This window comes from Exiguobacterium artemiae 255-15, from assembly GCF_000019905.1.
Lineage (GTDB): Bacteria > Bacillota > Bacilli > Exiguobacteriales > Exiguobacteriaceae > Exiguobacterium_A > Exiguobacterium_A artemiae.
In genome coordinates this window covers 37,501-147,500 of sequence record NC_010556.1, presented here as the reverse complement: position 1 = coordinate 147,500, position 110,000 = coordinate 37,501, and the positions used below count along the sequence as shown (strand labels likewise).

Here is a 110,000-nt window from a genome sequence, read left to right as displayed (position 1 = left end):
GTGGGCCATTACCCCACCAACTAGCTAATGCACCGCAAGGCCATCCCAAGGTGACGCCGGAGCGCCTTTCATCATCAGACCATGCGGTCTGAAGAACTATTCGGTATTAGCTCCGATTTCTCGGAGTTATCCCAATCCTTGGGGCAGGTTCCTTACGTGTTACTCACCCGTCCGCCGCTCATTCCCTTCACTTCCCTCCGAAGAGTTCCGTGAGCTTCCTGCGCTCGACTTGCATGTATTAGGCACGCCGCCAGCGTTCGTCCTGAGCCAGGATCAAACTCTCCATAAAGTGTTTGACTTGCTCGTTGTTGTGACCGAAGTCACGTTGACGAAGCTTGCGCTTCATTCATTGTTTGTATCCGAAGATACGTTTTTTGCCTCATCGTTCAGTTTTCAAAGTCCGATATGTCGTTTGACGACTTTTAAATCTTACAGTAAACTATTAACTGGTGTCAATAACTTTTTTCGTAAGTTTTTTTCGTTTTCGACGTGCCTGTGTGGCGTGTGCCTCAGCGACATGTATTAATATATCAACTCTTGTTTTTTACGTCAACTGTTTTTCTAAAAAAACATTAAAAAAGATGGACGCCGCTCTGACCGGATAAAACGGTAGCGCGGCGCCCTTTTCTTTTATGCTCTTTTCCCCGACGCAGCATTCGCTGAATTCGGTTTTTCCTGCAACCGGTGCAACATCAGAATCTGATACGCATTACAAACGAGTAATGTGGCAAGTGCCGCCCATAACATCCGTTTGTCTTGTGTCGCCTGAAGAGCCGGAACCCATTCAATCAATGTGATGACTGTCATCAAAAAGAGTGTCGGCACGAACGCCGTGAAGTTTGTCTCGCGGGCTTTCGTCCGAGCGACAAAAAACGCAATGATCAATAAGACAACCATCTCTCCGATATACAGGTTTGTTTTTTCAAATCCGAAAGCAAGACCGCGAAGGTAGATTCCGTCGAATAACGCAAATGCGATTAAGACGATTTGAACCCGGTCCCACAGCTTAGCTCCCCGAAAAATATCGAGTCCGACCCGGTGAAGGATCAGATACGAAAAGAATCCCATCAAACTGATGGCTGTCCATGTACTGCTGTAAGCCAGGGCTGTAACATATCCGCTGATCGATTGATTGCGGACATAACCCGGTTCAGCGACAAGGTTAAACACGAAGCCGGCGAGCGTCCCGATCAGGAGCGTCATCCAAAACAGCTTCAAAAATCCTCTAGTCTTCATTCATTATCCCTCTACTTTTTCGATGACACGCGCTGCGAGTTCATTATAGTGTGTTTCAAATGGATGGTCGTCACGGTAAATCGACGGTGCAAAGTCCGTGTCATTTGCATACGGCTGTCCAAGTGGAATCTTAGCTAGAATATCTGTTTTTAACGCTTCTGACAACTTCTCTCCGCCGCCTGAACCAAACACATACTCTTTTTCGCCCGTTACCTTGCTTTCGAAATACGCCATATTCTCGATGATTCCGAGTAAACGGTGGTTAGTTTTGATCGCCATCGCTCCTGCGCGTGCTGCGACGAATGCCGCAGTTGCGTGTGGTGTCGTGACAATCAGTTCCTGACAGCTTGGCAACATTGAATGAATATCGAGTGCCACGTCGCCTGTACCCGGTGGTAAATCAAGAAGTAAGTAATCGAGGTCGCCCCATTCGACGTCAGAGAAGAAGTTGTTTAACATCTTTCCGAGCATCGGACCACGCCAGATGACAGGTGCATTGTCTTCGACGAAGAAGCCCATCGAGATGACTTTTACGCCAAAACGTTCAGGTGGAACAATCCGGTCGTTGACGACCGTCGGACGGGTTTCGATGCCCATCATGTCCGGTACACTGAATCCGTAAATATCTGCATCAATCAATCCGACTTTTTTGCCCGCCCGTGCGAGGGCAACTGCCAAGTTGACAGAAACCGTTGATTTTCCGACGCCACCTTTACCGGAAGCAATCGCAATGAACGTCGTGCCCGACTCTGGTTTAAGAATCGACGGTGTCGTTGCTGCTTGAATACCGTGATCGCCGAGTGCCTCAAAACGTAACCCGACCGTCTTGAATCCTTTTTCTTTCAACTCTTTGACGATCTGTTGTTGTAACGCAAGCTGTTCGCCGGATCCTGCTTGCGCAAGTGCGATTTTAAGACTGACATAGTCTCCTTTGATGCGGACATCCCGAATCCCATTCGTATCTGTAAGCGAGCGTTCAATCGTCGGATCGATCATTTGCCCGACTACCTCGCGAATTTCTTGTTCATTCAACATAATGCCTTCCCCCTGAGAACGTTCGATTTAATCCATTTCAGTATAACAAAAATAAGATAGCGCTTGCACATTTCGACTCGGAAAGCATGACATTTCCTTGACGACACCAAGGAAACGGACGAAAAGGAGATTAAAAAAAGAGACCTCCCTCTTCGCAACTGCAAAAAGGGGGTCCCGGCGTGTTTAAAACATCCGATTCCACGTTGCGGGTCCGACGACACCATCGACCGTAAGTCCTTGCCGTTTTTGGTAAGCACGTACTTTCTCCGCTGTTTCCGCATCAAAGCGTTTCGTGACCGTCGCCTTGACTGCCCGCTGGATCCGCTCGATGTCCCGGCTGTTCATGTTGACGGCTCCTTTATAAAGGGGATTCCCCAGATAAGGCACCAAGACGTCTGTCGTCGTTTTGTTTAATTCAAAGTGAGGGTAGTCTTTAAAGCCGCTCCAATCCCCGCCCCAGGAAAAACCCTGCCGCTTCATGGCGTGAACGATTTGCTGAAAGTTTTCATCCGTATTAAAGATCGCTTCCGTGCCGTCCATGGAATATTGAAACAGATCAACGGCAATGCCCCGGTTATGATTCGATTGTCCCCCCCGGGCGTTCGTGACGATTGCCCCCGGAGTCGTCCGTCCTTGTGCATACAACTTCTCCTGCTCGGCATAGGAGCGGAATCCTTGAGCCACACCGACGTAAATCCCTCTGACATGGAGTTCACGGATGACCTGGCGTGTTTTCCGGGCAACTTCCGGCGACAGTCCCGGAACATTTAATTTCCGGTTGGCTCGTTCGAGTAACCAACTGACTGATACTGTCATCTTTCATCACACTCCTTTGTAACCTGTTCCCAAAAACCGAATCCGGTATACTTGACGATGGACGTGTTCTTATCCAATCATTCGGAAAAAGGAGTTTTTTGATGAAAAAACTGTTAGTCTTCGCAAGCGTCATCGCAGTCCTCTTACATATCGGCTATGCAATTTACTTTTATGCAGGGCATGAAGCAAATATAGCTTATCAACCCGCTCTCCCTGAAAACAGCACGGTGTTAAGTCAGGAGACGTCTTTTACCGGTGCAGTCGGTTCACAGACGGCGAATGATCCTCTTGCATTTTTACAGCATCTTTTCCTCCGGAGTATCCCGCTGACGTTTATTGCTCTCACAGCACTCTTATTCCTCATCCGAACAATACGACGACGTACGTTTTGAACGACAGACCATTGCTTGACCGCTTTTTTTAATTAAAGAGCGGTCTTTTGACATAAAAAAATCTCCCACCCGTAAGGATGAGAGATAAAACGATTAACGTTTTGAGAACTGAGGTGCACGACGTGCTGCTTTAAGACCGTATTTTTTACGTTCTTTCATACGAGCATCGCGTGTGAGGAAACCTTTAGCTTTAAGTGTTCCACGGAAGTCTGGATCCGCTTGAAGAAGAGCACGTGAGATACCGTGACGGATTGCGCCTGCTTGACCAGTGAAGCCGCCGCCTTTGACCGTTACCATGATATCGTATTTGCCTTCTGTTTCTGTGAGTACAAGTGGTTCTTTTGCAGTCATGATTAATGTTTCATAACCGAAGTATTCGCTGATATCGCGCCCGTTAACTGTGACTTTACCGTCTCCAGCAACGAGGAAAACGCGAGCTGCCGCGTGTTTACGGCGACCAGTGCCGTAGTAACGTACATCTGCCATCGTGTAGTTCCTCCTAAATTCGTATTAATTAACCGCGAAGTTCGTAAACTTCTGGTTGTTGTGCTTCTTGCTTATGAGTATCTCCAGCGTAAACGTGGAGTTTGTTGAACATTTGACGACCGAGGCTACCTTTTGGAAGCATCCCTTTGATCGCGAGTTCAAGCATACGCTCAGGTTTGTTAGCGAGTAAGTCGCGTGCGACAGTCTGCTTCAAGCCGCCTGGATGACCAGAGTGACGGTAGTAGACCTTTTTGTCGAGTTTGTTACCAGTTAAAACGATTTTCTCAACGTTGATGAGGATAACGTGATCCCCACAGTCAACGTGTGGTGTGAACGTAGGTTTGTGCTTACCGCGGAGAAGTGAAGCAACTTCGCTCGAAAGACGACCGAGTGTTTTGCCTTCTGCGTCGATAAGGAGCCATTTGCGTTCTACATCAGTAGCTTTCGCCATGAAAGTTGTGCGCATGTAAAATACCTCCTAAGGAATTTAAAAATTTCTTTTTTGATTTTTCATTTATTCACTGTTTGAATCTATCAGAATCTTAGGTGTACGGGGCTAAGATTGTGGTTTCATAATAAATGAAATGCCAATAAACATTGTATGTTTTTTAGCGGCTAATGTCAAATGCCTTTTTTAGACTCTGGGTAGAAAACTTCCCAAAGGTATAACCCGTGCGGTGGTGCCGTCACACCAGCGACGTTTCGATCCTTCGCTTCGAGCATCCGTTTGATGTCATCCGGGGCAAATCGACCGCGTCCGACATCAAGCAACGTGCCGACCATGATCCGGATCTGATTGTAGAGAAAACCGCTTCCTTGAAAACGAAAAATCAGTTCTTCCCCTTGTTCGATCAGTTCCGCTTCATAAATCGTCCGAACACGATTGTCCGTCTCTGTCTTCGCGACACAGAACGAACTGAAGTCATGAGTCCCGACTAAATGCGCTAATCCCAGACGAATTTGCGCAACATCGAGCGAATACGGAATCAGGACGGATTGATGACGCCGAAACGCATTTTCCGTCCGGCGCACGAAGTACCGGTACTCTTTCCCTACTACATCATACCTTGCTTCGAAGTCAGAAGCGACCTCTTTACAGTCCCGAACGCGAATATCGTCCGGTAATAACGTATTTAAAGCCTTCACCATGCTTGCCGGTGCAATCGAAAGCTCCGTATCAAAATGAATGACTTGTCCCTGTGCGTGCACACGGGCATCCGTACGTCCGGAACCGATGACCTTGACCGGATGCTTGTGCATCCGTCCAAGCGTCTTCTCGAGGACTTCCTGAATCGTCAGACCGTTTGGTTGCACCTGATACCCGGAATAGTCCGTTCCGTCATACTGAATCGTACATTTAAAGCGTCGCATCAAAATCCTCCCCGTAAATACACCAGCAACAGTCCGAGGGCGACCAGAAGCAGGATCAATCCCGTATCGCGTGTTGTCCACTTGGACTCACGGAGCCGGGTCCGTCCTTCACCGCCGCGGTATCCGCGGGCTTCCATCGCCGTTGCCAGATCTTCCGCCCGCTTAAATGCCGAGATGAACAGTGGAATCAACAAAGGAATGATCGCCCGCAGACGTTCCTTGATCGGTCCCGCCGATAAATCGACCCCGCGTGCCTGCTGCGCCTTCATGATTTTTTCCGTCTCTTCCGCCAGGGTCGGGAGGAAACGGAGTGAAATCGACAACATCAAGGCAATTTCATGGGTCGGGACACGGACGACCTTAAACGGTTTCAGGAGCAACTCAATCGCATCCGTCAGTTCGATCGGTGACGTCGTCAACGTGACGAGTGTCGTGATCGAGACCAGATAAAAGAAGCGGAGCGAAACGATGATCGCGAGACGTAATCCTTCTTCATAAATCTTGAACCAGCCGAATTCAAACAGAACGGCCCCTTCACGCGTAAACAACAGTTGAATGATGAACGTAAAGATAATTAAGAATAAGATCGGCCGGAGCCCCTTTAAGACGTAACGAATCGGTAATTTACTGCTGGCTAACGCAAAAAACGTAAACAGCAATAAAAAAATATTCGTTGCCGCATTATTGGCCAAAAAGACAAGCGGAATAAAACAGAAAGCAAAAATGATTTTCGCAACGGCAGACGAACGATGTAAATACGACGTTCCCGGTATATGTTGTCCTACAATCATCGTTTATCCTCCCGTACATGCAAAATCCAGTCAATCAATTCCGCTTCCGTCTGAAGCGATGGACGCGGTTGGTTCAATTGATCGGCCATCTGCCAGGCAAAGGCCAGAACGTGGGGTAAATCGAGATGGAATTGACGCAGTAACGTTTCTTGACGGAATAGACCCATTGGTTCTCCGTCATACGCAACCTGGCCCTCTTCCATGACGACGACGCGGTTCGTATATTCCAGCACCTGGTCCATGTCATGCGTAATCAACAGCAATGTCATTCCTGACTGTGCATGCAACTCGGCAAAGAGAGAAAGCATCTGCTTCCGTCCTTGCGGATCGAGTCCTGCTGTCGGTTCATCGACGATCAACACGTCTGGTTGACTAGCGAGTACGCCCGCAATCGCAACACGCCTCATTTGCCCACCAGACAGGTCAAACGGAGAACGTGACCAAAAGACTTCATCGAGTCCAACGGTACGTAAGGCATCTTTCGCTAACCGTTCTGCCTCTGCCGGTGCGTGACCGAAGTTCATCGGACCAAACATGACATCTTTCAAGACGGTTTCTTCGAACAATTGATATTCCGGATACTGAAAGACAAGACCCACCCGTTTCCGGAGTGCTTTTAAATCTTGTTTTCGTTTCGGTTCGATGATGATGTCATCGACCTGTACCTTCCCAGCTGTTGGTTTCAACAAGCCGTTGATGTGTTGGACGAGTGTCGACTTCCCGGAACCGGTATGCCCTACAAACGCAACAAGCGCCCCTGACGGAATCTCAAGATTCACATCACGCAGCGCGACTCGTTCAAACGGACTATTGAGTTGGTACGTATAGTTTAATTCCTGGATTAAGATTGGCATAAGCGGTTCACCAAGTCTCTTTCATCTAGTATCGTGTCCTCATAAGTAAGACCACGTACTGAAAGTTGCTCCTGCACCCGGACGACAAATGGAACATCTAGTCCAATCTGCTCAAGAAACGCGGATTGTGCAAACACCTCTTGCGGTGTCCCTTCTAAAACGATTTGCCCCGCATCCATGACAATGACACGACTGGCCCGTAAGACCTCATCGAGTTCATGTGTAATGGCAACGACGGCCATCGGGTGTTGCTCATATAATTCCTGAACGGTCGACATAACCTCAGTTCGTGCAATCGGATCAAGCATCGATGTCGCTTCATCGAGCACGAGAACATCAGGGCGCATCGCAAGCGCCGAGGCGATTGCGACACGCTGCTTCTGTCCGCCGGATAGTTGATGGGGTTCCCGATCAACAAAATCCGTAAGGCCAACGCGCGCTAGACTGTCGTCGATACGACGAACCATTTCCTCGCGTGGCACACCCCAGTTTTCCAGGGCAAATGCCACGTCGTCGCGCACGGTCGTGCCAACGAATTGATTATCCGGATTTTGAAAGACGATACCGATTGCGCGGCGCATCTCCCACAGTTGCTCCGGTACTGCACTTGAGAATGTCTCATTGACAGTAACCGTTCCTTCTTCAGGAAGCAACAATCCGTTAAACAGCTTCGTCAGCGTTGATTTTCCAGAGCCGTTGTGTCCAACGATCGCGACCCATTCCTGCGAATGAATCGAAAGAGAGACATTCCGTAAGGCTGGTTGTTCTTGTTCCGGGTAACGATATGTCACCTGTTCCAACTCAATCAGCTTTGTCATGTCTGCTCCTCCTTCATCAAATCAAAAATAATTTCATTTGTAACAAAAGGGCAGAAGCGAGTTACGCACTGCCCTTTTATTCGAATCATTTAAAAATTAAACGAGTTCGATGATGACCATTTCTGCGCCGTCACCACGACGTGGTCCCATTTTCATGATACGTGTGTAACCACCTTGACGCTCAGCAAAACGTGGTGCCACATCTGCAAACAACTTTTGGATTGCATCTTGTGTTTTACCAGCTTCGTTTTGACCAGCAGCTTCGCGACGAACGAACGATGCAACTTGACGACGAGCGTGGAGATCACCGCGTTTACCTAAAGTGATGAGTTTCTCAACGACTGGACGAAGTTCCTTCGCTTTTTGTTCTGTAGTTTGGATACGCTCATTGATGATGAGATCAGTCGCAAGGTCACGCAAAAGTGCCTTACGTTGTGAGCTTGTACGGCCTAATTTCGAGTATGCCATGGATGGATTCCCTCCTTCGTGCAATTAATAGTTTTAGTCTTCTTTACGTAGGCCCAGTCCGAGTTCATCGAGCTTCGCTTGAACTTCTTCGAGTGATTTACGTCCGAGGTTACGAACTTTCATCATCTCGTCTTCGCTCTTGTTCGCGAGTTCTTGAACCGTATTGATGCCGGCACGTTTCAAACAGTTGTACGAACGAACTGAAAGATCGAGTTCTTCGATCGTCATTTCAAGTACTTTTTCTTTTTGATCTTCTTCCTTTTCGACCATGATTTCGGCATGGAGCGCTTCGTCCGTAAGACCAACAAAGATGTTTAAGTGTTCTGTCATGATTTTTGCGCCGAGTGACACTGCTTCTTCAGGGCGGATTGAACCGTCCGTCCAAACATCAAGCGTCAACTTATCGAAGCTCGCATCTTGACCAACACGTGTTTTTTCAACTTGATAGTTTACACGTTGAATTGGCGTGTAAATCGAATCAATTGGAATGACGCCGATTGGCATATCGTCCCGTTTGTTATCTTCAGCCTGAACGTAACCACGGCCGCGACGAGCTGTCAGACGCATATGAAGTGATGCACCTTCTGCAAGTGTTGCAATGTGGAGTTCTGGGTTGAGGATTTCGACGTCGCTGTCATGCGTAATGTTCGCTGCAGTAACAACGCCGGCGCCTTGAATATCGATCTCAAGTGTTTTCTCTTCTTCCGAGTAAACTTTGAGGGCGAGTTTCTTGAGGTTCAAGATGATTTGGGTAACGTCTTCTACAACGCCATCAATCGTCGAGAACTCATGAAGAACGCCATCGATTTGGACTGCAGTGACTGCAGCACCCGGAAGTGAAGATAATAGGATACGACGCAATGAGTTACCAAGCGTTGTACCGAATCCACGCTCAAGCGGTTCTACCACGAATTTACCAAACGTAGCGTTGTCGCTTAATTCGACCGTTTCAATCTTCGGCTTTTCGATTTCGATCATCTGAACCCCTCCTTGAATATCGTCATGTTGGCCATCGCGTTCAATCGCCAACCGTCTTGTGCACGTTTCTACTGCCTTGCTTGGTCAAACGATCAACAAAAGTCTACTCGAATTCCCGCTTTGCAGTACAAGACGGGTTACACGCGACGACGTTTTGGAGGGCGGCAACCGTTGTGTGGAACTGGAGTTACGTCACGGATCGCTGTTACTTCAAGACCGATTGCTTGAAGCGCACGGATTGCAGCTTCACGACCTGCACCAGGACCTTTAACGTTAACTTCTACAGTACGCATACCGTTGTCCATTGCTGTTTTCGCAGCAGTTTCTGAAGCGAGTTGCGCAGCAAATGGAGTAGATTTACGTGAGCCTTTGAAGCCCATGTTACCTGCAGTTGCCCAAGAGATTGCATTCCCTTGCATGTCAGTGATCGTAACGATTGTGTTGTTGAATGTTGAACGGATATGCACGATACCAGATTCAATATTCTTTTTGACTTTACGTTTACTACGAACATTCTGTTTACGTTTTGCCATCTTAGTTTACCCTCCCTTACTTCTTCTTGTTCGCTACTGTACGGCGTGGGCCTTTACGAGTACGCGAGTTGTTTTTAGTGTTTTGACCACGAACTGGAAGACCACGACGGTGACGAACACCACGGTAGCAACCGATTTCGATCAAACGTTTGATGTTGAGTGAGATTTCACGACGAAGGTCACCCTCAACTTTTACTTTATCTAATCCATCACGGAGTTGGTTGAGTTGTTCTTCAGTCAATTCACGAGTACGAGTATCTTCAGAGATACCAGCTTCTTTCAAGACTTTCTGAGCAGTTGTTTTACCAACACCATAGATGTAAGTGAGTGAGATAACGATGCGTTTCTCACGTGGAATATCTACACCAGCAATACGTGCCATGTGTGCACCTCCTTGTTTAATTACCCTTGTTTTTGTTTATGCTTAGGGTTTTCGCAAATAACCATTACTTTGCCTTTACGGCGGATAACTTTACATTTTTCACAGATCGGTTTAACCGAAGGTCTTACTTTCATTGTGAATACCTCCTCCTGAAAAAATCGGAGTTTTTATTTGAAACGGTATGTGATCCGTCCGCGAGTCAAGTCGTATGGTGACAACTCAACCGTTACTTTATCTCCTGGTAGGATCCGAATGAAGTGCATCCGAATTTTTCCTGAGACGTGCGCGAGGACCGTGTGGCCGTTTTCTAACTCCACCTTAAACATCGCGTTTGGAAGCGGTTCGATAACCGTACCTTCCACTTCGATTACATCTTGTTTCGCCATCAATTATACCCCTTTCTCTATAAAGTTGATTGGGAGCCCAGACGATTTGTAGCGCTTAGGGGCTTTCTACAGTAGCCGTGAGAGAATCATCGGTCACAAACACGAGTGGATAGCGGCTTATAGAAAGGTGACACCAATAACGCGCACAGCTCACTCTGCATCGACCGTTAAGATCTCGTAGCCTTCGTCTGTGATGGCGATGGTGTGCTCAAAGTGGGCGCACATGCTACCGTCCACTGTCACTACCGTCCAATTGTCGGATAGCGTGCGAACATAGCGTTTTCCGACATTAACCATTGGCTCAATCGCCAAGGTCATGCCAGTTTTCAGGCGCGGCCCTTTCCCCGGTGGTCCATAATGTGGAATTTGCGGATCTTCATGCAAATTTTGTCCCACGCCGTGGCCCACATATTCGCGGACTACAGAAAAATTCGCTGCTTCAACATGTGACTGAATCGCATGCGAAATATCTGTCAGGTGCACGCCGGCTTTGGCGCGCTCCAATCCTTTATACAGAGATTCTTCAGTTACGTCAAGTAACCGCTTCGTCTCTTCAGAGATTGTACCTACCGGATATGTCCAGGCTGAATCTCCGTGATATCCGTTATACTCCGCCCCGATATCAATCGAGATGATGTCTCCATCGTGGAGTACGCGGTCACCCGGAATACCATGGACAAGTTCTTCATTTACTGAAGCACAAATGCTGCCAGTAAACCCATTATAACCTTTAAACGATGGTGTTGCCCCTTGACTTCGAATATAGCGTTCAGCAATCGCATCGAGTTGCCCCGTTGTGATCCCTGGACGAATATGAGCTTTGAGCTCCTTATGCGTCCGGGCGACGATTTGTCCTGCCTGACGCATGATGTCGATTTCACGCGGCGCTTTCGTGATGATCATTACTGACCACCAAGAAGTGCTTGAACATCGGAATAAACTTCATTAATCGGACGATCACCGTCCAAATTACGAAGATACCCTTTTTCAGCGTAAAAGTCAATCAAAGGTTGCGCTTGAGCGACGTTGACTTCAAGACGACGGCGAACCGTTTCTTCTTGATCATCTTCACGTTGAACAAGTGCTGATCCGTCGATATCACAGACACCCTCCACTTTTGGTGGGTTATAGATGACATGATACGTTGCTCCACATGTCGGGCAAATCCGGCGGCCTGTCAAACGAGGGACAAGTTTCTCCGGGTTCACACCGATGTGAACGACGTGATCGATTTGTTTATTTAGATCCGCAAGCAATACTTCAAGAGCATCCGCTTGTTTCACTGTGCGTGGGAAACCGTCAAGAAGAAAACCATTGGCACAGTCTTCTTTGGCGAGACGCTCACGTACGATGCCGATTGTGACCTCGTCCGGAACGAGTTCCCCTTTATCCATGTACGATTTCGCTTCCTGCCCGAGCGGTGTTTGATCTTTGATCGCCGCACGGAACATGTCGCCTGTCGAGATGTGTGGAATGGCGTAGTCTTCGATAATTTTCGCAGCCTGCGTTCCTTTTCCAGCACCCGGCAAGCCCATCAATACAAGATTCATGTCGGTAGCCTCCACTTCTATAGACTCTATAGACACAACAGAAAGGAAAGGGATGGTCCCCTTCCTCCCGCCTTATCGGATAAAGCCTTTGTAGTGTCGTTTAACCAGTTGACTTTCAATCTGTTTCATCGTCTCAAGACCTACACCGATGACGATCAACAGGCTTGTTCCACCAATCTGCACCGAGTTCGGTAAACCAGCGAACTTAATAAAGAACGTTGGCGTCACCGCGATGACAGCGAGGAAGAGTGAGCCGAAGAATGTCAGACGATACAGGATCTTCGTGATGTACTGTTCCGTTTGCTTACCAGGACGAATACCAGGAATGTATCCGCCTTGCTTTTGAAGGTTCTCTGCCATTTGTTCCGGGTTAACCTGAACAAATGTATAGAAGTAAGAAAATGCAATGATCAGTGCCACATAGATCGACATACCGATTGGACTCGTATAGTCGAAAATGTCACGGATCTTCGTCGCATTTTCCGGACTTGCAAAGAAACTTGCAACCGTTGGTGGCGTCACCATGAACGATACAGCGAAGATAACTGGGATAACACCAGCAGCATTCAGTTTAATCGGCAAGTGTGTCGATTGACCGCCTACTGGTGCACGGTTCACCGTACGCTTAGCGTACTGAATCGGAATCTTACGGGCAGCTTGCTGCACATAGATGACTCCGACGATGACCGCAATGATGATTAAAAGCAACAGTACGATATAAAGCACATTGACAAACAAAGCATCCCCTGCATTTTGGAGCTTTGTTTCGTAGATCTGACGGAACGCGTTCGGGAAGCCTGCGACAATCCCAGCGAAGATGATCATTGATATCCCGTTACCAATGCCCTTCTCCGTGATGAGTTCACCGAGGAACATCAAGAATGCGGTACCCGCCGTCAAAACAAGTGCAATCATAACGTACGTCCAGGTGCCGTATTGCTCATCGACAAGACCTGGGTAGATACGGTTAAATCCAAGCGCGATTCCAAACGCTTGGACTAAGCCGAGTACGATCGTTCCATAGCGCGTTACCGTTGCTAACTTCTTACGGCCCGCCTCTCCTTGTTTTGCCCATTCGGCAAACTTTGGAACAACGTCCATCTGTAAGAGTTGGACAACGATCGAGGCCGTGATATACGGCATGATTCCCATCGCAAAGAGTGAGAAATTCTGCAAAGCATTCCCGCCGAAGGAATTCAAGAAACCAAGAATACCATTCTGGTCGATCTTGAATACTTCAGTGTTTACCATCGGCACCGGGATATGTGCTCCGATACGGAACACGATAATCAGAGCCAAGGTAAAGAGAATGCGCCGACGAATGTCGGCTACGCGCCACATATTGGAGATCGCTTGAAACATTAGATCACCTCAACCGTACCGCCGGCAGCTTCGATCGCTTGCTTCGCAGCTTCGGAGAACTTGTGAGCTTTTACTGTCAGTTTCTTTTCAATCTTACCGTTAGAAAGGATCTTCACGCCATCCTTCATACCTTTGACTGCGCGAGTCTCGATAAGAAGTTCTGGTGTTACTTCCGTTCCATCTTCAAAACGGTTAAGTGTGTCAAGGTTGATAACCGCGAACTCTTTACGAGTCGGGTTGTTGAAGCCGCGTTTTGGTAAACGACGGAAAAGTGGGTTTTGTCCACCTTCGAAACCTGGACGAACACCACCGCCTGAACGAGCTTTTTGACCTTTGTGACCACGGCCAGAAGTCTTACCGTTACCAGAAGACATACCGCGACCTACACGGTTGCGTTCTGAACGTGAACCAGCAGCTGGTTTCAATTCATGGAGTTTCATAGTGGGGCACCTCCTCATAAAATTATATCAAACGTATTACTCTTGAATTTCTTTAACTGTCAATAAGTGTGACACGTGGTTAATCATCCCACGCATAGCAGCGTTGTCAGGTACGACAACAGTTTGGTGCATCTTACGGAGACCAAGCGTACGAGTAGTAACGCGTTGGTTCTCCGGACGACCGATCATGCTGCGTGTGAGGGTAACTGCGAGTTTCGCCATCTGTATTCCCTCCCTTTCTTAACCGCGAAGTTCTTCGACGGTTTTACCGCGGAGTTTCGCAACGTCTTCAGCACGTTTAAGTGAAGTGAGACCTTTAACAGTCGCACGAACCATGTTGATTGGAGTGCTTGATCCAAGTGATTTCGAAAGAATGTCGTTGATTCCCGCTAATTCGAGAACCGCACGAACTGGGCCACCAGCGATGACTCCAGTACCTTCAGAAGCAGGTTTCAAGAAGACGTGACCTGCACCGAAAATTCCGTTGATTTCGTGTGGAATTGTAGTGTTAACGATTGGAACGTTAACCATGTTTTTCTTTGCATCTTCGATTGCTTTACGGATCGCTTCAGGCACTTCCTGAGCTTTACCCGTACCGAAACCTACGTGACCATTTTTGTCACCTACGACGACGAGTGCAGCAAAACGGAAGCGACGGCCACCTTTTACTACTTTCGCGACGCGGTTTACAGTAACAACGCGTTCTTCGAGTTGATCCATGTTAATTTCTAACTGGCGCATGTAGAGGTTCCCTCCTTTTCTATTAGAATTTGAGACCAGCTTCACGAGCTGCTTCAGCTACTGCTTTAATACGTCCATGATAGAGGTATCCTCCACGGTCGAAAACGACTGTTTCAATACCTTTTTCAAGAGCGCGTTCAGCTGCAAGCTTACCAACTGCTGATGCAGCGTCAGTCGTGTTGCCTTTTTCAAGGTCGAGTGATGATGCAGATGCGAGTGTTGCATGTGTTGCATCGTCAATGACTTGTACGTAAATGTTCTTGTTCGAACGGAATACATTCAAACGTGGACGAGCTGCAGTCCCGATGATTGTACGACGTACACGACCATGACGCTTTTTACGCGTAGCATTTTTGTTTGCCTTTGAGATCATTTATGCCACTCCTTTCCGGTCAATTCGTCTTAACGAATTACTTACCTGTTTTACCTTCTTTACGACGGACGACTTCATCACTGTAACGAATTCCTTTACCTTTGTACGGCTCAGGCTGACGGTACGAACGGATCAATGCAGCAACGTGTCCAACACGCTCTTTGCTGATTCCGCGGACGATGATTTGCGTATTCGTAGGAACTTCGACTTCAATGCCTTGTTCCGGAGTGTACTCGATTGGGTGTGAATAACCGAGGTTGAGTACGATTTTGTTACCTTGCTTTTGAGCACGGTAACCAACACCTTGGATATCGAGTGTCTTAGCGAAACCGTTGTTTACACCTTCGACCATGTTCGCGATAAGCGCACGAGTCGTTCCGTGGATTGTACGGTTAGCTTTCTCGTCGTTTGGACGAGTGACAGTCAATTCATTACCTTCTACGTTGATAGCCATAGTCGGGTTGAACTCACGAGTGAGTTCACCTTTAGGACCTTTTACCGTAACTGTGCTGTTTTCAACTGTTACTGTAACGCCTGCTGGGATAACGACTGGCTTTTTACCAATACGTGACATTTAAGACACCTCCGTTCTTTTTATGCGTGAATTACCAGATGTATGCGATCACTTCGCCGCCGACTTTTTGTTGGCGAGCTTCTTTGTCTGTCATAACACCTTTAGATGTTGAAACGATAGCGATTCCGAGACCACCGAGTACTTTCGGGATTTCATCAGCTTTCGCGTAAACGCGAAGACCTGGTTTCGAGATACGTTTGAGTCCAGTGATGACGCGTTCGTTGCTTGCGCCGTACTTAAGGAATACGCGGAGCGTACCTTGTTTGCTGTCCTCGAGATATTCAACATCGCGGATGAAACCTTCACGTTTGAGGATTTCAGCGACTTCACGTTTGATTGTAGAAGCTGGCATTTCCAACTTCTCATGGCGAACCATGTTTGCATTACGAATGCGTGTAAGCATATCTGCAATCGGATCTGTCATAACCATGCGATGTACCTCCTTTCACAACTTTAATGAATTACCAGCTTGCTTTTTTAACACCAGGGATTTGACCTTTATGAGCAAGATCACGGAACTTAATACGGCTGATACCGAATTTACCAATGTAACCGTGTGGACGGCCAGTGATACTGCAACGGTTGTGTAAACGAACCGCTGAAGAGTTACGTGGGAGTTTGCTCAAGCCGATGTAGTCGCCTTGTGCTTTCAATTCTGCGCGTTGTTCAGCGTAGCGCTCGACGAGTGCTTGGCGTTTTACTTCACGTGCGATCATTGATTTCTTAGCCATGTGTGCGGCCTCCCTTATTTTTGGAATGGCATGCCGAGTGCTGTGAGAAGCTCACGTGACTCTTCATCCGTATTAGCAGTTGTAACGATAACGATGTCCATACCACGGACTTTAGATACGCGATCGTAGTCGATCTCTGGGAAGATCAATTGTTCCTTCACGCCTAGCGTGTAGTTACCACGGCCATCGAATGATTTCTTCGATACACCACGGAAGTCACGTACACGTGGAAGTGACACGTTGATCAACTTGTCGAGGAACTCATACATGCGCTCTCCACGAAGTGTTACCTTCGCGCCGATTGGCATACCTTCACGAAGTTTGAAACCAGCGATTGATTTCTTAGCTTTCGTGATGAGTGGCTTCTGACCAGTGAGGAGCTGAAGCTCTTCGACTGCCATGTCAAGTGCTTTCGTGTTCGTAACAGCGTCACCAACACCCATGTTGATTACGATTTTATCGACTTTCGGCGCTTGCATTACAGAAGTATAGTTGAATTTCTCCATCATTACTTTGACGATTTCGTCTTGGTATTTAGCTTTTAAACGGTTCATCAGAAAGTGGACCTCCTTTCTTTAAATCTTCTTATTTATCTAAAGCTTCGCCCGATTTTTTAGCGATACGTACTTTCTTGCCGTCAACCACAGTGAAACCAACGCGTGTTGGGTTTCCTGTCTTAGGGTCGATGAGCATAACGTTCGATACGTGAATCGGTGCTTCTTTCTCGACAATTCCGCCTTGCGGGTTGAGTTGAGAAGGTTTTGAGTGTTTTTTGATCATGTTAACGCCTTCGACGATAACGCGATCTTTTTTAGGCATAGCAGTAAGGACAACACCTTGTTTGCCTTTATCTTTACCAGTCATAACCTGAACTTTATCACCTTTTTTGACATGCATCGTTAGAGCACCTCCTTGTAGGAATTCTTTGGAATTAAAGTACTTCCGGTGCCAACGAGACGATCTTCATGAAGTCTTTTTCACGAAGTTCGCGTGCGACTGGTCCGAAGATACGTGTGCCACGTGGGCTTTTATCATCTTTGATGATGACTGCTGCATTTTCGTCAAAACGGATGTACGAACCGTCTTTACGACGAACGCCACGTTTAGTACGAACGACTACTGCGCGTACAACTTCACCTTTTTTGACAACGCCACCTGGTGTTGCTTGTTTAACTGTGCAAACAATTACGTCACCGATGTTAGCAGTTTTGCGACCAGATCCACCGAGGACTTTGATCGTCAAGACTTCACGAGCTCCTGAGTTGTCTGCTACTTTCAAGCGAGATTCTTGTTGAATCATACGATTGTACCTCCCTCCGGATGTTTATTCATCCGAACTAATTAGAGTTTAGATGATTACTGCTTTTTCGACGACTTCTACGAGACGGAAACGTTTGTCTTTAGAAAGTGGACGTGTTTCTTGAATGCGTACAACGTCACCGATTTTAGCTGTGTTGTTTTCATCATGCGTTTTGTACTTCTTAGAGTAGTTTACGCGTTTGCCGTAGAGCTTGTGCTTTACTTTAGTCTCAACTGTAACTACGATCGTTTTATCCATTTTGTCAGATACGACGCGTCCAGTTAACACTTTGCGGTTGTTAGTGCGTTCCATTGAGTGTTCCTCCTCTCAGAATCCGAGTGAATTATGCGTTGTTGATGCCGAGTTCGCGTTCACGAAGAACGGTTTTCGCGCGTGCAATCGACTTGCGCACTTCACGGATACGAGCAGGGTTCTCAAGCTGACCAGTCGCAAGTTGGAAACGAAGGTTGAACAACTCTTCTTTCCACGAACCGACTTTACCGTTGAGCTCTTCTGTAGTTTGCTGACGGAGATCAGTTGCTTTCATTCGTATCACCACCATTTTCTTCACGTTTTACGAACTTACATTTTACTGGAAGTTTGTGTGATGCAAGACGGAGAGCTTCGCGTGCGATCTCTTCCGATACTCCTGCGATTTCAAACATTACTTTCCCCGGTTTGACGACTGCAACCCAGCCCTCCGGAGCACCTTTACCTGAACCCATTCGGACTTCAAGAGGTTTTTTAGTGTATGGTTTATGTGGGAAAATCTTGATCCACACTTTACCACCACGTTTCATATAACGAGTCATCGCGATACGCGCTGATTCGATTTGACGGCTAGTGATCCAGCTAGCTTCTTGAGCTTGGATACCGAACTCGCCGAAGTGTACTGTAGTACCACGTTTCGCTTTACCACGCATGTTGCCGCGGTGAACACGACGATATTTTACACGTTTTGGTAACAACATGTTGTGTTGCCTCCTTCCCTAGACGGATGTGGATTATTGTTCGTTAGATGCTGCTTTTTTCGTAGGAAGCACTTCACCGTGGTGGAGCCATACTTTTACGCCAATTTTGCCGTAAGTTGTATCAGCTTCAGCAGTACCGTAATCGATGTCTGCACGGAGTGTATGAAGTGGAACTGTTCCTTCTGAATACTTCTCTGAACGAGCGATATCAGCGCCGCCAAGACGACCAGAAACTTCAGTCTTGATTCCTTTGATACCTGAACGCATAGAGCGTTGGATTGATTGCTTCATTGCACGACGGAACGATACACGGCCTTCAAGTTGGCGTGCGATGTTCTCAGCGACAAGTTTAGCAACTGCATCCGGGTTTTTCACTTCAACGACGTTAACGTGAACGCGTTTGCCTTTTGCAAGGTTAGTGATGTCTGTACGAAGCGTTTCGATTTCAGAACCGCCTTTACCGATAACCATACCAGGTTTAGCAGTGTGAAGTGAAATGTTCAAGCGGTTTGCTGCGCGCTCGATTTCAACTTTAGAGACACTAGCGTCTTTAAGACGTTTTTCGATATATTCACGAACTACGTAGTCTTCATGAAGGAGATCAGCATAGTCTTTATCTGCGAACCAACGTGATTCCCAGTCTTTGATGATACCTACGCGAAGACCAGTTGGGTTAATCTTCTGACCCACGGTAATCCCTCCTTATTTTTCAGATACCACGATGTGAACGTGGCTCGTACGTTTGTTGATGCGGCTTGCGCGACCCATTGCACGTGGGCGGAAACGTTTGAGCGTTGGACCTTCGTTGACGTAAGCCTCTGTTACTACGAGGTTTTCGATGTTCATGTCGAAGTTGTGCTCAGCGTTCGCGATTGCCGATTTCAATACTTTCTCAACGATTGGCGTTGCTGCCTTGTTCGTGTAAGCAAGAATCGAAAGTGCTTCACCGATTTGCTTCCCGCGGATTAAGTCTACTACTAGACGTGCCTTACGAGGAGCAATGCGAACCATATTAGCCGATGCTTTTGATTGCATAATGAGTACCTCCCCTCAGATTAACGTTTAGTCTTCTTATCGTTTCCAGCATGTCCTTTGTAAGAACGTGTTGGCGCGAATTCACCAAGTTTGTGACCGACCATATCTTCTGTCACGTAAACCGGTACGTGTTTACGACCATCGTAGACAGCGATCGTGTGACCGATGAACTCTGGGAAGATTGTAGAACGGCGTGACCAAGTTTTGATAACATGCTTGTCACCAGCTTCGTTGGCTTTGTCAACCTTAGCGAGCAAATGGTGATCTGCAAATGGACCTTTTTTCAAGCTGCGACCCATAGTTGTACCTCCCTTTGGCATGATTCAGGAACGGTTCCTGCGAACCGTTCAGAAATCACGTAATTATTTTTTAGAACGACGGACGATATATTTATCGCTCGCTTTGTTTTTCTTACGAGTTTTGTATCCGAGTGCCGGTTTACCCCAAGGAGTAAGTGGGCCCGAACGACCGATTGGAGCACGTCCTTCACCACCACCGTGTGGGTGATCAACTGGGTTCATTACAGAACCACGAACTGTAGGACGTTTTCCGAGCCAGCGTGAACGACCAGCTTTACCGATATTGACGAGCTCGTGCTCTTCATTACCGACAGCGCCGACTGTTGCACGGCAAGTAGCAAGGATCATACGTGTTTCGCCTGATTGGAGACGAACGATCGCGTATTTACCATCTTTACCGAGAAGCTGAGCAGAAGTACCAGCTGAACGAACGAGCTGACCACCTTTACCTGGCTTAAGTTCGATGTTGTGGATCAATGTACCAACTGGGATGTTTGAAAGTGGAAGAGCGTTACCGACTTTAATGTCAGCCTCAACTCCTGACATGACTTGCATGTCAACTTTCAATCCTTTAGGTGCGAGGATGTAGCGTTTTTCACCATCGATGTAGTGGACAAGAGCGATGTTTGCAGAGCGGTTCGGATCGTACTCAATTGTAGCGATACGGCCAGCGATGCCATCCTTGTTCCGTTTGAAGTCGATGATACGGTATTTACGTTTGTGTCCGCCACCTTGGTGACGTACTGTCAAGCGACCTTGGTTGTTACGTCCGCCCTTTTTCGAAAGCTTTTCAGTTAACGATTTTTCAGGACGTGAAGCCGTAATCTCAGCAAAGTCAAGCGCAGTCATATTACGACGACCGTTAGTGGTCGGTTTAAACTTTTTAATTCCCATCGAGAGTTCCCTCCTTTTCTACAGAGTACCGATTAACCGAGGTAATCGAGTTCTTTGCTATCTGCAGTAAGCGTGACGACCGCTTTTTTGCGGCGTGCTGTGTAACCAGCGTGACGACCTACGCGTTTTGCTTTTGGTTTTGAGATAAGTGTGTTGATTTTTTCAACTTTAACGCCGAAGATCGCTTCAACTGCATCTTTGATTTGCGTCTTAGATGCCTTTACGTCTACTTCGAACGTGTACTTTTTCTCAGCCATTTGGTTCACTGAGCGTTCAGTAATTACAGGACGTTTGATAATGTCGTGTGCGTTTGCCATTATGCAAGCACCTCCTCTACTCTCGCAACAGCATCCTTCGTGAAGATGACTTTGTCGTGTGCGACAAGATCAAGGACGTTTACTCCAGCAGCGTCAACGACTGTGACACCAGGAATGTTGCGTGTTGAAAGAACGACTGTCTCGTTGTAATCAGCAGTAACGACGAGGACTTTACGTTCGATTGAAAGAGCAGCGAAGACCGAAATCATGTCTTTTGTTTTCGGAGCATCGATTGTCAATCCTTCAAGAACGATGAACTCGTTGTTAGCGACTTTCGAAGAAAGTGCTGAACGTAATGCGAGACGACGAACCTTTTTAGGAAGTTTATAAGCGTACGAACGTGGTGTTGGACCGAAGACTGTTCCACCGCCAACCCATTGTGGCGAACGGATCGAACCTTGGCGTGCACGACCAGTACCTTTTTGTTTCCATGGTTTACGGCCGCCACCGCGAACTTCCGAGCGACCTTTTGTATCATGTGTACCTTGGCGACGTGAAGCTTGTTGCATGACGATTGCATCGTATACGACTGCTTCGTTTGGCTCGATTCCGAAAACGGCATCTGCCAACTCGATGTCTCCAACTTGTGTACCTGTTTGGTTAAGCAAAGCTACTTTAGGCATTCGTTATTCCTCCTTTCCTTGCAAACAAATTAGTTGCCTTTTACCGCAGTTTTGACGACAACTTGGCTCTTACGTGCGCCTGGGATAGCACCCTTGACGAGGAGTAAGCCGCGTTCTACATCAACTTTTACGATTTCAAGGTTTTGAACAGTGACTTGCTCTCCACCCATGCGTCCTGGGAGCAATTTCCCTTTGAATACACGGTTTGGAGCGACAGGACCCATTGAACCTGGGCGACGGTGGTAACGCGAACCGTGAGCCATTGGACCACGTGATTGGTTGTGACGCTTGATTGCTCCAGCGAAACCTTTACCTTTCGACGTACCTGTTACATCAACCATTTCGCCTGCAGCGAAAGTATCTGCTTTAATCTCTTGACCGATTTCGAAATCTGTTACAGATGTACGGATTTCTTTAATGAAGCGCTTAGGTGTCGCACTAGCTTTCGCTGCGTGACCTTTTTGCGGTTTGTTTTGACGACCTTCTTTGATATCACCAAAGCCGAGTTGGACTGCTTCGTAACCGTCCACTTCCATTGTCTTCAATTGAAGAACAACGTTACCTTCTACTGAAACGACAGTAACTGGTACTACTTCGCCTGACTCGTTGAAGATTTGTGTCATACCGAGTTTAGTTCCTAAGATTCCTTTAGCCATGAGATACACCTCCTAATATTGAATGATTTTGATCTTCTGGCTAGTATCAACTATTTATAGAAGAAAAATTAAAGTTTGATTTCGATGTCAACGCCCGATGGAAGTTCAAGACGCATAAGCGCATCAACTGTTTTCGGTGTTGGGTTAACGATGTCGATCAAACGTTTGTGTGTACGCATTTCGAACTGCTCACGAGCATCTTTGTACTTGTGAACGGCACGAAGTACTGTGTAGATCGCTTTCTCCGTTGGGAGTGGGATCGGACCAGATACAGTAGCACCAGAACGTTTTGCTGTTTCGACAATTTTCTCAGCCGATTGATCAAGCACGCGGTGATCGTATGCTTTCAAACGGATCCGAATTTTTTCATTTGCCATGTTGTTTCCCTCCTTTTCGCCTATTTTGTAAATAGACATTCTCCGCGGAAATTTCCACACTAGCCATGGCAATGCCGCCTGGTGTGTCATAACCTCCCGCTTCATCGCGTTGTGTTTGTGACCAACATATCCTAGTTTACTGAATTCCAAGCCGGAATGCAAGTAAAATAAAAATAGAATTTGTTTTCAAGTCTCTCACCACTCGCACAAACACTTTCCTCAGTATATAAGATGTCTGACCATGTTGCAAGACTGTTTTCAAAGAAATGAAAAAAGGCCTTCCGTCACGGGAGACGGAAGACCTTTATATCTTAAAAATTACTCAACGATTTCTGTAACTGATCCAGCGCCTACTGTACGGCCACCTTCACGGATTGAGAAACGAGTTTCTTTTTCAAGAGCGATTGGCGCGATGAGTTCAACAGTCAATTCGATGTTGTCCCCAGGCATTACCATTTCAGTTCCTTCAGGAAGTTGGCACATACCAGTTACGTCAGTTGTACGGAAGTAGAACTGTGGACGGTAGTTACCGAAGAATGGCGTGTGACGGCCACCCTCTTCTTTTGAAAGGATGTAAACTTGCGCTTTGAAAGTTTTGTGCGGTGTGATTGTGTTTGGTTTCGCGAGAACTTGTCCACGCTCGATGTCGTCACGTGATACACCACGGAGAAGTGCTCCGATGTTGTCGCCAGCTTCAGCATAGTCAAGAAGCTTACGGAACATCTCTACACCAGTACATACTGATTTTTTAGTTTCTTCGTGAAGACCAACGATTTCAACTTCGTCGTTGACTTTAAGAACTCCACGCTCAACGCGGCCAGTAGCTACTGTACCACGACCAGTGATTGAGAAAACATCCTCAACTGGCATCATGAAGTCTTTTTCAGTGTCACGAGTTGGCTCAGGGATGTACTCATCAACAGCGTTCATGAGTTCCATGATTTTTTCTTCCCATTTAGCTTCGCCGTTAAGCGCGCCGAGAGCAGATCCTTGGATAACCGGGAGGTCATCGCCTGGGAAGTCGTACTCAGAAAGAAGTTCGCGGATTTCCATTTCAACGAGTTCAAGAAGCTCTTCGTCGTCAACCATGTCGACTTTGTTCATGAATACTACGATGAAAGGAACACCTACTTGACGTGAAAGCAAGATGTGCTCACGTGTTTGTGGCATTGGACCATCAGTTGCAGAAACAACGAGGATCGCGCCGTCCATTTGTGCAGCACCAGTGATCATGTTTTTAACATAGTCAGCGTGACCTGGGCAGTCAACGTGTGCATAGTGGCGTTTGTCTGTTTCGTACTCGATGTGAGCTGTTGCGATAGTGATACCGCGCTCGCGCTCTTCTGGAGCACCATCGATTTGGTCAAACTTAGTTGCAGCTTTACCTTGTGATTTTGCAAGTACAGCTGAGATAGCTGCTGTCAAAGTTGTTTTACCGTGGTCGACGTGGCCAATTGTACCAACGTTAACGTGCGGTTTAGAACGGTCGAATTTTTCTTTACCCATTCTGAATTCCTCCTCTATGTGTCTAATAATATTTTATAACTAGGAAGGTGAATCGTCGAATAACGTACACCTTCCTTAGCTTACACTAATCATAAAAGCGTGACAACCTGTGAAGGATTAGCCGTTTGCTTTTTTGATAATTTCTTCAGCAACTGATTTCGGTACTTCTTCGTAGTGATCGAAGTGCATCGAGTACGTTCCGCGACCTTGTGTGCGTGAACGAAGACCAGTAGCGTAACCGAACATCTCTGAAAGTGGAATCATCGAACGAACGACTTGAGCGTTCCCGCGAGCTTCCATACCTTCGACGCGTCCACGGCGTGATGTAACATCACCCATGATGTCTCCCATGTATTCATCTGGGATAACGATTTCAACTTTCATCATTGGCTCAAGGATAACAGCGCCGCTCTTATCTTTAAGTTGTTTGACGGCCATTGAAGCCGCGATTTTAAATGCCATCTCGTTCGAGTCGACATCGTGGTACGATCCGAAAACGAGTGCCGCTTTAACGTCAACTACTGGATAACCAGCAAGGATACCGTTTTGAAGCGCTTCTTCGATTCCGTGTTCAACCGCTGGGATGTATTCACGTGGAACAACACCACCGACGATTTTGTTGTTGAACTCAAAGCCAGCACCTTCTTCGTTTGGCTCGAATTCTACGACGACGTGACCATACTGACCACGACCACCTGATTGACGAGCAAACTTAGAATCGATTTTCGCCGATTGGCGGATCGTTTCACGGTAAGCTACTTGTGGAGCACCAACGTTTGCTTCGACTTTGAACTCGCGACGCATACGGTCAACGATAATGTCGAGGTGAAGCTCACCCATACCTGAGATGATCGTTTGACCAGTCTCTGGGTTAGTTTCAGTGCGGAAAGTTGGATCCTCTTCAGCAAGCTTAGCGAGTGCTTGACCCATTTTATCTTGGTCAGCTTTCGTTTTTGGTTCGATCGCGACCGAGATAACTGGTTCTGGGAATGTCATTGATTCGAGAACGACGTTGTCTTTCTCTGCACAAAGCGTATCTCCAGTAGTAGTATCTTTAAGACCTACAGCTGCTGCGATGTCACCAGCGAAGACCATTGGGATCTCCTCACGGCTGTTCGCGTGCATTTGAAGGATACGTCCGAGACGCTCACGTTTCCCTTTTGTTGAGTTCTTGACATAAGATCCTGCCGAAGCTGTACCAGAGTACACACGGAAGAACGTCAATTTACCAACATATGGGTCAGTCATAACTTTGAATGCAAGTGCAGAGAATGGCGCTTCGTCAGTTGACTCACGAACGATCTCTTCATCTGTATCCATGTTAATCCCTGTGATTGCTTTTACGTCGACTGGTGATGGGAGGTAGTCAAGGACTGCGTCAAGCATAAGCTGAACACCTTTGTTCTTGAATGCCGAACCAACGAGAACTGGGTAGAAATCAACTGTAAGAGTCGCTTTACGGATACCCGCTTTAAGCTCTTCAATTGTGATTTCCTCGCCCTCGAGGTATTTCATCATCATTTCTTCTTCGTAATCTGCAACTGCTTCGATTAATGATGCACGAAGTTCTTCAGCTTCTTCTGCGAATTCTGCAGGGAAACCTTCAGTTTCTTCGATATCAGTACCGAGGTCGTTACCGTACATGTATGTTTTCTTTTCAACGAGATCGATGATTCCTTTGAATTCATCTTCTGCGCCGATTGGGATTTGGATTGCGTGTGCGTTAGCTTGAAGGCGGTCGCGAAGCGTTCCAACCGAGTACAGGAAGTCTGCACCGATTTTATCCATTTTGTTAACGAAAACGATACGTGGTACGCCGTAAGTTGTAGCTTGGCGCCATACTGTCTCAGTTTGTGGCTCAACACCAGACTGAGCATCAAGTACTGCTACCGCACCATCAAGTACACGGAGTGAACGTTCAACTTCAACAGTGAAGTCTACGTGTCCAGGTGTATCGATGATGTTTACGCGGTTACCTTTCCATTGTGCAGTTGTTGCTGCAGATGTAATCGTGATTCCACGCTCTTGCTCTTGCTCCATCCAGTCCATTTGTGAAGCACCTTCGTGCGTTTCACCAATCTTGTGGATACGACCCGTGTAATAGAGGATACGCTCAGTCGTTGTTGTTTTACCAGCATCGATGTGGGCCATGATCCCGATATTACGGGTGTTCTTAAGGGAGAATTCTCTTGCCATCTTTAAACATTCTCCTTTCGCATTTTAGTTTAGTGTCCGTGCGTTGCCACACGTCATGACTATACCCGAAAGCCACCTCATATTTCCATACAAAATGGCATAGATGAGGTGGTTAATTCCGGTTTTACCAGCGGTAGTGAGCAAACGCTTTGTTCGCTTCCGCCATTTTGTGCATATCTTCGCGCTTCTTAACTGAAGCACCAGTGTTGTTTGCAGCGTCCATGATTTCGTTAGCAAGACGAGCATCCATTGTTTTTTCGTTACGGAGACGTGAGTAGTTCACGAGGTAACGAAGTGCAAGTGTCGTACGGCGCTCAGGGCGGACTTCGACAGGAACTTGATAGTTAGCTCCACCTACGCGGCGTGCTTTAACTTCAAGAACTGGCATGATGTTGTTCATCGCCTCTTCAAAAACTTCCATTGCATCGCGACCTGAACGTTCAGCGATAGCTTCAAAAGCTTTGTATAAGATTTGTTGAGCAGTACCTTTTTTACCATCTAACATAAGACGGTTGATAAGGCGGGTAACGAGTTTAGAGTTGTAGATCGGATCAGCCATTACATCACGGCGTTCTACTTGACCTTTACGTGGCATTCCGAGTCCCTCCTTTCATATAGTGAGGTGATATCTTCTGATATCTAGATTATTTTTTTGCTGCTTTTGGACGTTTAGTACCATATTTCGAACGACCTTGCATACGGCCGTCAACTCCAGCTGTATCGAGTGCACCACGAACGATGTGGTAACGTACCCCTGGTAAGTCTTTTACGCGACCGCCGCGAATAAGAACAACACTGTGTTCTTGCAAGTTGTGGCCGATACCTGGGATGTAAGCTGTTACTTCCATTGTGTTCGTTAAACGCACACGTGCGTACTTACGAAGAGCCGAGTTCGGTTTCTTCGGAGTCATTGTACCTACACGAGTACAAACACCACGTTTTTGTGGTGAGCTGATGTCAGTACGAGCTTTGATAAAGCTGTTGTACCCTTTGTTCAGCGCTGGCGAATCTGATTTCACAACTTTTGATTGACGTCCTTTACGGACTAATTGGTTGATAGTAGGCATCTTTGAGATCCTCCCTTCCTGAATTCATGACAAGTTTCAAAACCACCGAGCCGGGTGGTTCATCGAAAGTCATAATGAAACGTTTTGCGTGGCTCAGGCATTCCATCGCCACACAAAACGTATTATCAAACTTTCTTAATAGCAACAGCAGTTGCTGCAACGTCGATTCCACAAGCCTTACCAAGCTCAAGCTTAGAAGGAACGTTCACGACTGGAACGTTTGCTTGTTTCGCCGCATCGAGCAATGCTTGCTTTACGTGTTCATCTGCGTCATCTGCGATGATCACTTCCGACGCCTTGCCAGATCGCAATGCTTTGAGCGTTTGCTTTTGACCGACAAACTTCAAATCTGCGCCGACTACTTTTTTGTAAGACATGAAGATATCCTCCAAAATAACACAGCCGGTTGGCAACACTATATCATAGTAGCACCGCCATACCGGCGTGTCAAGGCGTTTTATTCTACAGGAGAATCTGCTTCTACAGGTGCTTCGCCTGCGATCTCGAGACCGATTTGACGGTAACGTGTCATTCCTGTACCAGCTGGAACAAGTTTACCGATAATAACGTTCTCTTTCAAGCCGCGAAGGTAGTCGCTCTTCCCTTTAATCGCCGCATCCGTAAGGACACGAGTAGTTTCCTGGAACGAAGCAGCTGATAGGAACGAATCCGTCTCAAGCGACGCTTTTGTAATACCGAGGAGAACTGGTTTAGCCGAAGCGAGTGCTTTACCGGCACGGAGCGCTTCTTTACATGCTTCTTTGAATGTGCTGATATCGACTAGCGAACCTGGTAAGAGTGATGTCTCACCAGACTCGATGACGCGGACGCGACGGATCATCTGACGTACCATGACCTCGACGTGCTTGTCACCGATCTCAACCCCTTGCATCCGGTATACTTTTTGAACTTCTTGAAGAAGATAGTTCTGTACGCCTGATACACCTTTGACGTTCAAGAGTTCTTTCGGGTCGATTGAACCTTCCGTGAACACTTGTCCGGCTTTGACTTCTTCACCGAGTTGAACACGAAGACGTGATCCGAAAGGAATCGTGTATGTCCGTGTTTCGCTCAGACCTTGAATCGTCAACTCACGCTTATCACGCGACTCTGTAAAGTCGATGACTTGTCCATCGATTTCCGAGATGACCGCTTGACCTTTCGGGTTACGGGCCTCGAACAACTCCTGGATACGCGGGAGACCTTGTGTGATATCGTCTCCGGCAACCCCACCTGTGTGGAAGGTACGCATTGTAAGCTGCGTTCCTGGCTCACCGATTGATTGTGCCGCGATGATTCCGACTGCTTCGCCGACTTCGACGTCGTTACCAGTCGCAAGGTTACGTCCGTAACATTTCTTACAGACGCCGTGACTTGTATTACAAGTGAAGGCTGTACGAATCTCAACGTTGTCGATGCCTGCGTCGGTAATCGCACGCGCGATATCTTCGTCGATGAGTTCGTTTGTTGAAACGAGGACTGCTCCTGTTTCCGGGTGAACGACTTTTTCGAACGCCGTACGGCCGACAAGGCGGTCGTAGAGGTTTTCGATTTCTTCCGTTCCTTCGCGGAGTGCTGTGACGCGGATACCACGATCCGTACCACAATCATCTTCACGAATGATAACATCTTGCGCGACGTCAACGAGACGACGAGTCAGGTAACCTGAATCGGCAGTCTTCAAGGCTGTATCGGCAAGACCTTTACGGGCACCGTGCGTCGAGATGAAGTATTCCTGAACCGTCAGACCCTCACGGAACGATGATTTGATCGGGAGCTCGATGATCCGTCCACTTGGAGCGGCCATGAGTCCACGCATCCCTGCAAGCTGCGTAAAGTTTGACGCGTTACCACGGGCACCGGAGTCACTCATCATGAAGATCGGGTTCAAACGGTTGAGGGATTTCATCAGACGAGACTGAATTTCATCCTTCGCGTCATTCCACGATTTAACGACACGCTCATAGCGCTCTTCTTCCGTGATGAGACCACGACGGTACGATTTCATAACGCGGTCAACATTATCTTGTGCCTCGACCAGGATTTCCTGTTTATCCGGAAGTACGATGATATCAGCGATACCAACCGTAATACCCGCACGTGTCGAGTGTTTGAAACCAAGGTTTTTCATTCGGTCAAGCATGCGGCTTGTTTCAGTCGTTTCAAAACGCTTGAAGACTTCCGCGATGACATTTCCGAGGAATCCTTTTTTGAATGGCTCGATGATCGGACGGCTCTTGATTTCAGCCGCGATGTCCGTTCCTTTTTCAAGGAAGTACTGATCAGGCGTTGCTTCCTGCAGATTGTTCATCGATGGTTCATTCAAGTATGGGAACGTCGTTGGGAGGATCTCGTTGAAAATCAACTTACCGACCGTCGTAACCAATAATTTCTCGTTTTGTGCTTCCGTGAATGTCGGGTTCTTCAGAACGCCGGCTGGAATCGCAACACGTGTGTGGAAGTGGACATACCCATTTTGGTAGGCAATCAACGCTTCGTTCACCGTCGAGAAGATTTTCCCTTCGCCGATTGCGTTTTCACGTTCAAGCGTCAGGTAGTAATTACCGAGGACCATATCCTGCGATGGTGTAACAACAGGCTTACCGTCTTTCGGGTTCAAGATGTTTTGTGCAGCGAGCATGAGAAGACGTGCTTCTGCTTGTGCTTCTGCTGAAAGTGGTACGTGAACCGCCATTTGGTCACCATCGAAATCGGCGTTGTAAGCCGTACATACGAGCGGGTGAAGGCGAATCGCGCGACCTTCGACGAGTGTCGGTTCGAACGCCTGGATACCGAGACGGTGAAGCGTCGGGGCACGGTTCAAGAGAACCGGGTGCTCACGGATGACTTCTTCTAATACGTCCCAAATTTCAGGTTGAACACGTTCGATTTTCCGTTTTGCACTCTTGATGTTCGGTGCGATGCCACGTGAGACAAGCTCTTTCATGACAAACGGTTTGAAGAGTTCAAGGGCCATTTCTTTCGGAAGACCACATTGATACATCTTCAGGTTTGGACCAACGACGATAACCGAACGACCAGAATAGTCGACTCGTTTACCGAGTAAGTTTTGACGGAAACGTCCTTGTTTCCCTTTCAGCATGTGCGAAAGAGATTTCAATGGACGGTTACCCGGTCCAGTAACCGGACGACCGCGACGACCGTTATCGATCAAGGCATCGACCGCTTCTTGCAACATCCGTTTTTCGTTCTGAACGATGATGTTCGGAGCGCCAAGGTCAAGAAGACGCTTGAGACGGTTGTTACGGTTGATGACACGACGGTATAAGTCGTTTAAGTCAGATGTCGCGAAACGTCCACCATCAAGCTGGACCATCGGACGGAGTTCCGGCGGGATGACAGGAAGTACTTCCAGAACCATCCACTCCGGGTTGTTGCCTGAGTTACGGAAAGCATCGAGGACTTCAAGACGTTTGATCGCACGTGTACGACGTTGTCCTTGAATCATTCGAAGATCTTCACGTAAACCGGCTACTTCTTTTTCGAGTTCAACGTCACGGAGCAATTTACGAACAGCTTCCGCACCCATTTCAGCGGTAAACGAACTACCGAATTTCTCGCGGTAAGCGCGGTACTCTTTTTCTGAAAGAAGTTGTTTTTTCTCGAGTGTCGATTCGCCCGGATCTGTCACGACGTACGACGCGAAGTAGATGATCTCTTCGAGTGCGCGCGGTGACATATCAAGGACGAGACCCATACGACTTGGGATTCCTTTAAAGTACCAGATGTGCGAAACCGGTGCTGCAAGTTCAATGTGACCCATGCGCTCACGACGGACTTTCGACTTCGTTACTTCAACGCCACAACGGTCACAAATGATTCCTTTATAACGGATCCGTTTGTATTTTCCGCAGTAACATTCCCAGTCTTTGGTCGGACCAAAAATCCGTTCACAGAACAAGCCGTCTTTCTCTGGCTTGAGCGTACGATAGTTGATCGTTTCCGGCTTCTTCACTTCCCCGAAAGACCACGAACGGATCTTTTCAGGGGAAGCGAGGCCGATTTTCATATATTCAAATCTATTAACATCTACCAAGGGGTGGACCTCCCTTTCGCTTATTCCTCTTCAGTAACAACTGGTGCGACAGGCGCTTGAACTTCTTCGAGTGCTGGAGTCGCGTTCGGGATGTTGTCCTCGTCGTCGTCTTTCATTTCGATCTCTTCATCTTCGGCAGACATCATCTTAACATCCATACCAAGGGATTGAAGCTCTTTAATGAGGACTCGGAACGATTCCGGCACGCCCGGTTGTGGTACATTTTCGCCTTTAACGATCGCTTCATATGCTTTAACACGACCGATTGTATCATCGGATTTAATTGTCAGGATCTCTTGGAGCGTATAAGCGGCACCGTATGCTTCAAGTGCCCATACTTCCATCTCACCGAAACGCTGTCCACCGAACTGGGCTTTACCACCTAGCGGCTGCTGCGTAACGAGCGAGTAAGGACCCGTCGAACGTGCGTGAAGTTTATCATCGACCATGTGGGCGAGTTTGATCATATACATGACACCAACCGAGATGCGGTTATCGAAGGCTTCACCAGAACGTCCATCATACAGGATCGTTTTAGCGTCGCGGTCCATACCGGCTTCTTCAATCGTTGCCCAAACATCTTCCTCACGTGCACCATCGAATACCGGTGATGCGACTTTGATTCCGAGTTGGCGTGCAGCCATACCAAGGTGAAGCTCGAGCAACTGCCCGATGTTCATCCGCGATGGTACACCAAGTGGGTTCAACATGATGTCGATTGGTGTGCCGTCTGGCATGTACGGCATGTCTTCTTCTGGCAGGATACGTGAGATAACACCTTTGTTACCGTGACGTCCAGCCATTTTATCTCCTTCGTGAATCTTACGCTTCTGAACGATGTACGCACGGATCAACTGGTTGACACCAGGTGACAGCTCGTCGCCGTTATCACGATCGAAGATTTTCACGTCAAGGATGATGCCGTCGCCGCCGTGTGGAACACGAAGTGACGTATCACGGACTTCACGTGCTTTTTCACCGAAGATTGCATGAAGCAGGCGTTCTTCAGCCGTCAATTCCGTTACGCCCTTAGGTGTAACTTTACCGACTAGGATATCCCCGTCTTTTACTTCAGCACCGACACGGATGATTCCGCGGTCGTCGAGGTTTTTCAGGGCGTCGTCGCCGACGTTCGGAATGTCACGCGTGATCTCTTCCGGTCCGAGTTTTGTATCACGTGATTCACACTCATACTCTTCAATGTGGATCGACGTGTAGACGTCGTCTTTCACGAGACGTTCGCTCATGATGACAGCATCCTCGTAGTTGTAACCATCCCATGTCATGAAACCGACGAGTACGTTACGACCAAGCGCAAGTTCCCCACCGTCCATCGATGGACCATCTGCAAGGATCTCGCCTTTATCGACAGGATCTCCTACTTTGATGATTGGTTTTTGGTTATAGCACGTTCCTTGGTTAGAACGGATGAATTTTTGGATCTTGTAGCGGTCAAGCTCACCTTGAACGATGTTGCCATCGACTTCCGTCGTACGACGGACAAGGATTTCACGTGCCGTTACACGCTCAGCGATACCTGAATGTTTTGCAACAACGGCAGCCCCTGAGTCTTTTGCAGACACGTACTCCATACCGGTACCAACGATTGGTGATTCCGGATCAAGAAGAGGTACGGCCTGACGTTGCATGTTCGCTCCCATGAGGGCACGGTTCGAGTCATCGTTCTCTAAGAACGGGATACATGCCGTCGCTGCCGAAACAACCTGTTTCGGTGAAACGTCCATGTAATCGACACGAGCTGGTTCGACAGACAAGTTTTGTCCGCGGAAACGTGACAAGACGTGTGTATCTTGGAACGTCTTCTCTTCCGTCAACAACATGTTTGCCTGTGCGACGACGTAGAGATCCTCTTCGTCGGCCGTCATGTAGTGAATTTCATTCGTGACGACACCCGTTTCCGGATCGACACGACGGTATGGCGCTTCGATGAAACCATACTCATTGACTTTCGCGAACGAAGACAGTGAGTTGATCAGCCCGATGTTCGGACCCTCCGGCGTTTCGATTGGACACATACGGGAATAGTGCGAGTAGTGAACATCTCGAACTTCAAAGCCAGCGCGCTCACGTGTAAGACCACCGGGTCCGAGTGCAGATAGACGACGTTTGTGCGTCAACTCAGCAAGCGGGTTCGTTTGGTCCATGAACTGTGATAATTGCGAGCTACCGAAGAACTCTTTAATCGATGCGATAACAGGACGAATGTTGATCAATGCCTGCGGCGTGATCGCATTCTGGTCTTGAATCGACATTCGCTCCTTAACGACACGCTCCATACGGGAAAGCCCGATCCGGAACTGGTTTTGGAGCAATTCACCGACTGAACGGAGACGACGGTTACCGAGGTGGTCGATATCGTCTGTCGTTCCTACTTCATGCAACAAGTTGAAGAAATAGTTGATCGCAGCAATCATGTCAGCAGGCGTGATGTGCTTGATGTCACGATCGATGTTACCGTTACCGATGATATTGATGATGCGTTCACCTTCAGCATCGTCCGGTGCGAACACCTTGATCGATTGTAAGTTGAAGGCTTCGCCTTGCGTTACTCCGCCAGTTGGCGTCGCTTCGATGTAACCGACAGATCCTTCAAGGAATGGCAAGACTTTGTCGAGCATACGACGGTCAAGAACTGTTCCTTCTTCTGCGATTACTTCGCCTGTTTCCGGATCGACAAGCGTTTCCGCCAGTTTTTGCCCGAACAGACGATTCTTCAGATGAAGCTTCTTATTGATTTTACAACGACCAACGTTTGCCAAATCATAACGTTTCGGGTCAAAGAACCGTGACACGAGAAGTGCTTTCGCATTTTCGACAGTCGGTGGCTCTCCCGGACGCAGACGCTCATAAATCTCGATGAGGGCTTTTTCCGTTGTTTCTGTATTATCTTTTTCAAGGGAGTTACGGAGGTACTCATCATCTCCAAGGAGATCGATGATTTCCTGATCCGTACCGAAACCAAGAGCACGTAAAAGAACCGTTACTGGAATCTTACGCGTGCGGTCGATTCGGACGTATACGATATCTTTCGCATCTGTCTCAAGTTCGAGCCATGCTCCACGGTTCGGGATGACCGTTGCCGAAAATCCACGTTTACCGTTTTTATCTAACTTATTGTTGTAATACACACTTGGCGAACGAACAAGCTGGGAAACGATAACTCGTTCCGCACCATTAATAATGAATGTTCCCGACTCCGTCATAAGCGGGAAGTCACCCATAAATACTTCTTGTTCCTTCAATTCACCCGTCTCTTTGTTTTGAAGACGGACTTTTACGCGTAGTGGTGCCGAATAGGTCACATCGCGCTCTTTTGATTCATCAATCGAATACTTCGGCTCTCCGAGCGAGTAGTCGATGAATTCTAATACGAGATTTCCCGTAAAGTCAGAAATCGGCGAGATATCATGAAACATCTCACGAAGACCTTCCCGCAAGAACCATTCGTATGAATTCGTTTGAATCTCAATAAGGTTTGGAAGTTCTAGAACTTCGCTGATACGTGCATAGCTTCTTCTCTGACGGTGACGACCGTACTGAACAAGTTGACCAGTCAACTGATTCACCTCTCAGACCCAGTTCTTCTTCTTGAGAAGGACGGGTGTAATATCGAACATTGAAGCCATTTTTTGACCGATAAGCGCAAAAAAGCGACGTCTTGTCTACTCAATCATCTGTAGTCGAGAACGCCAGCTGCTTCAAACTGCTTATCCAAAAATCACTCCAATGGCATTTTATAATACTATCATAGACATTAGACAAGGTCAACGACAAATCACTCGATTTGTCAAGACCGAATTGATTTAAATATTGAATACCCTTTATCGCGGGTAACCGTCTCACATGAACCGAATACTTCTTCCATCAACTTCTTCGCGGATGGTCCGCCTTGTTTCTTTTGAATGACGACCCATAAAGCGCCGCCGACATCCAGATGGTCATACGCTTCCCGTAAAATCCGGTGAACAACCGTCTTCCCCGCCCGAATCGGTGGATTCGTCACGATCGCTGCAAACGTCTGTCCAACCACGCCAGCATATCCGTCACTTACACCGGTCGTCACGGAAACACCATTCGCACGTGCATTGTCAGCCGCAAGCTCAAGGGCCCGCTCATTTACATCTACTAAAACAGCTTCCCGTCCGGTCGTTTTCGCAAGCGAAATCCCCATCGGACCGTATCCGCATCCGACATCCAGGATAGCACCCGATACATCCGGCTCTGTGAAGGCTTCAATCAGTAGACGTGAACCGAAATCAACGCCGCCTTTTGAAAACACTCCATGATCCGAAGTGAAGCGGAACGTTTCACCACGTAAAACGAATTCCCACGACTTTGGATCCCGTTTCGAGGAGGGATCATTTGTGTAATAATGATCTGCCATGTTTCCTTCCCCTCTCTATATTAAAGTTGAAAACAAAAGAAGCCCGCAAAGCGAGCTTCTTTTGTTTTACGTGAAGAAGAAAATTACTTAACTTCTACGCTTGCGCCAGCTTCTTCAAGCTTAGCTTTGATTGCGTCAGCGTCTTCTTTCGAAACGCCTTCTTTAACTGGAGCTGGAGTTCCGTCAACGAGTGCTTTCGCTTCTTTAAGACCGAGGCCTGTCAATTCGCGAACTGCTTTGATGACGTTGATTTTACCAGAACCTGCGCTAGTAAGGATTACGTCGAATTCAGTTTGCTCTTCAGCTGCTGCTGCGCCTGCACCTGCTGCTGCTACTGGAGCTGCTGCTGATACGCCGAATTCTTCTTCGATTGTTTTTACGAGTTCGTTAAGTTCAAGAACAGTCATGCCCTTGAGGTCTTCGATAAATTGCTCTTTGTTGAAAGCCATTATGGTTTTCCTCCTTTGTTTTAACCCACGTTGGGGTGTGAAAAATTGTGTGTTTGCCTATCCCGCTAAGCGGACATTAAGCAGATTGTTCTTCTTTTTGCTCTGCAATTGCGTTCGTTGCCACCGCAAGACCACGGATTGGCGCTTGAAGCACGCTGAGAAGCATCGAAAGGAGACCTTCGCGTGATGGAAGTTCCGCAAGGGCTTTGACATCTTCTACTGAAGTGACTTTGCCTTCGATGATACCACCTTTAAGCTCAAGAGCTTTGTGGTCTTTCGAGAAGTTGTTTAAGATCTTAGCTGGAGCGATAACGTCTTCATTGCTGAAGGCGATCGCAGTAGGACCTGTAAATACTTCGTCAAGACCTTCAAGATTGCTTTGAACTGCAGCACGGCGGAGGAGACCGTTTTTGTAAACTTTGAATTCAACACCCGCTTCGCGGAGTTGTTTACGAAGTTCTGTTACTTCGTCTACTGTGAGACCACGGTAGTCGACGACGATTGTTCCAGCGCTCGCTTGCATTTTCTCAGCGATCTCAGATACGAGATCCGCTTTGACAGCGATAACTTTTTCGTTTGCCATTTCTGTTGCACCTCCTGGTAAATGGAATGTACCGGCGCGAGGGGCTGCTCGATTTCAAATAAAAAGCCTCCGTCTGCCAGGCAGAGGAGGCGTAATCGTCAAAAAGGATACCTGAACAAACAGGCTCTCTGAGCAAGAACACCTCGGAAGGGTTTATGCTCAATCGATGAGCACCTTCTGTCTACGGTATGTCGAATATATCAACGTTTTATACTGTAACAGCGTTCTTAGAACGTTGTCAAGTTCGTTTTAGACGAAATTATTTCGCGAAGTCAACTGCAGATACTTTTACACCAGGACCCATTGTAGAAGCGATCGCGATGTTCTTAAGGTAAACACCTTTAGCAGTAGCTGGTTTAACTTTAACGAGAGTTTCGATGACTGTGTTGATGTTCTCAACCAATTTAGCGTCATCAAATGATTTTTTACCGACTGGAACGTGGATGTTACCAGATTTGTCGACACGGTACTCAACTTTACCAGCTTTGATATCGTTGATTGCTTTAGTGACGTCAAATGTAACTGTTCCTGTTTTCGGGTTAGGCATGAGGCCTTTAGGTCCGAGAACACGGCCGAGTTTACCAACTTCACCCATCATGTCAGGTGTCGCAACGATAACATCGAAGTCGAACCATCCTTGTTGGATTTTAGTGATGTACTCAGAATCACCAGCGAAATCTGCTCCAGCAGCTTCCGCTTCTTTTAATTTCTCACCTTTAGCAAAGACGAGAACTTTTTGTGTTTTACCAGTACCGTGTGGCAATACAACTGCTCCACGGATTTGTTGATCTGCTTTCTTCGGATCGACTCCGAGACGAACAGCAAGTTCGATTGTTTCATCGAATTTCGCAGTTGCAGACTTTTTAGTCAAATCTACAGCTTCAGCGAGTTCGTATGAAACCGTACGATCGATAAGTTTAGCAGCTTCTTTATACTTCTTACCCATTTTAGGTTCCTCCTTTGTGGTTGTGCGGAAAATCCTCCCACATAATGAAAGGGTAGCAAGGCTTCAAGTAACTATCCGCCTGCGACCCTCATCGTTGTTCATTGCAATCAAAAGACTCAGTCTTCGATTACGATACCCATAGAACGTGCAGTACCTTCAACCATCAACATCGCTGTTTCAACAGATGCTGCGTTGAGGTCTGGCATTTTCGTTTCAGCGATTTCGCGAACTTTGTCACGTTTGACAGTCGCTACTTTCTTACGGTTAGGCTCGCCTGAACCGCTCTCGATTCCAGCTGCTTTCTTCAAGAGAACTGCTGCTGGTGGAGTTTTAGTAATAAACGTAAATGAACGATCTTCAAAAACCGTGATGACTACAGGAATAATCAAGCCGGCTTGGTCTTGTGTACGAGCGTTGAACTCTTTACAGAAGCCCATGATGTTCACACCTGCTTGACCGAGTGCCGGTCCAACTGGTGGAGCTGGGTTTGCTTTGCCCGCAGGAATTTGAAGTTTAACTAGTTTCATAACCTTCTTCGCCACGAGACACACCTCCTTAATTCTTTAATGTGGTTTAATTGGACGTTGCGCGTCCTCCCACTCATTCTATTCGACGAGTAATTTACCGAAATAAGCACAACATCAAACAGGAAAAATTGTACCATTAAAATAAAAGTTTCGCAATAGGAAACTTAGTCAATCTTCTCAACTTGTGAGAAATCGAGCTCTACTTTCGTTTCACGACCGAACATATCGACAGAAACTTTCATTTTTTCAGCTTCTGTTTCAAGCTCTTCGATCGTACCTTCCAGGTTTGCAAAGACGCCTTCTTTGATCCGTACGATTTGTCCCATTGTAAAGTCATAACGACTCTTCATGTCGACAAGTCCCATTGATCCGAGAATGTTTTCTGCTTCTTCAGGAAGAAGTGGTGTCGGTTTCGAACCGCCGCCGACCGAACCGAGGAATCCCGTGACGTTCGGTGTGTTACGGACGACATACCAAGAATCATCCGTCATGACCATCTCGACGAGGACATACCCCGGGAAGATCTTGATTTCACGTTCCTTGATTTTCGTTTCACCTTTTTTGTTTGTTACTTCTTCCTGTACCGTTTCGATTGGAACGAGTACACGGAAGATTTTCTCGTCCATGTTCATAGATTCAATCCGACGTTCAAGATTTGCCTTGACGTTATTTTCGAATCCAGAGTACGTCTGGACAACAAACCATTGCTTATCCATGGTACGTCACCTCTTCTTTTTACTTAATCAACCAACTCATGAATGCGCTGAGCCCTGAATCGACACCGAAGATGAAGACACCCATAAAAATGACCATACCGATTACGGTCAGTGTATACTTCGTCAGTTCTTTTCGTTTTGGCCAGCTCGTCTTTTTCAGTTCATTCCATACGTCACGCAAAAATTTCATCGTACTTTCCCTCCAGGATGTATTAAATGGGGACAGATGAAGCCTTATTTCGCTTCTTTATGAATCGTATGCGCGTTACAGCGGCGACAGAACTTCTTCAGTTCCAAGCGGATGCTGACATCCTCTTTTTTCATCGTCGTGTAGTCGCGGGCACCGCAAATATCACAAGCAAGGCCTACTTTCTTCGCCATCTCAAACGACCTCCTTCTTTGCCACTCCTTCTCTTCAAGAAGAGAACCCTCTCTCCAAAAAAGAGCGTAAAAAAAAACGCCTATGAGCGGCGTCTCGCTAGTAAGGCGCTATTTATACAGTAGCACACCCGGATAACGGGGTCAATCCACCTCTCGATCAGACCGTCAGTTTTCGCGCTTCGAGATACCGTTCCAGCTTTTTCTTTACGCGTTGAAGGGCATTATCGATGGACTTGACATGACGATCGAGATCGTCGGAAATTTCTTGATAGGTTCTTCCGTCGAGATAAAGCGCAAGCACCTTGCGTTCCAGATCACTGAGAATCTCATCCATCTTGCTTTCGATATCCGCATACTCTTCCCGGTTGACGATCAACACTTGCGGATCCGACGGGGCGGTCGATGTAATGATATCGAGCAACGTCCGTTCCGACTCATCATCGTAAATCGGTTTATCAAGCGAAATGTATGAATTAAGCGGGATATGTTTTTGACGTGTTGCGGTTTTAATCGCCGTAATCATCTGCCGGGTAATACACAGTTCAGCAAACCCTTTAAAGGAAGCCAGCTTATCCGTCCGATAATCCCGGACTGCCTTATACAGACCAATCATGCCTTCTTGGATGATATCTTCGCGGTCCGCTCCGATCAAAAAGTAAGACCGTGCTTTTGCACGCACAAAGTTCCGATACCGCTCGATCAGAAATTCGAGCGCATCACTGTTGTCAAATACCTTCGCCTGTTCCACAAGCGCCTCATCGGTCATGCACTCAAACTGGTCGAACGAAACCAAACTCATCCGTCATCCCTCCAAGCTTCTCTAACAAACTAATCGATTGTTTCTAATTATACAATAATTTCCTGCCCTGCGACAATGAAAATTGGCATGACCTCTTTTTTGTTCCCGGAATGACCGGAACACCTCACGCACCCGGATCAAAAAAAGCGGATTCCACGACTGCATCGTGAATCCGCTTTTCCGTTTTCATCATGAATCTGAATTTTTGCGCCGCCGGATTTCTTCGAGCCGTTCAATGACATCAGCCGGCATATCGATTGTCGAACGTGGTTTTTGACTCGTTTTTGACGTAATGGTCTGTCCGCGGATCACGGCGACCGCCGCCTTCCAGTCCCGGCGCAGTTCCTGTGCTGAAACCCGTAAGGCACCGAGTGTGAAGATGACCCATTGTTCGGTGAAATCGTTTGTTGCGACCGTCAGTTTAACCCGGATATCCTGTAACCATTCCGCTGCTGTTTTTTCAATCCATTCATCCGCCGTTTCGTTTTCCCGTGTGTAAATGACTTCGATACCGCTTTTCTTAATTCGGGATTCCCGTCCCGGTTGCAGATAGGCATCAAAGACGATCGTCACACTGATTCCCGTCACGGCTTGGTACTCGGCCATCGCATCGACCAATCGTTCCCGTGCTAATTCAAAATCCTGCTCCCGCAATGTCCGGAACTCCGGCCATGCGCCAATGATATTGTAGCCATCAACGATCAGACGGTCGTATTTCATCGCGAATACGGCTTTCTTGTCCGGTAGACCTCATATAACAACAATGAGGCGGCAACGGATGCGTTGAGTGACGTGACGTGTCCTGCCATCGGGAGATGGACGAGGAAATCGCATTTTTCGCGGACAAGCCGACTCATGCCTTTTCCTTCGCTACCGATGACGATTCCAAGCGGCATCGTTCCGTCGAGCGTCCGGTAGTCATCACTCTCGCGGGCATCCGTTCCGACGAACCAGATTCCTTTTTTCTTTAAATCTTCCATCGTCCGTGTCAGGTTCGTGACACGCACGACCGGGATGTGCTCGATGGCCCCTGTCGAAGCTTTCGCGACGACTTGCGTCAATCCGACAGACCGGCGTTTCGGAATGATGATTCCGTGGGCCCCGACAGCATCTGCCGTCCGGAGAATCGATCCGAGATTATGCGGGTCTTCGAGTTCATCGAGTAAAATCATCAATGGCGTCTCGTCTTTCTTTTCTGCAAGAGCAAAAATATCATCGAGTTCTGCATACTCGTAAGCCGCGACGGCCGCGACGACACCCTGGTGGTTGTCACTTCCCGTCAGACCATGTAATTTGGAACGTGGAACGATCTGTGTCTGGACTCCTGCCTCTTTCGCCATCGCATGGATGACGGCAAGTGGTCCTTTCTGCTGTCCTTCCTGAATGAAGAGCTTGTTCATCTCCCGACCTGACCGCAATGCTTCGAGAACAGGGTTCCGTCCGTACAGGAAGTCTTGTCCTTCCGCGAGCGGTTCAATCACGACCTCTTCCTGTTTGGTTTCAACCTTCTTCTGTTTCGGCTTTTCGCTATGCGGCTTATCTTTTTGTTTTCGTGCCGGCTGGAACGATTTATTTTCCGTCCGTTGCTTCGGCTTCGAGTAATTCGAACGCTTGTCCGATGAGTTCTTCAAGACGATCCCCTCCTTCTGCAAGATAGATATATCCAAGCAATGCCTCAAACGCCGTAGCATAACGGTACGTATGAACGTCCGTACTTTTCGGGACAGAACCGGATTTGGCGTTCTTCCCGCGCCGGACGACGGCTTGCTCTTCTTCTGTTAACGTATTTTCATTTAACCAGTGGGTCACGACGAACGCTTGGGCCTGGGCACGGACATACCGGATGGCTGCCTGATGCAGCTCACCCGGTTTGACGAACCCCTTTTCAAGCAACCGTTCCCGGACATGCATTTCGTAGACGACATCGCCCATGTAAGCGAGTGCCAGTGCATTTAATTGTTTGTAGTTCTTCATCCGCGCTTCCACCGCATCCCTTGTGCTGTATCCTCAAGCAAGATGCCTTGGTCGCGCAATTGATCACGGATTGCATCCGCCCGGGCGAAGTCGCGTTCTTTTCGTGCTGTGTCACGATCACGGATCAGCTGTTCCACTTCTTCGTCGAGCAACCCTTTTTCAATCGTCAGGGTCACACCGAGAACCGTCGACAATTCTTGGAAGACTGCCAAGAAACGTTCCAGGACTTCTTTTGCAACTTGATCTTCCCCAAGATAGAGGTTCGCTTCCTTCGACAGGTCAAACAGATCAGTCACGGCATTTGCCGTATTGAAATCATCATCCATCGATGTGACGAAATGCTGTTTGATTTCTTCAATCCGGTTCAACCATTTTTCTGTTGCCGTTCCGAGGTCAGCTGTCATCGTCAGACGATGTTCAACGTTTGCGACCGATTCGCGGATTCGTGCCAACCCGTTTGCCGCCTGATCAATCAGGTCACGGCTGTAGTTGATTGGATGACGGTACTGGACCGACAGCATGAAGAAACGCAAGACCATCGGATCGACTGCTTGAATCGCTTCGTGGACCGTCAGGAAGTTACCGAGTGATTTGGACATCTTTTCATTTTCGATGTTAAGGAATCCGTTATGCATCCAGTAGTTCGCAAACTTTTGGGAATTGCAGGCTTCCGATTGGGCAATCTCGTTTTCATGGTGCGGGAATTTAAGATCCTGTCCGCCGGCATGAATATCAATCGTATCTCCGAGATATTTTTTCGCCATCGCCGAGCACTCGATGTGCCAACCGGGACGTCCTTCTCCCCATGGACTCGTCCATGCCGGTTCACCCGGTTTTGCCGCTTTCCATAAGACGAAATCAAGCGGATCTTCTTTTTTCTCACCGACCTCAATCCGGGCCCCTGAACGGAGTTCGTCAATCGACTGTTGGCTCAATTGACCGTAATCTTTAAAGCTGCGTGTCCGGAAGTACACATCTCCGCTTGACGCGTAAGCATTTCCTTTTTTGACGAGTACTTCGATGAAGGCGATGATATCGTCCATCGTTTCCGTGACGAGCGGATGAATATCCGCTTTTTGGACATTTAACGCCCCTGTATCCGCGTGATAGGCTTCGATGAATCGTTTTGTCAGTGCGTGGTAATCTTCTCCGAGCTCATTTGCTGTCCGGATGATTTTATCGTCAACATCCGTGAAGTTCGAGACATACTTGACGTCGTAGCCCCGGTACGTAAAGTAGCGGCGGACTGTATCGAAGACGATGGCCGGACGGGCATTTCCGATATGGATGTAGTTATAGACAGTCGGTCCACAGACGTACATCTTGACCTTTCCTTCTTCAAGCGGTTTAAACGGTTCCTTTTTTCCGGTCATGCTGTTGTAAAGTTGTATCATGGCGGTGTCCTCCTTTTATTCGTTCAATCTCATATTTTAATTGTTCAAGTTCCAGTTCAACCCGTTCCTGGCATTCACGAACCGGATCGGGTAATTGATGATCAAGCGGTGCATCGACCTTGATACCGTCCTGTATCACGACACGTCCGGGAATACCGACAACGGTCGCATTGGACGGTACGTCTTTTAAAACGACGGAGCTTGCACCAATCTTCGACGAATCACCAATCGTGATATCACCGAGTACGCGTGCTCCGGCGGATACGAGGACACCATTTCCGAGTGTCGGATGCCGTTTGCCCGTTTCTTTCCCTGTTCCCCCGAGTGTCACACCTTGGAACAACGTGACATCGTCGCCGATAATCGCTGTTTCGCCGATGACGACGCCCATACCGTGATCAATGAAGAAACGACGTCCGATCGTCGCACCGGGATGAATTTCGATTCCTGTCAGGAACCGACTGAATTGCGATAGCATTCGGGCGGCGAGATGCAGATTCATTTTCCACATACGGTGGGCTAACCGGTGCATCCAGACAGCGTGTAACCCCGGATAAGTCAAGACGACTTCTATCGTACTCCGGGCTGCCGGATCCTGTTTAAATACATTGCGGATATCTTCACGCATCCGTGTCATGTTTGTTCTCCTCTCCATAAGAAAAAGCGCCTCCGTGCATCGCTGCACAGAGACGCCAATCAGCGCGGTCCCACTCTGTTTGGATGAACGAATCATCCCTCTCCGGTCCGTTAACGCCGGAGATACGTCTACGCCTACTCTCACTGATTTCGGGTAGCACTCAGAGGGGCATTTCGAGAGCGCGTCCGTTCAAGCTTTCTCACCACTCAAGCTCGTCTCTGTACAACGGACATCGTTCCTACTTTCCTCATCTACGCTTTATTTTATGCGTCCAGACGCGCAAGTACGCGATCTTTTCCTAATAATTGAATCGTGTTCGGAAGCTCTGGTCCGTGTGTTTGTCCGGTCGTTGCGACACGGATTGGCATGAACAGATTTTTTCCTTTTTGTCCGGTTGCTTTTTGAGTGGCTTTGATCGCCCCTTTGATCGCTTCCGGTGTCCATTCTTCAAGTGTCCGCAATTGGCTTGCGAATTCACTTAAGACAGCAGGAACAGTTTCTCCTGCCAAGACAGTGTTTGCTTCTTCATCATACACCAGTTCATCCTCAAAGAACATCTCTGAAAGCTCGACGATTTCCGCACCGTGCGTCATCTGTTCCCGGTATAATCCGACCAGGTTTTGTGCCCAGACAAGCTCTTCTTCCGTCGGTTCGCTTGAAACGCGTCCCGCGTCCTGCAGGAACGGCAGACTTGCTTCGAATACTTCTTCGAACGATTGGTGTTTCATGTATTGACCATTGATCCAGGCCAGTTTTTGTTGATCAAAGACAGCCGGACTTTTCGAAAGACGGGATGCATCGAAAATCTCGATGAACTCTTCTTTCGTGAAAATTTCCTGTTCGCCGACCGGTGACCAGCCAAGCAACGTCACGAAGTTGAGTAACGCTTCCGGTAAGTAACCGAGATCTTTATACTGCTCGATGTATTGAATGATCGACTGATCACGTTTCGACAGCTTTTTGTGTTCTTCGTTGACGATGAGCGTCATGTGACCGAACGTTGGATACTCCCAGCCGAACGCATCGTAAATCATCATCTGCTTCGGTGTGTTCGAGATATGGTCGTCTCCGCGAAGGACGTGGCTGATCGCCATCAGGTGGTCATCCACGACAACCGCAAAGTTATACGTCGGGATGCCGTCTTTTTTGACGATGACCCAGTCGCCGAAGTCTTTGGATTCGAACGAAACATCTTCTTTGACGATATCGTTCCATGTGTAGGTGACGCTTTCCGGTACACGGATTCGAATCGACGGTGTCCGACCTTCAGCCACGAACGCTTCTTCCTGTTCCTGCGTCAAGTTCCGGTGAGCACCTGAGTAACGTGGTGCTTCGCCGCGGGCAATTTGTGCTTCCCGTTCTGCTTCAAGCTCTTCCGATGTCATGTAGCACCGGTAAGCCAATCCTTTTTCAAGTAACTCGTCGGTATACTTTTTGTATAGATCGAGTCGCTCCATTTGGAAATAAGGACCGTACTCGCCGCCGCGACCTGGACCTTCATCCCAGTCGATGCCGAGCCATTCGAGGTACTTCATCTGACTTTCCACACCACCGTCGATGTTTCGTTTCTGATCCGTATCCTCAATCCGTAAAATCATCTTGCCGCCTGCATGTCGTGCAAACAGGTAGTTAAATAATGCTGTTCGTGCATTCCCAATATGAAGGTGTCCCGTTGGACTTGGTGCATAACGTACACGTACTTCTGCCATTACCGATCCACTCCTTTAGTCTAAAATTCGCTTACCTAGTATACCTTATTCTTCGATTCGTTTCAGCAAAATCACAGCCTGACATGCGATTCCTTCTTCACGTCCCGTAAAGCCGAGCCATTCCGTCGTCGTAGCCTTGACGTTGATCTGTTCGATATCCGCTTCCAGCAGCTCCGCGATCCGTGCCCGCATCGTATCGATGTAAGGACGTAACTTCGGTGCTTGTGCAATGACGGTCGCATCTAAATTCCCCAGCTCATAGCCTTGTGCTTTGACTAAAGCATAGACGTGTTGTAACAACTTTGCCGAATCAGCATCTTTAAATTCCGGATCCGTATCGGGGAAGTGTTTCCCGATATCCCCGGCTGCGATGGCACCGAGTGCCGCGTCCGCAATCGTATGTAACAAGACGTCGGCATCTGAGTGCCCGAGTAATCCCTTCGTATGCGGAATCTCGATTCCACCTAAAATCAGTTTGCGATCCTCTGCAAAGGCATGTACATCAAATCCTTGTCCAATTCGAATCATCATCATTTCCCCCGTTTCGTTAAAATAGCTTCTCCAAACAATAAATCGTCCGGTGTCGTCACTTTAATGTTCTCGTATTGTCCGGTAACCCAAGTCACCGTTCCTCCGTCCCATTCTATCAAACTTGCGTCATCCGTACCTAAAAATTCCGTTGCCGCTTTGGCATGGATGCTTCGGATCGTCTCTAGCTTAAAGGCTTGCGGTGTTTGAGCAGCCATTAATTGCTCCCGAGGAACCGTCTCGACAATCGTGTCGCCGTCAATCCGTTTGACGGTATCCTTAATCGGTACACCTAAAATTGCAGCGCCGGTCCGTTCCGCTGCTTCGACGACCTGCTGAATCGATGCAATCGTCACGAATGGTCGTGCCCCGTCATGAATCAACACGATTCCGGGCTCCGTCAACGCTTCCAGACCACGCTGGACGCTTTCCTGGCGTTCACGTCCGCCCGGGACAAGACGGATTGGTGTCTTATAGGGTGTTGTAATGCCTTCGAACCAGGACTGCTCGGCTGGATTGATCGCGAGAATGATTTCAAGACAAGCCGGATCCTGCTCAAAAACGTCAAGTGTCCACTCGATGATGGAACGATTTCGTAACGTCAGCATCAACTTGTTCCGATCGGCCCCCATCCGTTTCCCTGCGCCGGCAGCCGGAATGACGATCCGGTATGTGTGCTCTTTCATGTAGTTCCCTCTTTTCTCATAAGTAAAGACTGCCAAAATAGATTTGGCAGTCCGCTGGTTATTTTTCTTGTGGTTTCGCAAAAATCATTCGTCCGGCAGACGTCTGTAACACACTGGTCACGACAACACCAACCGTTTTTGAAATCAAGTGTTTTCCTTCTTCGACGACGACCATCGTGCCATCCTCCAGATACGCAATTCCTTGTTTTTGTTCTTTTCCTTCTTTAATCACAAGGACTGTCATCTCTTCACCGGGAATGACGACCTGTTTGACGGCGTTCGCCAAATCATTGATGTTCAAGACCGGTACGTTCCGCACTTCGCAGACTTTATTTAAGTTGTAGTCGTTCGTGACGACGATGCCTTTCATCAGCTCAGCCAGTTTAATCAACTTGATGTCGACTTCCGGAACATCCTCAAAGTCTCCGTCATAAATCTCGACTTCCATGCCGGGAATCGATTGGAGTTCTTTAAGAACATCAAGCCCGCGGCGACCACGGTTTCGCTTCAACGTATCCGATGAATCCGCAATATACTGCAACTCGCCGATTACGAATTGCGGGACAATCAGTTTGCCTTCGACGAATCCGGTTTTCGCGATATCGGTAATCCGGCCATCGATGATGACACTCGTATCCAGGACTTTACTGTTCGACTTTGCGACAACGACGGGCTCAGCCGCTTTTTTCTCCGACTGATTGTTACTGTTACGCAAGAAGACTTTCGTCAGTTCGTGACGTTTCCGGTACCCGACCGTAAATCCGAGGTATCCGAACAAAACTGCGACAATCACAGTCAACACATTACTGAGTAATGGAATACCGACCAGTTCAATCAGCATACTGACAAGAAAAGCCATGACAAGGCCAACCAATAAGCCGAATGTGCCGAAAAATAAATCGGCGACCGGTGCTTTCACTAACTTTTCTTCTAAAAACCGGAGAAGTCGAATCACAGAATCCGTAATGAATAATCCAATTAATAAAAATATGAGTGCACCAATCGTTCCTGTTACGTATGTGGTCATCAACCATTCCGGGAAAGCCATCTTCGTCGCTGCTTCAATCAGTTGAAATAATTGAGGAAGCAACAAGATACCAAGCGCAAGACCTAATAACGCAAAAAAGATCCTGATGACGATTTTCAATCTTCCCACCTCCTTTTATTATTTTAAGTTCATTGTAACATGTATTTATTTGAATCACCTACGCCTTAGGATGGGGAAACTGTTTACATGTCTGTTACATCTTCCCCATCTTTTGCCGTAGTTGAAACCGCTTAAAACGGAATTGTTTCCCGCAATGCTTCATCGACACTTTCGACGCCGATGACCGTGATGCCGGGCGGATACGTCCATCCACCGAGGTTGTTCTTCGGAATGATCGCACGTGTGAAGCCAAGCTTCGCCGCTTCCGCGACACGCTGTTCAATCCGTGAGACGCGTCGGACTTCACCGGTCAATCCGACTTCACCGATAACAACATCCGTCGGTCGTGTCGGCTTATCGCGGAAACTCGAAGCGACCGCCACACAAATCGCTAAATCGATTGCTGGTTCATCGAGTTTGACGCCACCCGCTGCCTTGAGATAGGCATCTTGTGTCTGCAGCAACAAGCCCGATCGTTTTTCCAAAACAGCCATCAGTAACGCGACTTTATTTTGATCGATCCCCGTTGCCATGCGACGCGGGTTCCCGAACGAGGTCGGCGAAATCAAGGCTTGCAGTTCCACCAATACCGTCCGCGTCCCTTCCATCGAAGCGACAATTGTTGAACCGGATACACCGGACGTCCGTTCTTCGAGGAAAATCTCCGACGGATTCAAGACTTCTTCAAGACCCGATTCGCGCATTTCAAAAATCCCGATTTCATTCGTCGAACCGAATCGGTTTTTAACAGCCCGCAAAATCCGGAACGTGTGATGGCGCTCTCCTTCGAAGTACAAAACGGCATCCACCATATGCTCAAGCAGACGAGGTCCGGCAATCGATCCTTGTTTCGTCACGTGACCGACGATGAAGATGGCGATTCCACGACTTTTGGCGATTTTCATCAGCATCGCCGTACATTCCCGGACTTGCGTCACACTACCCGGAGCTGATTGGATTTCATCAATATAGACGGTTTGAATCGAATCGATGATCAAAAAGGCCGGGTTTTCTTCATCGACGACACGCTCAATCATATTCATATCCGTCTCACTTAAGACAAACAGATCCTGCGTCGGTAACCCGAGTCGTTCCGCCCGTAATTTCGTTTGCTTAAGCGATTCCTCACCCGATATATACAGAACCTTCTCCCCGCGTGCGGCGAGACGTGCGCTCGTCTGAAGTAAAATCGTCGACTTCCCGATTCCCGGGTCTCCTCCGACAAGGACCATTGAACCGGGGACGATTCCACCACCGAGGACCCGGTCAAATTCACCGCTGCCGGTGAAGACACGACTTTCCTCCTGGGACAGGATATTCGATAAACGTTCCGGTTTTAATTGTTTAGTCGTCGTATGCACAAAAGCGGAACCCCGCCGTGCTTTTTTCTCTTCAACGACTTCTTCAACCATCGTGTTCCATTCGCCACAGCCGGAGCAACGGCCCATCCATTTCGGAGATTCCGTTCCACAACTCTGGCAGACAAATTTCGTCTTTATTTTAGCCAAGCGATTCATCCTTTCTTTTTATCAAGAAAAAAATCCAGCTTTCGCCTCATACTTGCGAAAGCTGGACCCTGTTGATCAATTATTCGGTCGTTGCTGGTTCAGCTTGATGACGGCGGACGATGAATTCACCATCTTCGACATCAAGTGCCACCCGCTCACCTTTTTGAATATCGCCTGCGAGCAATGCTTCTGACAAGCGGTCTTCTGCTTCCCGTTGAAGGGCCCGACGGATTGGACGGGCTCCGTATTCCGGATCATATCCGATATCCGCGATTTTCGAGAGCGCAGCCGGCGTCAACTCGAAATGAACCTGTTGTTCTGCAAGGCGTTTCTCAAGCGTTTTCGCCATGAGTTTTACGATTTCTTCGATGTGTTTCTTCTCAAGTGAGTGGAAGACGATTGTTTCGTCAATCCGGTTCAAGAATTCAGGACGGAAGGCGCGTTTCAACTCTTCCATAACTTTACCCTTCATGTCTTTGTACTCACGATCCGTATCATCGGAGACCGCAAAACCAACATATTTATTGCGTTTAAGAGCACTTGCTCCGACGTTTGACGTCATGACGATGATTGTATTACGGAAGTCGACAGTCCGACCTTTTGAATCCGTTAAGCGACCGTCGTCAAGCACTTGAAGTAAGATGTTGAAGACTTCAGGGTGTGCTTTCTCGATTTCATCAAGCAGGATGACGGAATATGGTTTCCGGCGTACTTTCTCAGTTAACTGACCGCCTTCTTCATATCCGACGTATCCCGGAGGAGAACCGACAAGGCGACTTGTCGCATGTTTCTCCATGTACTCGGACATATCGATCCGGATGATCGCATCTTCGTCACCGAACATCGCTTCTGCGACAGCCCGGGCAAGTTCCGTTTTACCGACACCGGTTGGTCCAAGGAAGATGAATGAACCAATCGGACGTTTCGGATCTTTTAAGCCGGCACGTGCACGACGGATGGCTTTTGAAATCGATTTAACGGCTTCGTTTTGACCGATGACACGTCCATGAAGAATTTCTTCGAGGCGAAGCAGACGATCTGTCTCTTCTTCCGCGATCTTCGTGACCGGAACACCTGTCCAGTTGGCGACGACTTGGGCGATATCGTCTTTTGTCACTTCCAGTTTCTCGTTGCCTTGCTTGTTCTGCCATTCTTCTTTTAAGCGTTCCAATTCATCTCGTAATTTTTGTTCTGTATCACGGAGACTGGCTGCTTTTTCGAATTCCTGGCTTTGAACGGCTTCATCTTTATCTTTGCGAATACCTTCAAGCTTCGCTTCGACTTCTTTTAAGTTCGGTGGTGCTGTATAAGAACGTAAACGGACTTTTGAAGCCGCTTCGTCAATCAAGTCGATTGCTTTATCCGGTAGGAAACGATCTGAAATGTAACGGTCCGAGAGTGTAACGGCTTCTTGGATCGCTTCATCCGTGATTGTCACACGGTGGTGCGCTTCATAACGGTCACGCAGACCGAACAAGATTTGTGTCGCTTCATCCGTTGTCGGTTCAGCTACTTGAATCGGTTGGAAACGACGTTCGAGTGCCGCATCTTTTTCGATGTATTTCCGGTACTCATCGAGTGTTGTCGCTCCGATACACTGGAGTTCTCCGCGGGCAAGTGACGGCTTCAAGATATTCGAAGCATCGATTGCACCTTCTGCTCCACCGGCACCAATCAATGTGTGCAATTCATCGATGAAGAGAATGATGTTTCCAGCCTGACGAATCTCATCCATGACTTTTTTCAAACGGTCTTCGAACTCACCACGGTATTTTGTTCCAGCGACGAGTGTCCCCATATCGAGAACCATGACACGTTTATTCCGTAATGTCTCCGGCACTTCATTATTGATGATTTGTTGGGCAAGACCTTCAACGACGGCTGTTTTACCGACACCGGGTTCTCCGATCAAGACCGGGTTGTTTTTCGTCCGGCGGCTTAAGACTTCAATGACACGTTGAATTTCTTTTGAACGACCGATGACCGGATCAAGACGTGTTTCCCGTGCTTGTTGCGTTAAGTCGCGTGCCAGACCATCAAGTGTCGGTGTTGCGACGCCAGATCCTGCTTGTGACGCATTCGCTGTCGTTTCGCTGTTGCCAAGCAATTGAAGTACTTGCTGACGTGCTTTCGAGAGGCTGATGCCAAGGTTGTTTAATACACGTGCTGCCACGCCTTCTCCTTCACGGATCAAACCAAGTAGAAGGTGTTCTGTTCCGACATACGAATGACCGAGTTTACGGGCCTCATCCATCGAAAGCTCGATGACTTTTTTGGCACGTGGTGTATAGTGAATCGTTGTCGCACCGTCTTGACCGCGACCGATTAAAGCTTCAACTTCCATTTGAATCTTATCTGAACTGAGTCCGAGTGCTGTTAAGGCTTTCGCCGCAATCCCGTCTCCTTCACGTACAAGTCCGAGTAAAATGTGTTCTGTTCCGATATTATGGTGACCAAGACGTACCGCTTCTTCTTGAGCAAGTGCGAGTACGCGTTGAGCACGTTCTGTGAATCGTCCAAACATCATTACGCAAAACCTCCTTGTGTGTGATCCCTGTTTGTCTGTTCGGTTAACATCTGACGAATGATGGTCGCTCGCTCGATGTCCCGTTCTCTTGATGTTAATTGTTTCCCGAAATGCTTTTGTAGAAAACCTGTTTGTAGCGATACAAGCAAATGATGGAACAAGTTCGGCGGAAGTTCGACCTCCAAACCGAGACTGTCCGCTAACCGGACATCGGATAAACGTTCCGTTGCTTCACGGGCCGTAATCAGTCGGGCCGATCGTAAAATTCCGGATGACCGGTAAAGCCGGTCTTCTAGTTCTTCTTGATACGTCTCCAATAATCCTTTTCTTGCTGCTTGTTCTGCTTCAATTAATGCTTCAACGGCAAATTGATAATCCGTAATCAACATGTCTTCACTGGCACCAAGCGTCCGTTGGTTCGACAATTGGAACATCCGGCCGGAAGCATCGCTTCCTTCACCGTAACGCCCACGAATCGCAAAACCGAGCTGCCGCAAGTGTTTAATGTACCCTTGGATTTGATTCGTCAGGACAAGTCCCGGTAAATGCAACATGACTGAAGCCCGCAGACCTGTTCCGACGTTGCTCGGACAGGTCGTCAAATAACCAAGCGTATCATCAAAAGCAATCTTAAAGCGTTCACTGATTAAACGATCGACCTGCTTCGCAACCCGAAATGCTTCTTCCAGCTGTAAACCCGGTAAAAGCGTTTGAATGCGGAAATGATCCTCTTCATTGACCATGACACTGATCTGTTCATCTTCACTTATAAAAAGTCCAGTCCGTGGATGTGTCGCCAGCGCCGGACTAATTAAATGCTTTTCTACTAAAGCAGTCCGGGTTAAAGCATCGACTTGGTCAACCCGTCCAAATTGAAAACCTTTCAACCCCGATAGTTGACGCTCAGTTTCATTGATTAACGCATTTGCCTGATCTTCTGTCATTCTTGTCGAAAATGGATAGTGGGCTACATTACGTGCTAACCGAATTCTGGTTGAAACGACAATATCATCGTAAGGTGCCTGCTGATCCATTTTTTGACTGAGAGGTTGCGTCAAGAGTTCTTCAAACATGGCGCAAATCCTCCTCCACATTTACAATTTGTTGTTTGATGATTTCTGCTTCTTCATAGTCTTCCGATAAGATTTTCCGATTCAACTGTTCCCTGAGTCGACTCAACTGCTGGACCAAACGTTTTTCGACCGACTCTTCTTCAGGACGTGAACCGTAATGTTTCGTATGACCGTGTTGAAACTGACGAATCATCCCGTCGACTTCTTCTTTAAAAAACGAATAGCATGTTGCACAACCAACTTTTCGTAAATGTAAAAGTTGTTGACGTGTCATCCCACATGAAGGACAAGCGGTTTCTTGATAGGCTTTTGCCAATTCTTTTACACAAACCGAACAAAGGATTTGTTCGGTTCCTTCTTGATCTTGTGGAAGTTTGACACGGACGACAGCTTCCCGTTCACCACACCGCTGACAACGCATACACATTCCTCCCGTGTCACAGTCGTTTAATGGTTTGCAAGACGGTTTGCATCAAATGAGCCCGCATCCGACGTTGATCTTCAAGTGCCATTGGTAGACTTTCCTTCTGTAGCAACGATTGAATCAAAATCGCTTCCCGTCGTGTCAAAAGTTGCTCATTGATTAAACGAACTAGATAGTCTTCTGCCGCTTGTTCGGTCAAATCGTTTCCAACCCACCGACTAATTTCGTCTAACAGATCATGACTATCTAAAATGACAATCTTTTGAATGCGGATATACCCACCGCCACCACGTTTACTCTCGACAAAGTAACCTTTTTCAATCGTGAAACGCGTGTTGATGACATAATTGATTTGTGAGGGTACACAATCAAATCGTTCTGCAATTTCCTGGCGTTTGATTTCGATTTTTTTCTCATCATGTAAAATCTGCTTTAAATAGGCTTCGATGATATCTGTGATGTTTTGCATGGGCACCACCTCTCTGACCATCTTTGACTATTGTTTGATTTAATAGTAATCATCTTAAAAGTGAAATGCAAACATTTAGCTTTTTAGGGTACACAAAAAGACCGACCTGCAAAATGCAGATCGGTCTTTTACTGGCCTGGCAACGTCCTATCCTCACAGGGGGAAGCCCCCAACTACTTTCGGCGTTCAAGTGCTTAACTTCCGTGTTCGGCATGGGAACGGGTGTGACCACTTGGCTATCGTCACCAGACGACGGGCTCGCGCCCTCAAAACTGAAGTCATCAACAATGCATCTGCTAGAACAAGGCCTCGACCGATTAGTATCACTCAGCTCCGCATGTCGCCATGCTTCCACCCGTGACCTATCTACCTCATCGTCTCTGAGGGGTCTTTCTTGATTACTCAAAGGGAAATCTCATCTTGGAGGGGGCTTCATGCTTAGATGCTTTCAGCATTTATCCCGTCCGCACGTAGCTACCCAGCGATGCTCCTGGCGGAACAACTGGTACACCAGCGGTGCGTCCATCCCGGTCCTCTCGTACTAAGGACAGCTCTCCTCAAATTTCCTGCGCCCACGACGGATAGGGACCGAACTGTCTCACGACGTTCTGAACCCAGCTCGCGTACCGCTTTAATGGGCGAACAGCCCAACCCTTGGGACCTACTCCAGCCCCAGGATGCGATGAGCCGACATCGAGGTGCCAAACCTCCCCGTCGATGTGGACTCTTGGGGGAGATCAGCCTGTTATCCCCAGGGTAGCTTTTATCCGTTGAGCGATGGCCCTTCCATGCGGAACCACCGGATCACTAAGCCCGACTTTCGTCCCTGCTCGACTTGTAGGTCTCGCAGTCAAGCTCCCTTCTGCCTTTGCGCTCTACGAATGATTTCCAACCATTCTGAGGGAACCTTTGGGCGCCTCCGTTACTGTTTAGGAGGCGACCGCCCCAGTCAAACTACCCGCCTGACACGGTCCTCCAGCCGGATGACGGCTGCGAGTTAGAGACTCTATGCATGAAGGGCGGTATCCCAAGGGTGACTCCTCCGAAGCTGGCGCTCCGGTCTCGACGTCTCCCGCCTATCCTGTACATCATGCACAAAGCCTCAATATCAGGCTGTAGTAAAGCTCCATGGGGTCTTTCCGTCCTGTCGCGGGTAACCTGCATCTTCACAGGTACTATGATTTCACCGGGTCTCTCGTTGAGACAGTGCCCAAATCGTTACGCCTTTCGTGCGGGTCGGAACTTACCCGACAAGGAATTTCGCTACCTTAGGACCGTTATAGTTACGGCCGCCGTTTACTGGGGCTTCGGTTCAAAGCTTCGCTTGCGCTAACCCATCCCCTTAACCTTCCAGCACCGGGCAGGCGTCAGCCCCTATACGTCATCTTGCGATTTAGCAGAGACCTGTGTTTTTGCTAAACAGTCGTTTGGGCCTATTCACTGCGGCTCTACTCATGTAGAGCGTCCCTTCTCCCGAAGTTACGGGACCATTTTGCCGAGTTCCTTAACGAGAGTTATCCCGCGCGTCTTAGAATTCTCATCCCGCCTACCTGTGTCGGTTTACGGTACTGGCACCTTCCACCTCACTAGAGGCTTTTCTTGGCAGTGTGAAATCGTGACCTTCGTCCCTAGGGGACTCCGCATCGTTCCTCGACTTTGGTGCCTGACGGATTTGCCAATCAGACGGTCTCGAAACTTACACATGCACTTCCATCCGCATGCGTCACTATCCTCCTGCGTCCCCCCATTGTTCAAACGGTGGATCGGTGGTACAGGAATATCAACCTGTTATCCATCGCCTACGCCTTTCGGCCTCGGCTTAGGTCCAGACTAACCCTGAGCGGACGAGCCTTCCTCAGGAAACCTTGGGCTTTCGACGGAGGGGATTCTCACCCCTCTTTTCGCTACTCACACCGGCATTCTCACTTCCAAACGCTCCACTGCTCCTTCCGGTACAGCTTCACAGCGGTTTGGAACGCTCCCCTACCATTCCTTACGGAATCCGCAGCTTCGGTGGTATGTTTAGCCCCGTTACATTTTCGGCGCGGCGCCACTCGACTAGTGAGCTATTACGCACTCTTTGAATGGTGGCTGCTTCTAAGCCAACATCCTAGCTGTCTAGGCAGCGCCACATCCTTTTCCACTTAACATACACTTTGGGACCTTAGCTGGCGGTCTGGGCTGTTTCCCTCTTGACTACGGATCTTATCACTCGCAGTCTGACTCCCGAGTATAAGTTGCCGGCATTCGGAGTTTAACTGAATTCGGTAACCCTGTGGGGGCCCCTAGTCCAATCAGTGCTCTACCTCCGGAACTCTCAACCTCGAGGCTAGCCCTAAAGCTATTTCGGGGAGAACCAGCTATCTCCAGGTTCGATTGGCATTTCACCGCTACCCACACCTCATCCCCGCACTTTTCAACGTGCGTGGGTTCGGACCTCCAGTCAGTGTTACCTGACCTTCATCCTGGACATGGGTAGATCACCTGGTTTCGGGTCTACGACAACGCACTATGGCGCCCTATTCAGACTCGCTTTCGCTACGGCTCCGCCTCATCAGCTTAACCTCGCGCGCTATCGTAACTCGCCGGTTCATTCTACAAAAGGCACGCCATCACCCATTAACGGGCTCTGACTACTTGTAGGCATACGGTTTCAGGATCTATTTCACTCCCCTTCCGGGGTGCTTTTCACCTTTCCCTCACGGTACTGGTTCACTATCGGTCACTAGGGAGTATTTAGCCTTGGGAGATGGTCCTCCCGGATTCCGACGGGGTTTCACGTGTCCCGCCGTACTCAGGATCCACTCTGGAGGGAAAACAGTTTCAGCTACAGGGCTGTCACCTTCTTCGGCCGACCTTTCCAGGTCGTTCACCTACTGTCTTCCTTTTTGACTCCGTATAGAGTGTCCTACAACCCCGGAGAGCATGCTCTCCGGTTTGGGCTGTTCCCGTTTCGCTCGCCGCTACTCAGGGAATCGCATTTGCTTTCTCTTCCTCCGGGTACTTAGATGTTTCAGTTCCCCGGGTCTGCCTCACGCTACACTATGTATTCATGTAACATGTCCCATCCCATTACGGATGGTGGGTTCCCCCATTCGGAAATCCTCGGATCAAAGCATACTTACTGCTCCCCGAAGCATATCGCTGTTCGTCGCGTCCTTCATCGGCTCCTAGTGCCAAGGCATCCACCGTACGCCCTTCATACCTTGATCTAGCATTTTGGTATTCTAAGAACACACGTCTAATGACATGGTTATAAAAAGTTTGATGTCTTGTTGATGTCTTCAGTTTTCAAGGTGCGAGTGTCTCTATCGAGACGTTGAGAGACGAGCTCTCAAAACTGAACGATGGGCATGTCCCGTAAGGGACGTTTTCCTTAGAAAGGAGGTGATCCAGCCGCACCTTCCGATACGGCTACCTTGTTACGACTTCACCCCAATCATCTACCCCACCTTCGACGGCTGGCTCCTTGCGGTTACCTCACCGGCTTCGGGTGTTGCAAACTCTCGTGGTGTGACGGGCGGTGTGTACAAGACCCGGGAACGTATTCACCGCAGTATGCTGACCTGCGATTACTAGCGATTCCGACTTCATGCAGGCGAGTTGCAGCCTGCAATCCGAACTGGGAACGGCTTTCTGGGATTGGCTCCACCTCGCGGTCTCGCTGCCCTTTGTACCGTCCATTGTAGCACGTGTGTAGCCCAACTCATAAGGGGCATGATGATTTGACGTCATCCCCACCTTCCTCCGGTTTGTCACCGGCAGTCTCCCTAGAGTGCCCAACTAAATGCTGGCAACTAAGGATAGGGGTTGCGCTCGTTGCGGGACTTAACCCAACATCTCACGACACGAGCTGACGACAACCATGCACCACCTGTCACCCTTGTCCCCGAAGGGAAAACTTGATCTCTCAAGCGGTCAAGGGGATGTCAAGAGTTGGTAAGGTTCTTCGCGTTGCTTCGAATTAAACCACATGCTCCACCGCTTGTGCGGGTCCCCGTCAATTCCTTTGAGTTTCAGCCTTGCGGCCGTACTCCCCAGGCGGAGTGCTTAATGCGTTAGCTTCAGCACTGAGGGGCGGAAACCCCCCAACACCTAGCACTCATCGTTTACGGCGTGGACTACCAGGGTATCTAATCCTGTTTGCTCCCCACGCTTTCGCGCCTCAGCGTCAGTTACAGACCAAAGAGTCGCCTTCGCCACTGGTGTTCCTCCACATCTCTACGCATTTCACCGCTACACATGGAATTCCACTCTTCTCTTCTGTACTCAAGCCTTCCAGTTTCCAATGACCCTCCCCGGTTGAGCCGGGGGCTTTCACATCAGACTTAAAAGGCCGCCTGCGCGCGCTTTACGCCCAATAATTCCGGACAACGCTTGCCACCTACGTATTACCGCGGCTGCTGGCACGTAGTTAGCCGTGGCTTTCTCGCAAGGTACCGTCAAGGTACGAGCATTCCCTCTCGTACTTGTTCTTCCCTTACAACAGAGTTTTACGATCCGAAAACCTTCATCACTCACGCGGCGTTGCTCCATCAGACTTTCGTCCATTGTGGAAGATTCCCTACTGCTGCCTCCCGTAGGAGTCTGGGCCGTGTCTCAGTCCCAGTGTGGCCGATCACCCTCTCAGGTCGGCTATGCATCGTCGCCTTGGTGGGCCATTACCCCACCAACTAGCTAATGCACCGCAAGGCCATCCCAAGGTGACGCCGGAGCGCCTTTCATCATCAGACCATGCGGTCTGAAGAACTATTCGGTATTAGCTCCGATTTCTCGGAGTTATCCCAATCCTTGGGGCAGGTTCCTTACGTGTTACTCACCCGTCCGCCGCTCATTCCCTTCACTTCCCTCCGAAGAGTTCCGTGAGCTTCCTGCGCTCGACTTGCATGTATTAGGCACGCCGCCAGCGTTCGTCCTGAGCCAGGATCAAACTCTCCATAAAGTGTTTGACTTGCTCGTTGTGTGACCGAAGTCACGTTGACGAAGCTTGCGCTTCATTCATTGTTTGTATCCGAAGATACGTTTTTTGCCTCATCGTTCAGTTTTCAAAGTTCGTCATAAAAATGGTGGAGCCTAGCGGGATCGAACCGCTGACCTCCTGCGTGCAAGGCAGGCGCTCTCCCAGCTGAGCTAAGGCCCCATTAAGGGATTAAATTGAAGATGGTCGGGAAGACAGGATTCGAACCTGCGACCCCTTGGTCCCAAACCAAGTGCTCTACCAAGCTGAGCTACTTCCCGAAAAGTGCACCCTGAGAGATTCGAACTCCCGACCCCTTGATTCGTAGTCAAGTACTCTATCCAGCTGAGCTAAGGGTGCGGGGTAATTAATCAAACAGTTAAATTTAAATGGTACCGAGGGCCGGAATCGAACCGGCACGGGGAAACCCCCGCAGGATTTTAAGTCCTGTGCGTCTACCAGTTCCGCCACCCCGGCAGGGTGTTAAAAGGTAGCATCTACACTTTTTCAAGGTTGATGATTAAATTTAAGGTGAAAATGGTGCCGGCAACAGGAGTCGAACCCGCGACCTACTGATTACAAGTCAGTTGCTCTACCAGCTGAGCTACACCGGCAAGTGTAATAAAAAAATGGTGGAGGATGACGGGATCGAACCGCCGACCCTCTGCTTGTAAGGCAGATGCTCTCCCAGCTGAGCTAATCCTCCATATGTATCGCCTGGCAGCGTCCTATCCTCACAGGGGGAAGCCCCCAACTACTTTCGGCGTTCAAGTGCTTAACTTCCGTGTTCGGCATGGGAACGGGTGTGACCACTTGGCTATCGCCACCAGACATCTATTATCTTAACATTATGTTTCCATAACGTCAAGCATTTTTTTGAAAGGCTCGCGCCCTCAAAACTGAAGTCATCAACAATGCATCTGCTAGAACAAGGCCTCGACCGATTAGTATCACTCAGCTCCGCATGTCGCCATGCTTCCACCCGTGACCTATCTACCTCATCGTCTCTGAGGGGTCTTTCTTGATTACTCAAAGGGAAATCTCATCTTGGAGGGGGCTTCATGCTTAGATGCTTTCAGCATTTATCCCGTCCGCACGTAGCTACCCAGCGATGCTCCTGGCGGAACAACTGGTACACCAGCGGTGCGTCCATCCCGGTCCTCTCGTACTAAGGACAGCTCTCCTCAAATTTCCTGCGCCCACGACGGATAGGGACCGAACTGTCTCACGACGTTCTGAACCCAGCTCGCGTACCGCTTTAATGGGCGAACAGCCCAACCCTTGGGACCTACTCCAGCCCCAGGATGCGATGAGCCGACATCGAGGTGCCAAACCTCCCCGTCGATGTGGACTCTTGGGGGAGATCAGCCTGTTATCCCCAGGGTAGCTTTTATCCGTTGAGCGATGGCCCTTCCATGCGGAACCACCGGATCACTAAGCCCGACTTTCGTCCCTGCTCGACTTGTAGGTCTCGCAGTCAAGCTCCCTTCTGCCTTTGCGCTCTACGAATGATTTCCAACCATTCTGAGGGAACCTTTGGGCGCCTCCGTTACTGTTTAGGAGGCGACCGCCCCAGTCAAACTACCCGCCTGACACGGTCCTCCAGCCGGATGACGGCTGCGAGTTAGAGACTCTATGCATGAAGGGCGGTATCCCAAGGGTGACTCCTCCGAAGCTGGCGCTCCGGTCTCGACGTCTCCCGCCTATCCTGTACATCATGCACAAAGCCTCAATATCAGGCTGTAGTAAAGCTCCATGGGGTCTTTCCGTCCTGTCGCGGGTAACCTGCATCTTCACAGGTACTATGATTTCACCGGGTCTCTCGTTGAGACAGTGCCCAAATCGTTACGCCTTTCGTGCGGGTCGGAACTTACCCGACAAGGAATTTCGCTACCTTAGGACCGTTATAGTTACGGCCGCCGTTTACTGGGGCTTCGGTTCAAAGCTTCGCTTGCGCTAACCCATCCCCTTAACCTTCCAGCACCGGGCAGGCGTCAGCCCCTATACGTCATCTTGCGATTTAGCAGAGACCTGTGTTTTTGCTAAACAGTCGTTTGGGCCTATTCACTGCGGCTCTACTCATGTAGAGCGTCCCTTCTCCCGAAGTTACGGGACCATTTTGCCGAGTTCCTTAACGAGAGTTATCCCGCGCGTCTTAGAATTCTCATCCCGCCTACCTGTGTCGGTTTACGGTACTGGCACCTTCCACCTCACTAGAGGCTTTTCTTGGCAGTGTGAAATCGTGACCTTCGTCCCTAGGGGACTCCGCATCGTTCCTCGACTTTGGTGCCTGACGGATTTGCCAATCAGACGGTCTCGAAACTTACACATGCACTTCCATCCGCATGCGTCACTATCCTCCTGCGTCCCCCCATTGTTCAAACGGTGGATCGGTGGTACAGGAATATCAACCTGTTATCCATCGCCTACGCCTTTCGGCCTCGGCTTAGGTCCAGACTAACCCTGAGCGGACGAGCCTTCCTCAGGAAACCTTGGGCTTTCGACGGAGGGGATTCTCACCCCTCTTTTCGCTACTCACACCGGCATTCTCACTTCCAAACGCTCCACTGCTCCTTCCGGTACAGCTTCACAGCGGTTTGGAACGCTCCCCTACCATTCCTTACGGAATCCGCAGCTTCGGTGGTATGTTTAGCCCCGTTACATTTTCGGCGCGGCGCCACTCGACTAGTGAGCTATTACGCACTCTTTGAATGGTGGCTGCTTCTAAGCCAACATCCTAGCTGTCTAGGCAGCGCCACATCCTTTTCCACTTAACATACACTTTGGGACCTTAGCTGGCGGTCTGGGCTGTTTCCCTCTTGACTACGGATCTTATCACTCGCAGTCTGACTCCCGAGTATAAGTTGCCGGCATTCGGAGTTTAACTGAATTCGGTAACCCTGTGGGGGCCCCTAGTCCAATCAGTGCTCTACCTCCGGAACTCTCAACCTCGAGGCTAGCCCTAAAGCTATTTCGGGGAGAACCAGCTATCTCCAGGTTCGATTGGCATTTCACCGCTACCCACACCTCATCCCCGCACTTTTCAACGTGCGTGGGTTCGGACCTCCAGTCAGTGTTACCTGACCTTCATCCTGGACATGGGTAGATCACCTGGTTTCGGGTCTACGACAACGCACTATGGCGCCCTATTCAGACTCGCTTTCGCTACGGCTCCGCCTCATCAGCTTAACCTCGCGCGCTATCGTAACTCGCCGGTTCATTCTACAAAAGGCACGCCATCACCCATTAACGGGCTCTGACTACTTGTAGGCATACGGTTTCAGGATCTATTTCACTCCCCTTCCGGGGTGCTTTTCACCTTTCCCTCACGGTACTGGTTCACTATCGGTCACTAGGGAGTATTTAGCCTTGGGAGATGGTCCTCCCGGATTCCGACGGGGTTTCACGTGTCCCGCCGTACTCAGGATCCACTCTGGAGGGAAAACAGTTTCAGCTACAGGGCTGTCACCTTCTTCGGCCGACCTTTCCAGGTCGTTCACCTACTGTCTTCCTTTTTGACTCCGTATAGAGTGTCCTACAACCCCGGAGAGCATGCTCTCCGGTTTGGGCTGTTCCCGTTTCGCTCGCCGCTACTCAGGGAATCGCATTTGCTTTCTCTTCCTCCGGGTACTTAGATGTTTCAGTTCCCCGGGTCTGCCTCACGCTACACTATGTATTCATGTAACATGTCCCATCCCATTACGGATGGTGGGTTCCCCCATTCGGAAATCCTCGGATCAAAGCATACTTACTGCTCCCCGAAGCATATCGCTGTTCGTCGCGTCCTTCATCGGCTCCTAGTGCCAAGGCATCCACCGTACGCCCTTCATACCTTGATCTAGCATTTTGGTATTCTAAGAACACACGTCTAATGACATGGTTATAAAAAGTTTGATGTCTTGTTGATGTCTTCAGTTTTCAAGGTGCGAGTGTCTCTATCGAGACGTTGAGAGACGAGCTCTCAAAACTGAACGATGGGCATGTCCCGTACGGGACGTTTTCCTTAGAAAGGAGGTGATCCAGCCGCACCTTCCGATACGGCTACCTTGTTACGACTTCACCCCAATCATCTACCCCACCTTCGACGGCTGGCTCCTTGCGGTTACCTCACCGGCTTCGGGTGTTGCAAACTCTCGTGGTGTGACGGGCGGTGTGTACAAGACCCGGGAACGTATTCACCGCAGTATGCTGACCTGCGATTACTAGCGATTCCGACTTCATGCAGGCGAGTTGCAGCCTGCAATCCGAACTGGGAACGGCTTTCTGGGATTGGCTCCACCTCGCGGTCTCGCTGCCCTTTGTACCGTCCATTGTAGCACGTGTGTAGCCCAACTCATAAGGGGCATGATGATTTGACGTCATCCCCACCTTCCTCCGGTTTGTCACCGGCAGTCTCCCTAGAGTGCCCAACTAAATGCTGGCAACTAAGGATAGGGGTTGCGCTCGTTGCGGGACTTAACCCAACATCTCACGACACGAGCTGACGACAACCATGCACCACCTGTCACCCTTGTCCCCGAAGGGAAAACTTGATCTCTCAAGCGGTCAAGGGGATGTCAAGAGTTGGTAAGGTTCTTCGCGTTGCTTCGAATTAAACCACATGCTCCACCGCTTGTGCGGGTCCCCGTCAATTCCTTTGAGTTTCAGCCTTGCGGCCGTACTCCCCAGGCGGAGTGCTTAATGCGTTAGCTTCAGCACTGAGGGGCGGAAACCCCCCAACACCTAGCACTCATCGTTTACGGCGTGGACTACCAGGGTATCTAATCCTGTTTGCTCCCCACGCTTTCGCGCCTCAGCGTCAGTTACAGACCAAAGAGTCGCCTTCGCCACTGGTGTTCCTCCACATCTCTACGCATTTCACCGCTACACATGGAATTCCACTCTTCTCTTCTGTACTCAAGCCTTCCAGTTTCCAATGACCCTCCCCGGTTGAGCCGGGGGCTTTCACATCAGACTTAAAAGGCCGCCTGCGCGCGCTTTACGCCCAATAATTCCGGACAACGCTTGCCACCTACGTATTACCGCGGCTGCTGGCACGTAGTTAGCCGTGGCTTTCTCGCAAGGTACCGTCAAGGTACGAGCATTCCCTCTCGTACTTGTTCTTCCCTTACAACAGAGTTTTACGATCCGAAAACCTTCATCACTCACGCGGCGTTGCTCCATCAGACTTTCGTCCATTGTGGAAGATTCCCTACTGCTGCCTCCCGTAGGAGTCTGGGCCGTGTCTCAGTCCCAGTGTGGCCGATCACCCTCTCAGGTCGGCTATGCATCGTCGCCTTGGTGGGCCATTACCCCACCAACTAGCTAATGCACCGCAAGGCCATCCCAAGGTGACGCCGGAGCGCCTTTCATCATCAGACCATGCGGTCTGAAGAACTATTCGGTATTAGCTCCGATTTCTCGGAGTTATCCCAATCCTTGGGGCAGGTTCCTTACGTGTTACTCACCCGTCCGCCGCTCATTCCCTTCACTTCCCTCCGAAGAGTTCCGTGAGCTTCCTGCGCTCGACTTGCATGTATTAGGCACGCCGCCAGCGTTCGTCCTGAGCCAGGATCAAACTCTCCATAAAGTGTTTGACTTGCTCGTTGTGTGACCGAAGTCACGTTGACGAAGCTTGCGCTTCATTCATTGTTTGTATCCGAAGATACGTTTTTTGCCTCATCGTTCAGTTTTCAAAGTTCGTCATGTCGTTTTCAGCGACTTTAATATCTTACCAAGTTACCAACACAATTGTCAACAACTTTTTTCGATATTTTTTTCGGTGTGTCACAACCATTTGCGGCACAAGAAGTAATATACCATGGAGTTTTTATTTGTACAAGTGTTTTATCAGAAAAACATTTAAAAAGTTATTATTCCCGTTTCAGCTTAAGAATACTCATGCTTTTCCACCGGGAATTCTAGTGGCCACCAATGAAGAAAACTCTCCACTTCCTTCTATAAAGAAAGCGGAGAGTCTGATCTTAATTAGTTTTGCTGGTGACGCATTGTCGGGAAGAGCAAGACATCACGAATCGAAGGAGCGTTTGTCAACAACATGACAAGACGGTCGATTCCGATACCAAGACCTCCTGTCGGCGGCATACCGTACTCAAGCGCTTCAATGAAATCATTGTCCATTTCATGCGCTTCATCATTCCCTGCTTCTTTTTCGACAAGCTGGGCTTCGAAACGTTCACGTTGGTCGATTGGATCGTTCAATTCCGTAAAGGCATTGGCATGTTCCCGGCGAACGATGAACAATTCAAATCGATCCGTAAAGCGAGGATCTTCCGGATTCTTCTTCGCAAGCGGTGAAATTTCAACCGGATGACCATAGACGAATGTCGGTTGAACCAACGACTCTTCGATTTTCTGCTCGAAGAATTCATTGAGAATATGTCCTGTCGTCATATGGGCTTGTACTTCAACGCCATGTTCATGTGCGAGTTCATGTGCACGTTCTTTTGAAATCTCTTCAAAGAAATCAACACCCGTTGCTTCTTTAACGAGATCCGCCATGTGTGCCCGTTTCCATCCGACAGACAGATCAATCACATCTTCACCGTAAGTGACTTGTGTTGTGCCAAGTACTTCTTGAGCGACGTGGGCAATCAAGTTTTCCGTCAGATTCATGATGTCGTTATAGTCTGCATAGGCTTCATATAACTCAATCATTGTAAACTCAGGGTTATGACGCGTCGAGATTCCTTCATTCCGGAAGACGCGGCCGATTTCGTAAACTTTTTCAAGTCCACCGACAATCAAACGTTTGAGATGTAACTCAATCGCGATCCGCATGTAAAGCGTCATATCCAGTGCGTTATGATGCGTGATAAACGGACGTGCCGAAGCGCCACCTGCAATCGTATGCAACATCGGTGTTTCGACTTCCAAGTATCCGAGGCTGTCGAGATACTGACGAATGCCGCGAATGACTTTACTGCGTGCAATAAATGTTTCCCGTGATTCTGTATTCGTGATCAAATCCAGGTAACGCTGACGGTAGCGTTGTTCGACGTCTTTTAATCCGTGATATTTATCCGGAAGCGGACGCAATGCTTTCGTCAGTAATGTAAACGACGTGACGTGAACAGACAGTTCCCCGACATTCGTTTTGAACACGTAACCGCTGATTCCGACGATATCACCTAAGTCACATGTTTTATAGATTTCGTACGCTTCTTCGCCAACATCGTCTTTACGTACATACAGTTGGATTTGACCATTGACGTCCTGGACGTTTGTAAAGCCAACTTTCCCTTTACGGCGTGTCGTCATGACGCGACCCGCGATTGAGACGTCCGGCTTCAGCTCTGCCAATTCTTCTTTTTCATGTTCGCCGTAAGCGGCACGAATACTCGTCGTATCTGTTGTACGTTCGAAACGGGCACCAAACGGATCGAGTCCTTGTTCACGCATGGCGTTCATCTTACCGAGACGCACCTGCATTTGATCGTTCATTTCCATGTCCTGACTCACTGTCTTCACTCCTTTTATAATGGTTCACGATGGTTTTTACTTCTTCGATGAAAAAGCTGCCGGTATGACCGACAGCTCCTAGCAAAACCGATTCGCTCATCTTCAATGGCATTAGCGTACCATAAAACCGGTAAGTCCGACTATACTTTACCTGTCACGCATGTACGGCATTCATTTCCAATGTTTCAACATACTCATGCAGCAACTTTTGCAGTCCTGTGTGGGTATTCGTATCGAATAAGGCTTTGCGCACATGCCCGTTGCCGCTTAATCCTTTTAAATACCAGGCGACATGAGTCCGCATTTCCCGTACCGCGAGGTCTTCTCCTTTAAGTGCGACAAGACGTTCGGCATGTAACAGGCAAATATCAATTTTCTCACGTGGCGTCGGCTCGACCGACAGGGTACCCGATTCCAAATATTGAATCGTCTGATACAACATCCACGGATTTCCGAGTGCCGCTCGCCCGATCATGACACCGTCCACCCCGATTTCATCAATCATCCGTTTCGCGTCTTGCGGGGTTTGAACATCACCGTTTCCGATGATCGGAATAGTCACGGCCCGTTTTGCTTCACCGATGATATTCCAATCGGCGACGCCTTCATACTTCTGCGACCGGGTCCGGCCGTGAATAGCGACCGCCTTCGCCCCTCCCGCTTCCGCAGCGCGGACATTATCAACACAATAAATATGGTGGCTGTCCCAGCCGGTTCGCATCTTCACCGTAACGGGTTTATCCACCGCTTGTGATACGGCATGAACCATCTCATAGACTTTATCCGGATCAAGCAACCACTTGGCACCCGCGTCACACTTCGTCACTTTTGGAACAGGACACCCCATATTGATGTCGATGATGTCTGCATTCGTATTCGCATCGACATATTGAGCCGCTTGAACCAACGTTTCTTTTGATCCGCCGTAAATCTGCAAACTGAGCGGTTTTTCCCGATCGTCCACATACAGCATTTGCATTGTCCGTTCGTTTTCGTAGAGGATTCCCTTATCACTGACCATTTCTGCACAGACGAGACCTGCCCCGAATTCTTTTGCGATCAAACGAAACGCAGGATTACAGACACCCGCCATCGGTGCTAAAATGACACGGTTATTCAGTTCGACGTCACCTATTTTAAAACCTGTCATCATTCTCTTCCCTTCCTCTTCCTGAAACAACACTTACTCAATCCGTCGTACGTCGGTGCGCTCCGCTTCCGGCAATGCCCGATATAACTCCTCGACCGTTTGCTTCAAACCGGGTACGACGTAAGAAGGAGTCAATTCACGCAACGGCGCCAGTACAAACGCACGGTCCTGCATTCTGGGATGCGGGACGGTCAGCCCATCTGCTTGAATTGTTTCATCATTATACAAAATGATGTCCAAATCAAGTGTCCGTGGTCCGTTTTTAAACAACCGTTTCCGTCCCTCCTGTTGTTCGATCCGTTGTAACGCTTGTAATAAACGATCTGCCGGTTCTGTCGTATCGAGCTCTACGACCATGTTGTAAAAAAGATCCTGATCCACGTACCCGACAGGAGCTGTTTCGTAAACAGAAGAAGGACGTAAAGCATGCGTCGTCGCAAGCGAACGCATGGCCTCAATCGCCGCCCGGAGATGACCCGCCTTATCTCCAATATTTGATCCTAACGCGATGTAGGCACGATTCATAAGTAATCCGCCCGCTTCCGGTGGATTTCAACCGCGACATGTTCATAATGTCCGGCAATCGGCGGATCCGGTTTGATGACTTTGACGGTCGTTTCAAGAATCCGGTTATCGAGTGCCAAAACCTGTTCCGCAATCCGATTCGCCAAGGCTTCGACCAATTGCAACGGCGTTCCTTCGACAACCTGCTTTGTCACTTCGTATAATTCAGCATAATTCACACTTTCCCGTAAATCATCGGTTTGACCGGCACGCAACAAATCAAGGCCAATTGATAAATCCACATTGAAGCGCTGACCGAGCTTCGTCTCTTCCGCAAACACACCATGGTATCCGTAAAAACGCATCCCTGTCACTTCGATTCGATCCATCTTCATTCCCCTCCCGTTAATTCCGTTTCCAACATCGCATCCATCATGACAGCGGCTCGCTTAACTGCTTTGACATCGTGCACTCGCATCCATTCACATCCTTGTTGGATACCGTAACATACTGTCGCGATTGTTCCTTCGACGCGTTGGTCTGCCGGTAATCCGAGCGTCAAACCAATCATCGACTTGCGCGACGTCCCGAGCAGGACCGGATAACCGAAATCGGTCGTAATCGACAAGTGGCGCATCAAAAATAAGTTTTCCTGATGGGTTTTCATGAAGCCAATCCCGGGATCAAGCCAAATCTGATTTTCGGAAACGCCGGCCTGCTTCGCTAAACGAATCGAATCTTCGAGATCAGCCCGGACCTCCGCCAGCATATCTGGCCCGTGCGGTTCTAAACGGTTATGCATCAAAATAATCGGGACATCGTAGTGTGCCGCAACGTTAACCATTGAACAGTCACCCCACTTTGATCCCCAGACATCGTTAATAATGTCGGCACCTGCACGAACAGCCGCTTCCGCGACATCCGGTTTATACGTATCAATCGATACTAAAACATCCAGTTCCCGCTTCAACCGACGGATGACGGGAACGACCCGCTCGATTTCTTCTGCCGCGGATACGAACACTGCCCCCGGTCTTGTTGATTCTCCTCCTACATCGATTGCATCTGCTCCGTCCGCTACGAGTTGCTTCGCATGCCGGACCGCCTGTTCGAGATCGACATAGTTTCCACCATCGGAAAACGAATCCGGTGTCACGTTTAAAATGCCCATGATTTTCGTCATCCTTGTTTCCTCCTTGACCATTTCGTTTGGACCACTTGATCAAACAACGTCCGAATGGATTGATAACCTTGACCCGTCAAACCCGGGAAAGTCCGCCCATCCAGTGACGAAACGGCAATGACTTCCTGAATGGAGTTCGTACAAAGGATTTCATCCGCCTCTATTAATTGCGGCAACAGCGCAAGCCGCTCTTCCACCGGGACCTGTTCCATGATGAATTGACGGGTAATCCCGTTCAGCGCCCCTGTCTCAAGCGGCGGTGTATACCATTGGTTGCCGTACCGCCAAAAAATATTGGACGTCAATCCTTCACAGATAAAGCCTTCTTTCGTCAGAAACAGCCCTTCTGCTTCTTGATTAAACAAATGACGTTTCGCCACAAGATTGTTCATATAGTGATGCGACTTGAGCCGATAGCTGGTTTCCGGCGTACTGCGGGCAAGACGCACCGTCTCGAGTGCCCGTTCTGCCGGCTGTCTCTGTCCGATTGGTTTTGCGTACAACAGGACAGTCGGTTCCGCATACGGTTCACTCGACAGTCCGATGTCCCGTGCTCCACCAGAAACGTTCAACCGGATATACAGATCCTGTTCTTCATACACACGATAAAGATCCTCTACTGCCCGGAGTAACTGTTCACGCCCGTACGGCAATTGAATACCGATTGCTGCACAACTCATCTGGAGCCGTTCGATATGGTCATCAAATAAAAAAGGATGTCCCTCGTAAGTACGAAACGTTTCAAATACACCCATTCCATAGAGATAACCATGATCAAACGGTGAAATCCGGATTTCTTCTTCCCGTTTCACGTTCCCATCATGCCAAAGATACATAGTGTGTCAACTCCAAAAAGTTTTTTAACATCTGTTTCCCGTCCCGCGTCAAAATCGCTTCCGGATGGAACTGGACACCGACGATCGGCCATTCCTTATGACGCAAAGCCATGACTTCGCCGTCTGCTTCTGCCGTCATCGTCAAGATATCCGGAAAACTCTCCCGTTCGACGACCAACGAATGATACCGTGTCACGGGTGTCTGTTGTTCGATTCCGCTGAACATACCCGACCCGTCATGCGTCAACAAGGAGACTTTTCCATGCATCAGCGTTTTGGCACGGACGACTTTTCCTCCGAAGACTTGGCCAATCGCCTGATGACCGAGACAGATCCCAAGAATCGGAATCCGACCTGCGAAATAACGGATTGCCTCGAGACTGATGCCTGCTTCATTCGGTGTACACGGTCCCGGTGAAATGACTAAATGATCCGGTGCCAGTTGTTCGATTTCTTCAATCGTGATGGCATCATTCCGAAACACCCGGATGTCTTGTCCGAGTTCGCCGAAATATTGAACCACGTTATACGTAAATGAATCATAGTTATCGATTAATACAATCATGTCGTTCCCTCCGCCATTTCTTTTGCGACCCAGAGTGCTTTTGCTTTACTGAGCGACTCTTCATATTCACTTTCCGAGTCGGAGTCGGTTACGATGCCAGCACCTGCCTGAATATAGGCCATACCATCTTTCGCGACAAGCGTCCGAATCAAGATATTGAAAATTACATCGTCCGCCCAGCTGATAAAACCGAGGGCTCCTGTATAGATGCCGCGGCGAACAGGCTCAAGCTCTTCAATGATCTCCATCGTCCGGATTTTAGGTGCTCCCGTAATCGTACCTCCCGGGAACATCGCAGCCAGGACACTGCTGCCGGTTTCATCTGCGGCAATCTCTCCCCGGACGTTTGAGACGATGTGCTGGACGTGGGAGTATTTTTCGATGACCATCAATTCGTCAACATGGACGGAACCGTAGCGGCTGACACGCCCTAAATCGTTTCGCTCGAGATCGACGAGCATGACATGCTCCGCCCGTTCCTTCTCATTGTCGAGTAACGTTTTCGCTAACGCCAGGTCTTCTTCCTCATTTTGTCCGCGCGGCCGGGTTCCGGCAATCGGACGGGTCGCGAGTGACAGACCGATTTTTTCGACTAGTAACTCCGGCGATGCTGAAACGAGTACCAATTCTTTATCTGCAAAGTAACCCATATACGGAGACGGGTTGATCGTTCGCAATACATCATAAATATGAGCGGGTGTTGTCCGCAACGGTTCCTGTTGGCGGACGGCAAGGTTCACTTGAAAGACATCTCCCGCTTCAATATATTGTTTGATCCGGTCAGCTGCCTGCATGAAGGCGGACCTTTCGAATGAACGTCCCCGTTCAGCCGTTTTTTCTTCCGGTGCTGCGAACATCGGAGCCGGACTCGACTGACGCCACGATGAAACTTCTGCCGCCAAAGCAAGCGTCGCTTCCGCCTCCGTTTCCCGTGTGACAGCTATAAACAATCGTTCTGTCTGATGATCAAATACGGCGACCTCATCATACCAGTAAAGCGAAAGATCGGCTGTTGCCAAATCATCCTCTGCCTGTTCCGGCAACCGTTCAAGATAACGAACGGCATCGTAACTGACATATCCGGCTAATCCTCCAAAAAATGGCGGCATCCCTTCCGGACGAGCCGATGCATAGCGCGCACGAATCTCTTCGAGCAATGTAAATGGAGCATCGGTATATTGTTTTTCTTGTCCGGCTTCTTGAATGATCGTTCTACCGTTTTTTGTCCGGATGTGACCGACCGGCCGGACGCCTGCCATCGTATAGGATCCGATTCGTCCACTCTCAAGCCAGATATGACCTGTCTGTCCGGCTGTCCGTTCAACGTACCGGTTATAAAACTGTTCCTTTGTCCATGTAAATGATTCGTATACTGTCTGTCGCACTAGCGTTCCTCCACTTCCGAACTATTCTGCTCTCATTATACGCAAAAAATCAGACAGGCGGGCATAAGTCACTTGCCGATTACATATAAAAAGAGGTCCATTCCTTTAAATCGGAATGAACCTCTTGCTTCAAAAGTTTACAGTTTCGAACTGTCCGTCTCTTCTTCCACTTGATACAGTGGCGTACTGAGATAACGTTCTCCGTTTGACGGGATGATCGCCAGAACCGTTTTTCCTTTGCCGAGACGCTTCGCTGTTTTTAAAGCAGCCGCAATCGCAGCACCGGAAGAAATACCTCCGAGAACTCCGTTCGATTTCGCTGCACGACGGGCATGATCAAACGCTTCTTCCGTCGTCACCTGCTCGACGCTGTCGTAAATCTGCGTATCGAGAATCGACGGGACAAATCCGGCTCCGATTCCCTGCAGTTTATGCGGTCCCGGTTTTCCGCCTGAAAGAACAGGAGAATCGGTTGGTTCAACCGCAATGATTTCGATGCCCGGGAAAGCCTCGCGCAATACTTTTCCCGCCCCTGTGATCGTACCGCCCGTACCGATACCGGCGATGAACGCATCAAGTGTCAATCCTTCAAATGCTTCAACGATTTCCGGTCCAGTCGTCTTTTCATGAACAACAGGGTTTGATTCATTATTGAACTGTTGCGGCATGAAATAACCATGTTCTTCCGCTTCTGCCGTCGCTCGAGCAATCGCACCCTTCATTCCTTCCGGGCCGGCTGTTAAAATCAACTCCGCACCGTACGCACGAAGTAGAGTTCGACGTTCCATGCTCATCGTTTCCGGCATGACAAGAATCGAACGGTATCCTTTAGCAGCAGCGACCATTGCGAGTCCGATTCCCGTGTTTCCACTTGTCGGCTCAATGATGGTATCGCCTGCTTTTAAATGACCCGCTGATTCTGCCGATTCGATCATCGCTAAAGCGATCCGGTCTTTGACGCTTGACCCCGGATTCATATATTCCAATTTCAAATACACGTCCGCATCTTCCGGTCCTGTCAAATGATTTAATTTAACAATCGGCGTGCGGCCGACTAAATCCAATACTGAATTCGCAATGCGCATGACCATTCCTCCTCATAATGAAAAGCTTTAATTCCAAGTAATCCGATAGATCAATTATCCACGGACTGGATGAACATTGTCAATCAAAGCGCTTTACTGTCGGCTTTGATCCGTTTTCCGACTGTTTTTCGACTGCTTCCCGAATCAGACGGTCAAGGGTTTCTTTTTCATGACCCTTACGCATCGTCTGATACAGATCGGCACGTGTAATCTCTTCATCTCCGACCGTCGCGACGACATCCTCAAGCGGTCCGCCGATACTGTCCTGAACGATCTTCGGTGAATCGACTTTCGGCAATTCGCCCATGAATGCATAGGCACCCGTCATAAAATTCGTCAGCAACAAAATAAAAATCAACATCCACAAGTACTTAGAGTTTACAGTTCCCATCTTCAGACCCTCTTATGCTCTTTCGAGTGATTTTTCACGAAGCGATTGTAATTCTTCGACATCGTATTGGTAATGTTCCGAACAGAAGTGACAAACCGCTTCCGCGCCGCCATCTTCGTCAATCATCGCTTGGATCTCATCCGGCCCGAGTGCCACGATAGCCGTTGCTAATTTTTCACGCTCGCACGTACAGTTGAAAGCAACCGGAATCGTATCAAGGATCTCAAATGATTCACCGAGAACCAGGCTCAACATTTCTTCCGGTGTTTTTTCTTCACCGACCAAAATCGAGATCGGTTTGAGTGCTGCCACACGTTGTTCGAGTGCCGCAATCGTTTCTTCCGATGCACCCGGCATCAATTGAACAATCAGACCGCCTGCTGCAATGACTGATTCATCTTCCGGATACACGAGGACACCTGCTCCGACGACCGACGGACTTTGCTCGGAGACGGCGAAGTAATACGTAAAGTCTTCGCTGATTTCACCGGTTTGAATCGGCGACTGTCCACCGACGAAATCACGGAGACCTAAGTCTTTGATAACCGAGATATTTCCGCGACCAACAGCGTCGCCGACTTTTAATTTCGTCAGACCGTCACCATTGACGTACGTATCCATCTCGACACGCGGATGGCTGACGTATCCGCGAACTTGTCCTTTTGCATCGGCATCAACGATGATTTTTCCGATTGGACCATCACCTTCGACTTTTAATGTGACGCGGGTATCCCCTTTTTGCATCGTTCCCATCATGGCGCCGATCGTCAATGTCCGACCGAGTGCCGCCGTGACGACAGGTGTCGTCTGATGACGGAGTTGTGCTTCATATACCGTTTTTGTCGAACGGATTGCAAAAGCACGGACTTCACCGTTAAATCCTAGTGCTCTGACCAAGTAGTCATCTTTTAGTTGTGCCAATAATTCTTCACGTTTCATTATTTTTCCCTCACTTATTTCGTTCGTAGATAATCCGCAACCCGTCAAGCGTCAAAAATGGATCGACGATTTTAATCGTTGCAGATTCCTCACTGATTAGTCGGGCAAGTCCACCTGTCGCAATGACAGTCGCTTCTCCCATTTCCTCTTTCATCCGATGGACGAGTCCATCGACTTGCGCGACGTATCCGAAATACGTTCCAGACTGCATCGCATGTACCGTATTGCGGCCGATCGTCGACTGCGGTTTGGCAATCTCAATCCGCGGTAATTTCGCCGCCTTATTATAAAGTGCTTCTGTCGACACCATGACACCCGGTGAAATGATTCCACCGTAATAGCGTTTTTGTGCATCGATATAACAATAGGTCGTTGCTGTTCCAAAATCGACGATGATCAAAGGACCATCGTATTTGACCGTCGCTGCGACGGCATTAACGATCCGGTCGGCTCCAACTTCTCTTGGATTATCGACTTTCAAGTCAAGTCCTGTCTTGATTCCGGGTCCGATTACGAATGGACGCCGGTTGAAATAACGGACGCACATGTTTTCGAGCGGAAACACGACAGGGGGTACGACAGATGATAACACGATTCCCTCAATGTCTTCCACGTTTAACTCTGCATCACGAAACAGTGCTTTCACCAGCATGCCATATTCATCGGTTGTCCGGGTCCGGTCCGTAGCAATCCGCCAATGTTGCAGAAGGGTTTGTTCATCATATACCCCAAGGACGATATTCGTATTTCCTACATCGATTACTAAAATCATCTGATTCCCCACTTTTCTCTGACGATAACTGAATTATACGCTGTGATTATACCATGCAGATTGGTCATCACCTATCGAAGTGCGTGCTGCGAATCGGTACCACTAAAAAAGAGATCAGCACTCCAGTTAGGAATGCTGACCTCTCACGCGAACGAATCATCCGTCTCATTTCTGCTGTCTTTTCTGTCAAACAGACAGGAAGAAATCAAAAATCAGATTTGATCATCCCGACGTGGTTGATCTGGATTTTCCGTATCGACATTTTGCCCTTCATCGATGACAGAGCCGCGTTGCGTCGGAGATTCTGTCGGTTGATCGATGACAGGTGTCGTCGATTCCGGCGTTTTCTCTTCTGCTTTTGGTTCTGTAATAGCGGCAGGCTCATGCTTTTTGTATTCGCCTGTCTCTAAGAGATGGTGAATTTGTTTTTGATCCAGTGTTTCGACTTCAAGTAACGTTGTTGCAATCAAATCAAGCTGATCGCGTTTCTCCGTTAAGATCGTCTTCGCTTTTTGGTAACACTTGTTGATGATCGCTTGAATTTCCATATCGATTTCATGGGCAATCGCATCTGAATAGTTCTGTTCGTTTTGGAAGTCACGTCCTAAGAAGACATTTCCGCCTTGACCGGAACCAAACTGAAGCGGTCCGAGTTTTTCACTCATTCCGAATTCCATGACCATCTTACGGGCAAGACCTGTCGCACGCTGGAAGTCATTGCTTGCTCCAGTAGAAACTTCACCGAAGACGATATCTTCCGCGACACGACCACCGAGTAATCCGGTGATTTTGTCTTCAAGTTCCGGTTTTGTCATGAAGTAACGGTCCTCTTTTGGAAGCATGATGACGTAACCGCCAGCATTTCCGCGGGGAACGATTGTTACTTTATGGACTTCATCCGCATCATCGAGTGTTACACCGATGATGGTATGACCGGCTTCATGCCACGCCACGATTTTTTTCTCTTTTGGTGAAATGATCCGACTCTTCTTCGCAGGTCCTGCGATGACACGGTCGATCGCTTCTTCCAAGTCAACGATTGAAATCTTGTCGCGGTCCGTACGGGCTGCGATAAGTGCTGCTTCGTTCAAGAGGTTTTCAAGATCCGCACCCGAGAATCCCGGTGTACGTTGCGCAATGGCTTTTAAATCAACCGTTGTATCGAGCGGCTTGTTGCGTGCGTGTACTTTAAGGACCGCTTCACGTCCGACGACATCCGGACGCTCAACCGTAATTTGACGGTCAAAACGACCTGGACGAAGTAACGCAGGGTCCAGGATGTCCGCACGGTTCGTTGCGGCAATCATGATGATCCCTTCGTTTTCACTGAATCCATCCATCTCAACGAGAAGTTGGTTCAATGTTTGTTCGCGCTCATCATGTCCACCACCGAGACCGGCGCCACGTTGGCGACCGACGGCATCGATTTCATCGATGAAGATGATACATGGTGCGTTTTTCTTCGCATTTTCAAACAAGTCACGGACACGGGATGCTCCGACCCCGACAAACATCTCAACGAAGTCAGAACCTGAAATCGAGAAGAACGGGACGCCGGCTTCACCAGCTGCGGCACGTGCCAACAGCGTTTTACCTGTACCTGGAGGACCTACAAGGAGGACACCTTTTGGAATACGGGCACCGAGACGGGCAAACTTGCGTGGATCTTTCAAGAATTCAACGACTTCGACGAGTTCTTGTTTCTCCTCGTCTGCTCCTGCCACGTCGTCAAATGTAATCTTTTTCTTTTCTGTATCGTACAGGCGCGCCTTCGATTTACCGAAGTTCATGACACGACCGCCGCCGCCGCCACCTTGTGCTTGATTAATCAAGAAGAAGAATAGGATGAAGATGATGATGAATGGCACGATTGTCGTCAATAGCGCAATCCAACCACCGTTTGTTTCTGCTGCTTTAAAGTCCATCTTGACGTTTTGACTGCGCAATTGCGTGTACAAATCCGTCAACTCTGTATCAACAGCCGGTACGACCGTTTCATATGTCGTATCTTTTTCACGTAATTCACCTGTGACGTTGTACGTCTGTCCCTCATATTGGAACGTCGCCGTCTTCACATCACCTTTTTCAACTGACTCGACAAACTGTGTGTAATTGATTTCTTTGCTTTTGTTCACTGGACTCTGCAAGTATTGCAGAAACAAGATCAAAGCTAGAAAAATGACCCCAAACACAAGGGTATTCTTCACTGCTCGGTTCATCGTAGGCCTCCTCTCCGCATCAATTGATTGATTTTCTTCAATCGATACGAATCCTAACGCGGCAAAGCGCGCTTTGTAATTGGTTTCATCTTATCATGTGACAGTCAAGATTAAAAATAATTAGCCACCGTAGACTGCTGGTTTCAAGACACCAACATAAGGAAGGTTACGATATTTTTCTTCATAGTCCAGACCATAACCAACAACGAACTCATGTGGAATGACAAAACCGCTGTAATCGGCATGTAAATCGTTTTTACGACCGCTTGGCTTATCAAGCAATGTCACGATTTTCACAGATTTCGCTTTCCGGTATTTAAAGAGGTCCACGAGGTAGCCTAACGTTAATCCGCTGTCGATAATATCTTCGACAATCAGGATGTCACGTCCTTCTACAGAGGTGTTTAAATCCTTTTCAATCTTGACTTCACCTGTTGATGTTGTCCCGCCGTGGTATGTCGAGACATCCATGAAGTCCATTTCAAGATGCATGTCCATCTTTTTGACGAGATCTGACATGAACGGCATAGCGCCTTTCAGGACACATACGAGGAGTGGGAAACGATCTCCGTAATCTGCTGTCAGTTCACCGGCGAGTTCACCGACTTTATGTTGGATCTCTTCTTCTGAAATCAGTACTTTTTCCATATCATTCATTAACGTCATGCTGGGTATTCCTCCTCCATTTTAAACACTACATTACCATTCTATCATTAAACACGATTCTGCGAGGAGTTCAAATGACCCGAATATTGCAATTCGATGTCCAATGACCGCCAGAACTTGTCCTGCCGCATCCACGACAACCGGAATTTCTGCCCGCGATGCCCGCGGAACCTTCGCATCCACAAGAATACGACTCACTTTTTTCGTGCCGACCGCCAGTCGAATCCGATCACCCGGCAAGACGCTCCGGATCGTCAGCGGAAACTGGACGGCCGAAAACGGAATGCCGGTCGTCGTGCGAGAGAACGTAATCGTTTGTTCACCATAATGATAAGTGCCCAAATCGATTCCCACTTCCAGTGCTTCCGGAAGCAGGTTCTTTTCCGGACAACGGACACATGTCACATAGCCATATGTACGCTGAATCCTCCAGTTTCCATAATACACTTCACCGGACGGCATATCTACTCGTAACAATGTCAAAAATCGATTGTAGTCTTCGGAAGTGAAGTCGTGGTCAGGCAACAAGGCACGCAGAACGAGCCGCCTGAAGTCAGTAGGCAGTTTTTGAATCGCCTCCAGAGGCAGTCCGCGATCCGTCATCTGTTCCTTGACGTATGACGTGACATACTTCAAGTGTTCCTGTTTTTGCTCGTAACGAACCATCGCCGCCTGAACCGTTGCTTCTTCATAGCCCGGACGAAGTTCTGCGAGTAACGGCAGGAGCCGGTGCCGCATCTGATTCCGCAAATATTTGGTGCCGGCATTCGTCTCGTCTTCATGCCAGACGACTTGACGGGCTTTGGCATAGTCATACAATTGTTGTTTCGAATACGGCAACAACGGCCGATGGATCTGTCCTGTCGCAAAAGAACGGATTCGGGGAATGCCGTCGACGCCGGCTTCTCCCCGGATCAACTGAATCAACAGCGTCTCCAGTTGATCGTCCCGGTGATGCGCTAGGACGAGGTGCCGGCGTCCTGTCTCCGCCATGACCTCTTGAAAAAAGGCATACCGTCTCGTCCGGCAAGCTGCTTGGCTCGGTGCTTGACCTTCCCACTCGAGACGGGTCATCCGAATGCCTACTCGTCTCGCCTCCGCCCAAGCGCGGACAGCTTCCGCTTCTTCATCCGATTCTTTACGCAGACCATGATGAACATGAACAATCATGAGATCATGATTCGCTTCATATAAAAGGTGCGCCAGTACCATTGAATCACAACCGCCGGAAACAGCAACCAATAAAGGTTCTTTCGGAAGATGAATCTCGAATTCCATGCCCGGTCCCCCTTAATGAATAAAATCACTTAAACGAAAAAAGCTACCTCTATATAAAATAGAGATAGCTTTTTTACAGAATGACCCGTACGGGAATCGAACCCGTGTTACCGCCGTGAAAGGGCGGTGTCTTAACCGCTTGACCAACGGGCCAAAAAAATATGGTAGCGGCGGAGGGAGTCGAACCCACGACCTCACGGGTATGAACCGTACGCTCTAGCCAGCTGAGCTACACCGCCATATTTTGAACGCGTGCGTCTTAAGCACATTTTCTATAATACGGTGGAGTCAAATAATTGTCAACGCTTTTTATAAAAATAATTTTAAAAAAATAAAAGATGGAATGAACGGCGTCATTCCATCTCTATTCTTATAAAGAACAGGTCAGCAAGTTATTGACGTTTAGCACCGCGTCCGCCACGTTTTGAATCGGTTTGTCGTTTCAATGTCGCAAGACGATCTTCACTATCTTTGAGGAAACTAGTCATCAACGTATCGAACGTTTGCTCTTTGCGTGGAGCTGGTGCGCCACGGCCACCTTTGTTAAAGCCACCACGGTTTCCACCGCCGCCACTTCCGCCACGTGGTCCTTTGTTATCGAACGAACGTGGTCCACGGTCTTGACCTGCCGGACGTGGTCCGCGATCAAATTGACGAGCTGGAGGACGAGGACGTTCGCCTTCTGGACGATCGACTGCTTTCTTAATCGAAAGACCGATTTTACCGTCGTTCTCTACACTCAACACTTTAACCGTGATTTCTTGTCCGACTGTCAAGACATCATTGATATCTTTAACGTAAGAATCTGCTACTTCACTGATGTGAACAAGACCTGTCTTACCCGTCGGTAATTCTACGAACGCGCCGAAATTGGTGATGCCTGTAACTTTCCCTTGTACTTTGCTGCCTACTTCAATCGACATAAATTGTATTGCTCCTTTTTAGTTGATTCTTTCTTATTATACGAGTGATTCTACATTTTTTCAATCAATCGAGAACCTTCGTTTAATCTTCCGGTGAAAAATAGAAAATTGTTTCGCCTTTTTTCGAGTACAGTAGTTCACTTCTCGCTAAGTTCGCAACATACTTCTTATCATTCAATCGTTCAATCTCTTCTTTCAGACGAACCGTTTCTTTTTCTGCCTTCGCCTGTTCTTGGTTCGCTACCTGAAACGACTGCTTCTGTTCAGCGATCAGTTGTTTTTTCTCGATATATGACCACCCCATCAGGGACAGGACAATAAGAAAGATCGACATACAGACTAAGAAGCGCCTCTTCAGACGTAAACGGTTTTCGATTGCATTTTGACTCAACTGTTTTTTCCGGTCATTCAGCGGTTTGATCTTGGGCGGAGTATCACGCCCTGATTCCAATGGTGCTGGCATATCATCCCTCCTTATCCGAGTGGTCATCTCTGACACTCTCTAGTATACTTCCTTTTTCAACCAAATTACATCGATTCTTCGGAATTCACTTTTTCTTCACGAATGATTTGATACATATCCGACGCTTCTTCTTTTTTCGCATGTTCTTTGATGCTGTCGATTTGAACCGTGACAATCTTATTTCCGAAGCGGATTGTCATTTCATCCCCGACTGCAACCGTACTGCTTGCTTTTGCGACAAGTCCGTTGATTTTGATACGGCCTTGGTCGGCAACCTCTTTCGCCAGGGTCCGGCGTTTGATTAAACGAGATACTTTTAAAAATTTATCGAGTCTCATGACTGTTCCTCCTGCTTTGATTGATTCCATAAGGCATCCTGTTCCGTAAGCGATAATTCTGTCAACGGACGATCAGCCAATTGTTCCATCCGTGTAAAACGGCGGATGAATTTGTCATTCGTTTGTTGTAACGCATCTTCTGCCGATAACTCCATATACTTGCCGACGAGAGCGAGTGAGAACAGAATGTCGCCGAATTCACCCAACTGCTCCTCTGCCGGAGCCTCTTTTAATTCTTGAATCTCTTCTTGGACTTTATCCAGTGCACCGGCAACCGTCTCCCATTCGAATCCGACCCGGGCGACCTTTTTTTGAATCTGTTCTGCGCGCAACAAGGCGGGTGCTCCCTTAGTGACACCATCCAACAGATAGGTCCGGTCCGATTTTTCCTGGGCCTTGATTTCCTGCCAGTTGTTGACGACGTCCGCAGCCGAGTCGACTTCTACATCTCCAAAGACATGCGGGTGTCGGCGGATCATCTTATCGCTGACACTGCCGATAACGTCCCGGACATCAAAATATCCTTCATCGAGACCGATTTGAGCATGGAGCATGACTTGGAGCAAGACATCCCCTAATTCTTCTATCATTAAGTTATCGTCCTGAAGGTCGATTGCTTCCAGTAATTCGTAAGATTCTTCGATTAAATGTTTTTTGAGCGATTCGTGCGTCTGCTCCTGGTCCCAAGGACAGCCGCCTTCTCCCCGCAACCGGGCGATGATGTGCTTAAGTGTCGTGAAGTCACGATTCAAGACCGTTTGATCGGTGACAGGCGGTACATAAACCGTTGTCAGGTTACTGAGTGTCGTGATGTGATCCAGTTCATGAAGCGGAACCGTCGTTACGTGTTGCCGACTTGTCCCTGCTGCCGTTACCAGTGTCACATTATGTTCGTCGGGATAACGCTCCATCAGCATTACCTTTAAATCACCTGCGACCAATTGATCATAGACTTGTCCGATCAGCAGATGCTGGCGGATCTGCGCTTCATCGATATCAAAGGCTGTCGCATCGAGTAATTGAAATCCTTCAATCGGATCAACGCCGACTGCGGCAAACATCGGGTCAAGGAAACTTTGACCGCCGATGATGTCCAGATGTTCCGTTTGCGCGAGTAACTGTTGGACCGTACTCTCCGCGACGAGCGGATGACCCGGAACCGCATAGATGATCGGTTCCTTTTCAGCTTGTTCAAGTAACGTCGCCACAATTTCACGGTAGACGCCTTCAAACTGATCATGTTTTTCGTACACGGAATCAAACGATGTAAATTTCATTCCCTCTGCCATCAATTCTGAAACGACAGGATGATCTGCCGTTCGCAGGTAAATCGGTTGTTTTGTTTCTTTCAGTCGTTTATAGATCCCGTACGGTAACTGTTCGAGTTCCCCGACGCCGAGGCCGACGACTGTAATCTGATGTATCATATGATCCTCCTATGCTGATGCATTCGATATAATTTTTCCCCAAACGGCAACAATGCCCATTCCCGTTCCGTCAATACACCCATCCGTAAGGCAAACAGACAGAAAACACCTGCTCCACCCAAGACGAGTAAACCCACCTCGAGTGTTGCTCCGATCCGGTTTTCCCAGCCGGACAGGCGAAACAGTTGTTCGATGATGTATAAAAACAGAGCCATCGGAATGACGGCCTTCAAAAGACGAACGTAAAAAGGACGTCCTGCCGTCACCCGGCCAAACTTTCGATTGAGCAACAACAGCTGGGCTGCCGCCATAACCGCAAACCCACCGAACGTCGCCATACCGGCACCGACCATGCCATACAGGGGAATCAAGTAAATATTGAGGCCGAGTTTGATTAACAGACCCGCGACCACGCCGACGAACGCATATTTTTCCGCATCGACGGATTGCAGGCACGATACGATGATCATGGACAGGGAGGCCGTGAAAGCCGTTGCCGCCAACCAGCTGAGTGCGGCTGTCCCGTTATCATCCTGATACAAGGCGATGTTTAACGGACGCATGACCCCAACGAGTCCGACGGTTGCCGCAGCTGCTATCAACAGTCCGGACCGCAACAGGGTCTCAAGATGCAACTTTGTCGCTGTGTCATTACGTTTCCGGTATTCCATCAATAACGTCGGAACGCTCGCCAAACTGATCGAGGTCGCGAACAAAATCGCAAACTGCAACAGAGGGTATCCTCGGTCAAAAATCCCTTTTTCAATCTTCGTCTCCATTGAGTCTCCGAGTAAGTTGACGAAGGTCAGTCCGTCAATCAGTTGCATCAGCAGCAAAGCGAGCGATGCGATACTGACTGCGAGACCACTCGTCAACAAAACACGTCCGACACGCCGGAGATGACGACCTGAGATGACAGGACGACCGATTTTTCCTTTCGCAAAGCGTAACAACAGGGCGAGCGACGCAATGCTTCCGCCGAGTGCTGTCATATGCGCGTTTGCGCCGACTTGATAAGGATTCGCTCCGGCTTGCACACCGTAGTACGTCACGATCAGCAATAAACAGACCCGAACGGCGTTTTCCGTGATTTGCGAGAACGCCGTCGGACGCATTTCAAGATCCGCTTGAAACATTCCGCGCAATACAGCAATGACCGGTAACAGATAGAAGGTAAACGTGACGGCACGGAGCGGTTGAACAAGTTGTTCGTCACCGAACAAGGCAGCGACTTCAGGAGCAACCCACCAACCAATCGTCCCTAATGTCAGCGACATCGCGAGCAGGACAAAGAAAATCGACCATAAGACTTCGCGTTTTTCTTCCGGATGATGCAACGTCAACTTGGCTACGACGACCGGTAAAGCGTAAATACCGAGTGCCGCCGCGATGGCAAAGACCGGATAAACGGTTTGATAGACGTATAAACCGAAGTCCCCCGCCATATTTTGATACGGAATCCGGTAAAAGAAACTCAACAATTTCGAGACATAGCTCGAAATGGCGAGCAGGGCTGCCCCCTGCGCAATCGTCCTTCGTTGACTCATTGTACGATCCGGCGGTCAATCTCAGCCAGTAACCGTTCGGCTTGCTCTGTCATCTGTTGTACGGTTTGTTTGCCGCGGTTTAGTGTCAATACCAGCTTTCCTTCTTCCTGCCCCATACCAAGACCACGTCCGATCGGAACGGTCCATTTCACGAAATCCGCTACATCCAACGTTTGTGTCGTCTGTTCAGACAAGACGATTTCGATTTTCGGATCTGTTTGTTTGACCCGTTCGACCCGTGCCCGTTCGGCAAAGATTCGCATTCGTGTCAATTGAATCAACCGTGCGACTTCAGTCGGGAATTCTCCGAAACGCTCCAACATTTCCGTTTCCAGTGATTCCAGGCTTTCCGGTGTATCGACATACTTCAAACGTTTGTAGAACTCGATTTTGAGTTCCGAGTCCGCCATATAGTGGCTTGGAATATAGGCATCGAGGCTGAACGTGAAGTCCGGAACGAATTTCTGAACTTTTTTTCTGCCCTTCATCCGTTCTTTCCGTTCTTCGACCGCTTCCGACAGCATTTGTGAGTACAAATCAAATCCGACAGAATCGATGAAACCAGATTGTTGTGAGCCGAGTAAGTTTCCGGCACCGCGTATCGATAAATCGCGCATCGCAATCTTAAATCCGCTTCCGAGTTCCGTGAATTCCTTGATCGCTTGCAGACGGCTCTCCGCGACTTCCGTCAATCGTTTTTGCGGACGGTACGTGAAGTAGGAATAGGCGACACGACTCGACCGGCCCACCCGACCGCGTAATTGATACAACTGCGACAGACCCATCTGATCGGCATCGTTGACAATCAACGTATTGACGTTCGGAATGTCAATTCCCGTCTCAATGATTGTCGTACTGACCAGGACGTCCGCATCCCCTTCGAAGAAAGCAATCAACTGACTTTCAAGTTCTGTTTCCGTCATCCGCCCGTGGGCAGTGACAACACGTGCTTCCGGAACGAGAGCCCGGATTTCTTCCGCTTTCCGTTCGATTCCTTCGACACGGTTATAGAGAAAGAAGGCTTGTCCACCCCGTCCAAGTTCACGTTCGAGTGCTTCGCGCATGACGATTCCGTCATACTCCATGACATACGTCTGGACCGGATAACGATTTTCCGGCGGTGTCTCGAGGACTGATAAATCACGGATCCCGATCATCGACATATGCAGCGTCCGTGGAATCGGGGTCGCCGTCAGTGTCAGCACATCGACATTCGTCTTCAACTGCTTCAACCGTTCTTTATGCTTAACACCAAAACGTTGTTCTTCATCAATAATCAGCAACCCGACGTCGGCAAACTGGACATCTTTGGACAGGACACGATGGGTGCCGACGACGACATCAATTGTTCCTTCCTTCAAGCCCTTTTTCGTGGCTTTCAGTTCCGCTGCCGAGCGGAAACGACTCATGACGGAGACGTTAATCGGCCAGTCACTGAAGCGTTCGAGCATCGTTTCATAATGCTGTTGGGCGAGAACCGTCGTCGGAACGAGCAGTGCGACCTGTTTGCCTGCCATGACTGCTTTAAAGGCAGCCCGAATGGCAACTTCCGTTTTCCCGTAACCGACATCCCCGCATAACAGACGATCCATCGGACGCGGGCGCTCCATGTCTTTTTTGATTTCTTCGATCGACCGGAGTTGGTCGACGGTTTCCTCGTAAGGGAAGGATGCTTCAAAAGCCTGTGTACTGTCATCATCCTCGGGGAAGGCAAAGCCGACGGCCGCTTCACGTGCCGCGTACAGCTTAATCAGTTCATCCGCGATATCCTCGACGGATTTTTGAACCTTCGCCTTGACCTTCTTCCATTCCATCCCACCCAGTTTGTAAATCTTCGGCTCTTTCCCTTCCGCCCCGACATACTTCTGGATTAAGTCGATTTGATCGACCGGGACATACAGGGAATCCTCACCGGCATAAATCAAATGCAGGTAGTCTTGGTGATTGCCGGCGACATCAATCGTCTTGATGCCGTGATAACGACCGATTCCGTGATGGATATGGACGACGTAATCACCGGTCTTCAGTTCCTGATAACTTTTGATTCGTTCGGCATTCGTCAGTTTCGTCGTTTGTTTCCGTCGTCGTGCCGGCTGTTTAAAGACTTCTTCTTCCGTGATGACGACAAGACGGGCGTTTGTCATCTCAAATCCGCCATGAATACCGCCGATTAAGATGGACGGATGTCCGCGACGGATTTCATCTTCCGTCGTATGCAGAGACGCTTCGACCCCGTAATCGGATAACGTCTGCCGCATGCGTTCCGCCCGTTCCCGGTTGCTTGCCAGAAAGACCATCCACATATCCGCCCGACCATACCGGTCGACTTCCTGTTTCAATCGTTCCATCTGTCCATGGAACGGAGCAATCGGCTTAATACTGAAATGAATCGCCGCACTTTCCGGCACACCGCTACGCCGTGTCGGAAGCAACGATAAATAAAGCAATTGCCGTTGCTTGAACACATTCAGCATCGGAACCGATAACGTATAGTCACTGACACTTTGTCCCCGTTCGATCAACGAAGCCATCCATTCCGCTTCTTCTGTATCCTGCACTTCGGCCGCTTCTTCAATCCGGGCCACTTCATCCACAATCAAAACAGCATCCTTAATATCGTCAAGCAACGTCGTTTCATATAAAAGCGGCGCATACTTCGCGAGTTGTTTCGGACGGTCCCCGCCTTCAAGCACTTCGACGTCATAGGCAATTCCTTCTTCAAGGGCAGCCAATACTTCCGTACTTTGAACCCGTTCCTTCGTCGCATCATACAGACGGCGTAACTTGTCACCCGCCGTCTTCAATCCTTCGCGTGTTGCAAAATGTTCCGTCGCCGGAGGCACTAACGCTTCTGCGATGACACCAAGTGAACGTTGGGTCTCGGCATCGAATGTATAAATCGAATCGACTTCTTCATCAAATAAGTCGAGCCGATAAGGACGTTCGACAGTCAACGGATATAGATCGATGATGCTTCCGCGGACCGCGAATTCTCCGGGCGTCGTCACCGTCGCTGTCCGTTCGTATCCGGCATCGACCAATTCCTGAATGAAGTCCGGAATCGATAAGACATCCCCCGGTTTGATCCGTTTCGTATGATCTAAAAAGTCAGATGCCGTCGGAACATATCGTCTCAGACCGACAAGCGGAATGATTAAAATACCGTCGTCCGTCGTCAACAGACGATGACGGGTCTCGATTCGGGTTGCCCGAAGTTCGGGGCTTGCGCCGTATGATAATTCAGCGGCAAGCGTTTCGTCGACCGGATACAACATCACGTCCTGCTCGGGAACAAGTTCAATTAAATCATCATATAATTTTTGAGCCTGGAACATGTTATGAGTCACGATGACGAATCGTTTTTTCGTCTCTTGGTAAATGCCAGCGATGAATAACGCTTTCCCGCTATTCATCAGGCCCGTGATCAGTTGGGCATTGACCCCGTCGCGGAACCGTTCCCGGACGGTTTTGATCTCCGGAATACCGAGTAACAGATTTTGTAGTTGTTTCATACTTTCCCTCCTAGGACGACAGCAAAAACGCTTTGGTCACCCAAAGCGTTTTGTTCAGTTATAGCGATTCATCAAAGCTAAAAACGGTGTATCGATGAAATCAGTTGCGATATTAACGGAATCAGACAACACATGTTGCAACGTCGTCTGTTCTGATTTGGCAAATGGCATCAAGACCCAGTCGATGACTTGAATCGGGGCCGGCGGACGGCCGACTCCGAGTTTCAATCGTTTGATGTCTTGTGTTCCTAAATGTTGAATCAACGATTTGACTCCGTTGTGACCACCGGCACTCCCTTTTGAACGCAGGCGCATCTTCTCAAGCGGCAAATCAAGATCATCATAAATGACAAGGACATCTTCGACTGCGATTTTGTAGAAATCGAGCAACGGACGGACGGCTTCTCCCGATAAATTCATATACGTCAATGGTTTAACGAGAACGACCCGTTCCCCTTTAATCATTCCCGTTCCGAAGACGGCTTTAAACTTAGACTCTGTTAATTTTATGCCATGTTCCTTGGCGAGGGCATCAATAGCCAAAAAACCGATGTTATGCCGTGTATTCGTATATTTTGCACCTGGATTTCCTAAACCGACGATACATTTCATATCGGCACCTCCTCTACTTTTCCAATCTGGATCCCGCTGACGAAAAAAGCAACGCACAAGGGTCCGATTTTTAAAAACCGGACCTTGGCGTTCATATCTGTTTGTAATCAGCTGAAGAGCGGGCTGATTGATTTTTGTTCATGGACACGGATGATGGCTTCTGCCAACAAGCGTGCAACCGAGATTTGTTTGATTTTGCTTGCACATTCACGTTGCGTCAAATCGATTGTGTTGAGAACGACGAGCTCTTCGATTGCCGAGTTTTCGATACGTTCCATGGCTGGACCGGAGAGAACCGGGTGCGTACAGCAAGCGTACACTTGCTTCGCTCCGTTTTCGATCAAGGCATTGGCAGCAAGCGTGATTGTACCCGCTGTATCGATGATGTCATCGATGATGATCGCAATTTTACCATCGACTTGGCCGACGATGTTCATGACTTCGGCGACGTTCGGTTTCGGACGACGCTTATCGATGATCGCGATTGGTGCTTTTAATTGTTCAGCTAATTTACGTGCCCGTGTTACGCCGCCATGGTCTGGAGAAACGATGACGAGTTCGTTCGGGTCGATGTTCTTCTTCTCGAAGTAAGAAGCAAGCAAGGGAACACCCATTAATTGATCTACTGGAATATCGAAGAATCCTTGGATTTGAGCAGCATGAAGATCCATCGTCACGACGCGTGTCGCACCGGCTACTTCAAGCAGGTTCGCTACAAGCTTCGCTGTGATCGGCTCACGTGAACGGGCTTTGCGATCTTGACGTGCATATCCGTAGTACGGGATAACGACGTTGATCGTCCGGGCCGAAGCACGTTTCAAAGCGTCGATCATGATGAGAAGTTCCATCAGGTTTTCGTTGACCGGTTGGCTTGTCGATTGAATGATGTAAATATCATCCCCACGGACGCTTTCTTCGATGTTCATTGAAATTTCGCCGTCACTGAAGTGTTTGACTGAACTTTCGCTGACAGGAATTCCGATGACTTTAGCGATTTCCTCTGCCAGTGGTTTGTTCGAGTTAAGTGCGAAAATACGAATTTCATGTTCTAAGACAGTAGACATGGTTAGGTGGCCTCCATTTGTTTGGGTTTAGACGAGTAGAGCGACGGATAATGAACGAATAAAAATTAACGGTAATCTGGTTTAGTTGTTTGGCGTTCACGTGCGATAGCGAGACCGTTTTCCGGAACATCGTCCGTAACAGTTGATCCTGCTGCGACTAGCGCATTTTTACCAACCGTGACCGGCGCGATCAAATTGACGTTACATCCGATGAACGCATCGTCTTCAATGACCGTTTGGAATTTATTTGTTCCATCATAGTTCACGGTGATCGATCCGCAACCTAAGTTGACGTTTGTGCCGATCGTCGCGTCACCGACGTAACTCAAGTGAGCAGATTTACTGCCTTCACCAAAAGTCGATTTCTTCACTTCAACGAAGTTACCGATTCGTGTGTTGGCACCGAGAACTGCTTGTTGACGTAAATGGGCAAATGGACCGACCTGTGCTGCTGGTCCGATTTTGCTGTCCGTCACGACCGATTGACGCACGACCGCTTGATCAGCGACTTCACTGTTACGGATATCCGAATTCGGTCCGATGATGCATTCCGAGCCAATTGTTGTGTTACCGAGCAACTGTGTGCCCGGGTACAAGACTGTGTCGGAACCGATGACGACATCCGGTCCGATGTACGTCGACGCCGGATCGATGAACGTGACGCCTTGACGCATCCAATGTTCGTTTGTCCGTTTACGCATTGACGTTTCCGCTTGCGCAAGAGCCACCCGATCGTTGACACCAATCGTTTCTTCAAACGTCGATGCCGCATAGGCTGCAATCGTTTCTCCGTCTGCTTTAGCGATTTCGATGACATCCGGCAAATAATATTCACCTTGGACATTATCGTTTTTGACCTGCTTAAGTGCTTCGAACAGCATTTCGTTATCAAATACGTATGTTCCGGTATTGATTTCTTTAATGAGAAGCTCTTCTGCGTTCGCATCCTTATGCTCGACGATTTTCGAGACGTTTCCGTCTTCGCCGCGGACAATTCGTCCGTATCCTGTTGCATCGTCCGCATGTGCCGTCAAAACAGTCACTTTCGCACCTGTTTCTGCATGGTGTTGCAAGAGCGACTGTAACGTTTCACTTGTCAAAAGAGGTGTATCTCCACAAACGACCAGTGTCGAACCTTTTTCCTGTCCAAGAACAGGTTCTGCCATTTGAACAGCGTGACCCGTGCCAAGCTGCTCACTTTGAAGTGCATATTCCACCGATGTGCCGAGCACTTCTTTTACAGACTCTGCACCGTGACCGACAATAACGACCTGACGTGTGACACCAAGTGTCGTCAACTGATCAACGACATGTTGTACCATAGGTTTCCCAGCTACTGGGTGAAGTACTTTGTAGAGCTTTGATTTCATCCGAGTGCCTTTACCCGCTGCTAGAATTACCGCGAAATGATTCATCCTTGTCGCTCCTCCATGTAAATTAGTGTTGATTTCGTTCTGAAATAGTCCACTCGTTCCCACTATAACGAAAATGGCGCAACGAATCAATGACAGGTCAGACCGGAAATCGACAAAACACACAAAAAAAGACAGGTTCTCCCATTGGCGGAGACCTGTCAATCGCGTTAGGAAGGATCGGTTGCTTCAAGCGCCGCCAGTTCAAGTTCTGACGCCTCACCGTTTTCTTCACGAATCGCATATGCTTCTAATACTGAATCTTCGACTTTTTTTCGCATTAATGCATTGATTGGATGGGCGACATCACGAAAGATGCCTTCCTGTGTCCGCTTGCTTGGCATCGCGACGAAAAGACCGCTGTTTCCTTCGATCACGCGTAAATCATGTACCACGAATTCGTGGTCGAGCGTAATCGAGGCCAGTGCTTTCATTCGACCCTCTGCTACGACGCGACGAATCTTAACGTCGGTGACATTCATTTTGTCCGCACCCCTTTTTATAACCGTTGTCACAACTCTTCGTTGTCTACTTCTACTTACGGCTTAAAACATTCAAAGGTTTAGCTTTTGCCAATCATTTCACGCATAATTTCCAAAAGTTTGATAATTACAGTATAGTTACAAAAAAAATCTGTGTCAAATTCAGGTGTTTTCTCCATCTGTGAAATACTGGTCGACATTTCCCCGTTTCACTTGAATCTGTCCAAGATCGACATCAACATCCGAAAGCTTCATCAGACTGACGTACTCATTGACCATCTTCTTCTCGGCACCTTCTGCTTCGATCAACACACCGACACCTGCCACGTTCGCTTCGAACTCACTGAGCAGACTCATCATCCCCCGGATCGTTCCGCCAGCTTTCATGAAATCGTCAATCAGCAGGACGTTCGCACCTCGCGGTAAACTGCGTCTCGCAAGAGCCATCGTCCGGATTGCTTTCGATGAGCCGGAAACATAGTTGATGCTGACGGTCGAACCTTCCGTCACCCGGCTGTCTGAGCGGACGATGACGAACGGTACACCCAATTGTTCGGCAACGGCATAAGCAAGCGGGATTCCTTTGGTCGCAATCGTCATGACGACGTCGACTTTTTTCTGGCTGAAGACAGAAGCAAACACTTGTCCCATCTGTTTCACCATCCGCGGATCTCCGAGCAAGTCCGTCAGATACAAGTAGCCTCCCGGCAACAGACGATCGGGGCGTGCGACACGTTCACATAATTCATCAATGAACGGCAACGCCTTTTCACTGCTCCAGGTCGGAATGAACATGACGCCTCCCGCGGCTCCCGGGACAGTGACGAGTCGTCCGGTTCCTTCATGCTCCAACATTTCACTGACAATATCTAAATCTTCACTGATCGAAGATTTCGCAGAGCTGTACCGTTCTGCGAAAATCGTCAATGAGACCAGATGATGCGGATGATCCAGCAGGTAACGTGTCATATCTACCAGCCGACCACTTCTCCGAATTTTCATCTAAATCGTTCCACCTCTCCGTAATTCCGAATATTCAATAGTGAATATATCATTTTCATACGGAAACTATCAATGGTTTTCCCCTAAAAGACGAACGACGTAGACTTCATTACAAAATCCTCGTAATCCGTTATAGAGACGCTGCGCCCGATTTTCGTGTTCCGTCAAAGCAAAAACGGTCGGACCGCTGCCGCTCATCAAGACACCTTCTGCTCCACAACTTGTCATGAACGCTTTGATTTGTTCGACTTCCGGATGCATCGGTAATGTCACGGATTCAAGGACATTGCCGAGCGATTCACAAATGGCCGTGAAATCTTGGTTCTTGACCGCATCGATCATTGCTCCGACATCCGGACGTTCCGCTGTTTCCAAATCAAGCGCTCCGTACACATCTGCTGTCGAGACACCGATGGTCGGTTTCGCCAGTACAACCCAACAAGGCGGAGGAGAGACTAATTTCTCGAGCTTTTCCCCGCGCCCCGTGGCAATCGCGGTGCCACCCATGACACAAAACGGGACATCCGATCCGACTTCTGATCCGATTTCCGCCAACTGTTCAAGCGTCAGGTTGAGCTTCCATAATTCATTCAGTCCACGCAGTGTTGCGGCCGCGTCACTCGAGCCGCCCGCAAGACCTGCTGCGACCGGGATTTGTTTTTCTAAGTAGATTTCAACCCCGCTCTTGATGTCGAACCGTTCCTTTAAAACCGCTGCTGCTTTATACGCTAAGTTGCGTTCATCATTTGGTACGTAAGCATGTTGGGCATTCATCCGAATCTCGCCGGACGCTAATTCCGTCAATTCGAGACGATCTGCCAAATCCACCGTCGTCATCACCATATGTACATCATGATAACCATCCGGACGTTTCGCCGTCGCATCCAATACTAAATTGATTTTCGCTGGAGCTTTTACAATAATCGTCATCGTGCCGTTCCTCCTCTAGTACGTTTCCTGTACGAATTGTATCAACCTTTGCACAAAAAAAGAAGCGAACATTTCTGTCCACTTCGGAAGGTAAGTTTACGAATTCGCGAATTCGATTTGTACGGAGTCGGTTAAAACGTCGGCATAGCTGTAAGAAACTCGCTCGACATTGTGACGCTCTGCGTCTAGCTTGACTACAAACACCGATGGATACGTCTCAACGAGCGTTCCGATTCGGGTTACGACCTTTTTACGACCGCCGCTTGCTTTTAGCGTCAGTCTTTCACCTACATGTGTTTCAAATACATGTCTGATTTCGTTCAACGTCTTTGGCATACGCTTCACCTCACTAATATTTATTATAGCATATGAAGTAAATATTAGGAAGGGGAAATATTATATCTGTTCTTTTGTCTACCGTCAACGTTTTTTAATCGGCAAAAGTGCGTCGGCAAGTTGTGCAAATTCCTGCAGGCTGAGCGTCTCGCCACGGCGGCGTGGATCAATGCCGGCTTCATGTAAAGCCGCTTCGACCGCTTCCTTTTCTGCTTTTCCAAAATGGCTGGATAAGTTATTCAGAATCGTTTTCCGGCGTTGTGCGAAACTGGCGCGTGTTACTTCGAAGAAGAGTTTCTCATCAAGTGTCTTGACGGCCGGTTCTTTACGAATGTTTAAACGGATGACAGCCGAATCGACGTTCGGCGCAGGAATGAAGACCTGTTTCGGAACCGTAAAACAAACTTCTGCTTCTGCGTAGTATTGAATGGCGATCGACAAGGAACCGTATGCTTTCGTTCCCGGCTGTGCCCCGATTCGTTCCGCCACTTCTTTTTGAATCATCATGATCAGGGTCCGGAACGGTGTCCGCGCTTCGAGAATCCGCATGATAATCGGCGTCGTCACGTAATAAGGCAGGTTTGCGACGACAGCGAGGTCCGTAATCCCTTGTTGCGTAAACTCTTCATCGACGATCGTTTCAAGATCCAGTTCGAGCGCATCCCCGTGAATGACTTTCACGTGCGGATACGGAGCAAGCGAATCTTCCAAAATCGGCAGGAGCCGCTGGTCGATTTCGAGCGCCACGACTTTTTTCGCCTGTTTTGCTGATTGTTCCGTCAACGATCCGATACCGGGACCAATCTCAAGCACACCGCTGTCCGGTGTCAGATTAGCGGCACCGACGATGTTTCCGAGTACGTTTAAATCGATTAAAAAGTTTTGTCCCAAGGACTTTTTGAATGAAAATCCGTGCTTCGCCAAGATTTCCTTTGTCCGGTGTAGTGTTGCGATGTCTTTCAATCCTGTTCCTCCTCTATCTGTTTCAAAGCGTCTTCCCATTCTTGTTTCGTGATCCGGATCGACGCGACACGTTTGACGAGTTGTTTGGCATTTGGTTCACCGATGGCGAGCAGCTGTCCGAGCCGTTTCCGGCGTTTTGAGGCCGCTGCTCCCCCGATCAAGTCCGCTGCGAGAATCATCTCCCGCGTCACTTCCGCATCATGCTGCTCTTCCGTCTCATATACGGCACCAAGCGCCCGTTCAATCGCTTCCGGTGACGCATGTTCGACACCGATTTTCCCGCGTTTATCCTTGGCGTCTGCCCGTGGCAGGTAAGCCTGTTTACATCCCGGTACCCGCTCGTTAATCCGGGCCCGAATCCGGTCGCCCGGGAAGTCCGGATCGGTAAACACGATGACACCGCGCCGTTCAAGCGCTTTGGCAATTCGCTGTAGGGTCTGCTCATTGACCGCAGAACCGTTCGTTTCAATTGTATCGACATCAAATACTTCCTGTAAGCGTGTCGTATCATCGCGTCCTTCGACGACGATGACTTCTTTTAAGCGTTTCCGCATCATATCTTCTCCACCTTTTTCAAACACTTCCGTAATTGTACCTGTTTCCACAAAAAAAACAAGGAAGCGTCAAGTGCCCGCTTCCGTCGTCTCGTTCGGGATGACCCAGATCTGGATCGTCTTCCGGCCAAATGTTTTGGCGGTCGACTCTCCTTCAACAAGCACATCAATTTTATTTCCTTTAATCGCACCGCCGGTATCAAGGGCAATCGCCAGTCCGACCCCTTCGACATATACCTTTGTTCCGAGGGGAATGACTTTCGGATCAACAGCGATGATCGGCAGTCCTTGATACGTGATCGTATCCGTCACGTCATAACCGGTCGCCGTCAGTGCCCGTCCATCATACAATTGACTTCCATTGGAAGCCGGATCATTTGTATAAGCCGTTGCTTCAACCATCAGGGTTTTTGCTTTGCTAAAATCTAAATCAGTTGCCGCCTTAGGTTCTTCTGCTAACGGTACCGTCGCTTTTTCCTGATCAAACGTCGGTGCCGGTGTCGTCGCGGCCTCAACCGATTCAACGGGTTTCGTTCCGATCTTGACGACTTGTTTAACCGGTTCACTCGTCACTTCATTAGCAATCAGTTTCTTTTCTTTACTCAATCCGTCCGCAAGGGTCAATTGATATTTTTGGGTCCGGATGCCCGGGCGACCGGATTTCGTCACCAATTGTTCGCCCGCCGGTAAGGTGTCGTCTTCGACAGTCTCGACTTCAAACGGTAACAGCTGTTGTTCCGTCAGCACGGCACGCCGTGTCGTATTGACCGTAACGAGCATATCCTTTGCGACGACCGTATCCAGACCAGGCATGACCTTGTCTTCTGTCTGGAGCTTAACGCCCTGCATCGACAACAGTTCCCGCACCGTCGTTTGATACGTATAGACTTCACGCGCTTTTCCTTCGACAATCAGCTCGATCGGAAACGCCTCCCGGTACCGGACTGTCATGCCGCTCGTCAAAACAGCTTCTTTCGAAGGATACACATCATCCGTCTCAAGCATCTGGCTGATTCCCTGTTCTTTTAACAGATCCTCGACACGACGTGCTTGCGTCCGGATTGTCCGTGCTTCACCGTACCCCATGATTAATGTAATTTCTTTAGCCGGTTGAATGACGATTAAATCATTTTTCGGAAGATCGGCACTTAAAGCCGGCTCGATGACATCTTGTGAGCGAACCGAGATGCCGGCTTCTTTCAAGACACCGAAAACGGATGTCTCCACCGTCTCGATTTTCGTTTGCCGGCCATCCACAAGAATCGTAACGTCACGCGGATGGTCCATCATCATATAAAGCAGACTGGCAACCAACAATAAGGTGCAGCCGATGGTCATATAGGTGATCGATCGAATCATGGAAGGCGGAAGACGCGCTTGGCGTTCTCAGTCGTCGCTTGTTCGATATCCGCGTACATCATTCCCCGCAATTGGGCGATTTCTTCCGCAACGAATCGGACATATGCCGGCTCATTCCGTTTTCCGCGATACGGAGTCGGTGTCAGGTACGGACAGTCCGTCTCGACCAATAAACGGTCAAGCGGTACTTCCTGTGCGACGCGTTTAGGCATCTTCGCATTTTTAAATGTCACCGGTCCTCCGAGGGAAATGTAGAAATTCATGGCTAAGCAACGCGGTAGCAGTTCTGCACTCATGCTGTAGCTGTGCAAAATCCCACCGACTTCTTTTGCATCTTCTTCTTCCAAAATGCGGAGCGTATCTTCCGTCGCTTCCCGATTATGAATAACGATCGGTTTATTTTTTTGCTTCGCCAAGCGAATCTGTTTTCGAAACGCTGCGTCCTGAACGTCTTTCGGCGACGTATCCCAGTGGTAATCCAGTCCGATTTCTCCGAGGGCAACGACTTTCGGATGATCCATCAATCGTCCCACTTTTTCATAGGCGGCATCGTCGAAATCGATTGAATCGACCGGATGCCATCCGATGACAGCATACAGGTCGTCATACTGTTCGACGAGTTCCATTGCCCGGTCAATCGTCTTGTGATCAAAGCCAACGACGATCATCGGAGAAACCCCGTTTGCCCTTGCCCGCTCAATCGTCTCCTCGACATCTCCGTCAAACTGATCCGAGTTTAAATGTGTGTGTGTATCAATCAACATACTATTCGACTCCTTCTTTCAAAAAAATGCCTGTGACATCAAGTCCACAGGCATCCGGATTATTTTACGCTTGCTCCGTTCGCCATCGTTGATGGTACGGTAGCTAATTCAAGTTTACCTGATTTCTCAGCAGCGAGCACCATTCCTTGCGACAATTCTCCCCGTAATGTGACCGATTTTAAATTGGCGACGACGATGACTTTACGGCCGACTAAATCTTCCGGCTCATACCATTCCGCGATTCCCGAAACGATTTGTCGTGTCTCTTTCCCCATGTCGACGGTCAGCTTCAGCAGTTTTTTTGCTTTCTTGATTTTTTCAGCTGTGACGACTTCTCCGACACGTAACTCGATTTGGTCAAAGACATCAATCGTCGTTTCCGGCCGAGCATCAGTGTCTTCTTCCTCAACTTCCGTCTCTTCTTCGACACGTGCGGCAGAGGCTTGTTTCATCATCTCAACGATCGCTTCGACTTCTTCTTTCATGTCACGACGCGGGAAAATCGGTTCGGCAGCACCGACCTTTGTTCCTTCTTCAATAGCCGCGAACTGTTCAAGAGCCGTCCAGTCCATCGGTTGTCCTTCCAGTCCGAGTTGACGGAACATCTCTTTTGGCGAACGTGTCATGAACGGTTGCAACATGATGGCGACGTGACGTAACGCACCGACCAGGTGAACCATCGATGATGCCAGTTCATCCGTTTTCGACTCGTCTTTTGCGAGCACCCACGGTTGTGTTTCATCGATATATTTATTGGCACGGCTGATCAGTTGCCAAATGTGTGACAAGGCAACCGAAAACTCCATGTGTTCCATCGCAGCTTCGACCTTCTCGACTGTTTCTTTTGCCAGTGTCGACAATGTCTCGTCAAACGGTGTCACATTTCCGGCATATGTCGGAATGACGCCGTCGAAATACTTCGTGATCATCGCAATCGTCCGGTTGAGTAAGTTTCCAAGGTCGTTCGCGAGATCAAAGTTCATCCGTTCGACGAATGCTTCCGGTGTGAACATGCCATCTGATCCAAACGGTACTTCCCGAAGGAGGTAATAACGTAATGCATCGAGTCCGTACCGATCAATCATCGGAACCGGATCGACGACGTTTCCTTTGGATTTCGACATTTTACCGTCTTTCATCAACAACCAGCCGTGTGCAAAGACTTGTTTCGGAAGCGGTAAGTCAAGCGCCATCAAAAGAGCCGGCCAAACGATGGTATGGAAACGAACGATTTCTTTTCCGACGAGATGGACATCAGCCGGCCAGTACTTATCAAAGTTTCCTTGGTCATCCGTTCCGTATCCGAGTGACGAGATGTAGTTCGTTAACGCATCGACCCATACATAAACGACGTGTTTCGGATTCGATGGAACTTTGACGCCCCAATCAAATGTCGTCCGTGAAACAGCAAGGTCCTGTAAACCCGGTTTGATGAAGTTGTTGATCATCTCGTGTTTCCGTGACTCCGGTAAAATGAACGATGGATTCGCTTCATAATATTCGACTAAGCGATCTGCGTATTGACTGATCCGGAAGAAATAACACTCTTCCCGAACGAGTTCGACCGGATGACCGCTGTCCGGACTCTTACCGTCAACCAGCTGTGATTCGGTATAATACGTTTCATCCGGAACGGAATACCAACCTTCATACTCTCCGAGGTAGATGTCGCCTTTTTCAAGCAACGTTTCAAATACACGTTCGACGACTTCTTTATGACGCGGTTCTGTCGTCCGGATGTAATCATCGTAGGAAATATCAAGACGGTCCCACAATACTTTGATTTGTTCGACGACACCATCGACGAATTCCTGCTCGGACACACCGGCTTCCTTCGCTTTTTCCTGAATTTTTTGTCCGTGCTCATCTGTTCCTGTTAAGTAACGAACATCAAATCCCTGAAGTCGTTTGTAACGCGCCATCGCGTCCCCTGCGACTGTCGTATAGGCATGACCGATATGTAGCTTGGCGCTAGGATAATAAATCGGTGTAGTGATATAAAATGTTTTTGCCATGATATTCCTCCGTTCTGTATTTCATTTCATTATTATACGCTGTTCTGTCGTCTGTGTCGAAACACGTTTTTTGTCGAATGCAAACATTTTTTGACATCAGACATCGAATACCAAAAAAACACACTAAATAGTTTGATTTCCTTTAAAAAGGGAAAATCTATTAGTAAATCGTTTCAAATATGGCTTTTTTGAGAAATAAATGACATTTTGATTTCAAGCTATTCAGATTGGTTGACTACTTTTGGAAAGTTTAGTATTCTACATTCTATAGAAGTGATGTCGAATTTTGACGATTTTCCAAAAATAAAGAGAACCTAGACATCAGAGGAGGAACAACAAAATGAAATCAACAGGTATTGTACGTAAAGTAGATGAGCTCGGCCGGGTCGTTATTCCAATCGAACTTCGTCGTACGCTTCAAATCGCAGAGAAGGATGCTCTTGAGATTTATGTCGACAACGAGCAAATCATCCTTAAAAAATACAAACCAAACATGACTTGCCAAGTAACAGGTGAAGTATCAGAAGATAACTTCAAACTAGCTGATGGTAAATTGATTCTCTCTCCAGACGGCGCACAACGTGTCCTCGTTGAGTTAAAAGATTTCCTCGACCGTCATTACGCAGGAAACGAATAAGCAAAAGAAGCGATTCCAAACGGAGTCGCTTCTTTTTTTAGGATTCATGATAACGCAAATACAGTTCCTGACGATCGAGTCCCCGTTCCTTCGCCACCCGTTTTAAGGCAGCATTCGGTTTTTCGCCTTGTTCGATATACCTTTCAATTTGTTGCAACGGATCCGCTTTCTGTTCTTCTTCCGCCGGCCGTTCTTCGGTCGATCCTTCGACGATGACGACAAACTCGCCCCGGACCTCTTCTTCCGCCCACTCGAGCGCTTCTGTCACAGAACCCCGGATATACTCTTCATACCGTTTAGTCAGTTCACGGGCTAACGTCAATTGACGGTCACCGAGCACATCCCGTAACGCACCTAACATCTCTTTTAGACGATGCGGTGCCTCGTAGAAGATCAGGCTTCCTTTTTCGTACCGGACGGTTTCAAGCGCCTCACGACGTTCTTTTTTCTTACGCGGCAAAAAACCGTAGTACAAAAAGCGTTCTGTCGCAAGACCCGAGGCAACAAGTGCCGTCAGCGCGGCATTTGCCCCCGGTAAGACGATGACCGGAATGTCTTCGGCAATCGCTTCCCGAATTAAATCACTGCCTGGATCAGAGATTCCCGGCATACCGGCGTCCGAGACCAAGGCAATCTGTTTTCCCGCATGCAGATCAGCTAGCAGACGTGCTCCGCTGACCTGCTTATTATGTTCGTGATAGCTGACAAGTTTCGTCTCGATTTTAAAATGATTAAATAACTTCATTGTTTGTCGCGTATCTTCCGCCGCGACGAGATCGGACTCCTGTAAGATACGAACAGCCCGGTATGTCATGTCTTCAAGATTTCCGATTGGTGTCGGAACGATGTATAATCCGGTCGTTTGTCCTTTAAAACTGCTTGTTGCTTTCATGAGATGACCTCCCTCCTTGAATAAGTCGTTCTTTTTTTAGACGTGTCAATTGTTTGATGGCATACTCACGCTTTAAGGCTTCCGATTTCGTTGGAAATGTTTCAGTATACTCGAGCACGACCGGCAGTCTGGCCCGGGTATACCTGGCACCTTGTCCGGCATTGTGTGTCGCCAACCGTTTTTCGACATCAATCGCATATCCTGTATAGAGACTGCCGTCCCGGCAACGGACAATGTAGACGGCATGCTCAGACATTAAACTGATTCCGCATCTGTAACGTATATGTGTCGTCTTGTTCGTAGACGATGAAGGGGGCTAATACCTTAAGACCCGGCTTGGCATCTTTAATCCCTTCAATCAACAACATGTTGGCCTCTTTGCCTTCTTTCGGGTAGATGAGTTGCATCCGCTTCGGTTCAAGCCGGTACTGCCGCATCAATGTCACGATGTCGAGCAGGCGCTCCGGACGATGGACGAATGCCGTTTTTCCGCCTTGCTTCAGCAGATCTGCAGCCGACCGGATACAATCCTCGAGTGTACATAATACTTCATGACGGGCAATCGTATAATGTTCACTTGCATTTCGGTTCGACGATTCGTTTGCCAGGAAGTATGGTGGATTACATGTGACAGCGTCATAAAGACCGTATCCCAATTGTTTCCCGGCTTCCTTGACGTCACCTTCGACCATCTGCAATTGGTCTTGTTTTTCATTCATCTGAATACTGCGCTCGGCCATATCAACGAGACGGGGCTGAATTTCAAGTCCTGTGATCGTCCCTTTCGTCCGGTAAGACAAAAACAGGGGAATCGCTCCATTACCGGCGCATAGATCCACCAACTTCCCCTGTTGGATCGGCACCCAGGCGAACTGTGCCAGCAAGGCAGCATCCAGAGAGTATGAAAACACGGTTGGACTTTGAATGATTCGTCCTTCTTTTCCAAGCAGATGATCCAGTCGCTCATCTGATAATAGTTCAGGCATAACGTTCTTCCTTTCTGAAAAAAAGACTGACTCCTAGGAAGTCAGCCTCTCAATGTTTCGTTAACATGGACAAGCAGAACAGACAATCTCCGTCTTTACGGACTTGACCATAATGCAGGTTACAAATATGGAATCCTTCTTGATACAACCGTCCCAGATTATCATAGCCAGCACCTGTACCGGCTTCCGCCTGTGCTTCTTCTGTAATCGGTTGTTGTTCATCGCGCTCTACCTTCTCACGGAGGTGATGATTCTCAAGATACAGATGTTGGTTCTCCTCCATCATGTAAGCAAGCTGATCTTTCAATACGCTCAGATGCTCAGTCAGCAAGTGAATCTGTTGCTCGATCGCATCAACACGCGTAATGATTTCTTTTTTATCGATTCTCTCCACGCGCATGCACCCCGTCATTCTTTTGGTCGTTTTTGTTTTACGGCACCGACAGAAAGTAGTTCCTCCATCGAGTAAGTCAGGACCCGCGAACGGTCTTTTAATTCAATTTGAACGATTTGGTCAAGAATATTCAGACCGACTACCCGTCCTTCGCCTTCCGGAACAGTCAAACGTTTTCCGTAATCCGGCAAATCCCGTCGCATTTCTTCATACGTATCATTTTCATATTTTAAGCAACACATCAAACGACCGCAGACACCAGAAATCTTCGTCGGGTTCAAGGATAGGTTTTGATCTTTCGCCATCTTGATCGAGACCGGTTCAAATTCACCTAAAAACGAAGAGCAACAGAGAACACGACCACATGGACCGATTCCTCCCAGTAACTTCGCTTCATCACGGACACCGATTTGTCGTAATTCAATGCGTGTCCGGAAAACAGCCGCCAAATCTTTGACGAGTTCCCGGAAATCGACACGACCTTCTGCCGTGAAGTAAAAAATGACTTTATTGCGATCAAATGTATATTCGACATCGACTAATTTCATATCGAGTTTGTGCTCACGAATTTTTTCCACACAAACAGCATGCGCATCAAACGCTGCCATTTTATTTTCACGAACGATCATCGCATCTTTATCATCTGCGACCCGAAGGATGGATTTCAATGGCAAGACCACATCTTCTTCGTCCATTTGTTTATCGGCAATCACCACTTCGCCGTATTCAATGCCCCGTACTGTCTCGACGATGACGGATTGTCCTCGTGATAATGACTCTTGTCCAGGTGCAAAATAATAAATTTTGCCCGCTTCTTTAAAGCGAACGCCTACTACTTCTAGCATATCGCTCTACCCTTTCTGTAAGTCAAACATGAGACGCTCAACTGTTAATTGAGGATTAACATTTGCTTCGATCCGTTTAACGGCTGCGAGTACTGCCTGCAGCCACCGTGTGATCGTCGTCTGACTTTTCCCACCCATCTGTTCCAGTAATGGCCGGCTGTTTGCATATGTGATCGTTTCCCATGACGGATTCAATTTAAGATGCAGTACATCTTCAAAGAAACATGTCACCAGTTCCAGACCAATTCGTGCATCTTGCCGATTTTTAAATTGACTCATCCATTTCTCCTGGACAAACAACGGTAAATCCGCCGGACGATTCGCTAATTCCTCCATCAATTGTAACACTGACACTCGCGCATTTACAAACCAGTCTTCGACTAATGCCTGTTCTGCATCTTCTATTTTAGGATAGACTCGGGCCGCCAGCTGAGTCAATTCGTTATCCCGTCCCGTTTTTTCGGACAGGACTTGTCCAATCAACAGGCGATCCGCCGGACGAAAACTTAATAATTGACCTCGCGAACGAATCGTCGGCAACAGCAATTGCGGTTGATTCGTAATCAAAATGGCTACTTTTCCCGCTCCCGGTTCTTCAAAGAACTTCAGCAGGCTGTTTGCCGCCTGGGGTGTCATTTTATGCGACTGCGTCACCACATAGATTTGGCGGTCACCTTCAAGACCCCGTAAGGATAAATCATGCATCAATTCCTGAATCTGTTCTTTTTTTATCGTCGCACCGTCCGGTTCGATTTGATAATAGTCGACCAAGTTTCCGCTGTCCATCCGACGGCAGCTCCGGCACGTTTGACATGGTTCGATTTGATCACGACGTTCACAAAACAGGCTTTTGGCGAACAATTGAGCCGCCTCTAAAAGAAGCGGCTCATAGTCTCCCGTAAAGATATAAGCGTGGTTGATACGATTCGTCTGTAACGAGTTGCGCAAAATCGTCGCAATGACCGATTGAGTTTGTTCTAGTTCATGAAATGTCTGCATTAGAATTGATGAAACCCTTCGATTGGCAAGACGAACACCGTTGCTCCGCCAACCTGTACTTCAACCGGATACGGAATATATGAATCGGCATGACCACCCATTGGTGAAATCGGTGAAACCATTTGTTCCCGACTTGAACAGTTCTTTTTGATCAAACGCATCAAATCATCCAAGCGTTCACTTTGGACACCAATCATGAACGTGGTATTTCCTTCTTTGAGAAAACCGCCTGTCGTAGCGAGTTTTGTTGCCCGAAAATCGTGTTCGACCAATGCTTCTGCTAAACGTAGGCTATCTTTATCTTGAACAATCGTAATGACCATTTTCATGATAATCTCTCCCTTTTTTTTAAATACGTCAAAACATCCTTACATAATTCCGTTTGTAAACTTTCAATCGATTGATTGGCATCGACCAACTGAATACGCTCCGGTTCTTGTACCGCTAACGTCATAAAACCATCGTATACCCGTTGACGGAACGCATCATCGCGTTGCTCGATTCGGTCCAGTGCCCCTCGGTCCATCATTCGTTGCTTCGATTCCGACACCGTCAAATCAAACAGATACGTTCGATCCGGTGTTAAATGGTTTGTTGCCTGCTGATTAATGGAACGTACCTGTTCAATTGTATAACCCAGTCCATACCCTTGATAAGCAATCGATGCATCGATGAACCGATCGCATAAAACAATTTTTCCAGCAGCAAGAGCCGGACGAATCAATTCATTGACATGTTGTGCCCGTGAAGCTGCATACAAAAGGATTTCAGTCATCTCATCCATCTCTTGAAAATCAGGATTTAAAATCAATGACCGAATTTCATTTCCGATTCGTGTTCCACCCGGCTCGCGTGTCATCACGATCTCATACCCTTCAGCCGTCAATCGATCTGCAAGTAATTGCAGCTGGGTCGTTTTTCCGGCACCATCCGGTCCTTCGACTGTAATAAATGTTCCTGTCATTCTCTAATTCCTTCCTGTATCACACGTAATTTCCCCTGATGGAGAAACTCACCGCCCTGCAGATGAATTGATGTGTTTATATAATGTTCAATCATTGTAATATGTTCTGCTGTTATCCGTTCTCCCCGTAGGATTAGTGGTATCCCGGGCGGATAGGGAATGATTGTTTCAAGTGAAACCAATCCGACTGACTGTTCAAAAGTTTGTTCGACCGCCTCAGCGTCTTCCAATTGATCGAGCGGACAAGCCAGGGACGATACCTTTATTTTACCCATAAACGGTTGTTCCATATACCTTTTATCCGGAATTCCTTCCGCTTTTAAGGTTTCGATTGCTAATTGGATCTGATTAATCCAGGTATCCTGTTCAAATGGCTCGATACTTCGTAGCGGTAATATACAAACTACATGGGGTCCGAGAGCAAACTCAGCATCCAGTCCTTGATCCGCCAACGCCTCGATTAACTGACTTCCGGAATATTCCTCACAGGACAAAATCATCCGTGACCAATCATCGAACGTAAACGCCGTTATATCTGTTAATTGATTGATTTGTTGATGAAGGTGTTCGTGACTGGTCCGGACAGACTTCATATTGGAAACCGTCCATTTTTCACGATACTCACGAGCAAAATCGAGTGAAGCCATCAACAGATACGACGGGCTGGACGTTTGAAAGGCCTGAAGAGCCCTTGTTAACCGTCTCCGTTCGTCATCCGTAAAGCGTTCATGGATCCAGGCTCCCATTGTCAGAGCAGGTAACGTCTTGTGCGCCGATTGAACAACAGCAGTGGCTCCCAGTTCAAACGCTGAACGAACGCCAAAAGCTTCCCCGAAATGAGCACCATGGGCTTCGTCAATCAACAATGGTATACCCGATGCTGTCGTGAATGGAAGCAACTCCTCGATTCGAGCCGTTTCACCGTAATAGGTCGGCGAAGTTAAAAAGACCGCAACGCCTCCCGGAAAAGTCGTTAACGCTTCCTCCAATGTTTCACGTGAAACATTTCCGCTGATACCTGTGGAGGGATCTATTTCCGGTCCCAATAAAATCGGAGATAACCCAAGCCATTCCAACGCATTAAAAACTGATTTATGGGAATTACGCTGAACGTATATCCGGTCTCCCCGCTGTGAGACCGCAGCTAACATTGCCCAATTACCAACTGTCGATCCATTAATCAAGAAATGACTGTCACGTGCTTCATAGACTTGACGTAATAAGAGTTTTGCTTCATAAATGGCCTCTTCCGGATAATGAAAATCATCCAACCCTCGCAATTCTGTTTTATCCCATTCGAAAAAAGACGGTAATCCTTCGAACAATGTTCCATTTTTATGTCCTGGAACATGCCAGGAAGTAGCATTTCTTTCTACATGAGCACAAAGTGCTTCAATAATCGGCATACGACCTTTCATCTCCTACAGTCCTTTCCAATCTAAACTACAAAAAGACCGACCTGCAAAATGCAGATCGGTCTCTTACTGGCCTGGCAACATCCTATCCTCACAGGGGGAAGCCCCCAACTACTTTCGGCGTTCAAGTGCTTAACTTCCGTGTTCGGCATGGGAACGGGTGTGACCACTTGGCTATCGTCACCAGACGACGGGCTCGCGCCCTCAAAACTGAAGTCATCAACAATGCATCTGCTAGAACAAGGCCTCGACCGATTAGTATCACTCAGCTCCGCATGTCACCATGCTTCCACCCGTGACCTATCTACCTCATCGTCTCTGAGGGGTCTTTCTTGATTACTCAAAGGGAAATCTCATCTTGGAGGGGGCTTCATGCTTAGATGCTTTCAGCATTTATCCCGTCCGCACGTAGCTACCCAGCGATGCTCCTGGCGGAACAACTGGTACACCAGCGGTGCGTCCATCCCGGTCCTCTCGTACTAAGGACAGCTCTCCTCAAATTTCCTGCGCCCACGACGGATAGGGACCGAACTGTCTCACGACGTTCTGAACCCAGCTCGCGTACCGCTTTAATGGGCGAACAGCCCAACCCTTGGGACCTACTCCAGCCCCAGGATGCGATGAGCCGACATCGAGGTGCCAAACCTCCCCGTCGATGTGGACTCTTGGGGGAGATCAGCCTGTTATCCCCAGGGTAGCTTTTATCCGTTGAGCGATGGCCCTTCCATGCGGAACCACCGGATCACTAAGCCCGACTTTCGTCCCTGCTCGACTTGTAGGTCTCGCAGTCAAGCTCCCTTCTGCCTTTGCGCTCTACGAATGATTTCCAACCATTCTGAGGGAACCTTTGGGCGCCTCCGTTACTGTTTAGGAGGCGACCGCCCCAGTCAAACTACCCGCCTGACACGGTCCTCCAGCCGGATGACGGCTGCGAGTTAGAGACTCTATGCATGAAGGGCGGTATCCCAAGGGTGACTCCTCCGAAGCTGGCGCTCCGGTCTCGACGTCTCCCGCCTATCCTGTACATCATGCACAAAGCCTCAATATCAGGCTGTAGTAAAGCTCCATGGGGTCTTTCCGTCCTGTCGCGGGTAACCTGCATCTTCACAGGTACTATGATTTCACCGGGTCTCTCGTTGAGACAGTGCCCAAATCGTTACGCCTTTCGTGCGGGTCGGAACTTACCCGACAAGGAATTTCGCTACCTTAGGACCGTTATAGTTACGGCCGCCGTTTACTGGGGCTTCGGTTCAAAGCTTCGCTTGCGCTAACCCATCCCCTTAACCTTCCAGCACCGGGCAGGCGTCAGCCCCTATACGTCATCTTGCGATTTAGCAGAGACCTGTGTTTTTGCTAAACAGTCGTTTGGGCCTATTCACTGCGGCTCTACTCATGTAGAGCGTCCCTTCTCCCGAAGTTACGGGACCATTTTGCCGAGTTCCTTAACGAGAGTTATCCCGCGCGTCTTAGAATTCTCATCCCGCCTACCTGTGTCGGTTTACGGTACTGGCACCTTCCACCTCACTAGAGGCTTTTCTTGGCAGTGTGAAATCGTGACCTTCGTCCCTACGGGACTCCGCATCGTTCCTCGACTTTGATGCCTGACGGATTTGCCAATCAGACGGTCTCGAAACTTACACATGCACTTCCATCCGCATGCGTCACTATCCTCCTGCGTCCCCCCATTGTTCAAACGGTGGATCGGTGGTACAGGAATATCAACCTGTTATCCATCGCCTACGCCTTTCGGCCTCGGCTTAGGTCCAGACTAACCCTGAGCGGACGAGCCTTCCTCAGGAAACCTTGGGCTTTCGACGGAGGGGATTCTCACCCCTCTTTTCGCTACTCACACCGGCATTCTCACTTCCAAACGCTCCACTGCTCCTTCCGGTACAGCTTCACAGCGGTTTGGAACGCTCCCCTACCATTCCTTACGGAATCCGCAGCTTCGGTGGTATGTTTAGCCCCGTTACATTTTCGGCGCGGCGCCACTCGACTAGTGAGCTATTACGCACTCTTTGAATGGTGGCTGCTTCTAAGCCAACATCCTAGCTGTCTAGGCAGCGCCACATCCTTTTCCACTTAACATACACTTTGGGACCTTAGCTGGCGGTCTGGGCTGTTTCCCTCTTGACTACGGATCTTATCACTCGCAGTCTGACTCCCGAGTATAAGTTGCCGGCATTCGGAGTTTAACTGAATTCGGTAACCCTGTGGGGGCCCCTAGTCCAATCAGTGCTCTACCTCCGGAACTCTCAACCTCGAGGCTAGCCCTAAAGCTATTTCGGGGAGAACCAGCTATCTCCAGGTTCGATTGGCATTTCACCGCTACCCACACCTCATCCCCGCACTTTTCAACGTGCGTGGGTTCGGACCTCCAGTCAGTGTTACCTGACCTTCATCCTGGACATGGGTAGATCACCTGGTTTCGGGTCTACGACAACGCACTATGGCGCCCTATTCAGACTCGCTTTCGCTACGGCTCCGCCTCATCAGCTTAACCTCGCGCGCTATCGTAACTCGCCGGTTCATTCTACAAAAGGCACGCCATCACCCATTAACGGGCTCTGACTACTTGTAGGCATACGGTTTCAGGATCTATTTCACTCCCCTTCCGGGGTGCTTTTCACCTTTCCCTCACGGTACTGGTTCACTATCGGTCACTAGGGAGTATTTAGCCTTGGGAGATGGTCCTCCCGGATTCCGACGGGGTTTCACGTGTCCCGCCGTACTCAGGATCCACTCTGGAGGGAAAACAGTTTCAGCTACAGGGCTGTCACCTTCTTCGGCCGACCTTTCCAGGTCGTTCACCTACTGTCTTCCTTTTTGACTCCGTATAGAGTGTCCTACAACCCCGGAGAGCATGCTCTCCGGTTTGGGCTGTTCCCGTTTCGCTCGCCGCTACTCAGGGAATCGCATTTGCTTTCTCTTCCTCCGGGTACTTAGATGTTTCAGTTCCCCGGGTCTGCCTCACGTTACACTATGTATTCATGTAACATGTCCCATCCCATTACGGATGGTGGGTTCCCCCATTCGGAAATCCTCGGATCAAAGCATACTTACTGCTCCCCGAAGCATATCGCTGTTCGTCGCGTCCTTCATCGGCTCCTAGTGCCAAGGCATCCACCGTACGCCCTTCATACCTTGATCTAGCATTTTGGTATTCTAAGAACACACGTCTAATGACATGGTTATAAAAAGTTTGATGTCTTGTTGATGTCTTCAGTTTTCAAGGTGCGAGTGCCTTCTCCGTCAGGAAAAGACAAATGGAGCCTAG

113 protein-coding genes, 9 tRNA genes, 9 rRNA genes and 2 other annotated features (2 of these 133 only partly in view) are annotated in these 110,000 nt (G+C 48.6%); of the genes, 2 read left to right on the top strand and 129 right to left on the bottom strand.

Going from position 1 to position 110,000, the window contains the following annotated elements; translation table 11 throughout:
- The 4 genes from EXIG_RS00865 to EXIG_RS00850 all read right to left on the bottom strand — a co-directional run.
- Positions 1–289, bottom strand: a 16S ribosomal RNA gene (locus EXIG_RS00865); it reaches 1,273 nt to the left of the window's first position.
- Positions 290–630: 341 nt separating this feature from the next.
- A complete protein-coding gene (locus EXIG_RS00860; protein WP_012369046.1) occupies positions 631–1,236 on the bottom strand; it encodes a KinB-signaling pathway activation protein in 606 nt (201 codons plus the stop codon).
- Positions 1,237–1,239: 3 nt separating this feature from the next.
- Positions 1,240–2,271, bottom strand: coding sequence for an iron-sulfur carrier protein/transcriptional regulator SalA (salA, locus tag EXIG_RS00855; protein WP_012369045.1), 1,032 nt, complete (start codon positions 2,269–2,271; stop codon positions 1,240–1,242).
- A gap of 183 nt (positions 2,272–2,454) precedes the next feature.
- Positions 2,455–3,087, bottom strand: a complete 633-nt coding sequence (locus EXIG_RS00850; RefSeq protein ID WP_012369044.1) for a M15 family metallopeptidase — start codon at positions 3,085–3,087, stop codon at positions 2,455–2,457.
- A 101-nt stretch (positions 3,088–3,188) separates the two neighbouring features.
- On the opposite strand from EXIG_RS00850, the gene EXIG_RS00845 reads away from it, so the two are divergent.
- The gene (locus EXIG_RS00845) at positions 3,189–3,479 is read left to right on the top strand and encodes a hypothetical protein (protein ID WP_012369043.1); all 291 of its coding nucleotides are present in this window, start codon (positions 3,189–3,191) and stop codon (positions 3,477–3,479) included.
- Positions 3,480–3,572: 93 nt separating this feature from the next.
- On the opposite strand, the gene rpsI is transcribed toward EXIG_RS00845, so the two are convergent.
- The 113 genes from rpsI to metG all read right to left on the bottom strand — a co-directional run bounded on the left by rpsI (position 3,573) and on the right by metG (position 99,591).
- A complete protein-coding gene (gene rpsI, locus EXIG_RS00840; RefSeq protein ID WP_012369042.1) occupies positions 3,573–3,965 on the bottom strand; it encodes a 30S ribosomal protein S9 in 393 nt (130 codons plus the stop codon).
- Between the two features lie 28 nt (positions 3,966–3,993).
- Positions 3,994–4,431: a 50S ribosomal protein L13 gene (gene rplM, locus EXIG_RS00835; protein ID WP_012369041.1), complete on the bottom strand. Its 438-nt coding sequence runs from the start codon at positions 4,429–4,431 to the stop codon at positions 3,994–3,996.
- 155 nt (positions 4,432–4,586) lie between these two features.
- A complete protein-coding gene (gene truA, locus EXIG_RS00830; protein WP_012369040.1) occupies positions 4,587–5,336 on the bottom strand; it encodes a tRNA pseudouridine(38-40) synthase TruA in 750 nt (249 codons plus the stop codon).
- Positions 5,336–6,127, bottom strand: a complete 792-nt coding sequence (locus EXIG_RS00825) for an energy-coupling factor transporter transmembrane component T family protein (RefSeq protein ID WP_012369039.1) — start codon at positions 6,125–6,127, stop codon at positions 5,336–5,338. The genes truA and EXIG_RS00825 overlap by 1 nt, the downstream gene beginning before the upstream one ends.
- The gene (locus EXIG_RS00820) at positions 6,124–6,981 is read right to left on the bottom strand and encodes an energy-coupling factor transporter ATPase (RefSeq protein ID WP_012369038.1); all 858 of its coding nucleotides are present in this window, start codon (positions 6,979–6,981) and stop codon (positions 6,124–6,126) included. Before EXIG_RS00820 ends, EXIG_RS00825 begins: the two co-directional genes overlap by 4 nt.
- On the bottom strand, positions 6,969–7,799 hold the full coding sequence (locus tag EXIG_RS00815; RefSeq protein ID WP_012369037.1) for an energy-coupling factor ABC transporter ATP-binding protein: 831 nt from the start codon (positions 7,797–7,799) through the stop codon (positions 6,969–6,971). The genes EXIG_RS00820 and EXIG_RS00815 overlap by 13 nt, the downstream gene beginning before the upstream one ends.
- Before the next feature lie 96 nt (positions 7,800–7,895).
- Positions 7,896–8,267, bottom strand: a complete 372-nt coding sequence (gene rplQ / locus EXIG_RS00810) for a 50S ribosomal protein L17 (protein WP_012369036.1) — start codon at positions 8,265–8,267, stop codon at positions 7,896–7,898.
- A gap of 33 nt (positions 8,268–8,300) precedes the next feature.
- Complete coding sequence (locus EXIG_RS00805; protein ID WP_012369035.1) at positions 8,301–9,245, bottom strand: DNA-directed RNA polymerase subunit alpha; 945 nt, start codon at positions 9,243–9,245, stop codon at positions 8,301–8,303.
- A 137-nt stretch (positions 9,246–9,382) separates the two neighbouring features.
- Positions 9,383–9,778 (bottom strand): 30S ribosomal protein S11, encoded by a 396-nt coding sequence (rpsK, locus tag EXIG_RS00800; protein ID WP_012369034.1) that lies wholly within the window; start codon positions 9,776–9,778, stop codon positions 9,383–9,385.
- A gap of 16 nt (positions 9,779–9,794) precedes the next feature.
- Positions 9,795–10,160, bottom strand: a complete 366-nt coding sequence (gene rpsM, locus EXIG_RS00795) for a 30S ribosomal protein S13 (RefSeq protein WP_012369033.1) — start codon at positions 10,158–10,160, stop codon at positions 9,795–9,797.
- Positions 10,161–10,180: 20 nt separating this feature from the next.
- Positions 10,181–10,294, bottom strand: coding sequence for a 50S ribosomal protein L36 (gene rpmJ, locus EXIG_RS00790; RefSeq protein ID WP_003156543.1), 114 nt, complete (start codon positions 10,292–10,294; stop codon positions 10,181–10,183).
- Positions 10,295–10,327: 33 nt separating this feature from the next.
- Positions 10,328–10,546 (bottom strand): translation initiation factor IF-1, encoded by a 219-nt coding sequence (infA, locus tag EXIG_RS00785; RefSeq protein ID WP_012369032.1) that lies wholly within the window; start codon positions 10,544–10,546, stop codon positions 10,328–10,330.
- Positions 10,547–10,696: 150 nt separating this feature from the next.
- Entirely contained in the window at positions 10,697–11,449 is a 753-nt protein-coding gene (gene map, locus EXIG_RS00780) for a type I methionyl aminopeptidase (RefSeq protein ID WP_012369031.1), read from the bottom strand.
- Positions 11,449–12,096 carry an adenylate kinase gene (locus EXIG_RS00775; protein WP_012369030.1) on the bottom strand — a complete coding sequence of 216 codons (648 nt, stop codon included), beginning with the start codon at positions 12,094–12,096 and terminating at the stop codon, positions 11,449–11,451. Before EXIG_RS00775 ends, map begins: the two co-directional genes overlap by 1 nt.
- A 72-nt stretch (positions 12,097–12,168) precedes the next feature.
- Complete coding sequence (gene secY, locus EXIG_RS00770) at positions 12,169–13,458, bottom strand: preprotein translocase subunit SecY (protein ID WP_012369029.1); 1,290 nt, start codon at positions 13,456–13,458, stop codon at positions 12,169–12,171.
- The gene (rplO, locus tag EXIG_RS00765; protein WP_012369028.1) at positions 13,458–13,898 is read right to left on the bottom strand and encodes a 50S ribosomal protein L15; all 441 of its coding nucleotides are present in this window, start codon (positions 13,896–13,898) and stop codon (positions 13,458–13,460) included. The genes secY and rplO overlap by 1 nt, the downstream gene beginning before the upstream one ends.
- A gap of 36 nt (positions 13,899–13,934) precedes the next feature.
- The gene (rpmD, locus tag EXIG_RS00760; protein WP_012369027.1) at positions 13,935–14,120 is read right to left on the bottom strand and encodes a 50S ribosomal protein L30; all 186 of its coding nucleotides are present in this window, start codon (positions 14,118–14,120) and stop codon (positions 13,935–13,937) included.
- An 18-nt stretch (positions 14,121–14,138) separates the two neighbouring features.
- On the bottom strand, positions 14,139–14,639 hold the full coding sequence (gene rpsE / locus EXIG_RS00755) for a 30S ribosomal protein S5 (RefSeq protein WP_012369026.1): 501 nt from the start codon (positions 14,637–14,639) through the stop codon (positions 14,139–14,141).
- Between the two features lie 22 nt (positions 14,640–14,661).
- A complete protein-coding gene (gene rplR / locus EXIG_RS00750; protein WP_012369025.1) occupies positions 14,662–15,012 on the bottom strand; it encodes a 50S ribosomal protein L18 in 351 nt (116 codons plus the stop codon).
- 37 nt (positions 15,013–15,049) lie between these two features.
- On the bottom strand, positions 15,050–15,586 hold the full coding sequence (gene rplF, locus EXIG_RS00745) for a 50S ribosomal protein L6 (protein ID WP_012369024.1): 537 nt from the start codon (positions 15,584–15,586) through the stop codon (positions 15,050–15,052).
- Positions 15,587–15,617: 31 nt separating this feature from the next.
- Positions 15,618–16,016: a 30S ribosomal protein S8 gene (gene rpsH / locus EXIG_RS00740; protein WP_012369023.1), complete on the bottom strand. Its 399-nt coding sequence runs from the start codon at positions 16,014–16,016 to the stop codon at positions 15,618–15,620.
- A 31-nt stretch (positions 16,017–16,047) separates the two neighbouring features.
- On the bottom strand, positions 16,048–16,317 hold the full coding sequence (gene rpsN / locus EXIG_RS00735) for a 30S ribosomal protein S14 (RefSeq protein WP_012369022.1): 270 nt from the start codon (positions 16,315–16,317) through the stop codon (positions 16,048–16,050).
- Positions 16,318–16,331: 14 nt separating this feature from the next.
- Positions 16,332–16,871: a 50S ribosomal protein L5 gene (gene rplE, locus EXIG_RS00730; protein WP_012369021.1), complete on the bottom strand. Its 540-nt coding sequence runs from the start codon at positions 16,869–16,871 to the stop codon at positions 16,332–16,334.
- A gap of 31 nt (positions 16,872–16,902) precedes the next feature.
- Complete coding sequence (rplX, locus tag EXIG_RS00725) at positions 16,903–17,214, bottom strand: 50S ribosomal protein L24 (RefSeq protein ID WP_012369020.1); 312 nt, start codon at positions 17,212–17,214, stop codon at positions 16,903–16,905.
- A gap of 34 nt (positions 17,215–17,248) precedes the next feature.
- Entirely contained in the window at positions 17,249–17,617 is a 369-nt protein-coding gene (rplN, locus tag EXIG_RS00720) for a 50S ribosomal protein L14 (RefSeq protein ID WP_012369019.1), read from the bottom strand.
- 48 nt (positions 17,618–17,665) lie between these two features.
- Positions 17,666–17,929: a 30S ribosomal protein S17 gene (rpsQ, locus tag EXIG_RS00715; protein WP_012369018.1), complete on the bottom strand. Its 264-nt coding sequence runs from the start codon at positions 17,927–17,929 to the stop codon at positions 17,666–17,668.
- A 31-nt stretch (positions 17,930–17,960) separates the two neighbouring features.
- On the bottom strand, positions 17,961–18,164 hold the full coding sequence (rpmC, locus tag EXIG_RS00710; protein ID WP_012369017.1) for a 50S ribosomal protein L29: 204 nt from the start codon (positions 18,162–18,164) through the stop codon (positions 17,961–17,963).
- A complete protein-coding gene (gene rplP, locus EXIG_RS00705; RefSeq protein WP_012369016.1) occupies positions 18,151–18,588 on the bottom strand; it encodes a 50S ribosomal protein L16 in 438 nt (145 codons plus the stop codon). Before rplP ends, rpmC begins: the two co-directional genes overlap by 14 nt.
- Before the next feature lie 33 nt (positions 18,589–18,621).
- Positions 18,622–19,278 (bottom strand): 30S ribosomal protein S3, encoded by a 657-nt coding sequence (gene rpsC / locus EXIG_RS00700; RefSeq protein ID WP_012369015.1) that lies wholly within the window; start codon positions 19,276–19,278, stop codon positions 18,622–18,624.
- A gap of 12 nt (positions 19,279–19,290) precedes the next feature.
- Entirely contained in the window at positions 19,291–19,623 is a 333-nt protein-coding gene (gene rplV, locus EXIG_RS00695) for a 50S ribosomal protein L22 (RefSeq protein WP_012369014.1), read from the bottom strand.
- Positions 19,624–19,643: 20 nt separating this feature from the next.
- On the bottom strand, positions 19,644–19,922 hold the full coding sequence (rpsS, locus tag EXIG_RS00690) for a 30S ribosomal protein S19 (RefSeq protein ID WP_012369013.1): 279 nt from the start codon (positions 19,920–19,922) through the stop codon (positions 19,644–19,646).
- 63 nt (positions 19,923–19,985) lie between these two features.
- Positions 19,986–20,816, bottom strand: coding sequence for a 50S ribosomal protein L2 (gene rplB / locus EXIG_RS00685; protein WP_012369012.1), 831 nt, complete (start codon positions 20,814–20,816; stop codon positions 19,986–19,988).
- 32 nt (positions 20,817–20,848) lie between these two features.
- Positions 20,849–21,133, bottom strand: a complete 285-nt coding sequence (rplW, locus tag EXIG_RS00680; RefSeq protein WP_012369011.1) for a 50S ribosomal protein L23 — start codon at positions 21,131–21,133, stop codon at positions 20,849–20,851.
- Positions 21,133–21,756 carry a 50S ribosomal protein L4 gene (gene rplD, locus EXIG_RS00675; RefSeq protein ID WP_012369010.1) on the bottom strand — a complete coding sequence of 208 codons (624 nt, stop codon included), beginning with the start codon at positions 21,754–21,756 and terminating at the stop codon, positions 21,133–21,135. Before rplD ends, rplW begins: the two co-directional genes overlap by 1 nt.
- A 29-nt stretch (positions 21,757–21,785) precedes the next feature.
- Positions 21,786–22,412, bottom strand: a complete 627-nt coding sequence (gene rplC, locus EXIG_RS00670; protein WP_012369009.1) for a 50S ribosomal protein L3 — start codon at positions 22,410–22,412, stop codon at positions 21,786–21,788.
- Positions 22,413–22,480: 68 nt separating this feature from the next.
- On the bottom strand, positions 22,481–22,789 hold the full coding sequence (gene rpsJ, locus EXIG_RS00665; RefSeq protein WP_012369008.1) for a 30S ribosomal protein S10: 309 nt from the start codon (positions 22,787–22,789) through the stop codon (positions 22,481–22,483).
- 318 nt (positions 22,790–23,107) lie between these two features.
- Positions 23,108–24,295 carry an elongation factor Tu gene (tuf, locus tag EXIG_RS00660; RefSeq protein ID WP_012369007.1) on the bottom strand — a complete coding sequence of 396 codons (1,188 nt, stop codon included), beginning with the start codon at positions 24,293–24,295 and terminating at the stop codon, positions 23,108–23,110.
- Positions 24,296–24,412: 117 nt separating this feature from the next.
- On the bottom strand, positions 24,413–26,491 hold the full coding sequence (gene fusA, locus EXIG_RS00655; RefSeq protein WP_012369006.1) for an elongation factor G: 2,079 nt from the start codon (positions 26,489–26,491) through the stop codon (positions 24,413–24,415).
- Positions 26,492–26,615: 124 nt separating this feature from the next.
- Entirely contained in the window at positions 26,616–27,086 is a 471-nt protein-coding gene (rpsG, locus tag EXIG_RS00650) for a 30S ribosomal protein S7 (RefSeq protein ID WP_012369005.1), read from the bottom strand.
- A gap of 49 nt (positions 27,087–27,135) precedes the next feature.
- Positions 27,136–27,558: a 30S ribosomal protein S12 gene (gene rpsL, locus EXIG_RS00645; protein WP_012369004.1), complete on the bottom strand. Its 423-nt coding sequence runs from the start codon at positions 27,556–27,558 to the stop codon at positions 27,136–27,138.
- Positions 27,559–27,683: 125 nt separating this feature from the next.
- A complete protein-coding gene (locus EXIG_RS00640) occupies positions 27,684–27,935 on the bottom strand; it encodes a ribosomal L7Ae/L30e/S12e/Gadd45 family protein (protein WP_012369003.1) in 252 nt (83 codons plus the stop codon).
- Positions 27,936–28,015: 80 nt separating this feature from the next.
- The gene (rpoC, locus tag EXIG_RS00635) at positions 28,016–31,615 is read right to left on the bottom strand and encodes a DNA-directed RNA polymerase subunit beta' (protein ID WP_012369002.1); all 3,600 of its coding nucleotides are present in this window, start codon (positions 31,613–31,615) and stop codon (positions 28,016–28,018) included.
- 20 nt (positions 31,616–31,635) lie between these two features.
- Positions 31,636–35,193 carry a DNA-directed RNA polymerase subunit beta gene (gene rpoB / locus EXIG_RS00630; RefSeq protein WP_012369001.1) on the bottom strand — a complete coding sequence of 1,186 codons (3,558 nt, stop codon included), beginning with the start codon at positions 35,191–35,193 and terminating at the stop codon, positions 31,636–31,638.
- 230 nt (positions 35,194–35,423) lie between these two features.
- Positions 35,424–36,020 (bottom strand): class I SAM-dependent methyltransferase, encoded by a 597-nt coding sequence (locus EXIG_RS00625; protein WP_012369000.1) that lies wholly within the window; start codon positions 36,018–36,020, stop codon positions 35,424–35,426.
- An 83-nt stretch (positions 36,021–36,103) separates the two neighbouring features.
- On the bottom strand, positions 36,104–36,469 hold the full coding sequence (gene rplL, locus EXIG_RS00620) for a 50S ribosomal protein L7/L12 (protein ID WP_012368999.1): 366 nt from the start codon (positions 36,467–36,469) through the stop codon (positions 36,104–36,106).
- Between the two features lie 76 nt (positions 36,470–36,545).
- A complete protein-coding gene (gene rplJ / locus EXIG_RS00615; RefSeq protein WP_012368998.1) occupies positions 36,546–37,052 on the bottom strand; it encodes a 50S ribosomal protein L10 in 507 nt (168 codons plus the stop codon).
- A gap of 50 nt (positions 37,053–37,102) precedes the next feature.
- Positions 37,103–37,257: a sequence feature (ribosomal protein L10 leader region), on the bottom strand.
- Positions 37,258–37,311: 54 nt separating this feature from the next.
- Positions 37,312–37,998, bottom strand: a complete 687-nt coding sequence (gene rplA, locus EXIG_RS00610; protein WP_012368997.1) for a 50S ribosomal protein L1 — start codon at positions 37,996–37,998, stop codon at positions 37,312–37,314.
- 116 nt (positions 37,999–38,114) lie between these two features.
- Positions 38,115–38,540, bottom strand: coding sequence for a 50S ribosomal protein L11 (gene rplK, locus EXIG_RS00605; protein ID WP_012368996.1), 426 nt, complete (start codon positions 38,538–38,540; stop codon positions 38,115–38,117).
- 149 nt (positions 38,541–38,689) lie between these two features.
- Positions 38,690–39,241, bottom strand: a complete 552-nt coding sequence (nusG, locus tag EXIG_RS00600; RefSeq protein ID WP_012368995.1) for a transcription termination/antitermination protein NusG — start codon at positions 39,239–39,241, stop codon at positions 38,690–38,692.
- Between the two features lie 19 nt (positions 39,242–39,260).
- Entirely contained in the window at positions 39,261–39,431 is a 171-nt protein-coding gene (gene secE, locus EXIG_RS00595) for a preprotein translocase subunit SecE (protein ID WP_012368994.1), read from the bottom strand.
- Positions 39,432–39,475: 44 nt separating this feature from the next.
- The gene (gene rpmG, locus EXIG_RS00590) at positions 39,476–39,622 is read right to left on the bottom strand and encodes a 50S ribosomal protein L33 (protein ID WP_012368993.1); all 147 of its coding nucleotides are present in this window, start codon (positions 39,620–39,622) and stop codon (positions 39,476–39,478) included.
- 157 nt (positions 39,623–39,779) lie between these two features.
- Entirely contained in the window at positions 39,780–40,421 is a 642-nt protein-coding gene (gene sigH / locus EXIG_RS00585; protein ID WP_012368992.1) for an RNA polymerase sporulation sigma factor SigH, read from the bottom strand.
- A gap of 189 nt (positions 40,422–40,610) precedes the next feature.
- Positions 40,611–41,141, bottom strand: a complete 531-nt coding sequence (locus tag EXIG_RS00580; RefSeq protein ID WP_012368991.1) for an NYN domain-containing protein — start codon at positions 41,139–41,141, stop codon at positions 40,611–40,613.
- Positions 41,138–41,902 carry a 23S rRNA (guanosine(2251)-2'-O)-methyltransferase RlmB gene (gene rlmB, locus EXIG_RS00575; RefSeq protein ID WP_012368990.1) on the bottom strand — a complete coding sequence of 255 codons (765 nt, stop codon included), beginning with the start codon at positions 41,900–41,902 and terminating at the stop codon, positions 41,138–41,140. Before rlmB ends, EXIG_RS00580 begins: the two co-directional genes overlap by 4 nt.
- An 88-nt stretch (positions 41,903–41,990) precedes the next feature.
- On the bottom strand, positions 41,991–42,395 hold the full coding sequence (locus EXIG_RS00570; protein WP_012368989.1) for a Mini-ribonuclease 3: 405 nt from the start codon (positions 42,393–42,395) through the stop codon (positions 41,991–41,993).
- Positions 42,392–43,789, bottom strand: a complete 1,398-nt coding sequence (gene cysS, locus EXIG_RS00565; RefSeq protein ID WP_012368988.1) for a cysteine--tRNA ligase — start codon at positions 43,787–43,789, stop codon at positions 42,392–42,394. The genes EXIG_RS00570 and cysS overlap by 4 nt, the downstream gene beginning before the upstream one ends.
- Positions 43,743–44,426 (bottom strand): serine O-acetyltransferase, encoded by a 684-nt coding sequence (gene cysE / locus EXIG_RS00560; RefSeq protein ID WP_012368987.1) that lies wholly within the window; start codon positions 44,424–44,426, stop codon positions 43,743–43,745. The genes cysS and cysE overlap by 47 nt, the downstream gene beginning before the upstream one ends.
- Before the next feature lie 45 nt (positions 44,427–44,471).
- Positions 44,472–44,689 (bottom strand) — a binding site (T-box leader).
- Positions 44,690–46,135, bottom strand: a complete 1,446-nt coding sequence (gene gltX, locus EXIG_RS00555; RefSeq protein ID WP_012368986.1) for a glutamate--tRNA ligase — start codon at positions 46,133–46,135, stop codon at positions 44,690–44,692.
- Between the two features lie 45 nt (positions 46,136–46,180).
- Positions 46,181–46,663 carry a 2-C-methyl-D-erythritol 2,4-cyclodiphosphate synthase gene (gene ispF / locus EXIG_RS00550; RefSeq protein ID WP_041261398.1) on the bottom strand — a complete coding sequence of 161 codons (483 nt, stop codon included), beginning with the start codon at positions 46,661–46,663 and terminating at the stop codon, positions 46,181–46,183.
- Positions 46,664–46,665: 2 nt separating this feature from the next.
- Positions 46,666–47,349 carry a 2-C-methyl-D-erythritol 4-phosphate cytidylyltransferase gene (gene ispD / locus EXIG_RS00545; protein ID WP_012368984.1) on the bottom strand — a complete coding sequence of 228 codons (684 nt, stop codon included), beginning with the start codon at positions 47,347–47,349 and terminating at the stop codon, positions 46,666–46,668.
- Positions 47,350–47,407: 58 nt separating this feature from the next.
- Positions 47,408–48,496 carry a PIN/TRAM domain-containing protein gene (locus EXIG_RS00540; protein WP_012368983.1) on the bottom strand — a complete coding sequence of 363 codons (1,089 nt, stop codon included), beginning with the start codon at positions 48,494–48,496 and terminating at the stop codon, positions 47,408–47,410.
- 131 nt (positions 48,497–48,627) lie between these two features.
- Positions 48,628–50,004, bottom strand: a complete 1,377-nt coding sequence (gene radA / locus EXIG_RS00535) for a DNA repair protein RadA (protein WP_234944553.1) — start codon at positions 50,002–50,004, stop codon at positions 48,628–48,630.
- 79 nt (positions 50,005–50,083) lie between these two features.
- Positions 50,084–52,531 (bottom strand): ATP-dependent protease ATP-binding subunit ClpC, encoded by a 2,448-nt coding sequence (gene clpC / locus EXIG_RS00530; RefSeq protein ID WP_012368981.1) that lies wholly within the window; start codon positions 52,529–52,531, stop codon positions 50,084–50,086.
- Complete coding sequence (locus tag EXIG_RS00525; protein ID WP_012368980.1) at positions 52,531–53,604, bottom strand: ATP--guanido phosphotransferase; 1,074 nt, start codon at positions 53,602–53,604, stop codon at positions 52,531–52,533. Before EXIG_RS00525 ends, clpC begins: the two co-directional genes overlap by 1 nt.
- Complete coding sequence (locus tag EXIG_RS00520; RefSeq protein WP_012368979.1) at positions 53,597–54,025, bottom strand: hypothetical protein; 429 nt, start codon at positions 54,023–54,025, stop codon at positions 53,597–53,599. The genes EXIG_RS00525 and EXIG_RS00520 overlap by 8 nt, the downstream gene beginning before the upstream one ends.
- Before the next feature lie 16 nt (positions 54,026–54,041).
- On the bottom strand, positions 54,042–54,497 hold the full coding sequence (locus EXIG_RS00515; protein ID WP_012368978.1) for a CtsR family transcriptional regulator: 456 nt from the start codon (positions 54,495–54,497) through the stop codon (positions 54,042–54,044).
- 134 nt (positions 54,498–54,631) lie between these two features.
- Positions 54,632–54,747, bottom strand: a 5S ribosomal RNA gene (gene rrf, locus EXIG_RS00510).
- Positions 54,748–54,794: 47 nt separating this feature from the next.
- Positions 54,795–57,709, bottom strand: a 23S ribosomal RNA gene (locus EXIG_RS00505).
- Between the two features lie 168 nt (positions 57,710–57,877).
- Positions 57,878–59,439 (bottom strand): 16S ribosomal RNA (locus EXIG_RS00500).
- A 122-nt stretch (positions 59,440–59,561) separates the two neighbouring features.
- Positions 59,562–59,637 (bottom strand) — tRNA-Ala (locus tag EXIG_RS00495).
- A gap of 21 nt (positions 59,638–59,658) precedes the next feature.
- A tRNA-Pro gene (locus EXIG_RS00490) sits at positions 59,659–59,735 on the bottom strand.
- 5 nt (positions 59,736–59,740) lie between these two features.
- Positions 59,741–59,814: transfer RNA gene (locus tag EXIG_RS00485), tRNA-Arg, on the bottom strand.
- Positions 59,815–59,844: 30 nt separating this feature from the next.
- Positions 59,845–59,931: transfer RNA gene (locus tag EXIG_RS00480), tRNA-Leu, on the bottom strand.
- A 61-nt stretch (positions 59,932–59,992) separates the two neighbouring features.
- Positions 59,993–60,068: transfer RNA gene (locus EXIG_RS00475), tRNA-Thr, on the bottom strand.
- A gap of 16 nt (positions 60,069–60,084) precedes the next feature.
- Positions 60,085–60,160: transfer RNA gene (locus EXIG_RS00470), tRNA-Val, on the bottom strand.
- Between the two features lie 9 nt (positions 60,161–60,169).
- Positions 60,170–60,285: ribosomal RNA gene (gene rrf / locus EXIG_RS00465) — 5S ribosomal RNA — on the bottom strand.
- Positions 60,286–60,378: 93 nt separating this feature from the next.
- Positions 60,379–63,293 (bottom strand): 23S ribosomal RNA (locus EXIG_RS00460).
- A gap of 168 nt (positions 63,294–63,461) precedes the next feature.
- Positions 63,462–65,023: ribosomal RNA gene (locus tag EXIG_RS00455) — 16S ribosomal RNA — on the bottom strand.
- The 16S, 23S and 5S rRNA genes sit together here with 6 tRNA genes alongside, the layout of an rRNA operon.
- Positions 65,024–65,421: 398 nt before the next feature.
- Positions 65,422–66,903: a lysine--tRNA ligase gene (gene lysS / locus EXIG_RS00450; protein WP_147269823.1), complete on the bottom strand. Its 1,482-nt coding sequence runs from the start codon at positions 66,901–66,903 to the stop codon at positions 65,422–65,424.
- A 166-nt stretch (positions 66,904–67,069) separates the two neighbouring features.
- A complete protein-coding gene (gene dusB, locus EXIG_RS00445) occupies positions 67,070–68,065 on the bottom strand; it encodes a tRNA dihydrouridine synthase DusB (RefSeq protein ID WP_041261775.1) in 996 nt (331 codons plus the stop codon).
- Positions 68,066–68,098: 33 nt separating this feature from the next.
- A complete protein-coding gene (folK, locus tag EXIG_RS00440) occupies positions 68,099–68,590 on the bottom strand; it encodes a 2-amino-4-hydroxy-6-hydroxymethyldihydropteridine diphosphokinase (protein ID WP_012368975.1) in 492 nt (163 codons plus the stop codon).
- Positions 68,587–68,958: a dihydroneopterin aldolase gene (folB, locus tag EXIG_RS00435; protein WP_012368974.1), complete on the bottom strand. Its 372-nt coding sequence runs from the start codon at positions 68,956–68,958 to the stop codon at positions 68,587–68,589. The genes folK and folB overlap by 4 nt, the downstream gene beginning before the upstream one ends.
- 2 nt (positions 68,959–68,960) lie before the next feature.
- A complete protein-coding gene (folP, locus tag EXIG_RS00430; protein WP_012368973.1) occupies positions 68,961–69,752 on the bottom strand; it encodes a dihydropteroate synthase in 792 nt (263 codons plus the stop codon).
- Complete coding sequence (locus tag EXIG_RS00425) at positions 69,749–70,588, bottom strand: aminotransferase class IV (protein WP_012368972.1); 840 nt, start codon at positions 70,586–70,588, stop codon at positions 69,749–69,751. Before EXIG_RS00425 ends, folP begins: the two co-directional genes overlap by 4 nt.
- The gene (locus EXIG_RS00420; RefSeq protein ID WP_012368971.1) at positions 70,572–71,153 is read right to left on the bottom strand and encodes an anthranilate synthase component II; all 582 of its coding nucleotides are present in this window, start codon (positions 71,151–71,153) and stop codon (positions 70,572–70,574) included. The genes EXIG_RS00425 and EXIG_RS00420 overlap by 17 nt, the downstream gene beginning before the upstream one ends.
- Positions 71,150–72,538, bottom strand: coding sequence for an anthranilate synthase component I family protein (locus tag EXIG_RS00415; protein ID WP_012368970.1), 1,389 nt, complete (start codon positions 72,536–72,538; stop codon positions 71,150–71,152). Before EXIG_RS00415 ends, EXIG_RS00420 begins: the two co-directional genes overlap by 4 nt.
- A gap of 137 nt (positions 72,539–72,675) precedes the next feature.
- A complete protein-coding gene (gene cysK / locus EXIG_RS00410; protein WP_012368969.1) occupies positions 72,676–73,623 on the bottom strand; it encodes a cysteine synthase A in 948 nt (315 codons plus the stop codon).
- A 79-nt stretch (positions 73,624–73,702) separates the two neighbouring features.
- On the bottom strand, positions 73,703–74,014 hold the full coding sequence (locus tag EXIG_RS00405; RefSeq protein ID WP_012368968.1) for a SurA N-terminal domain-containing protein: 312 nt from the start codon (positions 74,012–74,014) through the stop codon (positions 73,703–73,705).
- Between the two features lie 12 nt (positions 74,015–74,026).
- The gene (gene hslO, locus EXIG_RS00400; RefSeq protein WP_012368967.1) at positions 74,027–74,953 is read right to left on the bottom strand and encodes an Hsp33 family molecular chaperone HslO; all 927 of its coding nucleotides are present in this window, start codon (positions 74,951–74,953) and stop codon (positions 74,027–74,029) included.
- Positions 74,954–74,963: 10 nt separating this feature from the next.
- Positions 74,964–75,725 (bottom strand): type III pantothenate kinase, encoded by a 762-nt coding sequence (locus EXIG_RS00395; RefSeq protein ID WP_012368966.1) that lies wholly within the window; start codon positions 75,723–75,725, stop codon positions 74,964–74,966.
- Between the two features lie 212 nt (positions 75,726–75,937).
- Positions 75,938–77,944, bottom strand: coding sequence for an ATP-dependent zinc metalloprotease FtsH (gene ftsH / locus EXIG_RS00390; protein ID WP_012368965.1), 2,007 nt, complete (start codon positions 77,942–77,944; stop codon positions 75,938–75,940).
- 120 nt (positions 77,945–78,064) lie between these two features.
- Complete coding sequence (gene hpt / locus EXIG_RS00385) at positions 78,065–78,610, bottom strand: hypoxanthine phosphoribosyltransferase (RefSeq protein WP_012368964.1); 546 nt, start codon at positions 78,608–78,610, stop codon at positions 78,065–78,067.
- A gap of 33 nt (positions 78,611–78,643) precedes the next feature.
- A complete protein-coding gene (gene tilS / locus EXIG_RS00380; protein WP_012368963.1) occupies positions 78,644–79,888 on the bottom strand; it encodes a tRNA lysidine(34) synthetase TilS in 1,245 nt (414 codons plus the stop codon).
- A gap of 81 nt (positions 79,889–79,969) precedes the next feature.
- Positions 79,970–80,041, bottom strand: a tRNA-Glu gene (locus EXIG_RS00375).
- Positions 80,042–80,050: 9 nt separating this feature from the next.
- Positions 80,051–80,127 (bottom strand) — tRNA-Met (locus EXIG_RS00370).
- Between the two features lie 153 nt (positions 80,128–80,280).
- On the bottom strand, positions 80,281–80,811 hold the full coding sequence (locus EXIG_RS00365) for a S1 domain-containing RNA-binding protein (protein ID WP_012368962.1): 531 nt from the start codon (positions 80,809–80,811) through the stop codon (positions 80,281–80,283).
- An 82-nt stretch (positions 80,812–80,893) separates the two neighbouring features.
- Positions 80,894–81,274, bottom strand: coding sequence for an FtsB family cell division protein (locus tag EXIG_RS00360; protein WP_012368961.1), 381 nt, complete (start codon positions 81,272–81,274; stop codon positions 80,894–80,896).
- Positions 81,275–81,339: 65 nt separating this feature from the next.
- Positions 81,340–81,612, bottom strand: a complete 273-nt coding sequence (locus EXIG_RS00355; protein WP_012368960.1) for an RNA-binding S4 domain-containing protein — start codon at positions 81,610–81,612, stop codon at positions 81,340–81,342.
- Positions 81,609–83,039 carry a bifunctional methyltransferase/pyrophosphohydrolase YabN gene (gene yabN, locus EXIG_RS00350; protein ID WP_012368959.1) on the bottom strand — a complete coding sequence of 477 codons (1,431 nt, stop codon included), beginning with the start codon at positions 83,037–83,039 and terminating at the stop codon, positions 81,609–81,611. The genes EXIG_RS00355 and yabN overlap by 4 nt, the downstream gene beginning before the upstream one ends.
- Positions 83,036–84,586: a polysaccharide biosynthesis protein gene (locus EXIG_RS00345; protein WP_012368958.1), complete on the bottom strand. Its 1,551-nt coding sequence runs from the start codon at positions 84,584–84,586 to the stop codon at positions 83,036–83,038. Before EXIG_RS00345 ends, yabN begins: the two co-directional genes overlap by 4 nt.
- Positions 84,583–88,098: a transcription-repair coupling factor gene (mfd, locus tag EXIG_RS00340; RefSeq protein WP_012368957.1), complete on the bottom strand. Its 3,516-nt coding sequence runs from the start codon at positions 88,096–88,098 to the stop codon at positions 84,583–84,585. Before mfd ends, EXIG_RS00345 begins: the two co-directional genes overlap by 4 nt.
- Positions 88,099–88,152: 54 nt before the next feature.
- A complete protein-coding gene (pth, locus tag EXIG_RS00335; protein WP_012368956.1) occupies positions 88,153–88,710 on the bottom strand; it encodes an aminoacyl-tRNA hydrolase in 558 nt (185 codons plus the stop codon).
- Positions 88,711–88,817: 107 nt separating this feature from the next.
- A complete protein-coding gene (locus tag EXIG_RS00330) occupies positions 88,818–89,774 on the bottom strand; it encodes a ribose-phosphate diphosphokinase (RefSeq protein ID WP_012368955.1) in 957 nt (318 codons plus the stop codon).
- A gap of 65 nt (positions 89,775–89,839) precedes the next feature.
- Positions 89,840–91,189, bottom strand: a complete 1,350-nt coding sequence (gene glmU / locus EXIG_RS00325) for a bifunctional UDP-N-acetylglucosamine diphosphorylase/glucosamine-1-phosphate N-acetyltransferase GlmU (protein WP_012368954.1) — start codon at positions 91,187–91,189, stop codon at positions 89,840–89,842.
- Positions 91,190–91,356: 167 nt separating this feature from the next.
- Positions 91,357–91,668, bottom strand: a complete 312-nt coding sequence (gene spoVG / locus EXIG_RS00320) for a septation regulator SpoVG (RefSeq protein ID WP_012368953.1) — start codon at positions 91,666–91,668, stop codon at positions 91,357–91,359.
- Between the two features lie 162 nt (positions 91,669–91,830).
- Complete coding sequence (gene purR, locus EXIG_RS00315; protein WP_012368952.1) at positions 91,831–92,670, bottom strand: pur operon repressor; 840 nt, start codon at positions 92,668–92,670, stop codon at positions 91,831–91,833.
- Between the two features lie 69 nt (positions 92,671–92,739).
- The gene (gene ispE / locus EXIG_RS00310; RefSeq protein ID WP_012368951.1) at positions 92,740–93,600 is read right to left on the bottom strand and encodes a 4-(cytidine 5'-diphospho)-2-C-methyl-D-erythritol kinase; all 861 of its coding nucleotides are present in this window, start codon (positions 93,598–93,600) and stop codon (positions 92,740–92,742) included.
- Positions 93,601–93,696: 96 nt separating this feature from the next.
- Positions 93,697–93,936 (bottom strand): Veg family protein, encoded by a 240-nt coding sequence (locus EXIG_RS00305; RefSeq protein ID WP_012368950.1) that lies wholly within the window; start codon positions 93,934–93,936, stop codon positions 93,697–93,699.
- 84 nt (positions 93,937–94,020) lie between these two features.
- A complete protein-coding gene (rsmA, locus tag EXIG_RS00300) occupies positions 94,021–94,899 on the bottom strand; it encodes a 16S rRNA (adenine(1518)-N(6)/adenine(1519)-N(6))-dimethyltransferase RsmA (protein WP_012368949.1) in 879 nt (292 codons plus the stop codon).
- On the bottom strand, positions 94,896–95,456 hold the full coding sequence (gene rnmV, locus EXIG_RS00295) for a ribonuclease M5 (RefSeq protein WP_012368948.1): 561 nt from the start codon (positions 95,454–95,456) through the stop codon (positions 94,896–94,898). The genes rsmA and rnmV overlap by 4 nt, the downstream gene beginning before the upstream one ends.
- Positions 95,457–95,522: 66 nt before the next feature.
- The gene (locus EXIG_RS16185) at positions 95,523–96,812 is read right to left on the bottom strand and encodes a 3D domain-containing protein (protein WP_012368947.1); all 1,290 of its coding nucleotides are present in this window, start codon (positions 96,810–96,812) and stop codon (positions 95,523–95,525) included.
- The gene (locus EXIG_RS00285) at positions 96,809–97,576 is read right to left on the bottom strand and encodes a TatD family hydrolase (protein WP_012368946.1); all 768 of its coding nucleotides are present in this window, start codon (positions 97,574–97,576) and stop codon (positions 96,809–96,811) included. The genes EXIG_RS16185 and EXIG_RS00285 overlap by 4 nt, the downstream gene beginning before the upstream one ends.
- A 59-nt stretch (positions 97,577–97,635) precedes the next feature.
- Positions 97,636–99,591: a methionine--tRNA ligase gene (gene metG, locus EXIG_RS00280; protein WP_012368945.1), complete on the bottom strand. Its 1,956-nt coding sequence runs from the start codon at positions 99,589–99,591 to the stop codon at positions 97,636–97,638.
- A 340-nt stretch (positions 99,592–99,931) separates the two neighbouring features.
- Between metG and abrB the strand changes: the two genes are divergently transcribed.
- On the top strand, positions 99,932–100,228 hold the full coding sequence (gene abrB / locus EXIG_RS00275; RefSeq protein ID WP_012368944.1) for a transition state genes transcriptional regulator AbrB: 297 nt from the start codon (positions 99,932–99,934) through the stop codon (positions 100,226–100,228).
- Positions 100,229–100,265: 37 nt separating this feature from the next.
- Here the strand turns inward: abrB and rsmI are convergent, their stop codons facing one another.
- The 12 genes from rsmI to EXIG_RS00215 all read right to left on the bottom strand — a co-directional run.
- On the bottom strand, positions 100,266–101,120 hold the full coding sequence (rsmI, locus tag EXIG_RS00270) for a 16S rRNA (cytidine(1402)-2'-O)-methyltransferase (protein WP_012368943.1): 855 nt from the start codon (positions 101,118–101,120) through the stop codon (positions 100,266–100,268).
- Complete coding sequence (locus tag EXIG_RS00265) at positions 101,098–101,376, bottom strand: GIY-YIG nuclease family protein (RefSeq protein ID WP_012368942.1); 279 nt, start codon at positions 101,374–101,376, stop codon at positions 101,098–101,100. Before EXIG_RS00265 ends, rsmI begins: the two co-directional genes overlap by 23 nt.
- Complete coding sequence (locus tag EXIG_RS00260) at positions 101,369–102,106, bottom strand: tRNA1(Val) (adenine(37)-N6)-methyltransferase (protein ID WP_012368941.1); 738 nt, start codon at positions 102,104–102,106, stop codon at positions 101,369–101,371. The genes EXIG_RS00265 and EXIG_RS00260 overlap by 8 nt, the downstream gene beginning before the upstream one ends.
- Positions 102,107–102,155: 49 nt before the next feature.
- Entirely contained in the window at positions 102,156–102,506 is a 351-nt protein-coding gene (gene yabA, locus EXIG_RS00255) for a DNA replication initiation control protein YabA (protein ID WP_326930236.1), read from the bottom strand.
- A gap of 8 nt (positions 102,507–102,514) precedes the next feature.
- Positions 102,515–103,345 carry a PSP1 domain-containing protein gene (locus tag EXIG_RS00250; RefSeq protein ID WP_012368939.1) on the bottom strand — a complete coding sequence of 277 codons (831 nt, stop codon included), beginning with the start codon at positions 103,343–103,345 and terminating at the stop codon, positions 102,515–102,517.
- Positions 103,346–103,351: 6 nt separating this feature from the next.
- Positions 103,352–104,344, bottom strand: coding sequence for a DNA polymerase III subunit delta' (locus tag EXIG_RS00245; protein WP_012368938.1), 993 nt, complete (start codon positions 104,342–104,344; stop codon positions 103,352–103,354).
- On the bottom strand, positions 104,344–104,673 hold the full coding sequence (darA, locus tag EXIG_RS00240; protein ID WP_012368937.1) for a cyclic di-AMP receptor DarA: 330 nt from the start codon (positions 104,671–104,673) through the stop codon (positions 104,344–104,346). The genes EXIG_RS00245 and darA overlap by 1 nt, the downstream gene beginning before the upstream one ends.
- Positions 104,670–105,308, bottom strand: coding sequence for a dTMP kinase (gene tmk, locus EXIG_RS00235; RefSeq protein WP_012368936.1), 639 nt, complete (start codon positions 105,306–105,308; stop codon positions 104,670–104,672). Before tmk ends, darA begins: the two co-directional genes overlap by 4 nt.
- A complete protein-coding gene (locus tag EXIG_RS00230; protein WP_012368935.1) occupies positions 105,305–106,714 on the bottom strand; it encodes an aminotransferase class I/II-fold pyridoxal phosphate-dependent enzyme in 1,410 nt (469 codons plus the stop codon). Before EXIG_RS00230 ends, tmk begins: the two co-directional genes overlap by 4 nt.
- An 81-nt stretch (positions 106,715–106,795) precedes the next feature.
- A 5S ribosomal RNA gene (gene rrf, locus EXIG_RS00225) occupies positions 106,796–106,911 on the bottom strand.
- A 47-nt stretch (positions 106,912–106,958) separates the two neighbouring features.
- Positions 106,959–109,873: ribosomal RNA gene (locus tag EXIG_RS00220) — 23S ribosomal RNA — on the bottom strand.
- A 117-nt stretch (positions 109,874–109,990) separates the two neighbouring features.
- A tRNA-Ala gene (locus EXIG_RS00215) sits at positions 109,991–110,000 on the bottom strand; it runs 63 nt beyond the window's last position.

Excerpts from the sequence above, each read along its gene's own strand:
- rplE (WP_012369021.1), bottom strand. The coding sequence starts at position 16,871 with ATGAACCGTTTAAAAGCTAAATACCAAGACGAAATCGTCAAAGTAATG.
- nusG (WP_012368995.1), bottom strand. The coding sequence starts at position 39,241 with ATGGATAAGCAATGGTTTGTTGTCCAGACGTACTCTGGATTCGAAAAT.
- rplQ (WP_012369036.1), bottom strand. The coding sequence starts at position 8,267 with ATGGCATACTCGAAATTAGGCCGTACAAGCTCACAACGTAAGGCACTT.
- dusB (WP_041261775.1), bottom strand. The coding sequence starts at position 68,065 with ATGACAGGTTTTAAAATAGGTGACGTCGAACTGAATAACCGTGTCATT.
- rpsM (WP_012369033.1), bottom strand. The coding sequence starts at position 10,160 with ATGGCACGTATTGCTGGTGTAGATATTCCACGTGAGAAACGCATCGTT.
- cysE (WP_012368987.1), bottom strand. The coding sequence starts at position 44,426 with ATGACACGGATGCGTGAAGATATCCGCAATGTATTTAAACAGGATCCG.
- EXIG_RS00245 (WP_012368938.1), bottom strand. The coding sequence starts at position 104,344 with ATGCAGACATTTCATGAACTAGAACAAACTCAATCGGTCATTGCGACG.
- abrB (WP_012368944.1), top strand. The coding sequence starts at position 99,932 with ATGAAATCAACAGGTATTGTACGTAAAGTAGATGAGCTCGGCCGGGTC.
- rplA (WP_012368997.1), bottom strand. The coding sequence starts at position 37,998 with ATGGGTAAGAAGTATAAAGAAGCTGCTAAACTTATCGATCGTACGGTT.
- EXIG_RS00365 (WP_012368962.1), bottom strand. The coding sequence starts at position 80,811 with ATGTCGATTGAAGTAGGCAGCAAAGTACAAGGGAAAGTTACAGGCATC.
- yabA (WP_326930236.1), bottom strand. The coding sequence starts at position 102,506 with ATGCGCGTGGAGAGAATCGATAAAAAAGAAATCATTACGCGTGTTGAT.
- rplJ (WP_012368998.1), bottom strand. The coding sequence starts at position 37,052 with ATGGCAAACGAAAAAGTTATCGCTGTCAAAGCGGATCTCGTATCTGAG.
- EXIG_RS00265 (WP_012368942.1), bottom strand. The coding sequence starts at position 101,376 with ATGTCTGAGCATGCCGTCTACATTGTCCGTTGCCGGGACGGCAGTCTC.
- EXIG_RS00860 (WP_012369046.1), bottom strand. The coding sequence starts at position 1,236 with ATGAAGACTAGAGGATTTTTGAAGCTGTTTTGGATGACGCTCCTGATC.
- rplM (WP_012369041.1), bottom strand. The coding sequence starts at position 4,431 with ATGCGCACAACTTTCATGGCGAAAGCTACTGATGTAGAACGCAAATGG.
- EXIG_RS00515 (WP_012368978.1), bottom strand. The coding sequence starts at position 54,497 with ATGCAAAACATCACAGATATCATCGAAGCCTATTTAAAGCAGATTTTA.
- rplC (WP_012369009.1), bottom strand. The coding sequence starts at position 22,412 with ATGGCTAAAGGAATCTTAGGAACTAAACTCGGTATGACACAAATCTTC.
- fusA (WP_012369006.1), bottom strand. The coding sequence starts at position 26,491 with ATGGCAAGAGAATTCTCCCTTAAGAACACCCGTAATATCGGGATCATG.
- rpsQ (WP_012369018.1), bottom strand. The coding sequence starts at position 17,929 with ATGGAACGCACTAACAACCGCAAAGTGTTAACTGGACGCGTCGTATCT.
- EXIG_RS00420 (WP_012368971.1), bottom strand. The coding sequence starts at position 71,153 with ATGATTGTATTAATCGATAACTATGATTCATTTACGTATAACGTGGTT.
- EXIG_RS00775 (WP_012369030.1), bottom strand. The coding sequence starts at position 12,096 with ATGAATCTTGTATTGATGGGCTTGCCGGGTGCTGGAAAAGGAACGCAG.
- EXIG_RS00355 (WP_012368960.1), bottom strand. The coding sequence starts at position 81,612 with ATGAGACTCGATAAATTTTTAAAAGTATCTCGTTTAATCAAACGCCGG.
- EXIG_RS00360 (WP_012368961.1), bottom strand. The coding sequence starts at position 81,274 with ATGCCAGCACCATTGGAATCAGGGCGTGATACTCCGCCCAAGATCAAA.
- infA (WP_012369032.1), bottom strand. The coding sequence starts at position 10,546 with ATGGCGAAACAAGATGTAATCGAAGTGGAAGGTACGGTTATCGAACCG.
- EXIG_RS00285 (WP_012368946.1), bottom strand. The coding sequence starts at position 97,576 with ATGTTGATTGATACACACACACATTTAAACTCGGATCAGTTTGACGGA.
- ispD (WP_012368984.1), bottom strand. The coding sequence starts at position 47,349 with ATGAAAGAGCACACATACCGGATCGTCATTCCGGCTGCCGGCGCAGGG.
- truA (WP_012369040.1), bottom strand. The coding sequence starts at position 5,336 with ATGCGACGCTTTAAATGTACGATTCAGTATGACGGAACGGACTATTCC.
- EXIG_RS00525 (WP_012368980.1), bottom strand. The coding sequence starts at position 53,604 with ATGTTTGAAGAACTCTTGACGCAACCTCTCAGTCAAAAAATGGATCAG.
- spoVG (WP_012368953.1), bottom strand. The coding sequence starts at position 91,668 with ATGAATGTCACCGACGTTAAGATTCGTCGCGTCGTAGCAGAGGGTCGA.
- darA (WP_012368937.1), bottom strand. The coding sequence starts at position 104,673 with ATGAAAATGGTCATTACGATTGTTCAAGATAAAGATAGCCTACGTTTA.
- EXIG_RS00570 (WP_012368989.1), bottom strand. The coding sequence starts at position 42,395 with ATGAAGAACTACAAACAATTAAATGCACTGGCACTCGCTTACATGGGC.
- EXIG_RS00405 (WP_012368968.1), bottom strand. The coding sequence starts at position 74,014 with ATGGGAACTGTAAACTCTAAGTACTTGTGGATGTTGATTTTTATTTTG.
- mfd (WP_012368957.1), bottom strand. The coding sequence starts at position 88,098 with ATGAAACAACTACAAAATCTGTTACTCGGTATTCCGGAGATCAAAACC.
- metG (WP_012368945.1), bottom strand. The coding sequence starts at position 99,591 with ATGGCAAAAACATTTTATATCACTACACCGATTTATTATCCTAGCGCC.
- rpsI (WP_012369042.1), bottom strand. The coding sequence starts at position 3,965 with ATGGCAGATGTACGTTACTACGGCACTGGTCGCCGTAAACACGCGGCA.
- EXIG_RS00815 (WP_012369037.1), bottom strand. The coding sequence starts at position 7,799 with ATGACAAAGCTGATTGAGTTGGAACAGGTGACATATCGTTACCCGGAA.
- rnmV (WP_012368948.1), bottom strand. The coding sequence starts at position 95,456 with ATGATGCGGAAACGCTTAAAAGAAGTCATCGTCGTCGAAGGACGCGAT.
- EXIG_RS00825 (WP_012369039.1), bottom strand. The coding sequence starts at position 6,127 with ATGATTGTAGGACAACATATACCGGGAACGTCGTATTTACATCGTTCG.
- EXIG_RS00425 (WP_012368972.1), bottom strand. The coding sequence starts at position 70,588 with ATGTATCTTTGGCATGATGGGAACGTGAAACGGGAAGAAGAAATCCGG.
- rpmD (WP_012369027.1), bottom strand. The coding sequence starts at position 14,120 with ATGGCGAAACTCGCAGTTACCCTCACACGCAGCATGATCGGTCGTCCG.
- rpmC (WP_012369017.1), bottom strand. The coding sequence starts at position 18,164 with ATGAAAGCAACTGATCTCCGTCAGCAAACTACAGAAGAGCTCAACGGT.
- EXIG_RS00845 (WP_012369043.1), top strand. The coding sequence starts at position 3,189 with ATGAAAAAACTGTTAGTCTTCGCAAGCGTCATCGCAGTCCTCTTACAT.
- salA (WP_012369045.1), bottom strand. The coding sequence starts at position 2,271 with ATGTTGAATGAACAAGAAATTCGCGAGGTAGTCGGGCAAATGATCGAT.
- EXIG_RS00820 (WP_012369038.1), bottom strand. The coding sequence starts at position 6,981 with ATGCCAATCTTAATCCAGGAATTAAACTATACGTACCAACTCAATAGT.
- rplX (WP_012369020.1), bottom strand. The coding sequence starts at position 17,214 with ATGCATGTCAAAAAAGGTGATAAAGTTCAGGTTATGACTGGTAAAGAT.
- pth (WP_012368956.1), bottom strand. The coding sequence starts at position 88,710 with ATGAAATGTATCGTCGGTTTAGGAAATCCAGGTGCAAAATATACGAAT.
- rpsE (WP_012369026.1), bottom strand. The coding sequence starts at position 14,639 with ATGCGCCAGTTAGAAATTAACATGGATCAACTCGAAGAACGCGTTGTT.
- rplO (WP_012369028.1), bottom strand. The coding sequence starts at position 13,898 with ATGAAACTCCATGAATTGAAACCAGCTGCTGGTTCACGTTCAGAACGC.
- rpsJ (WP_012369008.1), bottom strand. The coding sequence starts at position 22,789 with ATGGCAAATGAAAAAATTCGGATCCGTTTGAAAGCATACGATCACCGC.
- tilS (WP_012368963.1), bottom strand. The coding sequence starts at position 79,888 with ATGGAATTCGAGATTCATCTTCCGAAAGAACCTTTATTGGTTGCTGTT.
- rplP (WP_012369016.1), bottom strand. The coding sequence starts at position 18,588 with ATGTTGTTACCAAAACGTGTAAAATATCGTCGTGTTCACCGCGGCAAC.
- rpsL (WP_012369004.1), bottom strand. The coding sequence starts at position 27,558 with ATGCCTACTATCAACCAATTAGTCCGTAAAGGACGTCAATCAAAAGTT.
- secE (WP_012368994.1), bottom strand. The coding sequence starts at position 39,431 with ATGAAATTTTTGCGTGACGTATGGAATGAACTGAAAAAGACGAGCTGG.
- rplW (WP_012369011.1), bottom strand. The coding sequence starts at position 21,133 with ATGGCAAACGCACACGACATTATCAAACGTCCTGTAATTACTGAACGC.
- EXIG_RS16185 (WP_012368947.1), bottom strand. The coding sequence starts at position 96,812 with ATGATTCGATCGATCACCTATATGACCATCGGCTGCACCTTATTGTTG.
- yabN (WP_012368959.1), bottom strand. The coding sequence starts at position 83,039 with ATGATACATCAGATTACAGTCGTCGGCCTCGGCGTCGGGGAACTCGAA.
- EXIG_RS00230 (WP_012368935.1), bottom strand. The coding sequence starts at position 106,714 with ATGCCGATTATTGAAGCACTTTGTGCTCATGTAGAAAGAAATGCTACT.
- sigH (WP_012368992.1), bottom strand. The coding sequence starts at position 40,421 with ATGAGTTTGGTTTCGTTCGACCAGTTTGAGTGCATGACCGATGAGGCG.
- rpsK (WP_012369034.1), bottom strand. The coding sequence starts at position 9,778 with ATGGCAAAACGTAAACAGAATGTTCGTAGTAAACGTAAAGTCAAAAAG.
- rplN (WP_012369019.1), bottom strand. The coding sequence starts at position 17,617 with ATGATTCAACAAGAATCTCGCTTGAAAGTAGCAGACAACTCAGGAGCT.
- folK (WP_012368975.1), bottom strand. The coding sequence starts at position 68,590 with ATGAATCGTGCCTACATCGCGTTAGGATCAAATATTGGAGATAAGGCG.
- clpC (WP_012368981.1), bottom strand. The coding sequence starts at position 52,531 with ATGATGTTTGGACGATTCACAGAACGTGCTCAACGCGTACTCGCACTT.
- map (WP_012369031.1), bottom strand. The coding sequence starts at position 11,449 with ATGATCATCACGAAAGCGCCGCGTGAAATCGACATCATGCGTCAGGCA.
- EXIG_RS00330 (WP_012368955.1), bottom strand. The coding sequence starts at position 89,774 with ATGTCTACTGTCTTAGAACATGAAATTCGTATTTTCGCACTTAACTCG.
- rplR (WP_012369025.1), bottom strand. The coding sequence starts at position 15,012 with ATGATCTCAAAGGCAAACAAAAATGCTACGCGTAAAAAGCGTCATGGT.
- rplB (WP_012369012.1), bottom strand. The coding sequence starts at position 20,816 with ATGGGAATTAAAAAGTTTAAACCGACCACTAACGGTCGTCGTAATATG.
- hpt (WP_012368964.1), bottom strand. The coding sequence starts at position 78,610 with ATGACGTTAATGAATGATATGGAAAAAGTACTGATTTCAGAAGAAGAG.
- rplD (WP_012369010.1), bottom strand. The coding sequence starts at position 21,756 with ATGCCTAAAGTAGCTTTGCTTAACCAAACAGGTACACAAGTTGGAGAC.
- ispF (WP_041261398.1), bottom strand. The coding sequence starts at position 46,663 with ATGATTCGAATTGGACAAGGATTTGATGTACATGCCTTTGCAGAGGAT.
- EXIG_RS00805 (WP_012369035.1), bottom strand. The coding sequence starts at position 9,245 with ATGATCGAAATCGAAAAGCCGAAGATTGAAACGGTCGAATTAAGCGAC.
- EXIG_RS00625 (WP_012369000.1), bottom strand. The coding sequence starts at position 36,020 with ATGGCAGATCATTATTACACAAATGATCCCTCCTCGAAACGGGATCCA.
- EXIG_RS00260 (WP_012368941.1), bottom strand. The coding sequence starts at position 102,106 with ATGCCTGAACTATTATCAGATGAGCGACTGGATCATCTGCTTGGAAAA.
- hslO (WP_012368967.1), bottom strand. The coding sequence starts at position 74,953 with ATGAAACGTGAAGAATTATTGGCACAACTAAAAGATGACTACTTGGTC.
- tuf (WP_012369007.1), bottom strand. The coding sequence starts at position 24,295 with ATGGGTAAAGAAAAATTCGACCGTTCTAAACCGCACGTTAACGTTGGT.
- rpmJ (WP_003156543.1), bottom strand. The coding sequence starts at position 10,294 with ATGAAAGTAAGACCTTCGGTTAAACCGATCTGTGAAAAATGTAAAGTT.
- EXIG_RS00520 (WP_012368979.1), bottom strand. The coding sequence starts at position 54,025 with ATGCGTTGTCAGCGGTGTGGTGAACGGGAAGCTGTCGTCCGTGTCAAA.
- rplL (WP_012368999.1), bottom strand. The coding sequence starts at position 36,469 with ATGGCTTTCAACAAAGAGCAATTTATCGAAGACCTCAAGGGCATGACT.
- secY (WP_012369029.1), bottom strand. The coding sequence starts at position 13,458 with ATGTTTCAAGCGATCTCCAATATGTGGCGCGTAGCCGACATTCGTCGG.
- EXIG_RS00640 (WP_012369003.1), bottom strand. The coding sequence starts at position 27,935 with ATGTCTTACAAAAAAGTAGTCGGCGCAGATTTGAAGTTTGTCGGTCAA.
- EXIG_RS00305 (WP_012368950.1), bottom strand. The coding sequence starts at position 93,936 with ATGCCAAAGACGTTGAACGAAATCAGACATGTATTTGAAACACATGTA.
- rsmI (WP_012368943.1), bottom strand. The coding sequence starts at position 101,120 with ATGAAAGCAACAAGCAGTTTTAAAGGACAAACGACCGGATTATACATC.
- EXIG_RS00395 (WP_012368966.1), bottom strand. The coding sequence starts at position 75,725 with ATGATTTTAGTAATCGATGTAGGAAATACGAATATCGTCCTTGGGGTA.
- rplF (WP_012369024.1), bottom strand. The coding sequence starts at position 15,586 with ATGTCACGTATTGGTAAAAAGCCAGTCGTTATCCCAGCAGGCGTTACA.
- lysS (WP_147269823.1), bottom strand. The coding sequence starts at position 66,903 with ATGGAAATGAACGATCAAATGCAGGTGCGTCTCGGTAAGATGAACGCC.
- folP (WP_012368973.1), bottom strand. The coding sequence starts at position 69,752 with ATGACGAAAATCATGGGCATTTTAAACGTGACACCGGATTCGTTTTCC.
- ftsH (WP_012368965.1), bottom strand. The coding sequence starts at position 77,944 with ATGAACCGAGCAGTGAAGAATACCCTTGTGTTTGGGGTCATTTTTCTA.
- rpsN (WP_012369022.1), bottom strand. The coding sequence starts at position 16,317 with ATGGCTAAGAAATCAATGATCGCACGTGAAGTAAAACGCCAAGCACTC.
- rplV (WP_012369014.1), bottom strand. The coding sequence starts at position 19,623 with ATGCAATCAAAAGCATCGGCTAATATGGTTCGCATTGCTCCTCGTAAG.
- EXIG_RS00580 (WP_012368991.1), bottom strand. The coding sequence starts at position 41,141 with ATGAAATACGACCGTCTGATCGTTGATGGCTACAATATCATTGGCGCA.
- purR (WP_012368952.1), bottom strand. The coding sequence starts at position 92,670 with ATGAAAATTCGGAGAAGTGGTCGGCTGGTAGATATGACACGTTACCTG.
- rpmG (WP_012368993.1), bottom strand. The coding sequence starts at position 39,622 with ATGGCGAAGAAAGTAGGCCTTGCTTGTGATATTTGCGGTGCCCGCGAC.
- cysK (WP_012368969.1), bottom strand. The coding sequence starts at position 73,623 with ATGCGCATTGCGAATTCAGTATTGGATTTAGTCGGCCGCACGCCGATT.
- folB (WP_012368974.1), bottom strand. The coding sequence starts at position 68,958 with ATGGATCGAATCGAAGTGACAGGGATGCGTTTTTACGGATACCATGGT.
- ispE (WP_012368951.1), bottom strand. The coding sequence starts at position 93,600 with ATGACGATTATTGTAAAAGCTCCAGCGAAAATCAATTTAGTATTGGAT.
- tmk (WP_012368936.1), bottom strand. The coding sequence starts at position 105,308 with ATGACAGGAACATTTATTACAGTCGAAGGACCGGATGGTGCCGGAAAA.
- gltX (WP_012368986.1), bottom strand. The coding sequence starts at position 46,135 with ATGGCAGAAGTACGTGTACGTTATGCACCAAGTCCAACGGGACACCTT.
- glmU (WP_012368954.1), bottom strand. The coding sequence starts at position 91,189 with ATGAATCATTTCGCGGTAATTCTAGCAGCGGGTAAAGGCACTCGGATG.
- rpsG (WP_012369005.1), bottom strand. The coding sequence starts at position 27,086 with ATGCCACGTAAAGGTCAAGTAGAACGCCGTGATGTAATGGCTGATCCG.
- EXIG_RS00250 (WP_012368939.1), bottom strand. The coding sequence starts at position 103,345 with ATGCTAGAAGTAGTAGGCGTTCGCTTTAAAGAAGCGGGCAAAATTTAT.
- rpsS (WP_012369013.1), bottom strand. The coding sequence starts at position 19,922 with ATGGGTCGCAGCTTGAAAAAAGGTCCATTTGCAGATCACCATTTGCTC.
- EXIG_RS00345 (WP_012368958.1), bottom strand. The coding sequence starts at position 84,586 with ATGAGTCAACGAAGGACGATTGCGCAGGGGGCAGCCCTGCTCGCCATT.
- cysS (WP_012368988.1), bottom strand. The coding sequence starts at position 43,789 with ATGATACAACTTTACAACAGCATGACCGGAAAAAAGGAACCGTTTAAA.
- EXIG_RS00850 (WP_012369044.1), bottom strand. The coding sequence starts at position 3,087 with ATGACAGTATCAGTCAGTTGGTTACTCGAACGAGCCAACCGGAAATTA.
- rpsH (WP_012369023.1), bottom strand. The coding sequence starts at position 16,016 with ATGGTTATGACAGATCCGATTGCAGATATGCTTACACGCATTCGTAAT.